Below are 114,988 nucleotides of genomic sequence, written 5' to 3' on the forward strand. Positions count from 1 at the left end.
GGTTCGTCCACCAGATTTGCGGCCTCAAGCGGGCTGACCCAGCGCCGTTCGCGTTGTCCGGCCTCGGGAAAATCGTTTTCAAGACCGTTTACATCAACAGAATAGACCAGCGTTTCCACCGGCATGGGCAAACCGCTGCCCATTGTTTTGTCGTAGGCATAGCTGCCGATTGGGTCACTGTTCGCAGTCGCACCCTTTACGCCCGCTTCTTCCCACGCTTCTTGCAGTGCCGCCTGAGAGGACGCCAACCCGCGAATGGGCCAGCCCTTGGGAATAATCCAACGCCCCGTGCCCCGACTGGTCACAAGCAAAACCTGTTTGTCCGCGCCCACGCCCCGCGTGCAAAGGGCCGCAACTTGCAAACCTTTGGGACGACGAAACAGGGGCGCGACGAAGTCACGCAAAACGCGGGTAAACGCGGGGGTCATGAAGTTACTGCCATTTTTTCTTTTTATCTTTGGACACTTACCTAAGGGTAAATGTCCAAAAATGCAACTCGGGCGCGATTTAGGCCGATGGTTTACCTGGTTTGCGGCGACGATTGCCACCGCCTCCGGGTTTGCCACCCGGCCCACCGGGGCGACCACCACCACCACCGGGGCGGCCACCGCCGGGTTTGCCGCCACGGCCACCGCCGCCACCACCACCGCCAAAGCGACGGCCGCCACCACCGCCACCGCGCTTGGGCTTGGCTTCTTCTTCGTCGCGCGCCCACGGGCGGCCACCAGCAACCGGAATGTCAGCCTTCATCGCCTTTTGAATATCGCGCAGTTCGCCCATTTCATCGGGTGCACAAAACGCAATCGCCATACCGTCGGCACCGGCCCGGGCCGTGCGGCCAATCCGGTGGACATAGTTTTCAGGCACGTTCGGCAAATCGTAGTTATAAACGTGCTTCACCTCTGGAATATCCAGACCACGGGCCGCCACATCGGTGGCCACCAAAATCTTGACCTTACCGGCCTTGAAATCCGTGATCGCGCGGTCGCGCTGCCCTTGGGATTTGTTCCCGTGGATGGATGCGGACGCAAAGCCCTTTTTCTCAAGCAGCTTGTGCAGCTTTTCAGACCCGTGCTTGGTGCGGCCAAACACAATCGCGCGTTCATCGCGGTGCTTGTCGATCAGTTCCAACAGCAGGTCAGTCTTGGCCGCCTTGGCCACGAAATGCACAGATTGTTCAATCCGGTCCACAGCCTTACCCGGCGCATTCACCTGCACACGGATCGGATTTTCCAGAAACGCACCGGCAAGTTCGCCCATCAATTTGGGCATAGTCGCAGAAAACAGCATCGTCTGGCGCGGGGTGGCCAACAACGGCGCGATCTGGCGCAGCGCATGGATGAACCCCATATCAAGCATCTGATCCGCCTCATCGAGGACCAGAAACTTGGTGTCGCCCAGTTTCACAGCGCGCCGTTCCAGAAGGTCGATCAAACGACCGGGCGTTGCGACCAGCAAATCAACACCGCGTTCCAGTTTGCGGATCTGGCCTGTGATGCCAGCACCACCGACAACCAGCATGGTTTTCAGGTGTGTGCCTTGGGTATAGGCGGCCAGGTTTTCCTGAATTTGTTTCGCCAATTCGCGGGTCGGGGCAAGGATCAGTGCGCGGGCTGTTTTACCATCCGGCTTACCCTGTTCCTTCAAAAGCATATCAATCATCGGCAAACCAAAGGCTGCCGTCTTACCGCTGCCTGTCTGGGCAAGGCCCATAACATCGCGACCGTTCATCGCGTGGGGAATTGCCTGCGCCTGAATTGGTGTCGGGTCAACGATGCCTTGGCGTTTCAGTTCAGCAATCAGTCGGGGCGCGAGGCCCAGCATATCAAAATCCATGTGTCGTCCTGTGTCGGGGCGGACGGAAGAGTCCGCGCAAAATAAAGGCGGGGAAACCCCACCATAAGCAAAAGGGATGCGCCAACAGTCTCGCGGAGGACCGAATGTCCATGCCTGTACTTGCAAGGCCCGCCGACTGGCGCGGCGCCCCTGCGTGATGGTGGGAACCTTAAGGAGATGCTCTTTGCGCGTTGTCTGCGCCTGCTCACGCGGCAGCTCGCATCATCCTTGGGGGCCAGATGGGCCTTGCACGACGACAAGTCAATCCCTCTTTGCCTTGCGTCTGGTGCGGCGTATAGTTACGGCGACGCTTCGGACAACGATCCGGCAGCAGCAAAGGGGCAGACGCAGTGGCACATATTATTGTCGTGGGGAACGAAAAGGGCGGCGCGGGTAAATCCACGGTGTCGATGCACGTGGCAACCGCACTGTCGCGCATGGGTCACAAGGTCGGCACGCTTGATCTGGACCTGCGCCAGAAAACGCTGGGCCGCTACGTTGAAAACCGCACCAAATTTCTGGCCGAAAAGGGTCTGGACCTGCCCACCCCAACATACCACGACCTGCCAGAGGTCGACCCCGCGACCCTACGCGAAGGCGAAAACATCTTTGACCACCGCCTGTCCGTCGCCGTTGCGGGCCTTGAACCGGACAGTGATTTCATTCTGATCGACTGCCCGGGCAGCCACACGCGCCTGTCACAGGTCGCCCATTCGCTGGCCGACACGCTGATCACCCCACTAAACGACAGCTTTATCGATTTTGATCTGCTCGCGCATATCGACACGGACGGCGAAACGATTTCCGGCCCGTCAGTTTACAGCCAAATGGTCTGGAACGCGCGTCAGCTGCGCGCGCAGGCCGGATTTGAACCGATCGATTGGGTCGTCGTGCGCAACCGCATGGGTGCGCAAAACATGGTGAACAAACAAAAGATGGAAGCGGCGATTGAAAAACTGTCGCGCCGCATCGGGTTTCGCACAGCACCCGGTTTCAACGAACGGGTCATCTTTCGCGAATTGTTCCCGCGTGGTTTGACGCTGCTTGATCTGCGCGACCTTGGCGTAAAGGGGTTGAACATTTCCAACGTCGCCGCGCGCCAAGAACTGCGCGAATTGATCAAATCGCTGAACCTGCCCGGGGTCGAGGTCGACTTTTAACCAAGCCCCATGCTGTCAAACCGCGCTGTTGTGCGGGGCCGCAGGTTGCGGCGCATGACAAAGAAAAAGCGCAGCATCACCATCGCAACAAAGAACCCGCCAAAGATCATCCCCATCGTGATCTGAGCCTCGGCATCACCGGACGCCGCAAGGATGGATTTCGCGACAAACCATTCGATCACGGGCGTCACGTCGATGTCCGTCCAGTGGCGGTTCGGGTCCGCGTCAGGGACGACAATATCAGCCGCGGTTTGTGCAAAAATCTCTTGGGTGGATATTTCAGCGACCGTTTCAGTGCTCGATGATTTTGCGATCAAATCGCTGATCGTCGCCACAAGGCCCAGCACGAACAACGCCCCGACAACGCCAATCAGCACTTTGCGAACACCGAACCCTGTGCGTTTAGGGGCATCCATCACAGGCACCTCTGACGTCGCGCCCTGCGACGTTGGTGTGTCAAAAACCGCAGGTTCAAACGTAGCGGGTTCGTCAGCAAAATCAGACGGATCGACCAATCCGGCCCGCTGTTTCCAAAGCGGCGCGGCGTTGGTTTCAACGGCGGCGACATCCATCACGACGTCCGCCGTTTCAGGGCGATCCAGCGGCGCGTCGTCTTCGGGTTTGCGCCCGAACACCATTTTGCCCAGCGCAATCAGGCCAATCACGCCCGCAACCTTGGACAGAACACCGAAAATCGTCAGATCACCCGGTTGGGCAGGCGCCAACGCCACATCGCGCCCTTGCACATAGGGCCAGATCACAATCGGGTCGGCAGGCATTTGCAGCCCTTCGTCATAAAACGAATCCTCAACCAGATCTTGCCATTTGCCCATTTTATCCAATTCACCGTTCAGGTTCATAACGGGGCCATGCACGCCATCACTTACGAACCAAGCGTCGACCATTTCAGGCGACAGCGTGGTGAAACTATCATCGTCAGCCTCAAACAAGGCGACGCCGATCACCTCGTTCAGGGATGAACTGTTTGGCGCCAAAAGCGGGAACATCACAACGTAATCGACCCCAAGGCTTTCTTCATACCAAAGGTCATAGGAATAATCCCAAGCAAGCTGTGCTTGTGCATTCACTTCGCCAATCACGGACAGCGCCTCAGCGGTGCGCGCATCGGTCAAATCAACGACTGCCGGTTGCCCCGCCCGCAAGGCCTGAACCTGTTGCGCCGTGCGTTCATTGTCCAACACCTGAAGGTAAAACCCAGCCCCAAGGATCGCCGCAGCAATCGCACCCAGCGCCATGGGCCCCAGTTGGAGGAACCTGAAAAACAATCTCAACCATGTCATCGCGCACAACCTTTTTGCCTAGTCGCGTTCAAGTTGCGCGACATCTTGGGCAAGAATGGGGCGACTTAAGGAAGAATTTACGAAATACCCCCGCCCCCCTGTTGGAGCCGTTCAATAATCGGGCAATCCGGCCGCGCATCCCCAGCGCAGGCATTCACAAGGTCCGCCAGCGTCGCGCGCATGTCTTCAAGGCCCGCGATCTTGGCCTCAATCGCGGCAAGGTGCTGCGTCGCGATGGCACGCACATCCCCGCTGGCGCGATCCTGATCTTCCCACAGCGCCAAAAGGCTACGGCAGTCCTCGATCGAAAATCCAAGGCCCCGCGCATGGGCCAGAAACGCCAGCTTATGCAGATGCGCGTCACTGAAATCGCGATACCCATTGGTCGCACGGTCCGGCGTGACCAACCCGATTTCTTCGTAATACCGGATCGTTTTGGCGGGCAAGCCAACCCGCTGTGCCGCGTCTTTGATGTTCATAGCGACGCCACCTTAACCCAGCGCAGGCGCAACGCATTCGTGACCACCAGAACACTGGACGCGGCCATGGCCAACGCTGCCAGCTGCGGCGTCAACCAGCCCAGCGCCGCCACAGGGATCAGCACAACGTTATATCCAAACGCCCAGCCAAGGTTCTGCCAGATGTTGCGCAGGGTGCGGCGGCTGATCTCAATCGCGCGCGCAACACCAGCGGGGTTGCCTGACACCAACACAATATCGGCGCTGTCCACGGCAATATCCGTGCCCGTGCCCATTGCAATGCCAACATCAGCAGCCGCCAAAGCAGGCGCATCATTGATCCCGTCCCCCACAAACGCGACGCTGCGCCCGTCCTTTTGCAGCGCACGCACGGCATCCACTTTGCCCTCCGGCAACACGCCCGCAATAACGCGATCAATCCCCAAAGATTGCCCCAGAACGCCTGCCGCCTCGGCCGTGTCGCCCGATATCATCACAACCTGCACGCCTTGGGCTTGCAGCGCATTCACTGTGGCATGGCTTGATGGCTTAACCTCATCCGACAGGCCCAGAACACCCGCAAACCGCCCGTCGATGGCCGCAAAAACCGGGGTCTGCCCCGCAGGCGTGTCATCCTCCACCTCCAGCCCTTCGCGCTGCATCATCGCGCTGTTCCCGATGGCGACGCGGCGGCCAGCCACATCCCCCGCAATCCCAAGCCCCGCAATCGTTTCAACACCAGACGCCGTGGGCAGATCGTCGGCGGCAAAAGATACAATCGCAGCGGCAAGGGGGTGATTTGACGCCGCTTCAACCGCGCCAACCAACAAAAGGTCCGCGGCCCCAATGGTTGATGTCATGACCCGCGGCGCGCCCTTGGTCAGCGTGCCCGTCTTGTCAAAGGCCACCACATCAACGCCCTGCACGGACTGCAACGCATCACCACGCCGGAACAAAACCCCCAGTTCAGCGGCGCGGCCTGTGCCCACCATGATCGATGTCGGCGTCGCCAGCCCCATCGCACAAGGGCACGCAATAATAAGGACGGAAACACCCGCCACCAACGCCATCGGCAAGGACCCGAACACAAGCCAAAGCACGACAGTCGCGGCCGCAATCACCATGACCGCAGGCACAAACCACAACGTGATTTTGTTGACCAAATCCTGCACGGGCAGGCGCGCGCCTTGGGCCTCGGCAACCATCGCGATGATCCGCGCCAACATCGTGTCCGCCCCGACCGCCTGTGCGCGCATCACAAGGGCGGCGGTGCCATTCAAAGTGCCCGCAATCACGCTGTCCCCCTGCCCCTTTTCCACCGCGATAGGTTCACCTGAAATCATGCTCTCGTCGATAAAACCTGCACCGGATTGCACGGTGCCATCCACGGGAATACGCTCTCCTGCGGCCAGATGGATAACGTCGCCGACAATCACATCTTCGACTTTGACAGGCACGATCTGCCCATCGCGCAAAACGCGGGCGGTGTCGGGGCGCAACCCGATCAGGCGTTTGATCGCGGCCCCCGTGCGCCCCTTTGCCCGCGCCTCAAGCCAGCGACCAAGAAGGATCAGGGTGACAATCACCGCTGCCGCCTCAAAGTACACCGCGACCGATCCGGCAGGCAGGATGTGGGGCGCAAACGTCGCGATTGTGGAATAGCCCCAGGCCGCCGTTGCCCCCAGCACCACCAGTGAATTCATATCAGGCGCGCGGCGCAGCAGTGCAGGCACCCCAAGGCGATAAAACACGCGACCGGGGCCGATCAAAACAGCCGTCGCCAACACGAATTGCACAATCCATGAGGCCTGCAACCCAATCGATTGCGCAATGAAATGATGGATCGCGGGGAAAACATGCCCCCCCATTTCAACACTGAATATCGGTAACGTCAGCAACGCGGCAAGAAACGTAGCATCGCGCAATGCGGGGGTTTCATCGTCGCGATCAACGGCGACCTCACCTTTTACGATGACCTTTGCAGGATAGCCCGCGCCGCCGGATGCGGCCTCGATCTGTGCCAAAAGGCCCGCGTCCGCCTGCACCGTGGCCGTATGATCGGCAAGGTTCACATGCGCCGACACAACACCCGCCACACCCGACATCGCCTTTTCGGCACGCGCCGCACAGGCCCCGCAGTTCAATCCGCTGATTTCAAAACGCATCGTGGTCATGACGTACCCCTTTGTTACCGTCTTCATAAAGGTTCCCGTCACAGGAAGGTCAAGGTATTTATCATACCCGTCACGCCCCATTTTGGCCTTATGGCGCGTCACCCTCTGGCCCTATCCGATAATCCGCAAAATCGTGATAGTATGGCATCACGCCAAGACGGCGCCCCTGATTCCATGCGGAGGACACGACAATGGACGGAATGACACCAAACGATCTGAGCCATGTGGTCGACGCAGACCGCGCCCACGTCTGGCACCACCTCGTGCAGCATAAACCCTTTGAAAACGGTGAACCCCGCATCATCGTCGAAGGCAAAGGAATGCGCGTTTGGGACCAGCACGGCAAAGAACACATCGATGCGGTGTCCGGTGGTGTCTGGACAGTCAACGTCGGCTATGGCCGCGAAAGCATTGCGAACGCTGTGCGTGATCAAATCCTGAAAATGAACTTTTTTGGCGGCACTGTCGGGACGATCCCCGGTGCGCTGTATGCAGAAAAGCTGATCGGCAAAATGCCCGGCATGACGCGCGTTTACTACGCCAACTCGGGATCCGAGGCGAACGAGAAAGCCTTTAAGATGGTGCGCCAGATTTCGCACAAACGCTATGGCGGCAAGAAATCGAAAATCCTGTACCGTGATCGCGACTACCACGGGTCCACGTTGGCCACGATGTCGGCCGGTGGTCAGGACGAACGCAATGCACAATACGGCCCCTTCGCGCCCGGTTTCATCCGCGTTCCGCACTGCATGGAATACCGCAAGCACGAACAGGACGGCGCGCCAGACGAAAACTATGGCGTTTGGGCCGCGGACCAGATCGAAGAGGTCATCCTGCGCGAAGGTGCCGACACAATCGGCGCGCTTTGCCTTGAACCCGTCACAGCTGGCGGCGGCGTCATCACGCCCCCCGAAGGCTATTGGGATCGCGTTCAGGAAATCTGCAAGAAATACGAAATCCTGCTGCACATCGACGAAGTCGTCTGTGGCGTTGGCCGCACGGGCACATGGTTCGGCTATCAGCAATACGGCATCAAACCTGATTTCGTGACGATGGCCAAAGGTGTGGCCTCTGGTTACGCCGCGATTTCATGCTGCGTCACGTCCGAAGCCGTGTTTGATCTGTTCAAGGACGACACAACCGATCCGATGAACTACTTCCGCGATATCTCCACGTTCGGTGGCTGCACCGCTGGCCCCGCAGCTGCGCTCGAAAACATGCGCATCATCGAAGATGAAGACCTGTTGGCCAACACCGTCGCCATGGGCGATCACATGGTGAACAACCTCTGGGCGCTGTCCGAGCGGCACAAAGTCATCGGGGACGTTCGCGGCAAAGGCCTGTTTGTGGGCGCGGAACTGGTGACAGACCGCGCAACCAAAGACCCCATGCACGAAAAAATGGTGGGTCAGGTTGTTGCAGATTGCATGCAACAAGGCGTGATCATCGGCGCGACAAACCGCTCCATTCCGACCAAGAACAACACGCTGTGTTTCTCGCCTGCGTTGATCGCCACAAAGGACGACATCAACCAGATCACTGAGGCGCTTGACGGGGCGCTGACACGCGTCTTCGGCTAAACCACACGACAAAATCGACAAAGGGCTGGGATCAAAGGTGGACCCAGCCCTTTGTTTTGCGCAACACTGCGGCCATTGAAATCGTCAAAGGCTTTCCCATGTTGCGCACTTTCCTGATCCTGCTGTCCTTTATCGTCGCTCTCCCCGCTTACGCCCAAGATTCCTGTGACTACGCGGGCGACAACGAATGCGACGAAGCGCGCTACGGCGGACAAGGCTATTGTGATGCGGGAACAGACACCACCGATTGCCAGCTTCTTGCCAACGGGATCGAAAACAACGCCTGCGTGTTCGCCAATGACAACGAATGTGACGAATACCGCTTTGGCGGAACAGGGTCATGTCAGGACGGATCGGACACCAGCGATTGCGCGATGTGGCAGGTCCAGCGCGAAAGCGATTTCCTTGACCGTGCGCGCGCCTTGGGTGTGCAGGACCTGATGACAAACAGCCTTGGCGATAACAGCTGCCGCTGGTCTTACGACGGTGAATGCGACGACACGAATTTCGGCGGAACAGGCGTATGTACCCCGGGCACTGACGCGATGGATTGTCTGGCGGTTGTGAACACCACAGCAGGTCTGACGCCGCCCGCCGGCGCTGCGGGTGACACCTGCGAATACGCCAACGACAGCGAATGCGACGAAGCCCAGTACGGCGGCGGCGGATTTTGTGATGCGGGCACAGACACCACCGATTGCCGTCAACTGGCCGCGGGGCTTGATGATGACAGCTGCGAATGGGCCAATGATGGCGCCTGTGATGAACTGCGCTATGGCGGCGGCGGGCAATGCGTTGACGGGTCCGACGCGACCGATTGCGATATGTTCGGCACCTCGCCCGAGGCATTGGAACGTCTGTTGGCCCTCGTGCCGCAACCCTTGCGCGCCACCCTTGGCGATGATTCCTGCCAGTATTCAAACGACGGTGAATGTGACGATGCTGCCTTTGGTGGCACGATCTATTGCGCCACCGGCACAGACGCCACGGATTGCCGCGCGATGGCGCTGGGCGGCGAAGACAGCTGCCGCTGGGCCAATGACAATGAATGCGACGAACCGGGCATCGGCACGGACAACTGCACGTCGGGCACGGACGTCACCGACTGCGCAGCCGTCGCCTATCTGCGCAACCGCACGGACACCTGCAACACGGCGTTTGACGGCATTTGCAACGAAATCGAAAACGGCAATGGCACCTGCGAAGCCTTCAGTGACACCGCCGATTGTCTCGGCCGTTCGCGCCCTGCGGGTCTGGAAAACCATTTCTTTGGCCGCGATGATCGCATGTTGATGGACGCCACGCAGATGCCCTGGGCCGCCATCGGATCGCTGGAATTGCAGGACGGCACCTGCACAGGAACGCTTGTCGGGCCATCACTGGTTCTGACGGCTGCGCACTGCGTCACCGATACCGGCAACGAAACCCTGACCCCCGTCAGCTTCACCGCTGGCCTGTCGGTGGGCCAATCCATGGGCGAAGCCAAGGTTGTCGGCGCGGTGTTTGACCCCGCCTATAACCCCGAAACCCAACCTGCAGGCGGCGGCAACGGCCACGACTGGGCCTTGGTCGTTCTGGACCGCGCCTTGGGCGATGACATCGGATTCCTCGACATCCACGCGCTGACAGACGTCGACCTGTCCCAGATCGGGCGGTCAGGATTAATCGTCAATCAGGCGGGTTATTCGTGGGACACGGGCAACAACATGTCCGGCAACATGGGCTGCCGCATCGTCGAAGCGTTTGAAGACAATTCAATCCTGCACGAATGCGACACCGCACAGGGCGACAGCGGGTCCCCGTTCCTTTTGAATGTAGACGGCGCATGGAAAATCATCGCCGTGGACAGCCAGTTCTTCAGCGCAACGGATGACAAAACACCGTTCTCTCAGGCGAATTTGGCAGTCGACAGCCGCGCGTTCGCAGCAGCAGTAGCGCAGCAACAGTAAGGGATATCGCTACAGTTGGTTACTCGAAAAATTGAAGAAATATATTCTCTTCAGCCAGCGCTAATAGATCCCGACATACGTTCCATGGATTCGTTGAAGTGAGGGTGATCGGCAATGACCCCTCACTATCCCCCAGTGCGCCGAAAAAAATCTCCGCTGCATTGTCTTCCTGATTTTCCCCGCCATCGAGGAGAATACTCAAGATCGGTTCAGGCTCAATCTCGCTCATATCGCCACTCAACAAACTGGTACGGATCGAAAGAGTCTCCGCGCGGGCGTAATCAACCAGGGAATCCGAAATGGTCAAATTGCAATCCTCGCATTCAAAGCTCCCAATCTTTGAGGCCACAAGTTCGATAGCATATGCCCCCAGCAGCACCTCGTTATCCAAATGCATATTTCTGAAAGATCGACCACGAAGATCTTCGTTAGAAAGCACTTTTAGGCGATCGAGAATAATAAGCGCACCATAGGCCACCGCGTCGTCATCATCTAGCAGAAGAAATTTGAGCGCTTGGACAACTTGAGCAGAGATTTGTTTACTGCTTCCAAGGTTTGTAATCGCCGCTATGACAGATCGACTTGGGGGTCTCTTCAACTGAACATCGTCGCTTAGGGACGCACCACATCCTTCCCCATCCCGAATGTGCCATACTGATCGAGCAGTTTCGTCGGTGTTGTCGTCCTGAATGGTTCGTTCCGAAATCTGATTAACTGAAGACTCCAATTGCCCTCTCAACTCGCTCACCAGTGAAATCGTCATGATTTCGTTCTGCATTTCGAACTGCGTGGATTGTTCCTGCATCCGTTCGGTTTGCGCCTTCATCAGCTCGCCCTGCTGGCCCATCAGCACGGTCTGCTCAGTCAATTTACGGTTCTGTTCAAACAACAAAACCGTACCCGTAAACGCACCGAACGCCAAAAGCAGGCCCAGCGCCGATGCAATCACCCAGCGATAAAACCCCGACCAGACGTACCAGCCTGTTGCCGATTTGGCGAAGGCCTGCGCTTCAGTTTCGGCCGTGGCGCGATCACCGTGCGCTGCGGCAGACACGCCCTTAACCAACGACGACAAAACATCATCCAGCGATGTTTCCGCGGTGCCCAGAACGCGGCGTAACAAACGGTCGCGAAAGAACAGGACTATGACCAACACGACAATCAGAACGCTGATCGCCCCGAACAAGAACACCGCGACGTTGCGCGCAAATTCATCCGCCGCGCCCCAGATGCCGACGGCCACCGGAATAATCAGCAACGCCGCCGCGAAAAAGCCGATCCAGAATGCAAGATGTTTAACCATTGCAGGATCAAAGCCCAGCGGCGTGCGACGCACAAGGCCCCGCATCAAAGATTGGCAATAAGTCCAGATTGCGCTCTGCGTACTACCAAACTACGTTGCGGCCATGGCGCTACCCGTTGAAACCTTCTTTTTGCAGCCCGATTCTGAGGGCACGTTGCAGACGCAAATCCGCCAACTGGTGGCGGAGGGTATCCTTGCGGGTCGCTTTCGCCCCGGTGAAAAGCTGCCCTCATCGCGCAAGCTGGCCCAGCATCTGGGCGTCAGCCGCATCACCGTGACGCTCGCATTTACGGAACTTCTGGCGGATGATTACATCGTCGCGCACGGGCGGTCCGGCTATTTCGTATCCGAAAATGCGCCCGAACCACCCCAGTTTCCCGCCAAAGCCAGCGAAACAAGCACCGTCGATTGGACCCGCGCCATCGGCCAGCGTTTCATCACGCCCGACGTCATGACCAAACCCGCCGATTGGTCGAAGTACCGCTATCCGTTTATCTACGGTCAGGCCGACCCCGCCCTGTTTGATGCCGCCAATTGGCGCTTGTGCGCGCTTGAGGCCTTGGGCCGGCGCGATTTCGATGCCCTCACGGCGGATTATTTTGACAATGACGATCCAAAGCTGGTGGATTTCATCGCGCGCCAGACGCTGCCACGCCGCGGGATCCTCGCCAAACCGGATGAAATCCTGCTGACACTGGGCGCACAAAACGCGCTGTGGCTGACAGCGCAGGTATTGCTGACACAGCGGCGCACCGCCGCCATCGAAGACCCGTGTTATCCGGCCCTGCGCGGTATTCTGGAACAATCGCGCTGCCACCTGCACCCGATCACGGTGGATCAGGACGGCCTGCCCCCTGATGCCCTGCCCGATGGCACCGACGTTTTATTCACCACCCCCAGCCACCAATGCCCCACAGCGGCGACCATGCCTATGGCGCGGCGCACAGCATTGCTGGAAAAAGCCGAACGCGACGATTTCCTGATCGTTGAAGACGACTATGAATTTGAAATGTCGTTCCTCAAACCTCCGTCCCCCGCGCTCAAATCCCTCGATAAGAACGGGCGGGTGATTTATGTGGGCAGCTTTTCCAAATCGATCTTTCCGGGCCTGCGGCTTGGCTATCTTGTCGGCCCTGCACCCTTTATCCGCGAGGCACGCGCGCTGCGGGCCAGCGTTTTGCGCCACCCGCCCGGCCATATCCAACGCACGGTCACCTATTTTCTGTCGCGCGGACATTATGACGCACTGGTGCGCCGCATGGGCCGCGCCTTTCACGAACGCCGCAACGCCATGGACAAAGCCCTTGCCGATCACGGCCTGACGGTTGCCGGGTCCGGCAGTTTTGGCGGATCATCCCAATGGATGCGCGCGCCCGAACACATCGACACCATCGAACTGGCACGGCGTCTAAGGGAAAAAAGCGTGTTGATTGAACCAGGTCACTCGTTTTTCGGCCAGTCAGACCCGCCGCGCAATTTCTACCGCCTCGCCTACAGCTCAATCCCGACGGCGCGCATCGCAGACGGGATTGAAATTTTGGCCCGCACGTTGCGGGAAATGACCTAGGCCCACACGGCCCCGCCACCGATCCAGTCTAAAAGGATGGACAATTTAGGTCAAAAATGAGACCTATAGTCTTAATTCCACAACTGCTGGCGCTAAACCCAGCAAACAACTGGACCTAACGGTAGGCTTATCAACGCCTTAGGTTGCGATCAAACTTGGACAGAGGGGATTCCCAAATGAAAATGACGACCGAAGAAGCCTTCGTAAAAACACTTCAGATGCACGGCATCGACAACGCATTCGGGATCATCGGGTCGGCCATGATGCCGATTTCCGATATTTTTCCTGATGCGGGCATCAAATTCTGGGACTGTGCCCACGAAACATCCGGCGGCATGATGGCTGACGGTTTCACCCGCGCCACTGGCAAAATGTCCATGATGATCGCGCAGAACGGCCCCGGCATCACGAACTTCGTGACAGCTGTGAAAACTGCCTACTGGAACCACACACCTGTCCTTCTGGTCACACCGCAGGCTGCCAACAAAACCATCGGCCAAGGTGGTTTTCAGGAAATGGAACAGATGAACCTGTTCGCCGATTGTGTGGCCTACCAAGAAGAAGTCCGCGACCCCACACGCATCGCCGAAACGCTGAACCGCGTGATCATGCAAGCCAAACGCGCCTCCGCACCGGCACAGATCAACATCCCGCGCGATTTCTGGACACAAGTCATCGACGTCGACCTCCCAGTGATTGTCGATTTTGAATTGCCACAGGGCGGTTCCGGCGCTGTCGAAGAAGCAGCCAAGCTGTTGTCTGACGCGAAATTCCCCGTCATCCTGAACGGCGCAGGCGCGATCCTGTCCGCTGGCGGTATCGACGCATCGCGCGTGTTGGCTGAAACCCTCGATGCGCCAGTATGTGTTGGCTACCAGCACAACGACGCGTTCCCGGGCAACCACCCACTTTACGCAGGTCCATTGGGCTACAACGGCTCAAAGGCCGGCATGGAGCTGATCTCGAAGGCCGACGTTGTTTTGTGCCTCGGCACACGCCTCAACCCGTTCTCAACGCTGCCCGGTTACGGCATTGATTACTGGCCCACAGACGCCAAGATCATTCAGGTTGACCTGAACCCTGATCGCATCGGCCTGACCAAAAAGGTTACAGTCGGCATCGTGGGTGACGCAGCCAAAGTTGCAACAGCGATTGCCGAAAAGCTGTCAGACACTGCTGGCGACACGGACCGCAAGGCCCGCACAGAAATGATCGCACAGACAAAATCTGCATGGGCACAAGAACTGACATCCATGACAGAAGAACAGGACGATCCGGGCACAGACTGGAACGTGCGTGCACGTGCCGCCAAACCCGATTGGATGGCCCCACGCATGGCATGGCGCGCCATTCAGGCCGCACTTCCGGTCGAGGCGATCATTTCCTCTGACATCGGCAACAACTGCGCGATCGGTAACGCCTACCCGTCGTTCAATGAATCCCGCAAATATCTGGCACCCGGCCTGTTCGGCCCTTGTGGCTACGGCCTTCCGTCCATCGTTGGCGCGAAAATCGGTAAGCCTGATGTGCCTGTGGTTGGGTTCGCCGGTGACGGCGCGTTCGGTATCTCCGTCAACGAACTTACGGCGATTGGCCGTGGTGACTGGCCTGCGATCACACAGATCGTGTTCCGCAACTACCAGTGGGGCGCGGAAAAGCGGAACTCCACACTCTGGTTTGACGACAACTTTGTCGGCACAGAACTGGACGAAGGCGTTTCTTACGCTGGTATCGCCAACGCATGTGGCCTGAAGGGCGTCGTTGCACGCACACAGGAAGAACTGACAGCAGCACTTGCACAGGCGATCAAGGACCAGATGGAAAACGGCATCACCACGCTGATCGAAGCCATGATCAACCAGGAATTGGGTGACCCGTTCCGCCGTGACGCCATGAAGAAACCTGTCGAAGTGGCCGGTATCTCCAAGGACGACATGCGCCAGCAAACGGTTGCTTAAATTCGTCTGAGACAATCGGCCGAGGCGGGGTTACCCTTGCCTCGGCCAAACTATTTCTAAGGGGATTTTGGAATGAGCTTTCTGTCTGACGCTGTGGCTGGACCGCCCGCCAACATTATCAAGCTCGCGCAAGACGCCCCTTCCCCTCGCGTGGCCATCGCCCGCGCCGGTGCCCCCCTTCCCATGCTCGCCGCCAAAGAAGCGACCGAAGCCAACATGATGATCCCCCTGTTCACAGGTGAACGCGCGGACATTCTGGCCGAAGCCGACAAACTGGACTGGGATATCTCAGGCTTTGAAATCATCAACGCCGAGGGTGAGGCCGCATCGGGCAAAGCCGCCGCAGAGGCCTGCGGGCGCGGTGATGCTGACGTTTTGATGAAAGGCCAATTGCACACAGACGCCTTTATGCGCGCCGCCGTGTCACGCGATGCAGGCCTGCGCACGGGCAAACGGTTCGTGCATATTTTCCACATCACGACGCCGGATGGCACGAAATCCATCACGATTTCAGATGCCGCCGTGAACGTGAACCCGAACCTCGACACCCGCAAAGACGCCACACAAGAAGTCGTCAGCCTGCTGCACAAAATCGGCAACCCCCGCCCCAAGGTCGCATTCCTGTCCGCCACAGAATCCCCCATCGAAAGCGTTCCGTCATCCATGGAAGGCCGCGCATTGCGCGACTGGGCGATTGAAAACATCACAGACGCTGATTTTTCCGGCCCGCTGGCGTTTGACCTTATTATGTCGCCCAAGGCCGTGCAGGCCAAAAAGCTGACGGGTGATCCTGTCGCGGGTCAGGCCGACGCGATCATCGTGCCCGACATCGTATCAGGCAACGCGCTGTTCAAATCCTTCGTCTACCTCTCGGGTGGTTGCGCGGGTGGCATCGTTATGGGGGCCAAGGTTCCGATCCTTTTGACATCGCGCGCCGATCCGTCTGCGGCACGGCTCAGTTCAATCGCACTGGGCGCAATCGTGGCGGCGTCTGCATGATCTTAGTCGTCAATGCAGGGTCCAGCTCGATCAAGGTGGCGCTGTTCCAGCCCGACCTGACGCAAGTGATGGCCGGGCAAGTCAGCGGCATTGGCGGCGCACTGGCCCACATTGACCTTGGCAAAGACGACAAAGATATCGCCGCGCCAGATCACGACGCCGCCCTCAAGGCGATCCTTGCGTCGCTGGCCGCCCAAGGCGTCGCGATTGACCAACTGACCGCCGCCGCCCACCGCGTTGTTCATGGCGGCACGTCGCTGGTGCAACCGTGTCGCATCACCGATGATGTGGTTGCAGGCATTCAAGCCGCGACCCCGCTCGCCCCGCTTCACAACCCCAACAACCTTGCGGGCATCCGCGCGCTGCAAACCCTTGCGCCCGACCTGCCGCAATTTGCATCCTTCGGAACCGCGTTTCACGCAACAAACCCCGACGTGGCCACCGCCTACGCGATCCCCAAACGCGACCGCGATATGGGCATCCGCCGCTACGGGTTCCATGGGCTGTCCTACGCGTGGATCGTCACCCAGTTCGAAGACAAATTGCCTGACCGCCTGTTGGCCTTCCACCTCGGATCCGGCGCATCCCTTTGTGCGATCCATAAAGGCAAATCCGTCGCCACATCCATGGGCTATTCCCCGCTGGATGGTCTGACGATGGGCACACGGTCCGGCGCGATTGATGGCATGGCCGTGCTGCGCATGGCTGAAATCCACGGACCAGTCGAAGCATCCCGTCGCCTGAACAAAGATTCCGGCCTCAAGGGGCTGGGCGGGGCCAACGACATGCGCCTTTTGTTGGCCGCCGACACACCCGATGCCAACTTTGCCGTTGATCATTTCTGCTACTGGGCGGCGCGCCACGCAGGATCAGCCGTTGTCGCGATGGGCGGGCTGGATGCTGTGGCGTTCACGGGCGGCATCGGCCAGAACAGCGCCGAAATTCGCGACCGGATCATGGCACATCTGACCTTCTTGGGCGATGTGCCCGTGCATGTGGTCAAAGCCGACGAAGAACGCCAGATCGCGCTTGATGCAACCAAATTGGGTGCCCTGTGATGGAGTGGATCCTGGCCACCACAGACCTGACGCAAAACGAATTTCTCGTCGTCGGCGCGCTGGCCATGTTGGCAGGTGTCGTGCGCGGCTTTTCGGGCTTTGCCCTGTCGGCTATGGTCATGGCAACCGCCATCGTGATCCTGCCCCCCGTTGAATTGATCCCGATGTTGTGGTGGCTGGAAATGTCCGCGTCCATCCTGATGTTGAAAAACGGCTGGGCCGAAGCAGACCGCCCGATGACATATGGCCTCGTGATTGCCGCGCTGATCGGTTGGCCCTTGGGGCTTTGGCTCACGGTGTCGATCCCTGTCGACGCCTCCAAAACGCTGGCACTTTCGATTATCGTCGTCCTTGCCGCGTCCCAGCTTGCCAAAATCCGGCTGGATTTTCTGGCATCAAAGGCGGGCCTTTACGGCACCGGGATCGCCGCTGGATTTGTCAGCGGCGTGGCCCATGTCGGTGGCATGGTGGTCGCGTTTTACGTGCTTGCCGCAGACAAACCCGCCGCCGTCATGCGCGCGTCACTGGTGCTGTATCTGTTCCTCGGATCGGCCACATCGATGATTGCGCTGCTCGCATTTGGCGTCATGGATTTTTCCGGCGCATCACGCGGGCTGGTCTTTGCCATTCCCACCATGATCGGGGTGTTCCTTGGTCAACAACTCTTCACCGAACGGCTCGCACCCTATTATCGTCCGTTCTGTCTTATCCTTCTCATCGGCCTCGCGTTGCTTGGCCTGATCCGCACACAACTTAGCTAGAGGTCACGCACATGCCCAAAGACCAGCCCGATCTGGACCTGTCCCCCAAGGTTTCCGACGAGATTCGTAAAACGACCTGCTACATGTGTGCCTGCCGCTGCGGCATCAACGTGCACATGAAAGAGGGCAAGGTTGCCTATATCGAAGGCAACAAAGACCACCCCGTCAACCAGGGCGTTTTGTGCGCCAAAGGGTCTGCGGGCATCATGCAGGTCAACGCACCGTCCCGCCTGAAGGCCCCGATGAAACGGGTCGGCCCGCGCGGATCTGGTGAATTCGAAGAAATTTCATGGGAAGAAGCGCTGACAATCGCCACCGATTGGCTGGCCCCCGTGCGCGAAAAGCACCCCGAAAAACTGGCGTTCTTTACGGGCCGCGATCAGTCGCAATCCTTTACGTCGCTTTGGGCCCAAGGGTTCGGCACACCAAACTACGCAGCCCACGGCGGGTTCTGTTCCGTGAACATGGCCGCTGCTGGCATCTATACGATGGGCGGCGCGTTCTGGGAATTCGGCCAACCCGATTGGGACCACACCAAGATGTTCGTGCTGTTCGGTGTCGCCGAAGACCACGACAGTAACCCGATCAAAATGGGCATCGGCAAAATCAAGGGCCGCGGCGCGCGCGTCGTTGGCGTGAACCCGATCCGCACCGGATATAACGCCGTGGCCGACGACTGGTTCGGCATCACACCGGGCACCGATGGTCTGATGATCATGGCGCTGATCCATGAGTTGTTTAAGGCGGGCAAGCTCGACCTCGATTATCTTGCGCGCTTCACCAACGCGTCCTGCATCGTCAACGAAGACCCGAAATCTGATGAAAACGGCCTTCTGATGCGCGATGACGATGGCCAGCCTTTGGTGATCGACAAAAACACAGGCGATCTCGCCCCATGGAATGGCATCGGCGTTGAACCTGATCTTGCAACAACCTACCGCAAGGCCGGCGTCACCCACCGCCCCGTGTTCCACCTGATGGCGGATCGCTTCCTTGATCCGCAATACGCACCCGACAAAGTGGCAGAGGCCACGGGCATTTCCGCAGACCGCATCAAACAGCTCGCCGCTGATATGGCGCACGTCGCGTTTGAGGAAGCGATCGAACTGGACCGCCCCTGGACAGATTTCCGCGGCAAAAAGCACGACAAGATGATCGGGCGTCCTGTGTCCATGCACTCCATGCGGGGCATCTCTGCGCACTCCAACGGGTTCCAGACCTGCCGCGCGCTGCACACGCTGCAAATCATCCTTGGCGCAGTGGAAACACCCGGCGGCATGCGGTTCAAACCGCCCTACCCCAAACCGGCCACAGCCCATCCCAAGCCACATGGCAAAGTCACACCGGGCGCGGCTCTGAACGGGCCGCACCTTGGGTTTGCGCACGGTCCTGATGATTTGCTGCTGCACGACGACGGCTCTGCGATCCGTATCGACAAAGCGTTCACATGGGAAAACCCGCTGTCGTCCCACGGCATGATGCACATGGTGATTTCCAACGCCCACGCAGGTGATCCCTACAAGATCGACACGCTGTTCATGTATATGGCGAACATGTCGTGGAATTCGTCGATGAACTCCACCGGCGTGATGGAGATGTTGACAGACAAGGACGAAGAAACCGGCGAATACGTCATTCCCCGCATCATCTATTCCGATGCCTATTCATCGGAAATGGTGGCCTTCGCCGACCTGATCCTGCCCGACACCACATACCTTGAACGTCACGATTGTATCTCCCTGCTGGATCGCCCGATTTGTGAGGCCGACGCCGTGGCCGACGCCATCCGCTGGCCCGTCGTCGAACCGGACCGCGACGTGCGCGGGTTCCAATCTGTGCTGTGCGAACTTGGCGCACGGTTGAACCTGCCCGGTTTCGTCAACGAAGACGGCTCCCAGAAATACGAAGACTACGCCGATTACATCACCAACCACATCCGCCGCCCCGGCGTGGGCCCCTTGGCGGGCTGGCGCATGGGCGAAGACGGGTTGCAAGACGGGCGCGGTGATCCGAACGAAGGCCAATTGGACAGCTACATCGCCAACGGCGGCTTCTGGCACTCAGAAGTCCCGACAGAGGCGTCCTATTACAAACCCTTCAACATGGCCTATCAGGATTGGGCCGTGAAAATGGGCTTTTTCGATTCAGTGCAGCCCTACATCTTTACGCCCTACGTCGAACCCCTGCGCCGCATGCAGCTCGCGGCCGAAGGGCACGGTCGTGTGCAGCCACCCGACCATCTGCGCCAACAGATCAAAGACACGATGGACCCGCTACCGATCTGGTACGCGCCATTGTCTGACAATCTGATCGACACGAACGAATACCCCGTCCACGCGCTGACGCAGCGCCCCATGGCGATGTATCACAGCTGGGGCACCCAGAACGCATGGTTGCGCCAGATCCACGGATTAAACCCGCTGTACGTGCCGACCAAGATTTGGGACGAAAACAAATTCAAGGACGGTGATTGGGCAAAGGTCACATCGCCAAGCGGCGTCATCACCGTGCCTGTCGCCCACATGGCCGCGCTGAACGAAAACACAATCTGGACGTGGAACGCCATCGGCAAACGCAAAGGCGCTTGGGCGCTTGAAGAAGACGCGCCAGAGGCAACCGAAGGCTTCCTACTCAATCACCTGATCCACGAACTGCTGCCCGAACAGGCGGACGGGATGCGGTGGTCAAACTCCGATCCGATCACAGGACAAGCCGCATGGTTTGATCTGCGCGTGAAGATCGAAAAAACCACAGCACCCGCGGAATCCCAGCCCGCGACACCGGCGCAAAAATCGCCCGTTGGCAAAGGCCCCAAATCCCAAGCCTGGAAGGTCGGAAAATGAGAAAAACCCTCGTGCTCATTTTCGCGGCCCTCGCGCTCATGATCGGATCATTCATCTGGTTTGTCGTGACGTGGGATGCCTCGGCAGAAAAACCAATAAGTTCGGTCCACCCAGACGCGGACCCATACCAGACCCATACCGGAACCATACCAAACCCATACGGTGTTTTATGACAACTTTACCCACCTCCACCGAAAAGAAACTCGGCCTTGTGATCGACCTTGATACCTGCGTCGGTTGCCATGCGTGCGTGATCTCATGCAAAGGCTGGAACACCGAAAATTACGGCGCACCCTTGTCTGATCAGGACCCGTATGGCGCGAACCCGACAGGCACTTTCCTGAACCGGGTGCACAGTTACGAAATCCAACCAAAAGACGCGCCCGCCCAACTGATCCACTTTCCAAAATCCTGCCTGCACTGCGAAGACGCCCCCTGCGTCACCGTGTGCCCGACAGGCGCAAGCTACAAACGGGTCGAAGACGGGATCGTTCTGGTCAACGAAAGTGACTGCATCGGCTGCGGGCTGTGCGCATGGGCTTGTCCTTATGGCGCGCGCGAAATGGACGCCGAAGAAAAGGTCATGAAAAAGTGCACCTTGTGCGTGGACCGTATTTATAACGAAAACCTGCCCGAAGAAGACCGCGAACCAGCCTGCGTGCGCACCTGCCCCAGCAATGCGCGCCACTTCGGTGATTTCGCCGATCCAGACAGCAACGTCAGCGTATTATCCCGCGAACGGGGCGGTATGGATTTGATGCCGGAAATGGGCACCAAGCCTGTGAACAAGTACCTGCCGCCACGCCCCAAAGACCGTGACCGCAGCGAAGACGTCGACATCCTCGCGCCGTTCCTTGAACCTGTCGCCACAGAAACCACCGGGTTCCTCGGGTGGCTCGATAAGGCACTCGAATCCATGCCGGGAGGGAAGAACTAATGCATCCAGCACCTTCAGTTATCTTATTTTCAACGCTGTCCGGTCTGGGCTTTGGCCTGCTGGCATTTCTTGGGTTTGGCATGCCGTCCCCAACGGGATGGGTGGCGTTCGTGTTCTTCACGCTCGGTTATCTGCTGGCCGTCGGCGGGTTGATCGCGTCCACGTTCCACCTTGGTCACCCCGAACGCGCGCTTAAGGCGTTCAAACAATGGCGGTCCAGCTGGTTGTCACGCGAAGGCATCTGCGCGGTCGCGGCCCTTTTAATTATGGGGATTTATGCGATTGGCGCGATTTTCCTGGGGCAAATCTGGTCAGCCGTCGGGTTTGTGGGGGCAGTCCTTTCGATCGGGACAGTGTTCACCACATCAATGATCTACACCCAGATCAAAACAGTGCCGCGCTGGCACAATGTCACCACGCCGATCATGTTTCTAAGCATTTGCATCGCAGGCGGTGCGCTGCTTGCCGCGCAAGTTTCCTTGGCGATGCCACTGCTGGCCATCGCTGGTATCGCGCAGATTGCCCATTGGGTTCTGGGTGACAAAGCGCTGAAAAACTCTGGCACCACACTGGCCACAGCGACAGGCCTTGGCGCACGCGGTGACGTGCGCGCGTTCGAACCGCCACACACAGGCACCAACTATCTGTTGAAAGAATTCGTCTATGTGATCGGGCGCAAACATGCGGCCAAGCTGCGTATTCTGGCAATCGTGCTGATGGTCGGCCTGCCGCTGGTTTTGCTGATGATGAGCCATTCGCACATCCTTGCGGGTCTGGCTGTGATCAGCCACCTCGTTGGGGTGTTTGCGGCGCGTTGGTTGTTCTTCGCAGAAGCAGAACACGTCGTGGGCCTGTACTACGGCAAACGCTGAATCCACGCGTTAGACACAAAAAAGGGCGGGTCATGAAGGCCCGCCCTTGTGCTATTCTGGATCACCATCCGTTACGTGCGGATGCGGGCCTCGGTCTCTGCGTCAAACAGATAGACACGTTTGTCTTCAAAACTCAGGCCGACCATCTGGCCCTCTGACACACGCTCATCGCCGCGCTCTTCGATGACGATACGTTCGCCGCTGTCGGACACGAGGTAGGCATAGCTGACCCCCCCAAGGCTTTCGGTGAGGTCCACACGCAATGCGTCCCCAGCAGGGTCAATAACTAGGTGTTCAGGGCGCAGGCCAACGCTGACTGCTTTGCCTTTGTAAGCCGCCGCGATCTTCATCGGGATTGATGTCTTGAGCGCTGGAACATCCACCGCGCCATCCCCCACAACACCGTCCATAAAGTTCATTGCAGGGGAACCGATGAAACCCGCAACGAATTTGTTGTCGGGGTCGCGGTATAGATCCATCGGCGCGCCGACCTGTTCGATCACGCCCATGCGCAGCACGACGATCTTGTCGGCCAATGTCATGGCCTCAACCTGATCGTGGGTCACATAGATCATCGTCGCGCCGATTTCCTTGTGCAAACGCGCGATTTCCACGCGCATTTCAACACGCAGTTCAGCATCGAGGTTGGACAGCGGTTCGTCGAACAAGAACACCTCGGGTCCACGCACGATCGCACGGCCAATCGACACGCGCTGGCGTTGACCGCCGGACAGGGCGGCAGGTTTGCGTTCCAGATAATCCTCAAGCTTGAGGATACGTGTGGCTTCTGCGACCTTTTCTTCGATTTCCTTCTTGGGATGGCGGTTCATCTTTAGACCGAACCCCATGTTTTCCTTCACGGTCATGTGCGGGTAAAGCGCATAGGTCTGAAACACCATCGCCACGCCGCGCTCGGATGGGTCCATGGTGGTCACGTCGCGGTCCCCGATGGCCATCGTGCCACCTGTCGTTTCCTCAAGGCCCGCAACCATGCGCAACAGTGTCGACTTACCGCAGCCGGACGGGCCGACGAACACACAGAACTCACCGTCTTTGATCTCAAGGTCGATCCCGTGGATCACCTGCACGTCGCCGTATTTCTTGATGACTTTATTTAGCGTTACACCGGACATGATGCGGTCCTTTCAGTTTATGTGTTGGCGTTGACCGGAAAGTGCCAGCTGGCAGCTTCTTTTGAGATGGCCTGCGCCGTCGCGCGGATACGATCCACGAGGCTTTCGAGCCCCGCAAGGTTTGTGCGGGTCGTTGTGCTGGTGACCGACAAGGCCCCAAGCACACGGTTCGTTTCGGTGAGGATCGGCAGTGCGACACAGATGATCCCCGGTTCATGTTCTTCGCGGTCAAACCCGTAGCCATTGGCGCGAATATCGGCGAGCTCACCACGCAGGCTGGCCTCGGATGTGTGGGTCGTGTCGGTGAAACGGTGGTAGCTTTGCTGGGCCAGAACCTCTGCCAGTGCAGGGTCAGGCAGATAGGCTAACATAACCTTGCCGACACCCGTGCAATAGGCGGGGCCAACTTTGCCGGACTGGCTGTACATCTGCACGGGTTCGGCGGCGTTGCGTTTGTCCACATAGATGACTTGCGCCGTATCAAGTTGCGCAAGGTGGACGGTTTCGCCGACGTCCGCGCTTAGCTGGTCGATGTGGGATTGCGCGATCGGCGCAAGCGAAGCGGTTTGCCACGCGGCATGTGCAAGGCGCACCAAACGTACGCCCGGCGCATACATTCCGCGGTCCGGATCGAACGACAACATGCCCTGATTGGTCAGCGTTTGAACGAATCGGTAAAGTGTCGCTTTGGGAAATGGTGACGCATCAAGCAGCTCGGAAAATCGCACCGGGCGGCCAAAAGATGCCACTTGGTCCAATACTTCCAATGCCTTACCGACGGTTCCGTCGCCTGACGCGCTCATGATGTCCTCCCGAACTGCGAAGGTCCTCCAACCTTCTTGTTGACAACCATGGGCGAGTCGCGATTAGATTTCAATATTCAAAACCAAGTTTCAAATAATGAAACTGGTTGGAATGGAATCTAAGGGAGGAAACCATGAATTCCATCTATAAGGCGTCCGTTGCGGCGCTTGCATTGGGTGTTGCATCAACATCTGCTTTCGCTGACGGGCACACTGTGTCGGGCGAACTTCGTATTGTGTCTGACATGTCCAACCCTGCGCCGCGCGCAGTGATGGAAGGTCTCGTCGCTGACTTTGGCGCGCTGAACCCTGACCTGAACATCGAGCTGACGATCGTTGATCGCGAAGCTTGGAAAACACAGATCCGCAACTCTTTGACAGCTGACGCGCCAGACGTTGTGAACTGGTACGCCGCCAACCGTATGGGTCCATACGTTGAGGCCGGCCTGTTTGAAGACGTGTCCGACATGTACGAAGACGGCTCCTTGCCAGGTCTGGACGCTGTCAAAGGCGCGATGACACTGAACGGCGCACAGTGGGGCGTTCCTTACACGTTCTATCAGTGGGGCATCTACTACCGCGAAGACATCTTCAACGAGCTTGGCCTGGAAGAGCCGACCACGATGGAGCAGGAAATGGCGAACTGCCAAGTCATCCTCGATTCCGGTCGTAAGTGTTACGCAATCGGCACCAAGTTCCTTTGGACGGCTGGCGGCTGGTTCGACTACATGAACATGCGCACAAACGGTTTTGACTTCCACATGGAGCTTGCCCGTGGCGAAGTTGAATGGACAGACGAGCGCGTTGTCCAGACATTCGAAAACTGGGCTGCCTTGATCGAAATGGGCGCATTCATCGACGACCACCAGTCTTACAGCTGGCAGGAAGCGTTGAAGTTCATGACAGACGGTGACGCAACAGCATACCTCATCGGTAACTTCGCTGTGGCACCTATGCGTGACGCGGGTCTGGACGATAGCCAGATCGATTTCTACCAGTTCCCAACGATTGCGGACGTTCCACAGGGCGAAGATGCCCCAACGGACACGTTCCACATCCCGGCACAGGCGTCAAACAAAGACAACGCCCGCGCATTCCTCGCCTATGTTGCTTCTGCTGACGTTCAGACAGAAATCAACGCAGGTGCGGCTTTGGGTCAGCTGCCAGTGAACGCCAACTCCGGTGTTGATGCAGACGAGTTCCTCGAGCAGGGCTTTGACATGCTGTCCAACAACGCACAGGGCGGTGTAGCGCAGTTCTTTGACCGCGACTTCCCAGCTGAAATGGCCTCCGTGGGCATGGAAGGCTTGCAGGAGTTCATGGTGTTCCCAGAGAACCGTGATGACATCCTTGAGCGTCTTGAGGACGCACGTCAGCGCATCTACCAGTAAATTGACTATCGGGGGCGGGTCTTCGGGCCCGCCCCCACTCACTTCGCTTAACCCATCCGCAAGCAGCCCGTTTTCACTTTGGTGCTTCTTTCGCATGTGTTGACCCGACAGGAGACGATCATGGCCACTGCCACCACGCAACGAAGCTGGTACAAACGCAACGAGATCGCGGTGACCCCGTGGCTGTTCTTGCTACCCGGCATCGTCATGTTCGCGCTTTACGTGATCTTTCCGATTTTCCAGTCGTTCTGGATTTCGTTCCACCAGTGGGACGGCCTGGGCGAAAAGACATGGGTTGGCCTAGCAAACTATGAACGCCTGTTGGGCGGTGATCGCAAATTCGAAACATCGTTCTGGAACAACCTGCGTTGGTTGGTTTTGTATCTGCTGGCCATCCCGATGGGTTTGTTCATCTCGTTGTTCCTGAACCAAAAGGTGTTCGGAATCCGGCTGTATAAGTCGCTGTTCTTCTTCCCGTTCGTGATTTCGCAGGTCGTTGTGGGCTTGGTGTTCTCATGGTTCTACCTGCCCGGCGATCTGGGTTTGTTGAACGTCGTGATCGGGTTCTTTGGTTTTGAACCTGTAAACATTCTGGGCCGCGCAGAATCCGCGACCTATGGCATCATCGCGGCGGGCCTGTGGCCGCAGACGGCCTATTGCATGATCCTATACCTCACGGGGCTAAACTCGGTTGATCCCGAACAGGTCGAAGCCGCGCGTTTGGATGGGGCCAAAGGCCACCGCATGTTGTGGCATGTGATCCTGCCGCAGTTGAAACCTGCGACGTTCATTGCGTTTGTTGTGACAATCATCGGCGCGCTGCGGTCTTTCGACTTTATCGCTGTGATGACGAACGGTGGTCCGTTCGGATCGACCCGCGTTCTATCGTTCTACATGTTCGAGGAATCGCTATCTGAATTCGGGTTCCGGATGGGGTACGGCGCGGCCATTGCCGTGGTTCTGTTCTTCATCATGCTCGGCTTCATCACATACTTCTTGTGGTCCATGTACCAAGACGAAAAAGGAGCGCGCTGATGTTTCCGACCCCGCTAGAAAAAACGTCCCGCCAATGGCAAATCGGCTATCAGGTGCTGCTGCCCATCGTGCTGATCATCTGGCTGCTGCCACTGATTGCTGTTGCTGTCTTTTCGATCAAACCGGACGCGGATTTCACCAATGGTAACTATTGGGGCATGCCGTCTTCGTTCGAAATGTTCACCAACTACGGCAAGGTCTTTTTCGAATCCGATATGCCGCGCTATCTGCTGAATTCGGTCTTCATCACCGTTCCGACAGTGATTGGCTGTATCGTTTTGTCATCCATGACGGGCTTTGCGCTGGGTGTTTATAAATTCCGCGGTAACTTGTTGATCTTTTTCATGTTCATCGCCGGTAACTTCGTTCCGTTCCAGATTTTGATGGTGCCCGTGCGCGACCTGACATTGTCGATGAACCTGTATGACACCAAAACCGGGCTTGTTCTGTTTCACATCGCGTTCCAGACGGGCTTTTGCACGTTGTTTATGCGTAACTTTATCCGCGCCCTGCCGTTCCCGCTGATTGAGGCTGCCCGCGTTGAAGGCGTGTCTGAATGGCGCATTTTCTTGTTCGTGGTCCTGCCCCTGATGAAACCCGCGCTGGCCGCATTGTCCGTGCTGATCTTTACGTTCATCTGGAATGACTACTTCTGGGCGATCGTGCTGACGCAAGGTCCGGACAGCCAGCCCGTGACAGCCGGCATCACGTCGTTTAACTCCCAGTATCGGGCCGCCTATCATCTGATGTCAGCTGGTTCGATTGTCGCTGCATTGCCACCTGTCGCGATGTTCTTCTTGATGCAAAAGCACTTCATCGCAGGCCTGACCCTCGGCGCTGTCAAATAACGGACAATATCTATGTCGACACGAACAACCGACACGGCAGAGGTGCCCGCCGCCTCTGCCACGGCCCTTCCATTGGGCGCAACGCAAACCCGCGCGAAACCGGCCAACCATGCATGGCGGCTGGATGATGGCCGCCAAACGCTGGTCCTGACGGCGACGGGCGAAAGGTTGCCCCAAGTCGTGTATTGGGGCCGCAGCCTGCCATCGGGCGAAGACCTGTCCACGTTGCATGCCGCCAATGCCATTGACGTCACAGGCGGGATGCTGGACGAAAATCCCGATCTGTCGCTGTGCCCAGAAGCATCACGTACGTTCCCCGGCCAACCCGGCCTGATCGTGCGGATGAAAGACGGCACACCGCTGCTTCCGAAATTCTGTTTTGACAGTTACGAAAACGGCAAAGACCTGACGATCCGGTATCGCGACGAAGACAACGGTTTGACGCTGACGTTCGAATTTATAACCGACCCTGATACCTTCATGATTGTCGCCAAGACGGTGCTGAATGCAGACGCGCCTGTGCACCTGCATTGGCTGGCCGCGCCCGTGATGCCCGCTCCGCAGCTTAGTGATGAGATGATTGATTTTTCCGGGCGCTGGTGCCGTGAATTTGAAACCAACCGCACCGCGTGGTCCCCCGGTATCCGCTATCGCGAAAACCGCACGGGCCGCACGGGGCACGAACATTTCCCCGGGTTGATCGTGCCCTGCGTCGGCGCAACCAACACCCGAGGAGAAGCCTACGCATTCCACTACGGCTGGTCCGGCGGGCACCGTATGGTTGCCGAAGAACTGCCAGACGGGCGCCGACAAATTCAATGGGGCCACGCCGCGCGCATGGAAACCCAAGCCGCGACAGAATTTGCAACCGCACCGTTGTACCTGACCTATTCCGACCAGGGTGTGAACGGGTGCGCGGTGTCGTTCCAACGCCATGTGCGTGACCGGATCGTCACGTGGCCCAAGGCTGATCGCCCGCGCCCCGTGCACTACAACTGCTGGGAAGCGGTGTATTTCGATCATAAGCTCGACGTGTTGTGTGACATTGCAGATCGTGCCGCAAACCTTGGGGCGGAACGTTTCGTGCTGGATGACGGCTGGTTTGGGAACCGCGATGATGACACACGCGCGTTGTCTGACTGGGAAGTGGACCCGCGCAAATATCCTGATGGCCTCACGCCGCTGATTGAACATGTGCATAGCTTGGATATGACGTTCGGGATCTGGTTCGAACCTGAAATGATCAACGAAGACAGCGACATCCACCGCGCCCACCCGGATTGGGCCTTGGGTAGCGAAGACCAGACGCTTGGCCGTCAGCAAAAAGCGCTGAACATGGCACTGCCAGAGGTCCGTGATTTTCTGTATGATCGCATGTCAGCCGTGCTGCGCGACCACGCCATCGACTACATCAAATGGGACCACAACCGCGTCCTGCCGATGCCTGATGCGGCCCAAACGCGCGGGTCTTATGCACTGATTGACCGCCTGCGCGCGGACTTCCCGCACGTTGAAATCGAAAGCTGCGCATCAGGTGGTGGGCGCATTGATTTCGGAATTCTCAAACGCACGCAGCGCGTCTGGCTGAGCGATTCAAACGACGCACTTGAACGCCTGAACATCCAGCACAACGCCGCGCTGTTCCTGCCGCTGTCTATCACGGGATCACATGTTGGCCCGCGCCGCTGCCACACGTCGGGCCGCACTTTAGATATTTCGTTTCGCGCATGGGTCGCGGCACAGCGCCACATGGGGTTCGAAATGGACCCGCGAGAGTTGGACGACTACGAAGTCCGCGTCCTGAGCGAAGTCACAAGCTGGTGGAAACACAACCGCACATGGATGGAAGACGCCGACATCTTGCGCCTTGATTCACCCGACCCTGCCGTTTTGGCCGAGCAACAAATGCCGCAAGACGCGTCGCGCTTTGTTGTGTTTGCTGGCAAAGGCGCGACATCGGCGCAGATTTCCCCACGTCCGCTGCGGCTCACGGGTTTGGACCCTGACGCAATGTACGAGGTCGCCTTGGTCAATCGCGGCACCGCACCGGCACTTTCGCGCGGCACGCCTGCGCTGAAAGATGGGCCGCTGACATTGTCGGGCGCATACCTTATGCATCATGGCGTAACCCTGCCATGGTCCTTCCCTGAAACCATGTGGGTCTTGGAAGGACACCGCCTATGACGCCGAACTGGATCGCCGCAGACTGGGGCACATCGAATGCCCGCTTTTGGGCAATCGGCGGCGATGGGACGGTTTTGGGCGAACGCACGTCAGACAAAGGCATGGGCACGTTGGACCCTTCTGAATTTGAAGGCGTCTTGGTGGATGTCTGCGCCGACTGGCTGGAAACTGCGAACACGGTTGTGGCCTGTGGTATGGTCGGATCACGCCAAGGCTGGGTCGAAGCGCCTTATCAAACGGCCCCTTGCTCTGTCTGCCCTGCGACGATGGTGACTGCCCCCGTGACGCGCGTTGGCCTCACGGTTCATGTTATCCCGGGCATTCGCCAGATGAACCCGGCGGATGTCATGCGCGGCGAAGAAACCCAAATCGCGGGTTTTCTGGCGCAAAACCCCGGCTGGGACGGTGTGATTTGCCTACCCGGAACGCACACGAAATGGGTGCATGTCAGCGCCGATGAAGTCGTCAGTTTTCAAACCTGCATGACAGGTGAAATGTTCGCGCTTTTGACGCAGCATTCCGTCCTGCGCCATTCAATTGCCAAAGGGGGGTGGGACGACGCCGAATTTGCAGATGCGATGTCACACACCCTATCGCGGCCAGAAGCGCTCGCCGGTCGCTTGTTTTCTTTGCGCGCCGCGCAATTGGTCAACGACACGGACACGGTCATTTTACGCGCGCGCCTGTCAGGGTTGTTGATCGGTGCGGAACTTGCCGCCGCTAAACCCTATTGGTTGGGTCGCGAAATCGCATTGATCGGCGCGGATGCCGTGTCGATGCCCTACGTTGCAGGCCTTAAAATGCAAGGCGTGCCCGTTCTTCGCGGCGATGCCAAAGACATGACCCTCGCTGGCATCAAAGCCGCCCACGCACTGTTGGAGACCGCATAAATGACCCGTAATATCATCGCCATCCTGCGCGGCATCACCCCGTCCGAGGCCGTTGCGGCCGTCGACGTTCTGATCGACGCGGGTATCACAAACATCGAAGTACCGCTGAATTCCCCTGATCCGTTCGGCAGCATCAAAGCCATGGTTGATGCGTTCGGGGATCAAGCATTGATCGGCGCGGGCACTGTTTTGTCCGTAGAAGACGTGAACCGCGTAGATCAAGCGGGCGGCAAATTGATCGTGTCGCCGAACGTCGATCCGCGCGTGATCGTGGCGACCAAAACCGCAGGTTTGCAAAGCTGGCCAGGTGTTATGACGCCAACAGAATGCTTTACCGCCCTCAAAAACGGCGCGGACGGTTTGAAAATTTTTCCCGGCTCATTGCTTGGCCCTGACGGCCTGAAAGCGATCCGCGCGGTGCTGCCGCAAGGCACGCAGGTTTATGCTGTTGGCGGTGCCGGCCCAGATAATTTCGCGGATTGGTTCGCCGCCTCTGCGGATGGGTTTGGTATTGGATCGGCCTTGTACAAACCGGGCATGAGCACGGCGGACATTGCAGCCCGGGCCAAGGATATCGTCGCCGCCTATGACGGCGCGAAATGATCTACGACGACACCAAATGTAAACTGGGCGAAGGACCACTGTGGCATCCCGCGCGCGGAGAGCTGTTCTGGTTCGATATCCTCAAGAAACGTCTGCACATTAAGGGCCGCCATTGGCAGTTTTCCCGCCACGTCAGCGCGGCAGGCTGGATTGATGACGATCACCTTTTGATGGCCGACAGCATCGGATTGCATGTTCTTGATCTTGCAACCGGCACCACCGACCAAGTCGCACAGATTGAGGCGGACAACACGATAACCCGGTCCAACGATGGTCGTGCCGACCCGTGGGGCGGGTTCTGGATCGGGACGATGGGCATCAACGCCGAAGCCAAAGCAGGCGCAATCTATCGTTACTACCGCGGCGAAGTGCGCCAATTGTTTGACGGCATCACAATCCCCAACGCGATCTGTTTTGCACCCGACGGATCGCACGCCTTTTTCTGCGACACCAAGATCGGCAAGATCATGCGACAAGACCTGTCGGATAAGGACGGCTGGCCTGTGGGCGATCCGACGGTCTGGATCGACTTTGGTGATACCGCGTGGGGGGCAGATGGTGCGGTTGTAGATGCGGCTGGCAATCTGTGGAATGCGCAGTGGGGCGCGAACCGCGTTGCCTGTTACGCACCCGATGCCACATTGACCCAAACGATCGCATTTCCTGGCGTGCAAACGTCCTGTCCCGCCTTTGGTGGGCCGGATCTGACGACTTTGTTTTGCACCTCAGCGGCGGATGGACTGATTGGTGATGACGACGGCAAGACGTTTGCAACGCCAGTCGATGCAATCGGACAAGCAGAACATCAAGTGATCCTGTAATCACGGCACGAAACGACACCTAATCATGAGGCAGCGATGAAACGCACACTCGGCGTCTGTTATTACCCCGAACATTGGCCCGAAGATGTCTGGGCCGATGACGCACAGCGTATGGTTGACGCTGGCCTGTCTTGGGTCCGCATCGGTGAATTTGCCTGGTCGCGGATGGAACCCGCCCCCGATCAGTTTGAATGGGACTGGCTGGATCGCGCGATTGAGGTTCTGGGCAACGCAGGGCTCAAAATCATTCTGGGAACACCAACGGCGACACCACCGCGTTGGATGCTCGATAAGCACCCCGATATGCTTGCCGTGGATGAACAAGGGCGGCCGCGCGGGTTCGGGTCACGCCGCCATTATTGTTTTTCCCATCGTGGATACCGCGATGAAAGCAAACGCATCACACGGCTGATGGCGCAGCGCTATGAATCAAATAAACACATTCAAGCGTGGCAAACAGATAATGAGTATGCGTGTCACGACACAACGCGCAGCTATTCATATGCGGCCACGGAAGGTTTTCAAAACTGGCTGGCCCAAAAATACCAATCCCCCGCCGCACTGAACCGTGCGTGGGGCAATGTGTTCTGGTCGATGGAATATGATGACTTTGCCGATATTGATTTGCCCAACCTGACGGTCACAGAACCCAACCATCCGCACGTGTTGGATTTCTATCGATATTCATCCGACATGGTTGTGGACTTCAACCGCGAACAAGTGACAGAAATCCGCGCGCACACAGATGCGCCGATCATTCATAACTACATGGGGCGGGAAACGTCATTTGATCACTTCAAGGTCGGGGCTGACCTCGATATCGCGTCATGGGACAGCTATCCCATCGGGTTTTTGTCAGACCGTCTTGAGGGATCGCAAGACCACAAACGCCGATTTTTACGTCAGGGGGAGCCTGACAATCAGGCGTTCCATCATGATCTGTACCGCGCCGTAGGCCGTGGACGTTGGTGGATCATGGAGCAGCAGCCCGGCCCCGTAAACTGGGCCCCCTACAATCCCGCCCCCCTACCGGGAATGGCCCGTCTTTGGGCTTGGGAAGCGTTCGCACATGGCGCCGAAACAGTCTGCTATTTCCGCTGGCGTCAGGCGCCATTTGCCCAAGAACAGATGCATGCCGGATTGCTGCGCCCCGACAGCGCGGACGCCCCTGCACTGGCCGAGGCATTGCAAGTGTCGCGTGAAATCAACGATTTGCCGGATGTGGGGACCGCGAAAGCAGATGTCGCACTTGTCTTTGACTATGAATCCGCATGGGCGTGGGAAGCCCAGCCGCAAGGTGCCGATTTTGACCAGTTCCGGCTGGCGTTTGCCGCCTATCGGGCCTGTCGCCGTGCTGGTTTGAACGTCGATATTGTAGCACCCGATACGGATGACCTAAGCGGTTATAAATTCACACTCGCCCCAGGATTGATGCACTTGTCTGATCCGTTGCGGGCCGCCCTAACGGATGCCACCGCCTTGATCGGGCCGCGCACGGACACCAAATCAGAACATCTTTCGATCCCGACACCGATGGGGCCGAATGTTGACGGGCTGGATGCGACTGTCGTGCTAACTGAAAGCCTGCCACCTGATGTCGGTGTGCCGCTGGAAAATGGTGGGCAGTTTTTACATTGGCGCGAAGTTCTGGAAGGCGACGCGCCCGTGCGGCTGAAAACCACGGACGGGCACGCTGCCATCATGGGCGACAAACTGCGGTATTTGGCTGGTTGGCCGGATGATGCGACGTGGGATTTGATCCTGCGCGATCTATGCAATGAGGTCGGGCTGACACATCACAATCTGCCGGATGGATTGCGCATCCGCGACACACAAACCCATCGGTTTGTGTTCAACTATGCGCCTGAGCCGCTGATCTGGAACGGGGTCGAAATTCCGGGAGCCGGAGTGCACTGGGCCGCGCTGTGACCCCCTTTGGCGTCACGTCAAACGGCACTGCCGTTGAGGCAATCACGATGTCGGGTCACGGTCTGTCTGTCACCGTTTTGACCTATGGTGCGATTGTGCAAGACGTGCGTTTGGACGGCGTCGCGCATGGCCTCACGGTGGGGTCTGATCTGTTGACAGACTACGAAAACGAAATGCGGTATTTTGGCTGCGTCGTGGGCCCCGTTGCCAATAGATTGCAGAATGCTGAGGCAACGATTGATGGCAAACCCCACAGGTTTGAGGCCAATTTGAACGGGCGGCATACGTTGCACAGTGGCACAACTGGCGCACAATCGCAGGTGTGGTTTATTGATGAAATTACCGAAAACGGGCTTGCTTTGTCTCTTATCTTGCCAAATGGTCACGGCGGCTTCCCCGGAAACCGCAGGATTGAAGCGTTGTATGAAATAATAAGCGGGCCAACGCTTCGGTTGACCCTGACAACCACAACGGACGCGCCAAGCATCGCAAACGCCACCAATCACAGCTACTGGAACCTTGACGGATCAAACGACATTTCAGGCCACAGCATCGCGATCACCGCCAACAGTTATTTGCCCACCGATGATATCGATGCATTGGTGACGGGTGAGATCAGGGATGTGACGGGCACGCCCTATGATCTGCGCGAAATGACGCCGCTGACACCCGCAAAGCCCCCGTTGGATCACACGTTTTGCGTGGCCCGTAATCGGGGTGCTTTGATGGAATACCTTAAACTAACTAGCGCGTCGGGCGTTGCCATGTCCGTCGCCACGACCGAGGCAGGCGTTCATATTTATGACGCCCGTGACGCGGGCTACTGCGGTGTCGCCATTGAGGCACAAGGCTGGCCGGACGCACCGAACAAATCGGGTTTTCCAAGCATCGAAATCGCACCTGACAAACCCGCCGTTCAGATCACCGAATGGCGGTTTTCAAAAGGTTAGGGTTTGCCCCAACCGCCCCCGCCCGGTGTTTCAAGAACGAACTGGCCACCTGCGGGCAAATCAATTTCATCATTGCCCTGCAAATCGCGCCGCGTCCCATCCGGCAGCACAGCCCAGTTGCGCCCGACGGCACCGTTTTCGCCGCCCGCCACGCCAAACGGGGCAACAACACGGTGGGAACACAGCGTCGTCACTGTGACAGGTTCAAGAAACGTCATGGCCCGCCGTGCGCCATGGCCGCCCCGCTGCGCGCCTGCCCCGCCCGACCCTGCGCGGACCTCAAACCGATCCAGCCGCACAGGAAAGCGTTTTTCAAGGATTTCGGGATCGGTCATGCGCGTGTTCGTCATGTGGCTTTGGACAGCGTCGCAGCCATCAAAATCAGGGCCAGCACCAGTACCCCCAGCGATGGTTTCGTAGTTCTGGAATGTCTCATTACCCCAGACAAAATTGTTCATCGTGGCTTGTGACCCTGCGATGACGCCAAGCGCGCCGAACAATGCATTGCACGCTGCTTGCGACACCTCGGTGTTGCCCGCAATCACCGCAGCCGGATAGCCGGGGTTGAGCATGGACCCATCCGGCGCAATGATCGTCAACGGCTTAAGACACCCTTCGTTCAGGGGAATGGATGACCCGACGAGCGTGCGAAAAACATACAAAACAACCGCACGGCATACCGCAAAAGGTGCGTTGTAATTGCCCGTATGCTGCGCACTGGTGCCCGTAAAATCAACGGTCGCCGTGCGGGTGGATTTGTCAACAGATACAGTAACTTCGATCGTTTGACCGATATCCATGGGGTAGATAAATGCCCCGTCTGATAGCCGATCAATGACGCGGCGCACGCTTTCGGTCGCGTTGTCCTGAACATGCCTCATATAGGCGGTGACAACGGGTTCACCGTAGCTGTCACAAATGCGTTTGAGTTCGGCCATGCCTGTGGCGTTGGCTGCGACTTGTGCTTTCAGGTCGGCGATGTTTTGGTCGATATTGCGGCACGGATACCGCCCTGACGCGAGCGTTGCGCGGGCCGCATCCTCAAGAAACTGACCGCCGGTGACAAGCTGAACATTGTCGATCAACACGCCTTCTTCATCGATATGTTGGCTGTCTGGCGGGGCGGACCCCGGGGTGCGCCCGCCAATGTCTGCGTGATGCCCGCGCGAGCCGAGCCAGAACCGTGGTTTGCCGCCAATAAACACCGGCGTCACAACCGTCACGTCGGGCAGATGGGTGCCCCCGTTATAAGGCGAGTTGAGCATGAAGGCATCACCGTCAGTCACGTCCGGCCAGCCCCGCATCACTGTTTTGATGCTGTCGGACATCGAACCCAGATGGACAGGCACATGGGGCGCGTTGGCCACCAGATCGCCCGCCGCGTCAAAGATCGCGCAGGAAAAATCGAACCGTTCCTTGATGTTCACGGATTGGGACGTGTTCGCCAATGTCGCGCCCATCTGATCGGCGACGGACATGAACAAATTAGACATCACTTCGAGCAGAACAGGATCGGCGTCTTTGGATGCCGCGATGTTGCGGCTGGTCGCTGTGGACGTCAGGATCAGATTGCCGAGGGGATCGACTTCTGCATCCCACCCATCTTCGATCACGTTCGTGCCCGTTGGTTCAAGGATAATCGCGGGGCCGCTGATTTTGTCACCCACGCCCATCATCGTGCGGTCATAAAAGGGGCGATCATGCACCGCGGTGGGTTTCGGGTTTTGCGCAGGGATAACCGGCAATTGAGGAAGCGCGCCACCCTCGTCGATGGCCTCAACGCTCAGCATATCAAACAGGATTTCGGTTTCTGGGCTGGTAAAGCCAAACCGCGCGAGGTGGGTCGCCTCAAATTCCGATTGCATGGCGCCCGACGTGTCAAACGCGACCTTCAGAACCTGTTGAGTGCCGTTGTAGCGCAGATGTGCCCAGCGTTCGATCGTCACGTCACGCGCGCCCTGTGACAGGATGGAATCGCGCGCGTCAGAGGCCATTGTGTTTAACTGGTCCTGTGCGTGTTTTTCATCAGTCAGTGGCGCGTCAAATTGCACTTCGCGCATGTCGCGCAGTTCGGCCAGCCCCATGCCAAAGGCCGACAACACACCCGCGAACGGATGAATCAGCACCCGCGACATGCCCAGCGCATCTGCCACCAGACAGGCATGTTGCCCGCCCGCCCCGCCAAAGCACTGCAACGTGTATTCGGTCACGTCATGGCCGCGCTGAACGCTGATTCTCTTGATCGCGTTGGCCATGTTATCGACGGCAATTGCAAGAAACCCGTGCGCGATGTCGTCTACGGTACGGGGTGCATCACCCGCTGCAACCGCCACCTGCTGCGCGAGGGTTTCAAATTTCGCGCGCACTGTCGCGACGTCCAAGGGTTGGTCGCCGTTGGGGCCAAACACATGGGGGAAATGATCAGGGTGCAGCTTTCCCAGCACCACATTGCAATCGGTCACTGTCAGCGGGCCGCCACGGCGATAGCACGCCGGACCAGGGTTTGCGCCCGCGCTTTCGGGTCCAACCTGAAAACGTCCGTCTGCAAAGCGGCAGATCGATCCACCGCCCGCAGCAACGGTGTGAATATCCATCATCGGTGCGCGCATCCGCACGCCCGCGACTTCGGTTTCAAAGGACCGTTCATAATCGCCCGCATAGTGGCTGACGTCTGTGGATGTGCCACCCATGTCAAACCCGATCAGGCGGTCATGGCCCGCGGCTTGGGCCGTTTTGACCATGCCGACGATGCCACCCGCTGGCCCAGAAAGGATCGCATCGCGCCCCTGAAACCGTGCAGCATCGGTCAAGCCACCGCTTGATTGCATGAACAGCAATCGTTCGCACACACGACCCACATCAAGCGCACCCGCGACCTGATCAACATAGCGGCGCAGAATCGGCGACAGATAGGCATCGACAACGGTCGTATCCCCGCGCCCAACCAGTTTAGCGAGGCGCGACACCTCGTGACTGGTGGAAATTTGGGTGAACCCTACGTCGCGTGCGATTGCGGCCACGCGGGCTTCGTGATCTGGATTAAGATATGCATGCATGAACGCAATCGCGACAGCGCGCAGCCCCGCATCAAACCCAGCCTGCAACGACACGCGCACCGCGACCTCATCCAAGGCGCACAATACGTTGCCATCCGCATCAAGACGCTCAGACACCTCTGCCACATCCGCATAGAGCAATTCAGGCCGCACGATTTCCAATGCAAACAGATCAGGCCGCGTCTGGTAGCCGATTTTCAACAGATCGCGAAATCCTTCGGTGATCAGCAAAAGCACATCTTCGCCTTTGCGTTCCAGCAGCGCGTTGGTGGCAACTGTCGTGCCCATTTTCACGGCAGCGATTGATCCAGCTTCGGGATTCTCAGTGCCCATCAAGTCGCGCACCCCTTGCACGGCAGCATCTGCATAGTTCTCGGGGTTTTCGGACAGCAGTTTATGGGTTTTCACATCACCGTCCGGCGCGCGCGCCACAATGTCCGTGAACGTGCCGCCGCGATCAACCCAAAACTCCCATTGTTTTGCCGACATAACGCGCCCTTTTTGCAAGTCAGAGGACTTGATCAAGCGAAAGGGCGAAGAACAACCCCTGATCGGGTCAGAATCGGTTTGACAGGAGGGGCGGCTGCTACTATCCCGCCCGCTGTGCATGGCGTTATAGCTCAGTTGGTTAGAGCGAACGACTCATAATCGTTAGGTCCCTGGTTCAAATCCAGGTAACGCCACCACGCACCCCCTTTTAACGACTCCCTTTGACATCACGCCCAAGTTGCATCAGCTTCCTCTTGGGGGAAACGTTATGGCTTTGTTGCAGGATTTCGCGGCGATTGTTGGGGCTGAAAACGCCCTGACAGGGGATGACGTAGCCCCTTGGTCAAAGGATTGGACCGGCAAGTACTGCGCGCAGCCCGGTGTGGTTCTGCGTCCCGCGTCTACGCACGAAGTGTCGCGGATTATGGCGCTGGCAAATGCGGAACGGCAATCCATTACACCTGTGTCCGGTCATACAGGATTGGTGGGTGGCACGTATGCGCCCGGCGGCGTCATGCTGTCACTGGACCGGATGAACACGATCCATGATATTAACGCACAAGGACGTACGGCAGTCGTTGATGCAGGCGTCGTGTTGTCATCGCTACACGGGGCAGCAGATGCCGAAGACCTTATTTTTCCGTTAACGTTCGGGGCCAAAGGATCGGCCATGATCGGTGGCGTGATGTCGACCAATGCAGGCGGATCGAACGTGCTGCGATACGGCAATACCCGCGATCTGGTGCTGGGGCTTGAGGCCGTGTTGGCAGATGGGCGTGTCGTTGATCTGATGTCGTCGCTGCGCAAAGACAATTCAGGCCTGAACCTGCGCCAACTGCTGATCGGGTCCGAAGGGACGCTGGGTGTGATCACCAAAGCCGTTTTGAAATTGCACCCCAAGCCACGCGCCTATGCCACTGCGATGGTTGCGGTTGCCACACTCTATGATGCATTGGAGCTGTTGAACCGCGTCCAGGACGCAACGGGTGGATCGGTTGAGGCGTTCGAATATATGCCCCGCCACTACATCGACGTGCACATGGCACGGGTCAGCGGCGCGCGTGAACCGTTTGACGCCCCCCATGACATCAACATTCTGGTTGAGGTCGCGACCACGACCCAAACCGACATCACCGATACCTTACAGCAAATCATGGCCAATATGATGGAACAGGGCGCGATCCTTGATGCGGTCGTCGCCCAGAACGAGGCCCAACGCGGTGCCATGTGGGAACGACGCGAAGCCGCCGCAGAGCTCACGTTTTGGCGCCAACCGATTGTCGATACAGACGTCGCGGTGCCGCTGGATAAGGTCCCCGAGTTTCTGGACCGGGCAAGCGCCCGCATCGCCGAAGCCGACAGCGGAGCAGAGCCATTTTATATCGCCCATCTGGGCGACGGAAACATCCACTATGGCGTCTATCCGTCCCGCGATGATGACGCGCTGAAAGATCGCATTGTGGAACTGATCGAAGACACCGTCCAAGACCTCGGCGGCAGTTTTTCCGCAGAACACGGGGTGGGCCTGTCAAAGCTGAACACAATGCGGCGGCGCAAGGATCCGGTTGCGTTGGACATGATGCGCAAAATCAAAACCGTGCTGGACCCGAACGGAATTTTGAACCCCGGAAAGCTGATCCCGGACTGATCTGGAAGACAACCAATCTGCCCCGCAGTCGCAATGCAGCGAGCGGCAGTTATGAGCCCAATGTGTCAGACGCTGCGTGCAGCAGGAATGTCCGTCATCACGCGAAGAGCCCAAAAAATTCAACAACTGCTGAGGTTTCGAGCGGTGGGCTCTCTCGCTTGACCAGCCGAGCCTCACAGGGGGGCGAGGCTGACGCCGACATTATGTGTCGCTGACTTTGATAGCCTAATTTCCAAACGACCTGATTTGCGAACATCGATTTTCGGCCAAATGTTTGCCGATGTTTGCCAAAGACGCACTAGAGAGAGTCATGCAATTGCCTTTCTGGCTTAAAGGTATGTAACGAATGACAAATCATACACATTCAAAGGATAAAAAACGATGTTCAATAAATCTTTAATGTCTGCTGTGTTTGCGGTCATCGCTGCCCCAGTAATCGCAGGTAATACGGCAGAACCTGCGCCAACCCCTACTATACTTCCTCCCATGGTTACCCCAGCATCAACAGCTACAGATTGGTCAGGCTTTTATGTTGGTGCTCAATTTGGGCAAGGAGAAGTATCTGCTAGCGACGCAGATGGAAGTGTTGATTTTGACACCCTTGGTTTGCATGCTGGGTATAATTACGATCTAGGTAGTTATGTCATTGGCGGTGAAATCTCTTTTGATGACATTTCAGCTGACGGTGGTGGGGAGGGCGACACCACGCACCTTGAGCTCCGTGGTGGATATGACTTCGGTCGTGTAATGGCTTATGGTGTTATCGGTGTAGTGACAGTCGATGATGCTGGGGATCGAGAAAACGGCTCTACATTAGGTCTCGGTGTTAACTATTTGGTGACGGACCATGTTGTTCTAGGTGCTGAGTATCTGCGCGATACATATGATTTCGATGGTGCAGACGTCGATCTGGACACCCTGTCTTTGCGGACTTCTTATAAGTTCTAAATTACGGTGCTAAATGAGAATATAAACGCCCCGCGCCAAGTAGGCAGTGGGGCGTTTTATTAAAAGTGAAAACATACCAAAAACCACCGTTTTTGGAACACCACGCAAGGTCCGCTATGCGGACGGAGCCGACCTTGGCTGTAGAAGGCTGAAGGTCTGCTTCGTCCCACAAACCGGACTTTACCTTTACCCCGCAGCAACCGCTTCGAAGAAATCAGGCCCCGCTTGGCCGAGTAATTCTTCTGCCAATGATTGACCCAAGGCCGCGCCATCACCCACAGGGCCGCGACGTTCGCCTGTAAACACCTGTGACCCGTCTGGTTTCAGGATTTCACCGCGCAGCCAAATCTGATCACCTTCGATAATCGAAAGGCCCCCGATGGGCGTTTCGCACGACCCGTCGAGCGCCGCCAAAAACGTGCGTTCTGCGGCCAAACGGTGACCAGTCTCATCGTGGTGGATCGCGGCCAGCATGTGTTTGGCACGGTCATCATCCGCGCGCCGTTCGATCCCGATTGTCCCTTGGGCAATCGCGGGCAGCATGTCTTCGGCAGCAATCGCGGTTTTTGGCACATCCGTCATATCCATCCGGTTCAGCCCTGCCATCGCGAGGAACGTCGCATCCGCGACCCCATCAGCAAGCTTTTTCAGGCGGGTCTGCACATTTCCACGAAATTCAACGACCTTAAGATCAGGGCGCTTCACCTTTAGCTGCGCACGGCGGCGCAAGGACGACGTGCCAACAACCGCCCCTTCAGGCAAATCGGCCAGCCCTTTGTATTTAATAGACACAAACGCATCGCGTTCATCTTCGCGGGGCAGGAACACGTCCAGCACCAATCCTTCGGGCTGCTCAACCGGCATGTCTTTGGTCGAATGCACGGCAATGTCGATCGTGCCCGCAATCATCGCTTCTTCGATCTCTTTGGTGAACAGGCCCTTATTGCCAATCGTCTTAAGCGCAATATCAGCATCAATCAGCGTGCGATCATCGCCTGTTGTCTTGATCACTTGGATTTCAAATGCCTCTTCGGGCAACGAAAAGGCCGCCATCAAACGCGCACGGGTCTCATAGGCCTGCGCCAGCGCAAGCGGCGATCCACGGGTTCCGATTTTCAGGGTGCGGGCGGGTGTGGGCAATTCAAAAGTCATGAATCAATGTTTAGACCTGTCAACTAAACCTTACAACTCTATTGACACTCGCGGGCGCAAAAGGGACACAAAAGACAAGTTCAAGGAGTCCTCAATGACCACGCAAAAAACCGTCCTGCGCGCCCTCGCGGGAGAAACCCTGCCGACCCCGCCGATTTGGATGATGCGTCAAGCGGGCCGCTATCTCCCCGAATACAAAGCAACCCGCGCTGAAGCAGGCGATTTCTTGTCATTGTGCTACAACTCGGACCTTGCAGCCGAAGTGACACTGCAACCGATCCGCCGTTACGGTTTCGATGCGGCAATCATGTTCGCCGACATCTTGCTTCTGCCTCAGGCGTTGGGCGCAAAACTGTGGTTTGTGACAGGCGAAGGCCCGCGCTTGTCGACCATCACAACCGCGGATGAGCTCAAGGCGCTGAAACCAGCAGATGCGATCCATGACCACCTGAATCCGATCTATGAGACTTTGAAAATTCTGTCGCGCGAACTGCCCTCAGAAACAACGCTGATCGGGTTCGCAGGCGCACCATGGACCGTGGCAACCTATATGATCGCGGGCCAAGGCACGCCGGATCAGGCCCCGGCCCACGCTCTTAAGGCGGAAAACAAAGCGGTGTTCGAAGGCCTGCTGGATTTGATCACCGAGGGCACGATTGATTATCTCTCTAAACAGATCGACGCAGGCGCGGAGGTCATAAAATTGTTCGACAGCTGGGCCGGATCGCTGAAGGGGGATGATTTCCTGAACTACGCAGTCAAACCCGCCGCGCGCATCGTTGCCGAACTGAAAAAGCGCCACCCGGATACGCCAATCATCGCGTTCCCACGCGGTGCGGGCGAAGAATATGTCGGTCTGCATGATGCAATCGGCGCTGACTGCATTGCCCTTGATGATGGTGTCACGGCTGAATGGGCAGCGGCCAACGTACAGACGGGCGGTTGTGTTCAGGGCAACCTGAAATCGTCCCATATGGTTACAGGTGGCGATGCCTTGGTGTCAGAAACCCGCCGCATCGTAGATGCCTTCAAAGGCGGGCCGCACATCTTCAACCTTGGACATGGCATCACACCGGATGCTGATCCCGAAAACGTGCAGCTTATGATCGATACGGTCCGCGAGGTCCGCTAACGGGACGGCGGGCGGGACGCCTTGAGGCCCCCTAGGGCCTCAACAGCGCCGTCCCGCTATGTCCACTTCGCGACGGGTGGCAGGCTCATCAGCACCGCATTCGCATCATGGCCAGTTTCGAGACCGAACTTCGTGCCGCGATCGTAAACAAGGTTATATTCGGCGTATAGGCCACGGTGGATCAGCTGCGTGTCTTTGTCGCCGTCATCCCAATCCGTGTTGCGGCGTTTTTCGACCAACGGCACATAGGCCGGCAAAAACGCGCGGCCAATATCCTGCGTCAACGTGAAATCCGATGCCCAATCCCCGGTACACAAATCATCCATAAAAATGCCGCCAACCCCGCGGGCGCGGCCACGATGGGGCACGTAGAAATACTCGTCTGCCCATTCTTTTAGCTTCGGGTAGTGCTCCTCGCCGTGCGGATCGAGCCATGCCTTCTGGGTGCAGTGAAAATGGGCGGTGTCCTCATCGTATTCGATGCAAGGGTTCAGATCGGACCCGCCCCCGAACCACCATGCATGAGGCGTCCAGAACATCCGAGTGTTCATATGAACCGCGGGCGCATGGGGATTTTGCATATGCGCCACCAGACTGATGCCCGCAGCCCAAAAACGCGGATCGTCTTTCATGCCGGGAATACCTTTGCGCGCCGCCATCGCACCCTGCGCGCGTTCGCCCAATGTCCCATACACGGTTGAGATATTTACACCGACTTTTTCAAACACACGACCACCGCGCATGACCGACATCAGCCCGCCGCCTGCGTCTTCGCCCGCATCACCTGTTCGCTTTGTTTCGCTAACTTCAAACGTGCCCGCTGGTTGATCCGATAGGGGGCCGGATGTTTGCGTATTTTCAATATTTTCAAAGGCTTGAACGATATCATCGCGCAGGGTTCGGAACCATGCAGAGGCCTGCGCTTTGTGTTCAATCATCTCGTCGGCGGCCATCGGTGAACCCTTTGTTATTGTCTATCAAGCAGACCTAGCATTGATTATCGACAGAGGCCAAGAGCCCGTCACCCATTCAAGACTACATGGCTGTCCAAGAAAGTTTACACGATGAAAATAATCCTGATCACATTGCCCCTCCTCGCACTCGCTGCGTGTTCCACCCCGCGCGAACAATGCATTTCCACCGCAAACAGTCAGCTGCGCACGCTGGATCGGTTGGTGAATGTCACACGTGGAAATGTGCAACGCGGGTTTGCCCTGACGTCCGTTCAAGACGTTCGTGTCGTGCAGTCCACGTGTCAGGGACGCAATGAAGACGGCACAGAGTTCCGGTTTGATTGCGAAGAAACCCAAACACGCACGCGCCAGGAACCTGTCACGATCGACATCGCCGAAGAACGCCGCAAGCTTGCGCAATTGGAAGAACGGCGCGACCAAGCTGCCCGTGACGCGGTTGAACAAACACAGCAATGCATCGCGATGCATCCGGAATAATCAGTGGGCGGGTGATCCGGCCGGATCAATCAGCGTGCGGCCGCCATCGACGGTTATGATCTGGCCTGTCACAAAGCTCGACGCATCCGAGGCAAGGTATTGCACCGCATCCGACACTTCGCCCGGGCCCGCAATGCGGCCAAGCGGCGTGTTATCAATGATGTCGCTGCGGTAATCTTCGTGTTCTTTCAGTTGGAATTTCAGGCTCGATGACATGACCGACCCGAACGCAACGGCGTTGACGCGAATTCGGTGCGGCGCGAGGGCCACGGCCATGGACCGCGTCATCTGATCAAGGGCCGCTGTCGAAATCGAATAGCCCAACAATTCTGGATTGGCACGGCGCGCTGCGATTGAACTCAGGTTGATGATTGATCCGACTTGCCCATCTTCTTCGCCTTCGGCTTGTTTGATCATCCGCTTGGAAATCGCTTGCGTCAGGCGCAATGACGTCATCAGGTTCTGGTTCAGCAATGCCTCCACGTTGTCTTCTTTCGGGTTCAACGGGTCCGACGTCATCAACTGGCGCGATGCGTTGACCAAAATATCCACCCTCTCAAAACTGTCGATGGTCATGGACAGCAAATTGTTGATCGACAGTTTTTGGCGAAGATCACACGCGAAGGATCGGTAACGTTCGGGTTCTGCATCAGCCCCGCCCAATTCTTCAGACAGGCGATTTTCGTCCATATCCGCGAACACGACATTCGCGCCCTCAGCCACAAAATGGCGCCCAATCGCAAGGCCGACGCCATTGGCGGCCCCTGTCACGATGGCGGTTTTACCGGCGATGGAAAAAGTCATGGAAGCTCCTTGTCGCCCTTCAGCTGGGCGCAGAGTAAATGAAATTACCGCTTTGGGCGAGACGCGCGAAAGATTTTGAACGCGCCCGACCCGCTGAGCTCTTCGATATGGGCGAATTTTGCATCTAATTCAGCTTCGTACGGCAGGTGGCGGTTTGCCACCATCAATAGCTGTCCGCGTGGTTTCAGGATACGGGCCGCCGTCGCGATAAAGCCTCTGCCCAAATCAGGGTTGCCGTCCCGCGATGTGTGGAACGGCGGATTCGAAACGACCACGTCATAGGCCCCCTGATGATCCAGCGCATCCGCCCAGATCGCCATAGCGCGCGGATCGTCGGTGTTTGTCACAGCACAATCGAGCGCGGTTTTTTCCGCTTCGATCATGTCGAGCTTTGTCACGCCGTCATGTTTCAGAATTTCACGGCTCAGGTATCCCCAACCGGCACCTAGGTCCGCAATATCGCCCTTTAGGTCGTCCAGATGTGTGGCCAGCAATGCTGAACCTGCGTCGATCTTACTTTCGGAAAACACGCCTGCGGCGGTCGTATATCCTTCGGGGGATTTTACGGCCACATCCCAAGCAGGCGCTTTGCCCGCGGAAAACCAAAACAAACGCCCGTGACCCTTGGCGATAACGCCATTGATCGCGCAAACCTTGCGGATGTCTTTGTAGATGCTTTCAACGCCGTCAGTTTTTTGCCCGTCCACGATGACAACCCCACCCGCCGCAATCGCATCAAGGATGGTTTGCCGCGCCAGCGTTTTGGATCGCGGCAATACAACAAGCGTCGCCGCGCGGCCCGTTCCTTCCCCGACCAAACCAGCAGCCCGCCAATATTGGTGATCTGGATAAAACGTCGCCTCAATCGTCACATCGCGCAATCCGGCAAGGTCATATCCGACGGGTGGGCGCACAATATGCGACGTTCCGTCGATCGTCAGACCTTCGGCCAGTGCGGTGTGTAATCTTGAATGTCTCATGAGAACCGAGTGGGCAGCGCGCCCTTACTCTTTCTCCATCGTGCATTGCAACGGGTGTTGATGGCGGGCTGCAAAATCCATCACAAGGGCGACTTTGGTCTCAGCAATTTCATGGGAAAACACGCCAACAACGGCCAAACCTTTTTCATGAACGGTCAACATCAGTTCAATCGACTGCGCGTTGGTCATGCCGAAAAAGCGTTCAAGAACATGCACAACGAATTCCATCGGTGTGTAATCGTCGTTTAGAATCATGACTTTGTATAATGGCGGACGCTTCGTCTTCGGGCGCGTTTCCAGCTTGACGCCGATATCACTATCGTCGTCGCTGTCGCGGTCGGCCATCATGATCGGGTCGTGAAACATTGCAATCCTTGCGTGCGAGTCGTGGGTGTAGTCTGCTCTCAGCGGCTTAATATAACCTCTCTGGGCCTTATGAAAAGGGTTCAGCCAAAAGACAAGCAGGTGCGTGACGTGACAAAACACAAATGGACCATCGCCTTTGATGCCGACGATACCCTTTGGCACAACGAACGCGGCTTTCGAATGACGCAAGACCGGTTCGCAGAACTGTTGGCCGATTACACGGATGGTGCGCATTTACAGGGGCGGTTGTTGGCGGCCGAACGGCGCAACCTCGCCGTCTATGGCTTTGGTATCAAAGGGTTCGTCTTGTCGATGGTCGAAACCGCGATTGAGGTCACGGACGGCGCGGTTCCAACAGATGTTATCGCTGAACTGCTTGGTATGGGGCGGTCCATGCTGTCAGACCCTGTGGAATTGCTGGTTGGCGCGCGGGCGGCTATCGAAACGTTAAAACCGAATGCCGAAATTATCCTGATCACCAAAGGTGATTTGCTTGATCAGGAACGCAAGCTGGCCCAATCCGGTCTTGGTGATCTTTTCGACGCGGTTGAGATCGTGAGCGACAAGACCGCCGACATCTATACCCGCATCTTTGCGCGCCACGACACAGCCCATCAAATGATGGTCGGCAATTCGCTGCGATCTGACGTTATTCCCGCGATTGAGGCCGGCGCGTGGGGTGTTCACGTGCCACATGACCTAACCTGGGAATACGAACACGCCGAAGCACCCCTAACGCACCGCCATTTTCGGCAGATTTCCGCGCTATCTGACCTGCCCGCATTGATCACTGACCTTTCAGGCGGGCGTTAACCACCTGCCACATTCCCGCCACAATCGGCTATCTAGCGGTTAAACTGGAATTTGCCCCCTAGATGTGGCCCCTCAGGCGCCGAACGTGCAGGGATGCCACACCAAAACCCTTTGAAATTAGGGTATTTTCTGAAACGCCGCCCTGTGTTAGCCTTATTTCATAAACGAGACCCCACTAAAAAAAATCGGGGCTCACGAGGCAGTAAAAGAGGCAGTGGCGTGAAACGTCGTATTCAAAACCCCGCGTTGGCGGGCTTTCTTCTATTGATCACATTGCTGATGGCGGCATTGGCGCCTGTTACAGCGAAAGCAGCACCCTACGCGGCCATGGTTATGGATGCGCGGACCGGTGAGGTTTTGCATTCGCGTAATGCTGACACGCAATTGCACCCTGCGTCGCTGACCAAGATGATGACGCTGTATATCGCGTTTCAAGCCATCGAACGCGGTGAAATCAGCCTTGATGATATGGTGACGATCACCCCCCTCGCGGCGAACGAGCCTCCTTCGAAATTGGGTCTGGTTGCGGGTCAACGTATCCAATTCCGATATCTCATCCGTGCCGCGGGCGTGAAATCCGCCAATGATGCCGCCACGGCGATCGGTATCGCGCTTGAGGGTAACGAAGCCGCCTTTGCGCGCCGTATGACCGCCACAGCACGCGCTATGGGCATGTCGCGCACAACATTTCGCAACGCCCACGGCCTGACCGAGGCAGGGCACATGTCCACCGCCCGCGACATGACCGTTCTGGGCCGTCACATGATCTACGATCACCCGCAGTATTATAATATTTTCAGCCGCATCACGACGGATGCTGGTGTGCGCGAAGTTGCCAACACAAACCGCCGTTTTCTGCGCGCCTATCGCGGTGCTGACGGGATCAAGACAGGTTACACACGTGCCGCCGGTTTTAACCTTGTCGCGTCCGCTGAACGTGGTCAGGAACGTATTATTGCGACGATGTTTGGCGGATCTTCTACCGCACAGCGCAACGCCCGTGTCGCCGAATTGCTGGACATGGGATTTGCCCGTGCCCCTGCAACGGCCCGCATTGATCGCCCAAGCCCTGTCGCACCACAAGGGAGTGGCGGCGCAGAGGCACCGCCCCCCGGAACCACGGCCCGCACCGTGCGTGTAAACGGCCTTGTTGCGCGATCACTGCGCCCCAATGCCCGCCCAGTACCCGACGCGCCAGAAGTCGCCGAAGAATTGCTGGCCGTGAATGCAGACGCCGTTCAGGATGCCGTGGCAGATGTGCTTGAAACTGTCGCCGCCGCACCCGAGGCAACGCCTGCACCGCAAGCCAGACCCGCTGATGTGGTCCTTGCGGCTGTGCAGCAGGCAAGCCCGGTGCCAAGTGAACCTGAAATCGTCACGCGCATCTCTACCTCTGGCAGCCGTTTGTGGGGCATCAATGTTGGCCGCTACAACACGCAGTATCAGGCCGAACGTGTCCTGCTACGCGTCGCGCTGAACGAAATGTCGACGCTAGATGGGTCCTTGCGCCGTGTGAATTCTTCTAGCCGTGGGCATGACGCAAATTTCATGGGGTTGACCCGTGATGGCGCCGAACTGGCCTGTGCCCGCTTGCAAGCCCGCGGCACGACGTGTTTCATGATCGGGCCTGACTAAATTCAAAGGACCACGCCCATGGCCACCCTGATCGTTCGCCCGCCCAATACACCGACGTTGAAATCCAGCACACCCGATCACCACATTGGTGTTCACCGCGTCTTTTGTGTGGGCCAGAACTACGCCGATCACGTGGCTGAAATGGGCGGCGACCCTAAGGCTGATCCGCCGATCTTTTTCATGAAACCCGCCAGCGCGATTGTGCTGTCTGGCGCGTCCATTCCCTACCCCTTGGCCACGCAAAACCTGCATCACGAAGTCGAACTGGTCGTCGTGTTGAACCGTGGCGGCACCGATATCGCAGAAGCCGACGCACTGGATCATGTTTATGGCTACGCGGTCGGCAATGATCTGACGCGCCGTGACGTTCAGGCAGCGGCCAAGGCCAAAGGCAGCCCTTGGGATATGGCCAAAGGGTTCGACAATTCAGCCGTGATCGGCACCGTGCACCCCGTGTCAGAGGTCGGGCACCCGAACGCGGGGGCCGTGCGCTGCACGGTAGAAGGTGAAGTACGCCAGAACGGTGACCTGACGCAGATGATCTGGTCCGTGCCTGAAATCATCGCAACCCTGTCAAAACTGGTAACGCTTGAGGCCGGTGACATCATCATGACAGGCACGCCGTCTGGCGTCGGCCCTATTTCGGCGGGTCAAACCTGTGCGTGTGACATCGAAGGGCTTTCTGGCGCGTCCATTACAGTGACCTAGCCAAACGCCGCTTTCATCAATTCACGGGTGTATTCGACCTGTGGCGCGTCAAAAATCGCATCGGCGTCGCCGGCTTCGACAACATCACCACGTTTCATCACCATCACCTTGTGGCTCAGCGCGCGCACCACTTTCAAATCATGCGAAATAAACAGATACGCCAGCTGGTATTTCTTTTGAAGGTCCCGCAGCAGGTCAACGATTTGCACCTGAACGGTCATATCCAGTGCCGATGTCGGTTCATCCAGCACCACCAGCGTCGGGCGCAAAATCATCGCCCGCGCAATCGCGATGCGCTGTCGCTGACCGCCTGAAAACTCGTGCGGGTAACGATCCATCAGCGCCGGATCAAGCCCGACTTCACCCATGATCTCAGCCACCATTTCACGCGGGTTTTTACCTGCGGCAGTGCCGTGAACTGTCAGCCCTTCGGCGATGATCTGTTCCACCGTCATGCGCGGACTAAGTGACCCATACGGATCTTGAAACACGATCTGCATGTCCGATCGCAGCGGGCGCATTGAGCGTTCCCCCAGCCCATGCAGGTCTTTGCCCATGAACACGATCCGCCCTTCGGACTGGATTAAACGCATCATCGCCAACGCGAGCGTTGTTTTGCCAGACCCGGATTCACCGACGATACCGACAGTCTCCCCTGCCCTCACCTCAAACGACGCATCGTTCACGGCTTTTACGTAACCTGTCGTACGGCGCAAAAGACCTGAAGTCAGCGGGAACCAGATTTTCAGGTTCTCGGCCTTCGCAACAACCTTGGCCTGCGGATCGACAGGGTCAGGGAAGCCCGTGCTTTCAGCCTCAAGCAGGGTGCGGGTGTAGGGATGTTGCGGGTTGGCAAACAATTCAGCCGTCGGGCCATGTTCGACGATTTCACCGTCCTTCATCACACACACACGATCCGCGATTTTGCGCACGATTGTCAGGTCATGGGTGATGAACAGCATCGACATCCCAAGATCGCGTTTCAGGTCCGCCAGCAGATCAAGAATTTGCGCCTGAATGGTCACGTCCAGCGCAGTTGTCGGTTCATCCGCAATCAGCATTTCGGGGCCGTTGGCCAGCGCCATGGCGATCATGACGCGTTGTCGCTGCCCGCCAGACAGTTGATGCGGATAAGCCGACAGGCGGCTTTCGGGATCGTGGATACCGACCTGCACCAACAGTTCAAGGATACGCGTGCGCACCGCACCGCCGCGCAGCCCTTGGTGCAGCTCAATCGATTCCGCGAGCTGCTTTTCAATCGTGTGCAGCGGGTTCAACGATGTCATCGGTTCTTGAAAGATAAAGCTGATGTCGTTGCCGCGCACGCGTCGCAGATCACGTTCAGACGCGCCGACCATCTGGGTGCCATCATAGGTGATTGACCCGCCAACCGTCGCGCTGTCGCCCAAAAGCTGGACGGTGGACAAGGCTGACACGGATTTACCCGACCCGGATTCACCGACAATCGCAACTGTTTCGCCCTTATCGACATGAAACGACACACCGCGCACGGCATGGGTGGTTTCCCCGTCTTGGCGAAAATCAACTGTGAGGTCTTGAACGTCGAGCACACGGGTCATGAAAACGTCTTTCGCGGATCGAACGCATCACGCACGCCCTCAAAGATGAACACCAGCAGCGACAGCATGATCGCAAAGGTGAAGAAGGCCGTAAAACCGAGCCATGGGGCCTGTAGGTTTTGTTTGGCCTGCAATGTCATTTCACCAAGCGATGGCGCCGAAGACGGCAGGCCAAAGCCAAGAAAGTCGAGAGATGCGAGCGTTGCAATGGTGCCGGTGATGATGAACGGCAACATCGTGACGGTCGCCACCATCGCGTTGGGCAACATATGCCGGAACATGATTGTGCGGTCAGATACGCCCAGCGCCTTGGCCGCGCGCACATATTCAAAGTTCCGCGCCCTTAGGAATTCAGCCCTGACCACACCCACCAAGGCGGGCCAGCCGAACAGGATTGTAAGAAACACAAGCAGCCAGAAAGAGCGCCCCAATATCGCGAATAAAATGATAATGACGTAAAGCGACGGTGTGCTTCCCCAGATTTCCAGCAGGCGTTGAAATATCAGGTCGACCCACCCGCCAAAATATCCCTGAATGGCGCCCGCTATGATGCCGATGATCGACGCGATGGATGTGACAATGATCGTGAACAAAATCGACAGACGGAACCCGTGGATTACACGCGCTGTCACATCGCGTTTCGTATCATCCGTGCCCAGCCAATTGTTTTCATCGGGCGGTGACGGGGCGACGCCGGGAATGTCAACAATTGTGTTGTAGCTGTACGGAATGGGCGGCCAGATCAGCCAGCCTTTGTCGAATTCCGCGTCTTCAATCGTGCCCGTGTTCGCGGCCTCGATCATACCTTCGGGGTCGTCAAAACAGATTTCCAGCCCACCGGTTTCGATCAGACATTTGACTTCGATATCTTTGTATTCAGCCTCGGTCGGGAAATCGCCGCCGTAGTCCCGTTCAGAATAAAAGCTGAAAATCGGCATGCGGATTTCGCCGCGATAGCTGACCATGATCGGTTTATCGTTCGCCAGGAATTCAGCAAACAGCGATAACACAAACAGGACCATGAAAATCCACAACGACCAATAGGCACGGCGGTTACGTGTAAAGTTTTTCCAGCGGCGTTTGTTGAGCGGCGACAGGGCAAAACGGCCCTTTTTCGGGGTGGGGGGGAGTGCAGTGTCCATCCTTAACCCCTCTTTTCAAAATCGATGCGCGGGTCGATCAACACGTAGGTGATGTCCGTCAAAATCCCGACGATTAGCCCCATAAGCGAGAAGGCGAACAGCGTTCCGAACATCACGGGATAGTCACGCTGCAACGTGGCCTCGAACCCCAAACGCCCCAGCCCGTCGAGAGAGAACAGCGTTTCGATAATCAACGACCCACCAAAGAACACACCGATAAACAATGCCGGGAAGCCGGAAATCACGATCAGCATGGCATTGCGGAAAACGTGGCCGTACAACACACGACCCTCTGACAGGCCCTTGGCCTTGGCGGTGATCACGTATTGCTTTTTGATCTCGTCCAAGAAGCTGTTTTTGGTCAGCAAGGTCAGGGTCGCAAAGGCCGAAATCGTGGATGCCAATACAGGTAATGCGATGTGGTGGAGGTAGTCCTTGATCTGGCCCCATGTGCTGAGGTCTTCGAAATTGGACGACGTCAAACCGCGCAGCGGAAACAGCCGCAGGCAAGTCGGGTTCGAATTATAAAGCCACGTCACATTTTCCCGCAAGAAATCGGAAATCCCGAACGGCAGGCGGAAGCAGTTGTTGGACGCAAAAAGCACAATCAGCAGGATCGCAAACAAGAACCCCGGAATGGCATAACCCACGATGATCGCCGCCGATGTCCATGTGTCAAAAGACGATCCGTCGCGCACAGCCTTTTTGATGCCCAGCGGAATCGACACCATATAGGCGATCAGAGTGGACCACAGACCCAGTGTGATCGACACGGGCATCTTTTCCAGGACCAGATCAACAACGGACACGGAGCGGAAATAACTGTCACCAAAGTCAAAGCGCACATAATCCCACATCATCAGGAAAAACCGTTCGAACGCGGGAATGGGAACGGGGGAACATTCATCTGCGCGCAGGTCCGGTTCGCCTACGAAACCAGCCTCGCAAACAATACGTGAAAAGTTAAATTCGACCTGAAGCTCATCCAGAAATTCCTGCGGCAATCCGCGTGATGCGACGCTGTCACTGCCTTCTTCAACGATTTCTGACCCACCACCAGAAATGCCTTCGAACACATCCCCGCCGCCTTCAAGCTGCGCGATAATCTGCTCGATTGGCCCACCGGGCACAAACTGGATCAGCGCAAAATTGATGATCATGATCCCCAGCAGCGTGGGGATCACAAGCAGCAATCGTTTGAAGATATAGGCGCCCATAGGTCTGCGTAGCCTTTATTATTTTTATTGTAGCGGGCTTAGAACGCGCCCGCGGCTTCAAGCTCTGCGGCTCTGTCAGCATTGTACCACCAGAATGACAAGTTGCCCAAGGCAAAAGGCGGCAGTGGATCGGGGTATTCATATTGGTCGTAATAAGCGACGAAATGTTTGTCGTTGTAAAACTGCGGCACCCAGAACAACTCAGCACGCAACACGCGGTCCAGCGCCTGCGTCGCAACCGTCATTTCCTCAAGCGATTTCGCATTAATGACCACAGTCATCAAAGCATCAACAACGCCGTTCTTAAGGCCCATCAAATTGCGTGAACTGTCATCCGCCGTTTCAGACCCGAACCATTGGCGCATGCCTGTACCGGGTTCAAACATCTGCGTCAGGTTGTGGGTGATCATGTCAAAATCAACAGGCGCCTGAAGGCGATCAACGTATTGTGCAAAGTCCACTCGGTTCATCGTGGCATCAATGCCAAGCCGTTTAAGGTTCTCGATATACGGGTTCACAATGCGGTCAGACCCCGGCGAATAGGTCAGCATTTCAAGGCTAAGAACCTGACCGTCCTTGCGCCGGATACCGTCTTCGCCTGCGATCCAGCCTGCACCCTCCAGAAGGTCAGACGCGATGCGCAGGTTTGAGCGATCTGTCGGGCGGTTCGCACCGGACTGTAGCGGCACAACCGCCTCGTCGGTCAGGATGGACGCCGGCAGAAGGCCGTTGTCGACGTAGGGTTGCAGCACCTCAATTTCGGCTTCGGACGGTACGCCGCGCGCCTGTAGATCTGAATTTTGCCAGAAGGATTCAACACGTTCGTACAAACCATAGAACAATGTCTCATTGCTCCATTCAAAATTGAACATCAGGCCGATTGCCTCGCGCACGTCGCGGTCCTGAAATTTCGGATCGCGCAGATTAAAAATATATGCCTGCGCAGACCCCATAGCCCCGTCGGGCAGTTCTTCGACGTTCACCCAACCCTGTTCTACAGCGGGAAATTCGTAACCCGTGGCCCATTGGAGCGACGAATTTTCCAGCCGGAACGTATATTCGCCTGCCTTGAACGCCTCGAACGCGGCAGCGCTGTCTGTGAAATACTCATACCGGATTGTATCAAAATTCGCCTGCCCGATGTTGAACGGATGTTCAGCGCCCCACCAATCTTGATCTTTGGCGTAGATGATCTGACGGTTCGTATCATAACTGTCTAGGACATATGCGCCTGTGCCTAGGAATGGCACATCCGTGCTTTCATCCAGCCGCGCGCCTGTTTCTTCGAACCACGCCTTGGAAAAAGCGCGGGTCGTTCCTGCAAACCCGATCACGTCGCGGCGCGGCGCACCGGGCGCAAACGTGAACTTGATGCGGTACGTATCTAGAACTTCGACGTCTGTCAGAAAATCGGACACGACGGCGACGTATTCGGGCAGCCCCTGTTCCATGATCAGATTATTGGCAAACTCGACGTCTTCAGCGGTGAACGGCGTTCCATCAGAAAATGTGACGTCTTCGCGCAGATTGAAAATCACCCAATCCAGGCTTTCGGGATATTCCATCGTCGTGCACAGATAACAGTAGGCGCCATAGGGATCATCCGCCGTTGCAACCAAGATACTTTCGTACAAGATCGTCGTGCCAGCCCCCAACGTCCCTTCGCGGGTAAAGCCGTTAAATGTATCAAACGTGCCGCGCGACCAAACGCTGATCTCGCCACCCTTTGGTGCATCCGGATTTACGTAGTCGAGGTGTTCAATATCGGGGCCGTATTTCAGCTCTCCGAAGTTGGAAAACCCATGCGACACCGTGATTTCTTCATGGCTTTCGGCACGCACCATTGTGGCACCCGCGATCGCAAACACCGACCCTGCCAGCATTAGACCCCATTTCGATATGCCGGTCGTTTTCGACTGAGCAACGGCTTTGGCGGTCCTGCACGGGGTCTTTGTCATTGGGCACTCCTCAAAAATTACGATATTCGCTATATTTGAAGCTAAAGCGGCCTTTGTCGAACATTCAAGTTGAGATTACGTGAGGTTTGCGTGATCGAACGCAAAAGGCCGCCCCAAATGGGACGGCCTTTGCTCAAATTCGGATCGCTTATCAGTCGTCGAGGCTATCAAGATACGCGATCAAGTTCGCGCGATCTTCGATCTTGCGCATGCCATTGTAAGACATCGCTGTACCAGGTGCATACGCCTTGGGACCTTCCAGAAACGCGTTCAATTCTTCCGGGGTCCAAACATCATTCACAGCAATCAAAGCACCAGAATAGTTGAAGCCTTCGGATGCGGCAACGTCGCGACCAACAACACCGTAAAGGTAGGGGCCAACGCCGTTTTCGCCCTGTTCAAGCGCGTGACACGCAGAACAGGCACGCCATAGGCCTTCACCATCAGCCGCGCTGGCAAGCGCATAAACATCCGCGAAAGGAGGGCCTTCGTCGATTTCTTCTTCAATCGCATCACCGCCTTCAACGGGGATAACATAGGCTTGTTCGTGATCGCCGTGACCACCGGCATGATAGATCTCTTCGGCAACCCAGCTGCCCAGCAAAAAGACCAACAAAGTGCCGCAAACAGCACCGAGAACTTTGGTCATTGTCATTGTGTCGAACATGTCGCGTCCTATTTGCTTCTTGATTCACGTGCCATGTATCCGCTTCCCCCGCCAATGATCAAGGTGTAGCACCGCGACGAAATGCCCATTTTGATCGATATTGGGTGAAAGAGGGATAAAGATGACAAAACGCATCGCATTTCAGGGTGAACTCGGCGCTTACGGGCATCAGGCATGTTTCGAAGCACGCCCCGATTTTGAACCCCTTCCCTGCCCCACATTCGAATCCGCCATCGAAGCCGTGCGCAAAGGCGATGCCGATCTGGGCATGATCGCGGTTGAAAATTCGACCTACGGACGCGTGGGCGATGTGCATACGTTGCTGCCCGAAAGTGGCCTGCACATCATAGACGAGGCATTTGTGCGCGTGCACATCAACCTGCTTGGCAAACCGGGTGCGCAACTTAGCCATATCCGCACGGCCGCGGGCCACGTTGTGATCTTGCCCCAGTGCGGCAAATTCCTGCGCGAAAACGGAATTGCGACGCAGGTCAGCCCAGACAATGCGCGCGCTGCGATGGATGTGGCGCAAGGCGATGACATGAGCCTTGGCGCATTGGCGTCCGAAATGGCGGCCGATATCTACGGGCTGAACGTCTTGGCCCGTCACATCGAAGACCACGACCGCAACACAACACGGTTCCTGATTATGGCCCGCGAACTGGATCTATCGCGGCGCGGCAATCAGGGCATGGTCACAAGTTTTGTGTTCCGCGTGCGCAACATTCCTGCCGCACTGTACAAAGCGATGGGCGGTTTTGCGACAAACGGTGTCAACATGACCAAACTGGAAAGCTACATGGTCGGCGGTCAATTCACCGCGACGCAGTTTTACGCTGAGGTCGAAGGCCACCCAGATGACCGAAACGTGCAAAACGCCATGGAAGAGCTGGATTATTTCACAGACCACATCCGCCTTATGGGTGTCTTTCCTGCCGCCCCAAGGCGGCACGAAAAGGCCAGCACCTAACCGCGGTACTTTTTGTCGATGTCTTCGGCAAAATTGGTCAGCATGGTCTTGAATCGCGCTTCTGTCTTGCCACGCGCGAACCGCAACGATTGAAAAAACAGCTTGGCTGGTATCGTTTTGGCACCTGCCTCAGCGGTGATAATCAAGCGGGTGCGCGCGCGCGACAACGCCACAAGTTCAATCACCATTGTTCCATCCGCGCTGACAGAATTCACATCAATCGAAAGCCCGTTAGGCGTATCGACCTGAACAATCTGCGCCCTCACGGTGCGTTCTTTGCCGCGCATGCGGAAATTGACGCGCCACTTGGTCCCGACCTCGGCTGCATCGCTGGCCGACATCCGTTCCACATCGCCGCCACGGCGCATGATTGATCTCTCGAACGTCGCAAAATCAGTGACTTGGTCGAAAACAAAATCAATCGGGGCTTCGATATCTTCGCGTGCGGTAAGTTCCATTGTGGTCCTGCTCAAATGTCCGGCCTTTGCGGCCTGTTATGGGTCGCCCCGCGTGTTTAGGGGCGTCGGGTTAATCTAGCGTATTCGCCAGCCAGTTCTCTAGCAAAAAATGCGCAATTGCCCCGGCACGGGCAGGTTTGATGTCAGGGTGTTCCCCCGATGCCGCGCGGGCCATGTCAGCACGACTGACCCAGCGCGCATCCTCAAGCTCGACCGGATCAAGGGTGATTTCAGTGTTTGTCGCAACGCCGTAGCACCCCAGCATCAACGATGACGGAAAGGCCCACGGCTGGCTTGCCAGATACCCGACCGCGCCAACAGTGATCCCCGCTTCCTCGAACACCTCGCGGCGCACGGCGGCCTCCATCGTTTCTCCCGGTTCCAAAAACCCGGCGAGCAGGGAATACATCCCGTCCGGCCAACCGGGCGATCGGCCCACCAGCACATCATCCCCGTGCGTGATCAACATAATAACAACTGGATCGGTGCGCGGAAAATGTTGCGTGCCACAGACGGGACACACACGGCGCCATCCGGCATCCGCGGCCACGCTGGGCTGACCACACGTAGAACAAAAGCGGTGACTGTCATGCCATGACAAAACGGACTTGGCCGTCGCCGCAAGTTCAGCGTCGCGGGGTGAAAGCTGGGTCATGACGGCACGCAATTCAGCGAAACATACGTCGGGCGGCATGCTTGGGTGATGTTGCAACGACGGATCAAGGAACGCGCCAAGATCATCGTCCCCCAATTCGGGATCCCAATTATCGAGGCTCACGGCAAACAATGGCCCGGCATCATCCAACCCCAAGAATATCCGCAGCGCGCCCGCATCCGCCATAATCGCATGATCCAACGGCACGCGGGCAAGGCCGCCACCCTCCGACGTCAGCAGCGGTTTACCGCGCCAGATCACAAGGCTGCGCGCGACGGGGTCTTCTTCGGTTTTGGCAATATCGCCGCGCAATTGCGCAGCGCGATCAAGACCGGAGCCGCCAAAGGTAACTGTTTCTGCATGTTTCATAGCGCAACCGATGCCACGGGTTTGAACGGGGTGCAATCGCCCACACAAATAGCGCCCCTTGCACGAATCCGAACGCCCGCCTATATCACCGTTGAGGGGTTGGCGCGGGCAAGTGCCTCGCCAACCTGGTCAGGTCCGGAAGGAAGCAGCCACAACGAGCCCCACTTGGGTCGATGTCCAACCTCTCACCTCGCGCCAGAATGCTTTGCATTTTCGCGCTCGGAGGCAGATCGAAAGCCATGCTTTCGCGGAGTCTCCAAATGGATTAAAAGCGTTCCATGATCCCAACCCTAAAATCACTCGGCTGGACACCGGCCTTCGCGCGTCAGGTCGATTTGGTCGACGAAGACCACCCTGTTCGCGTCACGGCTGTACATCGGTCCCGCCTGGATGGTTTGTCCGAAAAGGGCCCGATATCGCTATCGCCCGTTGGACCTGCGGGCATGTATGCGGTCGGGGATTGGGTTATCGCAACGGGCCACGCCGCATCCGAACCACTTGAACGTGTTACCGAAATCACGCGGCGTGCCGCTGGCGAGGATTCCAAACCGCAACTGATCGCGGCGAATGTCGACACTTTGGGTATCGTCACAAGTTGTAACGCTGATTTCAATATCGCCCGGCTCGAACGGTATCTGGCGATGTGCGCGGCGTCAGGATGTTTGCCGTTGGTTATCCTGACAAAGGCAGATCAGTCTGATGACCCTGCGTCTTATGTCAAACAGGCGCAAAAACTTTCAACATTGCTCACGGCTATCGCGATTAATGCCACGGACGAGGAAGACGTCGCACGACTGACGCCATGGTGCAGTGACGGGCAAACGCTAGCGTTGGTGGGGTCATCCGGCGTGGGGAAAACCACGATCCAGAACCGGTTGACGGACGTGATCGACACGACCCAAGGTATCCGCGCGGACGATGCGAAAGGCCGCCACACGACCACCAACCGCAACCTGCGCGCCGCCCGTGCAGGCGGCTGGCTGATTGATACGCCGGGGATGCGCGAGTTGCGCCTGGTCGACGCAACCACAGGTGTCGATGAGGTGTTTGCCGATCTCACCGAACTGGCCACCCAGTGTAAATTTAACGATTGCGCCCATCAGACCGAACCGGGTTGCGCCGTCCGCGTCGCGATCGACGCGGGTGATATTGACGCAGACCGTCTGGAACGCTGGCGCAAGTTGGAAAAAGAAAACCGGTTCAACACGGCGACCGTGGGCGAAAACCGTGGCCACATGAAACGGCTTCAAAAGATGTACGACGAAGGTCAGGCGCGCGGCAAAGCTAAGCGGAAGTTCTAGCCGCCCAATTGAACTGCGCATCTGTTTCAACCGCACAACTGCGCGCAACGCGCAGACGGGCCAAAGCGGTATCTGGATGTTCCCCCGCCTCAACCATCAATCGCAATGCAGACATGCCAGATCGCCCACAGCCGCCGAAACAATGGGTCAAGATTTTACCACCCTTGGCAAGAACCTGCGCCGCAAGCACAGAAACCTCATCCCATTGCGTGTTAACGGCTGTATCCGGTGCGCCGAAATCAATGATAGGCAAATGCCGCCACGCGATACCAACCGCCATCAGGTCCGTGCCGAAATCCCCCGCACCAACGCGGTCCAGTTCGGCCTGCGTTGTCATCGTCAGCACCAGATCAGGGGCCCAATGCAAAACCGCTGACAAATTGTCTTCGTAGGGTCCAAACCGGCCCGGGATCGGGGACAAGGCAATGTGCCCTGCCCCCACAGCCACCGGATAAATGACGAATTCAGACTGGTCCATGGGCCACCACCTGTCCGGGCCTGTCACGGGCCCATTGCTGCATCAAGGCGCGCAGATCGTCATTGCCCGCCATTTCAATTGCCCGTTTAGGCAATGCAACGCCATGTTCCAACGCCAATTGCAAACACCCCACATAATCTGCCGACGCACGGAGAGGGTTGTTTTCAGACCCGTGAATAATCGTGCTGAGCAACGTGCCACCGTAGCTGTTCGTATGCCCCAAATCCGGCGCGAGGCTCAGGAAATAGGCCATGACGTCGGGCAAACCGTTCCAGCCCGCGGCCTGCACAGGCGTCACCCCTGCATCGTCGGGGCGATCCCATTCCAACCCGATGGCGACCAATGCCTTAAGATGGGAAATCTTATCCGGCAAATGCAGGATTTCACGCAGGATGTTGCGGTAGGCATCCGGCAGTTTTGCGGTGTCGATATATCCGTCCGGCACCTGTCCGGTCGCCGCAACGGCCAGCATGTCCTCTGTCGCACTAAGGGGTATCGCCTGTCCGCGTTCTTCGATCCGGCGGGCCAAACCCGCGTTTCCGAAGACCGTTGCGAACGCATAGGCACTGTGCCCGTTCCACAGGGCCGCGGGATCAGCACCATTTTCAAGCAACAGATCGCAGACCGTGCCTGAATTCATCCGCCGCGCGGCTTGGTGAAGGGACGGGATTACCCCGTTCGCGGCATCATTTGGTTTCGCCCCGCCATCCAGTAACAGTGCAACCATATCGGCGTTGTCAAAATCTAGCGCGCGCGGCAAGGCGTTCGTCCCCTTCGGATCAGCCCCATGTGACAACAGCAGTTTGACGCCTTGGACATGGCCAAGTTCAGTCGCGTGATACAGGCTTTCGTCGTCATTGGGGTTTGCCCCCGCTTCAAGCAGCCACTGCGCCAGCGCGATATTTCCCGCATGACCCAGCGCCCAATACAGCGGCGACAAAGGGTCGCCGTGTTCAACCGAACCGGCGTTCACGTCAGCACCGTTCGCCACCAGCATATCCGCAATCGCCACCGCATAGGCGGCCTTATCTGGCCAGACGGTGAACATCCGCGATTTTGCCAGATGCACCAAAGGCAACGAAGGCCCCGCAGGCGCAATAGCGAGCCCCGGGTCTTTCGTTAGCATCGCCCAAACCGATTTCACATCATAGAGGCCACACAGCAGTCCAAAATGATCAGCAGCCAGATCGGGCGTGTCATCGATCAGCCGCCGAACAACACCCGTCTGGCCCTGATGCAACGCAATTTTAAGGCGCTGTAGCTTCGCCGCACGTTCCAGGCCTAGCGTTTCAATGGCACCTTTCATGGCGGGCCACGTCGCAAAGCTGTTTTCACGCGCAATGACGTGGAGAAAATCAGCGTGCTTTAGGGCATCGCCTGCACGAGGTGGATAGGCACGCAAGCGTTCGCGCGCTGTCAGATCGCCAGCTTCATAGCTGGACTTCAATACCTTTGCGGCACGTCGAAATGTATCTAGGGGGTCTGTCATAGGACTTCCTCATCAACAGGTCCCAAGGTTCGCTGGCCGGGACAATGAGAAAGACCGGATTGGTCTATTCTGGGTCTTGAAGGGTGCCGATAACAGCTTTCCGCGAACCTGGATGCGTCCCTTACGCTACGTTTGGATAGGGCTTTTGCTTGCACAGGGCAAGTGAGCGTCTAAGTTGCCACGCATGGCAGACAAAAAACCGACCGACAAACGCACCGACATGGCCGAAGACCGAACGGCGATGGCCAATGAACGCACGTTTTCAAGCTGGATGGGAACGGGCCTCGGTGCGATTGGTGTCGCGATCGGGATGAAGGCCGTGTTTGGCGCATTTGAACCCACTTGGGCGGCCAAAGCTGTCGCCACGATCTTCTTGGTGATCGCGATCCTGATCTTTTGGCAAGCCCAACAACAAGCCTGCGCAACCCTATCACGATTGCGGGAAACCGATTTTGAGGCCAAATCAGGCAAAAGTTTCATCCTTTTGGCGGCTCTCATGAGCATCGCTGCCGTTGGAACAGGTGCCATTCTGTGGTCGCTGTAGGTGGACGCCGCTAGGACCCTCGCGTAGCTTAACCAAATGACCGAATCCGACACCCCGAAGTACCAAGTCCTCGCGCGGAAATACCGCCCAGAGACGTTTGCCGATCTTGTTGGCCAAGACGCCATGGTGCGCACCCTGAAAAACGCGTTTGCCGCGGATCGCATCGCGCAGGCGTTCATCATGACGGGTATCCGCGGGACAGGTAAAACCACGACCGCGCGCATTATCGCCAAGGGCATGAACTGCATCGGCGAGGATGGTCAGGGCGGCCCGACAACCGAACCCTGTGGCAAATGTGAAAACTGTGTTGCTATCATGGAAGGCCGCCACGTTGACGTCATGGAAATGGACGCCGCATCGCGCACCGGCGTTGGCGATATCCGTGAAATCATCGAGAGCGTGCATTACCGCGCTGCATCAGCCCGCTACAAAATTTACATCATCGACGAAGTTCACATGCTGTCCACAAGCGCGTTTAACGCACTGTTAAAGACGCTTGAAGAACCGCCAGAACATGTGAAATTCATCTTTGCGACGACGGAAATCCGCAAAGTGCCTGTCACGGTGCTGTCGCGCTGCCAGCGGTTTGATCTGCGCCGCATCGAACCCGAAGACCAGATTTGCCTGTTGCGCAAAATTGCCACCGCAGAGGGCGCGCAGATCACCGACGATGCACTTGCGCTAATCACCCGCGCCGCTGAAGGGTCCGCGCGCGATGCGCAATCGCTCTTGGATCAGGCGATTTCGCATGGCGCAGGTGAAACTACCGCCGAACAGGTGCGTGCGATGCTTGGCCTCGCGGATCGTGGCCGGGTTTTGGACCTGTTTGATATGATCCTGCGTGGCCAAGCGGGCGACGCATTGCATGAACTGTCCAGCCAATATGCAGACGGTGCCGACCCCATGGCGATCCTGCGCGATCTGGCAGAAATCGCCCACTGGGTCAGCGTTATCAAAATCACGCCCGACGCCGCCGAAGACCCAACTGTAGGACCTGATGAACGTACACGCGGCGCACAGATGGCCACCGATCTGCCCATGCGGGTGTTGTCGCGTCTGTGGCAAATGCTTCTCAAATCCCTCGAAGAAGTCGCAATGGCACCGAACGCAATGATGGCCGCCGAAATGGCTGTGATCCGCCTGACCCATGTGGCTGACCTGCCCAGCCCCGAAGAACTGGTGCGCAAACTGGATGGCGTAACGCCGCCCACAACGGGACCGGGCGGTGGCGCACCACGCGCGGCCCCGACGACGCAAACCACCGCACAGTCCAGCACACCCGCCCCCAACCATTCCGGCACGGGCGGTACGTCTGCAACGTCTGGCAACACGGTTTTGGCCGTCGCCACCGACGACGCGCTGGCCCATTACCCGACCTTTGATCATGTCGTTGAACTGATCCGCAAACACCGCGATGTGAAATTGCTGGTTGATGTGGAAACTGGTGTGCGATTGGCCGCCTATCAACCCGGCCGCATCGAATTTGTGCCTGCCCCGAATGCCCCCGCTGATCTTGCGCAAAAGCTCGGCTCGCGGCTTCAGGCGTGGACGGGTAACCGTTGGGCTGTGACCATGGTGAACGAAGGCGGGGCCGAAACCATCGCCGAGGTCCGTGATCATGAGGCCAATGAACTGCGCCAAAAAGCAACGGCGCACCCCCTTGTTCAGGCCGTGATCGCGCAATTTCCGGGCGCAAAAATCACCGACATCCGCACACCCAAAGCGCTTGAGGCAGAGGCGATGGTCGAAGCCCTGCAAGAGGTCGAAGATGAATGGGATCCGTTTGAGGACAGCTAACTTGCGACCGCGCACGCACGCCCCTATCTAGATCGCAACACAGACACACGAGGAGAATTCGATGTTCAAAGGACTTGGCGGGCTCGGCGATATGGCCGGCATGATGAAAAAAGCCCAGCAAATGCAAACAGACATGGCCGCGCTGCAAGAAGAACTGCACGCCGTCATGGTTGTGGGTGAAAGCGGTGCGGGCCTTGTAAAGGCAACCGCATCCGCCAAGGGCGAACTTAAGGCGCTGGATATCGATCCTTCAATCTTCAACGGCGATGACAAAGAAGTCGTCGAAGATCTGATCCTTGCGGCAATCAAAGACGCGCAAGGCAAAGCATCTGACAAAGCCCAAGAAGAAATGGCGAAACTGACCGAAGGTCTTGGTTTGCCAGCGGATATGAAGCTCCCGTTTTAAGGTGAGCCAAGCCCCCAAAGACATCGACGCACTGATTGATCTGATGGCCCGCCTTCCGGGGCTCGGGCCGCGATCAGCGCGCCGTGCCGTGCTGCATCTGATCAAGAAACGCGGCCAGTTGTTGACCCCTTTGGCCGACGCAATGGCTGTGGTCGGACAAACCGCACGCGAATGTCTGAACTGCGGCAACATCGGTACGTCTGATATCTGCGGCATCTGCGACAGTGAAAAACGCAACATCGGTCAGATTTGTGTCGTGGAAGACGTGGCCGATCTGTGGGCGATGGAACGCGCTGGTGTGTTCAAGGGGCGCTATCACGTCCTTGGGGGCACCCTGTCTGCGCTGGATGATATTGGCCCTGATGAATTGCGCATTCCCAAACTGCGCGACCGTATTACGACCGAAAATATCACCGAAGTGATCCTCGCGCTCGGCGCGACGATCGACGGGCAAACGACTGCCCACTACATCGCCGATGAATTGCGCGGTGTTCAGGTCACATCATTGGCCCAAGGCGTGCCAGTGGGTGGGGAGTTGGATTATCTGGACGACGGAACAATCACCGCCGCCCTGAATGCGCGTAAAGCGCTTTGACACAAAAAGGCCCCGACGTTTCCATCGAGGCCCCTTTGAAACTGTCCTAATGATCAGTCTTCGTCGTCATCGCCTGCATCATCAGGCAAGTTGAAGAACGTGTCTTTGTCCGGAACCGATGTGTCTTCATCGGGCTCGACATCCGTGCTCAGTGTGAATGTTTCAAGACCTTCAATCGCGGATGGAATCTTTGGCTCGGCGTCGCCACCAAGGCTCTGTTCTGTCGACACGAGCTTGCGACGCTCATCATCGCTCATGACGCCGCCCTCTTTCAGCTTTTTGGCCGCTGCCTTTTGCACGGCTGCGTCCAGTTCAACCTGTTTACATAGGCCCAAAGCAACCGGATCAATCGGTTCGATGTTATTGATGTTCCAGTGCGTGCGTTCGCGGATCGCCTGAATCGTTGGCTTCGTGGTGCCGACCAGTTTGGAAATCTGACCATCGGACAATTCGGGGTGGAATTTCACCAACCAATAGATCGACGCAGGACGATCCTGACGCTTGGACAGGGGCGTATAACGCGGGCCGCGACGCTTTTCTTCACCTGATGAACCGGGGTGGAATAACAAAACCAGCTTGTGCTTGGGGTCTGCTTCGCCCTTGTCGATTTCTTCTTGTGTCAGCTGCTTGTTCGCAATCGGGTCAAACCCTTTGACGCCTGTTGCAACGTCGCCGTCCGCGATGCCCTGAACCTCAAGCTCGTGCAGTCCGCAGAAATCCGCGATCTGCTTGAAGGTCATTGTGGTGTTGTCACACAGCCAAACTGCTGTGGCTTTGGCCATAATCGGTGTGCCGCTCATCTCGTCTTCTCCATATCAAATCGACATGCCTACCCTAGGCCCTTGAAGGGGCAGACCGTTTCGGGCCGGGTTCACATTGTCGGGGAACTTGAGCCGTATATAGTGGTGCAAACCGTTTATGGAAAGACCCCAAATGTTTCGCATGATCGCCCTATTACTGGTTCTGGCCACCCCTTTGCGCGCCCAACACACCGCCGGCGACTTTGATTACTACGTTTTGGCCCTGTCGTGGTCGCCCAACTGGTGCGCGTTAGAGGGCGATTCCCGCAACTCCCCGCAATGCGATGATGATGCTGATTTCGGATGGGTCCTGCACGGACTTTGGCCACAATACGAAGACGGGTGGCCCGCCGATTGCCGCCATGGGTTTCGCAACCCATCGCGCGGGGACACATCTGCGATGGCCGACCTGTTTGGCAGTTCAGGGTCTGCGTGGCATCAGTGGAACAAACACGGGTCTTGTTCAGGCCTGTCACCGGATGATTATTACGCCTTTGCGCGGGTCGCATATGCGCGCATCACCCGCCCCGCCGTTTTGCGCAATCTGGACCGATCCGTGACCCTGCCCGCATCCCTGATCGAAGACGCCTTCATCCGCGACAACCCATTTCTGGAACCAGATCAAATCACCATCACCTGCCGCAGTGGTCGCATCCAAGAAGCACGCATTTGCCTCACCCGTGATCTTGAACCCCGAACATGTGGGTCCGACGTGATCCGTGATTGCAACTTGGATGACGCGCTGTTTGATCCGGTGCGGTAGGCCCTAGCGTTCAAGGAAGTGATAAGATTCCAGAATCGCCGCTGTCAGCCCGTCAAAGAAATCAGGCGTTGTTACGTCGATCAAGATGCCCGCGTCGTCGGTTTCGCTATCAAGTTTGACGGCAAAAAGATGGGTTTCGGATTTTGACAGCTCTCGATAGCTGGCGCCTGTGCCGTGTTTCAACACATTGACCGCAAGGTAAAACTGGTAAATCCGATAGGCGAGCTGAGGTTGACCTGCACCTGTCAGCAACGCGTGTAGTTTGCGTGAAAACGGTCCGCGTTTGAAATGGTGCTGCATGCGCGCTTCGAACACTGCGAAAATGTCGACCGCCAACGCCGCAAGGGCGGCTGCCTGCGTATGCATATCTGCAAGCTGCGCACCAGATGGCGCTGCGTCGTCCGCCGCTGCTCGTATTTGCTCAATTGCATCGTAATGCGTTTTCGCACTGGCCTGCGCCACAGCGACAAGGTCCGGCACACTTTGTGAAGCTTCCATCGTTTATTCTCCATCTGTTCGTGCCCATCTACGCTACGGCACACAGAAAGATAGGGGCGTGACGCTGAAAATATCAGCACCGACGTTTTAGACCTTCAGCACGATCTTCCCGATATGTGCACTGCTTTCCATTCGCGTGTGCGCCGCCGCCGCATCCGCCAGCGCGAATTGCTGATCCATCACCGGTGCAACCTGACCAGATGCCAGCAATGGCCAGACATGTTGGCGCAGCTGCTGCGCGATTTCTGCTTTCGCGAGGTCAGATTGCGGGCGCAGCGTGGACCCCGTGATTGTCAGGCGACGCATCATCATAACGGCAAAATTCAACTCGATCTTCGGGCCTTGAAGGAACGCTATTTGCACCAGCCGCCCGTCATCAGCCAAGGCGCGCACGTTGCGGGGCAAGTAATCACCGCCCACCATATCAAGAATCAGGTTCGCGCCGCCCGCAGCCTTGATCACTTCGACGAAATCATCGTCGCGATAGTTGATCGCAACCTCTGCCCCGAGGTCCAGACAAGCCGCGCATTTGGCGTCTGATCCTGCGGTCGTGAACACCCGCGCCCCAAACGCGTTGGCCAATTGAATCGCTGTTGTGCCGATGCCCGACGATCCACCGTGAACCAAAAACCGTTCCCCCGCGTTCAACCCGCCACGCATGAACACATTGGACCAGACGGTGAAAAAGGTTTCCGGCAAACAGGCGGCTTGTTTCAATGACAGGCCATCAGGGATCGGCAGGCAGTGGGCGGCAGGGGTGCAGACCTGTTCGGCATATCCACCGCCGGGCAGCAGCGCACAAACGGTATCGCCGATCGCGATATCCGTCACACCGTCACCAATCGCAACCACCTCGCCGGACGCCTCAAGCCCTGGCAGATCGCTTGCGCCTTTGGGCGGGTTATATAGGCCTGCGCGTTGCAGCGCGTCGGGTCGGTTCACCCCAGCATAGGCAATCTTGATCCGAACCTCACCATGGCGTGGGTCTGGCACCGGGCGGTCCGTCACGGTCAAAACCTCGGGCCCACCTGCCTGTGCAATTTCAACAGCCTTCATCGCGGGGATACCCATGATCCGGGCAAATCGCTGGGTGGTTTTCCGGGCGCTTTGATCCGCGATGTGAATTGACCCAGTGCCGCCGCAAACGGCTTTGTCAGCGGGTTCTGCGCCATCGCCGCTTTGAAGGTTTCAAACTGCATGACGTTTTCGATGCGCCGATCAATGAACGCGCGGGTGGCTTGCCCGTCAACGCTGTCATCACCTAGCCAGTACAAAACCACCGCCCCGTAAACAGCCGATAATGTTGCGCGCTTCGTGTACCAGTTCACGTCGTCCGATGTGTCGCCCAACGCCGTCCAGATCGCATCTGCGGTGCCCCAGATCAGCTTGGATCCTTCGGGCGCCATGTGTGGCAGGGCAAACAACGCAGACCCGCGGCGCACGGCCTCTTTGTCGTTTACTGCATCAAGGCGCAATTGCACCGCATGGGCGACCTTATCGCGAAATCGCATGTCAGACAGGTCTGCGGATTTGAGCGCGTCTACCATCGCAGCGTCGCCTTGCGTATGGAACAGGATCGCCAAATCGACCGCCCCACGTGGACAAAGTGCGCGGGCGTCTTCCAACGATATACCGCCATCTTCTGCGGCAGCGCCAAAGGCATCATCCGACCAACCGTCAAAGGCCACATGGGGCAGAATCGCATCCAGCAAAGAGGGGGCAGTCACAGTCATATCGCGCTCCTTTTCAGGCGTTTGGCATATACTATCCGAAGTCGGGGCCAACGTGTATGCCTTGTTCCACGGTGATATCAGACTTCGGTAGACAAATTAGGGCGGCCACGCTATACGGCCAGTTCCTGCAAATCCTTGCAACTCCAGACTAGAAAGGTGGTGAAAACCACATGCAGGTTAGTGTTCGTGACAACAACGTCGATCAGGCGCTTCGCGCTCTGAAGAAAAAGCTCCAGCGTGAGGGCGTTTTTCGTGAGATGAAGCTTAAGCAAGCTTTTGAGAAACCTTCCGAAAAGAAGGCACGCGAAAAGGCCGAAGCTATCCGTCGTCAGCGTAAGCTGGCTCGGAAGAAGCTCCAGCGCGAAGGCATGATGTAAGTCATTTCTTCACTTAGAGAATTGGAAAACCCCCGTACCGTAAGGCGCGGGGGTTTTTCTTTGACGGGTATTGTCCGGGTTCAGGCGATGTCCGCCAACAAACGGTTCCATAAAATTTAGACAGGCAGTGCCGTGGTCTGGCGCACGGTCCGCAAGGCAAACGAACTTTGCATGCCCTGCACACCCGGCAAACTGGCCAGATACCGGCGGTGGATACGGGCAAAATCCTCGGCGTCTTCGGCAACAACCTTGAGCAGGTAATCCGCTGATCCCGCCATCAGGTGACATTCGAGCACATCAGGGATGCGCGCCACGGATTTCTCGAATGCGTCAAGAACATCATCGGCCTGTGCCCGCAGCGTTATTTCCACGAACACCGTCGTTTTGCGATCCACTTTTCGCGGGTTCACGAGGGCGACATACCCACTGATGAACCCGTCCTTTTCCAACCGCTGCACGCGGCGGTGGCAAGCCGAGGGGGACAAGTTTACCTTGTCGGACAGTTCCGCATTGGACAAACGCCCTTCGCGCTGGAGGGCTGTTAGAAGGCGGCGATCTGTTTCATCAAGGTCATTCAACGCAAAATTCTCCTGCGATTGCGCGATTTGCGCGTCATTCTACGTGAGTACTAGCGCTAACACGCCAAACATTGCCACCTTTTTCCACCCAAACAGCGCGAATGTCGCATCAGGAAGAGGAGACACCCCAATGCACATCGGTTGCCCCAAAGAAATCAAACCCCAAGAATTCCGCGTCGGTTTGACACCAAACGCGGCCCGCGAAGCGATTGCCCACGGCCACACAGTTACCGTCCAGACCCAAGGCGGCGTCGGTGCCGGCTTTAGCGACGAAGACTATATCGACGCGGGTGCAGTGATTGCCGAAACGGCGGCTGAAATTTTTGCCACCGCAGACATGATCGTAAAGGTTAAAGAACCCCAGCCGGTTGAGCGTGCGATGCTGCGCGAAGGCCAGTTGCTGTTTACGTATCTGCACCTCGCGCCGGATCCAGAACAAACCAAAGATCTGTTGGCGTCAGGATGCACTGCAATCGCTTACGAAACCGTAACAGACCGTAGCGGTGGCCTGCCCCTGCTTGCCCCGATGTCCGAAGTTGCGGGCCGTTTGGCGCCTCAGGTCGGCAGTTGGACGTTGCAAAAGGCCAATGGCGGGCGCGGCGTTTTGATGGGCGGCGTGCCGGGCGTTGGCCCCGCAAAGGTCGTTGTCATTGGCGGTGGTGTTGTGGGCACACATGCCGCGCGGGTTGCTGCCGGGATGGGTGCGGATGTGACGGTTCTGGATCGGTCCCTGCCCCGCATGCGGTACTTGGATGATGTGTTCAGCCGTGATTTCAAAACGATGTACGCGTCTGCCGGAAACACCATCGAAATGGTCCGCGAAGCCGATATGGTCATCGGTGCTGTCCTGATCCCCGGTGCGGCGGCGCCAAAGCTGATCAGCCGCGCACAATTGTCCGAAATGAAACCCGGTGCGGCGATTGTGGATGTGGCGATTGACCAAGGCGGATGCTTTGAAACATCCAAGGCCACAACGCACCAAGACCCGATCTATGACGTGGACGGGATCATGCATTATTGCGTGGCCAACATGCCCGGCGCGGTTGCGCGTACGTCCACGATTGCGCTGTCTAATGCAACGATGCCATTCATGCTGGCCCTTGCAGACAAGGGTTGGCGGCAAGCCTGTGAGGACGATGAACACTTGCTGAACGGGCTAAATGTTCATGCTGGTCAGTTGACGTATTACGCGGTTGGCAAGGCGCTGGGGATTGACGTGTTGTCCCCGCAGCTTGCGCTGAAAGCCTAAACAAAAAAGGCCCGCCATCGCTGCCGGGCCTTTCACATCGATCAACATCGATTACTTCTTCAGAGCAGCCAGAATGTCTGCAAGAAGCTCTTCCTGCGTTGGGCCTGCTGGCTCAGCCGGGGCTGCTTCTGGCTCTGGGCCTTTGGCTTTGTTCACGGCCTTAACCAACAAGAACACCACAAATGCGATGATCAAGAAGTTGATGATTGCCATGATGAAGCGACCATAGGCAAACACGGCTGCGCCCGCTTCGTCTGCGGCTGCTATTGTTGTGAATTCACCACCACCGAGGTTCGCGAACAGGCCCGCAAAATCAAGCCCGCCCATGAAGAGGCTGATGATTGGGTTAATCAAATCAGCCACCAAGCTGCCGACAATTGCGGTGAACGCCGCACCAATGATGATACCAACGGCCATGTCCATGACATTGCCTTTTGCGATGAAGTCTTTGAATTCTTTGATCATTTTTTCTATCCCTTAGCTTATTTTATGCGCCGCGGTCTTCGCCACTTACGCTTACGCGCACACCTTTACCCCAGTTAATGCACATTACCAAAGGGTTAAAATCCCTCCCACTTCCCCTTAGGTCTGGCAGGAGCCCATCAAAAGGATATTTTCAATGACCGATCTTTCAAACTTTTCAATCACTGGCAAATGGCCCGCGCATAATCCGGACGTCATTCAGCTGTATTCCTACCCCACGCCCAACGGCGTTAAGGTTTCCATCGCGCTTGAGGAAATGGGGATTGCCTACGAACCCCACCTTGTGACGCTGTCGGATGCTGATGTGAAATCGCCCGAGTTCTTAAGCCTGAATCCGAACAACAAAATCCCTGCAATCATTGACCCAAATGGCCCTGACGGCCCGATCGGTCTGTGGGAAAGTGGCGCGATCCTGATCTATCTGGCCGAAAAATCCGGCATGTTGATGGGGTCGAATGCGGCGCAAAAAGCCCATGTTATCAAATGGGTGATGTTCCAGATGGGCGGACTGGGGCCAATGTTTGGCCAGCTTGGCTATTTTTCAAAGTTCGCCGGATCCGAGATCGAAGACCCGCGCCCCAAGCAGCGATATGTCGACGAAGCCAAACGTTTACTGGCGGTTCTTGAGAAAGAACTGGACGGAAAAGACTGGATCGCGGGCGATTTTTCGATCGCCGATATCGCGATTGCGCCCTGGCTGAATGCGCTGGCGTTTTATGGCACGCAAGAGATCACGGGATACCATGATCTCAAGAACGTGCCCGCCTACGTGGAGCGGTTTATGGCCCGTCCCGCAGTGCAAAAAGGCAAGACAATCCCGAACCCCAAAGGTTAATAATTCGCCTAACAAAACGTAAACCGCCCCGCTGAAAGGTTAATCAGCGGGGCGGAATGTACGGTATGGGTCGGGTATGGGTTTGATATGGGTCTGGTATGGGCGCGCAGCCCTACTGCGGCAACTCACCCGTCAGAACATAGCGCAAAATCTGGACGACTTGCGCGGGATCACGGGCCACGGCAAGGGCGGCTGCATCGACTTCTTTCAATGCGTGATCATGATCGGGTTGTTGCAAAACGATCAATGATTTGCCCAATGCAGATGCGACACCTGCATCAAACGCCGCATTCCACTGGCGGTATTTTTCACCAAAACGCACCACGACAACATCCGCGTCGGCGATGCCTTTGCGGGTACGGATCGCGTTGATGTTCGCGCCTTTGTTGTCGTGCCAGAACTTGTTGGGTTCATCCCCAAGAATGGCGACACCGCAATCATCGGACGCTTCGTGGTTGGTGACGGGGGACGAAAATTCGACGTCCAACCCTGCGGCCCCGTCCGTGATCTGTTCGCGCCAGTCCGTGTGAATTTCGCCGGATAGATAAACCTTGAGCATCGCGCCCTCCTTTTGTTGAAAAGAAGTCTAGCCCATCACGTGCGGCGTGCCACCTGGTATTACACGCGCTTCGCCACGATCTATCACACGCGCTTCGCCACGATCTATCACACGCGCTTCGCCACGATGTACCGAGAGATCGCCGGGAAATTCCCCGCCTCGACGATTGTGAACCCTGCAAATTTAAGCGCTGATTCAAGGTCGGCATGTGTCAGGAACCGCACGGCGGGCGCTTTGCCGATCCATTTCATGAGCGGTAGGATCGCGCGGATCGCGTGACGTTTGAACCCGAACGCAGGATCGGCGAGGCACGGTGTTTTGGAAATAAAGTACCCGCCCACTGGCAGCATACGGTACACATCCGCGAAAATGTCTTCGGCGCGATCAACAAGGTGAAACAGATTATGCCCAAGGACGACGTCAAAGGAATCCTGCAGATTTGCGCTGTCTTTGGCGTTGGCGACGCGAAATTCGGCGTTGGTTGTGCCGCCGTCTGACGCCTTGCCACGGGCGATGTTGATCATTTCGGGAGAGATATCGGTGCCCACAATTTCACGCACATGGGGCGCCAAAAGCAGGGCCGTTGATCCGGTACCGCAGCCCATTTCCAACACGCGGTCGTCTGCTTTCAAATAAGAGATCGTGCGTTCCAAAGTGTATTCATACGCGGGCATATCCGCGATCGCGTCCTTGGCATATTTGGGCGCGATCTTGTCCCAGAACTTTGCGTTATCCATCATCGGGTCTCCTTTGGGTCTTACTACATCCGCATGGATCACCTTGGAATTGACGAAATACGCAGGGTATCTATACGTTTACGTATGGATATTGACCCCGACAGGCTGGATTGGACACATTTACGCAGCTTTCTGGCGACGGCTGAAACCGCGTCACTGTCTGCCGCCGCGCGCAAATTGGGGCTGACGCAACCCACGCTGAGCCGTCAGGTGGCCGCGCTTGAGACTAGCCTGTCCATCCTGCTGTTCGAACGTGTCGGGCGCGGGCTGGAATTGACCGATGCGGGGCGCGAACTACTGACACATGTGCAAGATATGGGGGCAGCGGCGTCGCGGCTTGCGCTTACGGCGGCGGCGCAGCGTTCCGATATTAGCGGCAAAGTCCGCATCACGGCGAGCGACATTTATTCAACCATTTTCGTGCCGCAAATGATCGTCGAGGTGCGCAAACGGGCCCCCGGATTGATCATCGAGGTTGTGGCCACCAACGACATTTCAGACCTGATGCGCCGCGAGGCAGACATCGCCATCCGCCACATGCGCCCCGAAGAACCCGACCTTGTGGCGCGACTGGTGCGAGAAGTGACGGGGCGGTTTTACGCGGCAACGTCGTATCTGGACAAACGGGGCCGCCCCAAGACACGCGAAGATTTGGCGCAGCACGATTGGGTGTCGTTTGGCGATACCAACCGCATGGTCGATTACATGGTCGCAATGGGAATTCCCGTGATGCACGACGGGTTCAAGGTCGGGTCCGAAAACGGGCTGGTCGCGTGGGAAATGGCCTGTGCAGGCCTTGGGATTTGCCCGATGGACGACGCCGTTGGCGCGCTGTCCAACGGGATGGAGGTTGTGCTGGAGGGGGAGTTAGATGTGACGTTCCCCATATGGCTTGTCACCCACAGAGAAGTGCACACCAGCCCCCGAATAAGGTTGGTGTTTGATATTTTGGCGCAGTGCATTGGCGCGACCAAAGCAGGCCGTTAGCCGCGCAAAGTACCGCCTGTGGCTTTGCTGACTTTCTCGACGATCTTGGTGCAGACCGCTTCGATGTCGGCCTCTTTCAAGGTGGCGTCTGTGGGTTGCAGCCGGACAGTCATGGCGAGGGATTTTTTCCCTTCGCCCAACGACCCACCGATGAATTCATCGAAAATGCGCACGTCTTCGATCAGGGCTTTGTCCGCCCCTGCCGCCGCATTGACCGCCGTCAGCGCATCGATGTTGGTATCCACAACGAAGGCAAAATCGCGTTCAACCGCCTGAAGGTCTGGCACAGAGGCAGCACCCCGATTGGCGGTGACTTTCTTGGGTAGGGGGATTTCTTGCGGGAACAGAACGAAGCCGACAACAGGGCCTTTGACGTCCAGCGCAGTCAGGATCTTAGGGTGGATTTCACCGAATATCCCGAGGACTTTTTTGGGCCCAAGACAGATCATACCGTGGCGACCGGGGTGCCAGACATCGCCTGCGCCGCGCAGAATTTGCGCTTTAGCGGGGGCGCCCATGGCGCTCAGGATGGCCTCGGCGTCGGCTTTGGCGTCATAGATATCGACGTCACGCGATGCGCCGTGCACGTCCTTGGGGGTGGTTTTGCCCACAAGGATACCCGTGACCAGCGTGTGCTGTTCACCCGGTTCGCCGCCATGGAACGCATCGCCCGCTTCGAACAAGGCCATGTTGGCCATGCCGCGGGCTTGGTTGCGGGCGGCGGCCTGTAGCAGACCGGGCAGCAGCGCGGGGCGCATGTGCGACATTTCAGAGCTGATCGGGTTGGCCAACATCGTGACGTCCGTGCCACCACCAAACAGCGCGGCGGCTGCTTTGTCGATGAAGCTGTAGGTCACGCATTCGTTGTAGCCGAGCGCCGCAGTCGTGCGCCGCGCCATCCGCAGACGGTTCTGCATAGGCGTCAAAACAGGTTCCGGCACGCCTGCACGGGCGCGGGGCATTGGCACGGGTTTGAGGTTGGACAGGGACGCAATGCGCGCCACTTCTTCGACCAGATCCGCCGTGCCTTGAACGTCGGGGCGCCAGCTGGGCACGTTCGCCATGTCGCCATCCATGACGAAACCCAGTTTGGTCAGGGTGTCGCGCTGGGTGTCGGAGGGAATGTCCATGCCGACCAGCGATGAACAACGATCTGTGTCGAGCTTATACGCGCGGGCGGTGTCGGGGATTTCACCCGCCTGCACCACCTCGGACGCCTCACCGCCGGCGTGATCAACGATCATGCGCACAGCATGTTCGAGGCCTTCGGGCGTGAAGGCGGGATCGATGCCGCGTTCAAACCGATAGCGCGCGTCGCTGTTAATCTTCAGCGCGCGGCCTGTGTAGGCGGTACGGATCGGGTCAAAATAGGCGGCTTCGACAAAGACATTCACGGTGTCCGCCGTGCAGCCAGTGCGCAGTCCGCCCATGACGCCACCGATGGATTCCGGCCCTTCGGCATCGGAAATCACGGTCGCGCCCTCGGGGAATGTGTATTCTTTTTCATCAAGTCCCACGAGGGTTTCGTCACCTTTGGCAAGGTGCATCCGCAGGGTGTTGCCAGTGATTTTATCCGCGTCAAACACGTGCAGCGGGCGGTTCAGATCGTAGGTGAACCAGTTGGTGACATCCACAAGAAAGCTGATGGGGCGCAGGCCGATAGCACGCAATTTTTGCTGCAACCACGCGGGGCTGGGGCCATTTTTCACGCCTTTGATGACGCGGCCAAAGAAGACCGGTGCTTGATCAAGGGTATCATCGTCGATGGTGACGCTGACGGGGTTGGGGAAGGTCGCTGGCACGGTTTCGATGTCGTTAGCTTTCATCGTGCCGAGGCCACGGGCCGCCAGATCACGGGCAACACCGCGCACGCCCAGCGCGTCGGGGCGGTTCGGGGTGATGGCGATTTCGATCACCGGATCAACCTTGGACGGATCATGCTGGGCCAGATAATCAGCGAAGCTTTGGCCGATTTCACCTGCTGGCAGTTCAATGATGCCGTTGTGTTCGTCAGACAGCTCAAGCTCTTTTTCGGACGCCATCATGCCGAAGCTTTCGATGCCACGGATTTTGCCAACGGAAATCGTGATGTCGAGGCCGGGGATATAGGTGCCCGGTTTGGCGACGACGACGGTGATGCCCTCGCGTGCGTTGGGCGCACCGCAAATGATCTGCGTCGGGCCTTCGCCTGCGTCGACGGTGCACACGCGCAGCTTATCCGCATCGGGGTGCTTTTCGGCGGCGGTCACTTTGCCGATCACGAAATCGGACAGCTTGGCGGCAGGGTTTTCGATGCCCTCGACCTCAAGCCCGAGATCGGTGAGCGTGTCCGCGATCTCGTCCACAGAGGCGTCCGTGTCGAGGTGGGATTTAAGCCAAGAGAGGGTGAATTTCATCGCAAGTGTCCTGCCGAATAAGTGTTGTATCGCGTTTAGCGGATCGTGCGCGCGGGGGCCAGTGGCGCGTGTCTAGGACCGAGGTTCGATCTGGCGGCCGTCGAGGTCTTCGACCAGTTGGAAGAATTCGAACACCAGCATCATTTCGGGGTCGAATTTATGATCCCGTTTGATCGCGTTTTTGGTTGCCTTGCGCCATGCGGTGAAATCATCGCGGCCAAGGTCCGAATGGGCCATGTTGGTGTTCACGTCGCAATAGCGGATCTGCTGGACCTTGACGGTTTTGACGACCAGCGCGGGAGTGTTGTTCCAAAGTGCAATAATGTCAGTGCGCCCCTCAACGGGCATGGCCTCGGGCGCGTCTTCAAAATCAGCGAGAGCGGCGCAAACAGCGCGTTTGCCGCCCTTGCGGATCAGATCAACCTGCGCACGGCAACTTTCGGCATCATGGCCAAGCTTAAACGTCCCGGCACCGGGATAGGTTTCTTGCAGGTCTTCATATTCGGGCATGGCGGCACTTAATCCTCAGTATTCAAACATTTTTCTAGACGGTCGCTGTAGGGAATGATTGGACAAATAGTATTTGGGGCCAACAAAGAATAAATGGTCAAAACCACGGAAATAGCAACGGGCACCCCTAAAACCGCTAGCTTAGCCGTTCTTCTAACCGGAGTACGTTTGCGACAATCTCGCAGCTCCTTGTGACCACGAGATGTTAACTCAAAAACGCGCCCTTCTGGAGTGGCTGCAATTTCGTTAACTAATCCTTCTGAATTCATTCTCCGCAAGTTGTACAAGACTTCCGCAGTCAAATTAGTATGCACTAACTGCTCTTCGACAAAACGTGAGGCATATCCATTACTTTGAATTATAGCGTGGTCGACAAATTCTACGCCATGTCCTTCATCTTTTTTTTCGATGAGTTCGAGAAGCTCCTGAGTCTGTTGAGGACCGTAGATCATCTATCCCCCATGCAACGTCGGCACCTGCAGCGCAGAGAACCCATAGTGGCGCAGCCAGCGTAGGTCGGACTCAAAGAATGCGCGCAGGTCGGGGATACCGTATTTCAGCATGGCGATGCGGTCGATGCCCATGCCGAAGGCGAAGCCTTGGTATTCGTTCGGGTCGATCCCGCCCGCCTGCAAGACTTTGGGGTGGACCATGCCGGAGCCGAGGACTTCGAGCCAATCGTCGCCCTCGCCCACTTTGACGGTGCCGCCAGAGAACGAACACTGGATATCAACCTCGGCTGAGGGTTCCGTGAACGGGAAGTGGGACGCGCGGAAGCGGGTTTTGACGGTCGTGCCGAAATAGGCGGTGAAGAACTCTTCAAGCACCCATTTCAGGTTCGCCATTGAGATGTCTTTGTCGATCGCGAGACCTTCGATCTGGTGGAACATCGGCGTGTGCGTTTGGTCGTAATCAGCACGGTACACGCGGCCGGGGCAAATGATGCGGATCGGGGCGCCCTGTGCCTCCATTGAGCGGATCTGGACGGGGCTGGTGTGCGTGCGCAAAACGTGCGGAGGGCGGTTATCGCCTGCGTCGCGGTGCATATAGAACGTGTCCATTTCAGCGCGGGCCGGATGGTGGCCGGGAATGTTAAGCGCGTCAAAATTATACCAATCCGTATCGATCTGCGGGCCTTCGGCGGTGGCGAACCCCATGTCGGCGAAGATCGCGGTGCATTCTTCCCAGACCTGGGACACGGGGTGGATGGAGCCGACACGACGATCACGCGCGGGCAGCGTCACATCTAGCCATTCCGCCTTGAGGCGTTCGTCCAGTGCGGCATCGCCCAGCGCAATTTTCTTGGCAACGAGGGCTGCGTTGATCTCATCCTTGAGGGCGTTCAGCGCGGGGCCGGCTGTTTGGCGTTCCTCTGGCGTCATCTTGCCCAGCTCGCGCATTTGCAAGCTGATCTCACCCTTTTTGCCAAGCGCGCCGACGCGCAGGTCTTCGAGGGTGGCTTCGTCGGCGGCGTTGCCGATCAAGTCGAGGTATTTTGATTTCAGATCGTCCATGTGCGTGCCCTTTTTCGCTTGGGTTTCAGGTAGCGAACGGGGCGCGGGTTGGCAAGGTTTGCCCCCACAAAGCAGGGTTTTGACGGATTTGATCACATGGTTCACGAAAACAGCCTTACCTACTGGATATGGTCGCGCCATTTGGTATTTTTCGAAGACCACAGGTTCCGGGGTTTCGCGAAGGTCAGCTATTCGGGTGCGTTGGCCAGTCGTCTGACCAAAACCAAGATCAGCATTGCTGCAATGAACAAAAACACCGCACCGACGCACCATGCGATAGGTGTGGAGTAAAGGTCCGCGACGGTTCCGGCCAACACCAGACCCAATGCGGCCCCCAACTGTTGTATAAGCGATCGCAGTGACAGCATGGTTGATCGCTGGCGGTCCTCTACGCAGCGATGCAGAATACTGCTGGCGGGCGTTTCGCTGATGCCAAGGATCACTGAATACAGGATGAATACTGTCACAAAACCGATGATACCACCTTGCAACGCCAGGGCGATCTGAACGCCCGCCAAGCACGCAAAGGCCGCCGTCAGTGTCATGGCGTGGCGCCGTTTGAACATCCGGCTGATGTGCGCAGACAGAGATGCGCCCAGAGCGATTGAGAAGAAGTAAGTCGCCGTGACGACACCGATGACGGTGTTTGCATAGCCCGCGCCCAACATCGGCTTTGCATGGGTCGGCCAGAGCACCTCAACCGGGTTGGTTGCCATCAGAAAGAACGCCAAGGCGGCCAGCAGGATTGAAAGTGTGGGGTGTTTTAGGGCAAGAAGGCTCGCGTCTTTTATTACTGCGGGGACATTGGCAAAGCCTTGCAGGAGGGCGGTGGCGTCTTTGGGGCGTGGTTTTTCGACAATGGCCAACATCGTGAAACCAAACACGCCCAACATCACCGCAAAGCTTGCCACGTAGGACACATCATAGATGCTGAACCCGATGCCTTTTGCGGCTTCGCCAAAGATGTCGGGCAGAAGCCCCCCTAGAACGGCGCCAATGGCCAAGCCCACGGCGTTGGCCCATTGCGCTTTGGCCAGCGCGGGCTGGACATCCACATTGGGCGCCGCAGCTTTGAACGTTTCGGCAAACCACGCATCAAGAGTGCCTGACCGAAGCGCGCGACCAAAACCGATGAAAGCAAATGACAGCGCCAGAACGTAAAAGTCGCTGGTCGAGAGAAAGAGCGCGAGCGACATCAAGCTGGCGACGACCGCCGTCAAAAAGACCGGCTTGCGGCCAATGCTGTCGGCAAGGCCGCCGAACGGCAGCTCCATCGCCATCGTCGTGAGCGAGTAGACCCCAAACAATAGCGAGATTTGAAAGAGGTCCATGCCACGATCCGTCAATGCCAAGGCAACAACGGCGACTGTCAGCCCCATCGCGAAACGATCAAGGAACTGGTGTATCTGAAATACGCGAATGTGCCGTCGCGCTGTCGCGTTCAGTGCGGCGTATGAGAACTCGGTTTCAGTGGCCATCTTTGCAGCATCGTCATTGGTGCCGACATGCACAATACATTAAGTGCGCCAGACCCTATGTCACACACCAAAGCGGCTGTGCGTGTAGGCGGGCAATCAGATGGGCCGTTCAAGAAACGAAAAAGGCCGCCCTGTTTCCAGCGCGGCCTTTCAAAATTCTATATCGCTTGGCGCTTAGGCCATTGCGGACTTTGCTTTTTCAACGATTGCACCGAATGCATCAGGCTCGTTCACGGCCAGATCGGCGAGGACTTTGCGGTCCACTTCGATACCGGCAAGGTTCAGACCGTTGATGAAACGGGAATATGTCAGCGTCTCGTCGATAGAACGGACAGCCGCGTTGATACGCTGGATCCACAAAGCGCGGAAGTTGCGCTTACGATTGTGACGGTCACGTGTTGCGTATTGGTTCGCCTTGTCGACGGCCTGACGCGCTACTTTGAATGTATTGGAACGACGGCCATAATAGCCTTTCGCCTGATCCGTTACCTTCTTGTGACGACGATGAGTGACTGTACCACCTTTAACTCGCATATCAGGTCCTCCTTAGCGCGCGTATGGCATCATGGACTTGATGATTTTCTCATCAGCCGCACAAAGCGTTGTTGTACCGCGCGCGTTGCGCAGGAACTTGTTGGAGCGTTTGATCATGCCGTGGCGCTTACCAGCTTGGCCAGCCAGCACGCGGCCCGTGGCCGTCACTTTGAACCGCTTTTTGCAGCTCGATTTTGTCTTCATCTTTGGCATTTCCATCTCCTTCTTAGGGTCGGTTTCAAACGCGACTCGGCATGCCGTTCTGGCCGGACGCGCGGTTAGAAGGGGCTGATTAGACCGAAGCCCCCTTTATGGCAAGAGATAAAGGGCTGTTTAGTTGATGTATTGCCCGACAACCTTGACGAAAACGTCAGGAATATCGGCCAAGGCGTAGCCACCGGGATGTTCGCGGATGGCCAGCACAATAAGCCCGCCCGCGATCATGACAGCAATCGCCGCAGCCCGTGGCACACGCCCATCCGCAAGCGCGCCCATTATCGAAGGTATCGAAAACCCGCCAACCACAAGGCCGACGACCAACATCAGATCCGGATCCATACTCACTGCCCCACCAGTTTTAGTCTGGGGAAGGTTACTCTGAAGAGCCCGCAAAAATCAAACGTTCGTCGCAAGGGGCGACGCGCAGGATGTTCGTGCTGCCCGGTGTGTTGAACGGAACACCCGCCGTTACGACGACCATATCATCTTTTGACGCGATGCCCGATGTGGTTGCGGCGCGCACGGCTTCGATCACGGCTGTCTTGAAACGATCGACGACTTTGACAGTCATCACACAATTTGTACCCCAGCTAAGCGCGAGGCGGCGGACTGTGTTGATATCACTGCTCAGCACGATGATCGGCACGCGCGGGCGTTCACGCGAGGTCAGCAGTGCCGTTGTACCAGACTGGGAATAGCAGCAAATCGCTTTGATATCAGCGGTTTCTGCGATTTCACGGGCAGCGGCCACGATACCATCCGCCACAGAGCGGCCGGATGTTTTACGGCTGGCTTCGATGATCTCGGTATAGGTCGGGTCTGCTTCGACTTCGATCGCGACGTTGTTCATGGTGGTCACGGCTTCGATCGGGAAATCACCCGCTGCGGATTCAGCCGACAACATCACGCCGTCCGCGCCTTCATAAATTGCGGTCGCGACGTCGGACACCTCAGCGCGGGTCGGCATCGGGGATTCGATCATGGATTCGAGCATCTGTGTCGCAACGATCACAGGTTTGGCGGCTGCACGACATTTGCGGACCAGTTGTTTCTGGATCGGCGGGACGTTTTGAACGGGCAATTCAACGCCCAGATCGCCACGCGCAACCATGATACCGTCTGACACCGCCAGGATATCGTCAAAGGATGTGACCGCAGTCGGCTTTTCGATCTTGGACATCAGCGCGGCGCGCCCTTTGGCCAGTTTGCGGGCCTCTTCCACGTCGGCGGGGCGCTGTACGAACGACAGCGCAAGCCAATCAACACCCAGATCGCAAACAAATTCCAGATCTTTACGGTCTTTTTCAGACAACGCCGCAAGGGGCAGAACCACGTCAGGCACGTTCACGCCTTTGCGGTTGGAAATGGTGCCAGCAACCAGAACTTCGCAATCGGCGAAATCACGGCCACAGTCTTTGACGCGCAGTTTGATCTTGCCGTCGTTCACCAACAGGTGCGCACCGGGTTCAAGGGCGTCGAAAATTTCTTTGTGGGGCAGTTGCACGCGTTCGGATGTGCCCGGCGCATCGTCCAGATCAAGGCGGAAGGACTGGCCAACCTCGAGGTCTTCGCCGTCGTCATTGGCAAACACACCAACGCGCAGTTTCGGGCCCTGAAGGTCAGCGAGGATCGAGATCGGGGAATTGAGGTCTTTTTCGACCTGACGGATGATCCCGTGGCGGACCTTAATTTCGGCGTGGTCGCCGTGGGACATGTTCAGGCGGAAGACGTCTGCGCCTGCTTCGTGCAAGGCACGGATCATTTCATAATCATCGGACGCTGGTCCAAGGGTGGCGACAATCTTAACGTTGCGATCGCGTTTCATGGTGGTATTCCTCGTGTTCGGCGGGGGCTGGCCTATTCCAGTTACCGCTAACGGATTTGCGGTCTTATAGCGCATTCCCATCCCACTACAACTGCCCACAACTGGATGACGCACAGATGACAAATCAGGATTACGCGCCCTTTCATCTCCATGGTGAAACCCGCAGTTCCCGTTGGTTGATCACCTGCGATCATGCGGCCAACACGGTGCCCCCGTCGGTTGGGGGCGGGTCATTGGGTTTGCCAGACACGGATATGAACCGCCACATTGCCTATGATATCGGGGCGGCGGGCGTAACGCGGGCCTTGGCGGATGCGTTGGACGCGCCTGCCATTCTGTCGAATTTTTCGCGTATGGTGATTGATCCCAATCGCGGGCTGGATGATCCGACGTTGCTGATGAAACTTTATGACGGGTCTGTCATTCCGACGAACGCGCAGGCAGATCAGATAGAAAAGGCACGTCGGGTGGATGCGTTTTATACGCCGTATCACGCAGCCTACGCTGATTTGGCGGCGCGGCGCGATGATACGGTGATTGTGGCGATCCACAGCTTTACCCCGCAACTGAACGGACGCGGCCAGCGCCCGTGGCACATCGGGGTGCTGCACGAATTTGACAACCGGTTGTCTGATCCGCTGCTTGAAATTTTGTACGACGATCCTGATTTATGTGTGGGCGACAATGAACCCTACGCAGGCCATTTGCCCGGTGACGCAATCGATCGCCACGCCTTGCAAATGGGCCGCGCGAATGTGTTGATTGAAGTGCGAAACGATTTGATTGAAACGGACGCGGATCAGATCGCGTGGGGGCAACGGTTGGCCCCTATCCTGACACACGCATTGGAGAAGATGGATGCCTGATATTGATGCCCAAACCCAAGTCGAGCTTGAGGCCGCCGCGTTTCGCCGTTTGCAAAAGCACCTCATGGAGGACCGCACGGACGCCCAAAACATCGATATGATGAACCTTGCCGGGTTTTGCCGCAACTGCCTGAGCCGCTGGTATCAAGAAGCCGCGAACGAACGCGGGATCGAGATGACAAAGGACGAGGGCCGCGAGGCGTTTTACGGGATGACCATGGCGCAGTGGAAGGCGAATTATCAGACTGACGCGAGTGCGGCGCAAAATGCCGCCTTCGATACCGCCTTCGCCGAGAACGTCAAAAAGGATTAATCTTTGCGGCGCACGAAGGCGGGTGATGCGTTTTGGGCCAGTGCTTTGGCCTGATCCACCCATTGATCGCGGGTCACGCGGCCTTTGAAACCTTCGAGGTTTTCATCAACCCAAGCGATTTCATCGCCCGTCCACGCGGCGATCTGGTCGTAGTGCCAAAAGCCCAACGTATTACACAATTTTTCAAGCTTCCTGCCGATGCCTTTGATTTTGGTCAGATCATCCGGCAGCCCGTCGCGCGGGGCCTCCAGACCTGCGGGCTTTGCGGCAGCTTCGGGCGCTGGGTCCGCCTTTTGGACAGGTATGATGGGGTCGGGAACAGGTACGGGCGACGGGACCGTTGCGGGTGGGGACATGGGCGTCGGGCGGGTATAACCGCCGCCCTGCATGTCGGGAATATCATCGAGAGGATCCGACGACATGGACCGTGTGCGGGATTTTTCGCGTTTCAGTTCGGCCTGTAACCGGCGCACTTCGTCTGCGTCCGCGCCCAAATCGAGCCGCCCGCCCCAGATCAGCCATCCCGCGAACAAACCGAGGAGTGCAGCCAGCGCCAGCAGCACCCAGATTTCGGCCAATAGGAAATCCCATTCTATGAACATGATGTGGTCCTTTCAGGCATCAGGGCTGGGTCCACGACAGGGTCGTGCGGCGGTTTTGCGCGCGCCCTTCGGGTGTTGCGTTGTCGGCAATTGGATCTGTCTGGCCGTAACCCACAGGGGTCATCACATCTGCGGTGGCCCCACGATCAATCAGGGCGGCGCGCACTTCGGCGGCGCGGTTAAAGCTAAGGGCGTTGTTGCTGTCTGCATCACCCGTGGCGTCCGTGTGCCCGCCAATTTCAAGGCGCAGCCCCGCATCGAGGCAGGGGCGCACCACCGCCGCCAGACCGTTGATCGCGCGGATTGACGTGGCATCAAGGCGCGCAGAACCGGACAGGAAATTGATTGTGGCGCTGTCCAGAATGGCCATGGACGCGGCGGTGCAACCCCCGACATCAGCCGTGAAATCCAGATCGGGCAACCAGAAGCCGCCTGTGAATACTTCGTTCAGACCCGTTGCGGCGTTCAGGCGCTGCGTGCCGTCATCTGGTAGACCGTCCAGCGGACCGAGGGAAAACGCCACATCACCGGGCAGCGTTTCGGCCAGATCAACTGCCACCAGATCAACGTCAACGCCCGGGGACAGGATCAGATCAAGCGCGCTGCCGTCCCCGTCGCGCGCATAGGTCATCTGTTCGACTTCGGGCAGGTAACGGGCTGCAATGGTCAGCGTATCAAGGCTGGTGCCTGCCCTGTCATCTTCGACCGCCGTCACAGGGGTGCCATCGATATCCGCCAACTCGAGGGTCGATGCGATGTCATCCATCGACAGACCAACGGGCAAGCGGCCTTCAACCGTCGCACCTGTTGTCGCGGAATACTGCAACGTCCATGCGGCGGGCGATCCATCATCCAGATAGGTGATCGTGCGGGTGATGTTTGTGTCCGCGGGCAGATTGGCAAAGACGCTATCAAGGACCACATCAACCTGCGGCGATGCGGCGGTGCCCGTAAGAACAATTGCATCTGCGGTGACATCCAAAACACCCGTCGTCAACAAGCCCAAAGCCGTGACACCCGCGTTTGAATTATCCGTGAACGCGCCATCTGTATCTGGCAGAAAACTGCGGGCTGCATCGCTTGTGACGGCCACGCCCGCAGGGCCGCGTGGGTTGAAACCGGTGGGGAATTTACCGGTGGCGCTGGCTTGGCGACCATCCCAATCCATTGTCATGGCCAAGGGCGCGCCGTCGTCCCACAGCGAAAGATCGGCGGTGACAGCGTAGCCATCCGGTATCTGCGCCAAACGCGCATTGGCCTGTTCAATCCCGTCCGGGGTGCCTGAACCGGTCAGGGTGGCGGTTGCACCATCAATGACCAGTTGTGCGTCGATCAGTTCGGACGCGGCCGCCATACTGACACGGACAAGCCTGTGCCAGTCAGGGTCTTGCGCGGGGAATATCGATTGGGTGACATCGATGGGATCGCGTAGGGCGAATAACTCACCGATGACATCCGTCGACAGATCGGCGGGGAATTTGCCAGTCGCAGAAACTGCATCATCGCGCAGATCAAGCGTCAGCCGCAAAGGGGTCCCATCGTCAAGAACGGTGATATCGTTGTCCAACGTATAGCCGGGCGGAAGTGGCATTAGCGTGGCGATGATGGCGTCGCGATCATCGGGGGTTTGCGCAACACCGCCGATCATCAATACTCGTTCCGTCAAAAGGGCGCCACCTGATTGCAGCATGGACACGGGGGTTTGCGCGGCAGCGGCGAGGGTGATCCAGTTTTCATCCGGCACACCCGCGGCAAGGGTCAGATCACTGCCGTCAGGGAACAGGCCAAACGCATCGGGTGTGGGCACGGACCCTTGCGCGCGAACAGCCCCGTCAGACAGATAAATCCGCATGGAAAAATTTGGGGCATAGGGCACTGCCTCTAGGGCATCCACATTCACGGTGCGCACACCTTCCACGGATTGAAGTGCAGTCCTGAGAACGGACACGCCCGTATCGCCCAGAACATATCCAGACACAGTAACATCACGGCCAGACACACGCATTGTCCAGGTTTGGGGCGTGACGGCCTGCGCGCCAGCAGCGGTGGCCTGATCGGAAATCGTGGCTTGAATGCGGGTCGCGTGGTCTGTCGATGCGACATACCCCAGCGCCGCAACGCCGCCCGCCAACACAAGACCCCCGATTAACCTGCGCACGTCACCCTCCGGCATGGATTACCTTTAGGTCACTATGGCCGCGTGAAGGACCCACGTGCAAGCGGGCCCTTTTCAATCGCACTTAGATGGCGACTTTACGGCTTTCTTCGAGGTAGATTTCACGCAGACGCGCAGCAATCGGGCCCGGCGTGCCTGCACCGACAGCCGCGCCATCAATTTCAACGACAGGCATCACGAATGTGGACGCTGAGGTGATAAACGCCTCATCCGCACCCTGCGCCTCTTCAATGGTGAAACTACGCTCTTCGATCTTCATCTGTGCTTCTTTGGCGAAACGCAGAACGGCGGCACGCGTGATCCCGTGGAGGATTTCGGTGCCCAAATGACGGGTGATGATCGTATTGCCTTTGACGATATAGGCGTTGTTGGACGTGCCTTCGGTGACGTGGCCGTCCTCGATCATCCATGCATCATCACAGCCCGCCGCCTTGGCCATCATTTTGCCCATAGAGGGGTACAAAAGCTGGGTTGTCTTGATATCGCGGCGGCCCCACCGCTGATCGTCGATGGAAATAACCTTGAACCCTTCGAGGGCTTTGGGGCTGTCGGCCAGACCGGGTTTATTCTGCGTGAACAGCACCAGTGTCGGTTTGACGTCCGCGCTGGGATAGGCGAAATCGCGATCCCCGGCACTGCCGCGGCTGACTTGTAAATAGATCATGCCCTCGTCGATATCGTTCAGGCGCACCAGTTCGCGGTGGATGTCCAGCAGGTCATCAAAAGCATCAGGTTTCTGCATCTCAAGTTCATTGAGGGACCGTTCGAGCCGCTTGGCGTGGCCCGCAAAATCGATCAGCTTACCGCCCAGAACCGACGTGACCTCATAAACGCCATCGGCCATCAGAAAGCTGCGGTCAAAGATCGAAACGGTTGCTTTTTCTTCGGGCAGGTATTCGCCATTTACGTAAACTGTGCGGCTCATGTTGGTTATCCCCATAGGTTCCGGCTGGGTGCATGTACGCCGGCATCATCAAAAATAAGTGGTTCATCGCGGTCTTCGGCCAGAAGCAGCGGGCCGTCAAGGTCAACCACTTCGGCGCCTTGCGCAACAATCGTCGCCGGCGCCATCGCAAGGGACGATCCGACCATGCAGCCGACCATAACTTTGTAGCCCTCGGCCCGTGCGGCGTCGTTCAGTCTAAGCGCCTCGGTCAAACCGCCGGTTTTATCCAGCTTGATGTTGACCATGTCATATTTGCCTTTCAGCCCCGCAAGCGTTGCGGTGTCATGGCAGGATTCATCGGCGCACACAGGCAGCGGGCGTGCGATTTCGCCCAGCATGTCGTCGCGACCTGCGGGCATCGGTTGTTCTACCATCGTCACGCCGAGGCGGATCAGATGCGGCGCGAGGTCGGTATAGACTTCAGCCGTCCAACCTTCGTTTGCGTCCACGATGATGGTGGATTTCGGGGCACCTTCGCGCACAGCCTCTAGCCGCGCCATGTCATCGGGCGTGCCGAGCTTGATTTTAAGAAGCGGGCGATCGGCATGTTTCGCCGCCGCCGCGCGCATGTTTTCAGGTGTGTCCAGCGACAGGGTAAATGCGGTGATGCAGGGCGCGGGCGCGGGCACACCGATCAAATCCCAGACACGTTTGCCTGTGATTTTCGCCTCGTGGTCCCACAAAGCACAATCAACGGCGTTGCGTGCAGCACCCGCCTCTAGCAGGTCGTACAATCCATCGCGCGTCACATCCGCAGGCAGGCCCGCGATCTGATCTGTCACGCTGTCCATGGTTTCATCGTACCGCGCATACGGCACACATTCGCCCCACCCCACCACGCCGTCGCGTTCAATCTTGACGGTCAGAACTTTGGCCTGCGTGCGCGACCCCCGCGAGATGGTGAACACCTCTGCCAGTTGGAACACGTCTTGGGTGACCGCAATTGTCATTCGATTTGCCTCATCTTCATCTAGGCCAATAAACTCCCGCCGGAGGCTCCGACGGGAGATCAGGACATTACAGTGCGACGAGGGCATCCACCAGACGATCCGCACCATGGCGGAATGGATCAACCGTGGGCAAGCCCATGCGGTCCTCGATTTCCTTGAGACAGGCGTTGGCCTCGTCCTCGGACAAGTGCTGTGTGTTGACAGAAATACCGATGACTTTGACATCAGGGTTCACCACGCGGGCGACCTGCAAAGACAGATCGCGCAGCGCTTCGAGCGTCGGAAGGCTATAGGTTGGCAAGCCGCGCATGTGTGTGCGGGTGGGTTCGTGCGCCAACACCAAGGCATCTGGCTGACCGCCGTGAACCAGCGCCATCGTCACACCGGAATAGGACGCGTGGAACAGGCTGCCCTGCCCTTCGATGTGATCCCAGTGATCTTCGTCGTTGTCCGGCGTGAGGTATTCGACCGCGCCCGCCATAAAGTCGGCGACAACTGCGTCCAAGGGCACACCGCCCCCTGTGATCAGGATGCCTGTCTGGCCCGTGGGACGGAACGTAGATTTCATACCGCGCTTGCGCATTTCACCGTCCATCGCGAGGCCAGTGTACATCTTGCCAGCCGAACAATCTGTTCCCACCGCGAGGCAACGTTTGCCCGTGCGTTTCAGGCCATTGGCAATCGGATAGGCGACGGACGGGATACGCACATCGTGCAGGGTTTGGCCGGCCACACGCGCCGCGGCGACCAGATCGTTTTCATCGCGCAGCAGATTGTGCAGACCCGAGGCGAGGTCAAACCCCATGCCCAGGGCTTCGATCAGCACGTCCTTCCAGCTTTGCGAAATGATGCCGCCACGGTTCGCCACGCCAATCACGACGGTCCGCGCGCCTGCGTCCCATGCTTCTTGCAAAGTCAGATCATCGATCCCCACATCCGCGCCACACCCCGGCAGGCGGAACTGGCCAACAGCGTTTTCAGGGCGCCAGTCTTTGATGCCTTGGGCCACTTTCGCAGCAAGCTGATCGGGCGCATCGCCGAGGAACAAAAGATATGGGGTGGGAATCATGGCAGCCTCCTTAGGGTTTTGCGCAGAATGGGACAGATGGGCGGGTAAAGTCTTTTGAAATACACCGTAAACAAACATTAATTCGAATATTTTTGCGTAAACTGGAATTCTTGTGCAATTTTTTTCCACCTACAGCTAAGACATCATGCCGCTTTCGCACTTGCAGCATTGCGCGCAATAATCTACCTCCGTCGCCAGAAAATACGCAACTTCATTACCCACAGGATTGCCCATGTCATTTCGCCTGCAACCCACGCCCGTCGCCCGCCCGAACCGTTGCCAGTTGTTTGGCCCCGGCAGCAATACCAAACTGTTTGCCAAGATGGCGGCGAGCGCTGCGGACGTTGTGAACCTTGATCTTGAAGACAGCGTCAGCCCGAGCGACAAAGACAGCGCGCGCGCCAATGTGATCGAGGCGATCAACACGATTGATTGGGGCACCAAGACAGTCAGCGTGCGGATCAACGGGTTGGACACGCCGTATTGGTATCGCGATGTGGTGGATGTGTTGGAACAAGCGGGCGACCGACTGGATCAAATCATGATCCCCAAGGTCGGATGTGCCGGTGATATCTATGCCGTTGATGCGCTGGTGACAGCAATTGAGCGCGCCAAGGGGCGGACAAAACCGATTTCTTTTGAGGTTATTATCGAATCCGCCGCTGGTATCGCACATGTAGAAGAAATCGCTGCCGCGTCACCGCGTATGCAGGCGATGTCGCTTGGTGCTGCTGATTTTGCAGCCTCCATGGGGATGCAAACAACGGGCATCGGTGGGACGCAGGAAAACTATTACATGCTACACGGTGAGGCGCGCCATTACAGCGACCCGTGGCATTGGGCACAGACGGCGATTGTTGCGGCCTGCCGCACCCACGGTGTGTTGCCTGTTGATGGCCCGTTCGGGGATTTTTCCGACGATGAAGGCTACCGCGCCCAAGCACGGCGCAGCGCGACCCTTGGTATGGTTGGCAAATGGGCCATCCACCCCAAACAGATCGCGCTGGCCAATGAGGTATTCACCCCGTCTGAGGAGGCCGTCGCAGAAGCCCGTGAAATCCTCGCCGCGATGAAAGACGCGACAGAGCGCGGCGAGGGGGCGACCGTTTACAAAGGCCGCTTGGTCGACATCGCATCGATCAAGCAGGCCGAAGTCATCGTCAAACAGAGCGAGATGATCGCGGGTTAACCAGCCAACGGCATGTAAATGTCTGTCCGCAAATCATCAGGCGCGGTGTTCGTGGGATCATTGAGGTACACCTCAAAGGACGGGGCATCGCGCAGTTCGGCCTGACTGCCAGCCAGCCAATCACCGTACAGAAACCGATACGCCGACACGAGGCCGCTGTAGGGGCCTTTGAAATGCAGGATGGCGTAGTTGCCCCCTGCCAGCGCGACATCCTCGAGCCCGTCGGGGATGTCTGCCCCGTTCCAGATGACGCCCGCATGGCTGCGTAGATCGTCAATCGGGGTTGTGCTCGGGTCATCGTAATACACCCCCGCCATTCCGCCCGTGTGGGGCCAGTGATTGCCCGTCGACATGATCGTAGAGACCTTTTGATAACAAGCGCTGCCCTCCGCGTAATCACCACGGTGGCTAAGCGCGGCGAGGCGCATGTCGGGGACTTCTTTCGTCGTTACTTCAAACATCAGGGAGTGTCCTTGTATTGGGCCACGATGATCTGCCGTCTGTCCACGTTTGCGAAACGCAGCCGGAGTCACACCGTAGCTGTCTTTGAATGTGCGCGCGAAGCTGCGGTCATTGTCATACCCGACGCGCACGGCGATCTGGGGCACGGGCATATCCGTGCGCACCAGCAACATGGACGCCTTGTGCATACGCACGGACCGGATCGTGGCGGCAGGTGATGCCCCCATGATCGCAGAAAACACCTTTTGCCAATGAAACCGCGACATGGCGGCCACATCGGCCAGTTGATCCAGCGACAGATCCTGATCGGCGTTCGCGTGGATATAATCGATGACGCGCATGATGCGGTCCATATGTGGGTGTTTGCGTTCCATGGCCTTGTCCTAACGCGCCCCAAGTGCACAAATCTTGCTGAGTTGCATTTCGTCTACCTGCGACCTTATATCGGAGTAAGAATAATTGGAGCACGTCGCATGACCAACTACCTCGACTTTGAAAAGCCGCTGGCCGAAATTGAAGGCAAAGCCGCTGAACTGCGTGCGCTGGCCCGCCAGAACGAGGAAATGGATGTGGAGGCCGAGGCGCAAGCGCTGGATAAAAAGGCCGCCGATTTGTTGGTGGCGCTGTACGCCGATCTGACGCCTTGGCGCAAATGCCAGATCGCGCGCCACGCAGATCGACCCCACTGCAAAGATTACATCGAGGCGTTGTTTACCGAATACACGCCGCTGGCTGGCGATCGCAATTTTGCGGATGACCACGCGGTGATGGGTGGCTTGGCACGCCTTGACGGGCAGCCCGTGATGGTGATCGGCCATGAAAAGGGCAACGACACGAAATCGCGGATTGAGCGTAATTTCGGCATGGCCCGCCCTGAAGGCTACCGCAAAGCGATCCGTTTGATGGATATGGCCGACCGGTTTGGCCTGCCTGTTGTGACGTTGGTGGACACGCCCGGCGCCTACCCGGGCAAAGGCGCAGAAGAGCGCGGCCAATCCGAGGCGATTGCACGGTCAACGCAGAAATGCCTGCAAATCGGTGTCCCGTTGGTCAGCGTGATTATCGGCGAAGGCGGGTCTGGCGGGGCGGTGGCGTTCGCAACAGCCAACCGCGTCGCGATGTTGCAGCATTCAGTTTATTCCGTGATTTCGCCCGAGGGCTGCGCGTCGATCCTTTGGAAAGACGCCGAAAAGATGCGCGAAGCGGCAGAAGCGCTGCGATTGACCGCGCAAAACTTGCAAGAACTGGGCGTGTGTGACCGCATCATCGATGAGCCCGTCGGCGGCGCCCATCGCCATAAGAAAACGGCGATTGAGGGCGTGGGCAAAGCGATTTCCAGCATGATCGCAGAGTTGAGCAGCAAATCCCCCGAAGCCCTGCGCCAAGCGCGGCGGCAAAAATACCTCGACCTCGGGAGCAAAGGCCTAGCGGCATGATCCGCGCCGGCCTTGCCCTATTACTGAGCGCGCAAGCGGCAGCGGCAGGCGGGCTGATGGAGCGCACGGTGACGTTTGGCGCGCTGGCCTATGATGACGCGGACGCCCCGATTTATGTGGGCGAACGTCACCCGGCGGTGGTTTCCAATAACATTGAATACGGGCTGGGGCCCGAGGGCGTGCAGAACGGCTGGGACATCGTGCCCGCCATTGTCGACATCCGCGATGCGCAAGTGATTGTCACCTACCCCGAGACCGTTGGCGGCACGTTTCCCGTGGCCGGATTCAACGGCTATGTGTTGGATTTTTTGACCGAGTGTGTGCTGTTCAATGGCGCGGCGCAGAATTTGGAAAATTCGACGGCAGTGTTGCAGGACGGGGCTGTTTTTGTGGAAGGCTCGAAGCTGTATGTCGATCTGGGTGGGCAGGATTTTGGGCCGCAGACGTTTATCGTGGTGGATGTTGATGTGGCCGATTGCCCACTAAGCTGACCCGTTATTCCGCCAGCGGCAGCCCAACCAAAAGCGATGACACCAACCCCGTGCTGACCGCCATGACAACGCGCAATCCGTCGCTTTGATCACCGTTTTCGTTGAACCAACCAAGGATCACGGGGCTGTCGGGCACCGCATCACGATCTGCAACCAAGGCCCCGTCTGGTGCGATCACGTCACTATAGCGCGCGATGAACCCGTCCGGTGCCACAACAAACCCCGCGACGGTATCGGTCCCGTACGTCGGTTTCACATCGCAAACCCGAAAGGTCGTATCGCCGTCCGGCCCGCTGTCAGCGGACAGGCCCCATTGCGCCACAAAGCGCGCGTCATGGATCAGCAGTGCGCCGCCGTCTTTGAACCCATCGTTAAGATCAACCCGATCATACACGCCCGGACTGCGGCCCATGCCATCAAACGGGGCATCGCCGCTGCGCACATAGGGCAAACAATGGTCCTGCAAAATCGCTGTGAGGCGGTCATCATCGCTGACATGGCGCCAGTCGTTGAAGGCCCACACCCCAAGGGACGCGACCAAGGCGCCCGATGCCAGCCCTAGAACTTTGGTTACCACATCCGGTCCTTTGCGTATTCGGCGTAGCCTTCATCATAGGCTTTGCCGTCAAATTCGGCCTGTTGTTCTTTGATCATCTGCCCTGCGGTGGGCAGGTCTTTGTTGGGATCACCTGTCCATAATTCAGATCGCATGATGGCCTTTGCGCATTGGAAATACGCCTCACCCACGGTTATCACGATCACGGATTTGGGGTGCTTGCCGTTTTGTTCAAAACTGTCGGTAACGGTGGGATCAACGGACAGAACGGCGGTGCCATTGACGCGGATCACGTTGGACGACCCGGGCACCATGAACATCAGGCTGACCCGCCCGTCGCGCACGATATTGCGCAAGCTGTCGATACGGTTGTTGCCGCGCCAGTCCGGCAGATGCAGGGTTTTATCATTCACCAGCCGCACGACGGGGCCGATGTCGCCCCGCGGGCTGCCGTCGGTGCCTTCTGGGCCCACCGTGGTCAGAACGCAAAAGCGCGCGGTGTTGATCCACGTGGCGTAGTGGGGCGTGATGCGGGTGATGACTTTGGTCAGGGACGCGGGCACGGCGGCGTCATAAAGCGCCTCAAGATCGTTGATCGTATCGATGGTTTTCATGTATCTATCGCGGTGAACCCCGCCTCGCGCATCAATTCGTTGGATTTGGTTTCAACTGCATCTTCGAGCTGTTTCATAAATTCGTTGACCTCAAGGCCTGCCGGGATGCGCGGCAGAAATTCAACCACGGCGACGCCCGGTTTGCGGTAGATGCCGCGCTTGGGCCAGAACACACCAACGTTGGCAGCCACGGGCACGCAATCCTGGCCGAGTTCTTTGTAAAGGACGCCGGTGCCGATTTTGTAGGGTGCTTTTACGCCCGGTGCGATGCGGGTGCCTTGGGAATAGATGATCAGCTGACCAGGGAACAAACGCCCTGCGGCGACATCTGCCACCATCTGTTTGATCGCGGCACCGCGTTTGCCACGTTTGACGGGAATACAGCCCACGCGCAGGCCGAACTGCCCGACAACGGGGGCGTATTTCAGAATGTCTTTCATGATGAAGCGGCCCGCTGGGATGTCGCCGTAGATCATCAATACATCAAGGAACGACTGATGTTTGGCGGCGATCAGGACTTCGTCTTGTGGGGGCGTGCCGCGGACTTCGCATTTCAGGCCGATCATCCAACCTGCGAACCATTTGATAAACCAGCAATAGGATCGGCAGCACAGGATCGCGTAACGGCGCGAGATCACGGCGGGGATGGCGAACACGATGCCCCATGGCAGCAGGGCGACATACATCACGATGATAAAAATCAGGGACCGGACCCATTGGATGGCGTATGTCATGATTGCTCCTTTAGGGTGCGAAGGGCGGCTTGTCGTGTGGCCACAAAAGCGACGAAGGCGGCGAGGATCGGGATGGTCAGCGGCCAGAGCCAGTGCCAGCCCTGAAATCCAAGACCCGTCAGAAACCCACCCGCTGCATCCGTGCTGGGCAGCAGCAGCACGGCAAGCGTGCCGATGGCCGTGCCCACAGCCGCACCGAGCAAGGCGCGCAGGGTAAAGCGGCGCACAAAGGCGCGGGCGATGTAAATATCGCGCGCGCCCACCAGCCGCATGACGCGGATCAATTGCGCGTTGGCGGCAAGGGCGGCGTTCGCGGCCAGTGTAATCATGGCGCCAGTGGCCCCCGCGATCAGCAGGATCGACACGAACCCCAAAAGGCGCAGGCGCGATGCGGCTTCGACCAGTGGTTCGCGCCAGCGGGTGTGATCATCCAGAACCGCGCCGGGGACTTCGGCCTGAAGACGCGCGCGCAGGCCTGCGGTGTCGTATCCGGTACCGTCTGCGATGACTTCGATCAATTGCGGGATCGGCAGGGTTTCAACGGGCAGGTCCGGCCCGAACCACGGGGCCAGCAGCGCGCGTTGTTCATCTGCGTCCAGCGCACGGGCGTCGGCAACGCCGGGGGTTGTGCGCAAAACCTCAAGCGCGGCGAGGGTCTGGGCGTCCATCTGATCGGCGGGCGCGGAAATGCGTAAGGTAGACGTTTGGGCCAATTCTGCCGACCAACGATCCGCCAAGCGGCCCGTCGCCAGTGACAGAGCCAGCGCAAACACCGCCAGAAACGCCATTGCGCCAGACGTCAGCAGCGTCAGGCGGGCGGTGTATCCGGTGGGCGGCACGGCGCGATCTGCCTGTGGATCGCCAGACAAAAGCGTGAGCACGCGGGCGATAAAATCCATCACAGATCGGCCCCCGCAAGCTGCAAGCGACGATCTTTGAGGCGCAGAACACGCGCGCTGACCTGTGCTTTGGCGGCGCGGATCAGGCTGATGTCGTGGGTCGCGATCAACACGGTTTTGCCCATTTTGTTCAGCTCAACCAAAAGCGCAAGCAACCGCTGCGACATTTCCCAATCGACGTTGCCGGTGGGTTCATCGGCAAGGATCACTTCAGGCGACATAATGACGGCGCGGGCGAGGGCGGCGCGTTGGCGTTCACCGCCGGACAGCTGCGGCGGAAGCTGGTCGGCCTGTCGCGTCAAGCCGACCCACCCCAACAGATCCACAAGATCGGCGGCTTGCGTGGTTTGGCCCGCGACGGTCAGCGGCAAAGCGATGTTTTCGGCAACAGACAAATGATCAAGGAATTGACAGTCCTGATGCACGACCCCGATGCGCCGCCGCGTATCGGCCACGCTATCACGATCCAGACTGCGGGAATCCTGCCCGAACAGGCGCACCTGCCCGCCCGTCGCGATCAGTTCGCCGTAGCACAGTTTCAAAAGAGTGGTTTTGCCCGCGCCCGACGGACCTGTCAGAAAGTGGAAGGACCCGGGCGCAAGTTGCAGGTTCAGCGCAGAGAACAGCTCTGCTCCGCCGTAACTATAGGCCACATTGTCGAGTTCAATCACGCCTGCCCCCGTTCGTTGATTTAGGTTTTGGCGCAAAGCGACGGCACATGCAATCTGCCTGCGCGACGGCACGCTTGTAAAACCTTTGCGCTTGGTGGACAGGATCGGTAAGATTCACCCAAATAGTTCGGGCAGAATGCCCGATTGAGGCGAGGGAACTAAGACATGCGGCTGATTTGCCCGAATTGCGGGGCGCAATATGAAGTTGCTGATGACGTGGTGCCAGAAGCCGGGCGCGACGTTCAATGCTCCAATTGTGGTCATACGTGGTTTGAAAAACCCGGTGCATCCGAGGCAGCAGAGCTGGGTACAGAGCCGACCCCGACACCTGATGCAGCGCCCGAGCCCGAGCAGCAGCCTGCGCCGGAACCTGAACCCGAACCACAGCCTGAACCTGAACCGCAGCCTGAACCCGAACCCACACCAGAGCCTGAACAGCCCGCACCCCGCGCGCGCGAATTGGACCCTGGCGTCGCGGATATTTTGCGCGAAGAGGCGGAGTACGAACAGGCCGCCCGTCAGGCAGACGAAAACACGATCGAAACGCAGCCTGACCTTGATCTGTCCCATGATCCCGAACCAAGCGACCCGGACGAGGACCGCCGCAGCCGCGAGGCGCGCGACCGTTTGGCAAAGCTGCGCGGAGAGCCTGAAATTGCCGCCGCTGTCGGGGCCGCCATTGCGCAAGAACGCGATGCGCCGCGCCGTGAGCTGTTGCCCGATATCGAAGAAATCAATTCATCCCTACGCCCCGACGCCGCGCAAAGCGATGTTGGCATTGATGAAGACGATCTGCCCAAGCAAAGCAGCGGGTTCCGCCGTGGATTCATCTTGATGGTGATCCTCGCGGTGATCGCGCTGGCAGCCTATATCTTTGCGCCACAGATCAGCGCGGCTGTGCCACAGCTTGATGCACCGCTGACGTCCTATGTGAATTGGGTCGATGGGCTGCGCATCTGGCTGGATCAACAACTGCAAGGGCTGATCGCATCGGGCACACCGGACGCTGGCGAAGGCTAAAACCGGTCGAGCAAGCGGCGCAGGTAATCCAGTTCGATCTGCGGGCGTTCCTGATCCGCTGAGCGATTGCGCAATTCCTGCAGCAGTTCTTCGGCGCGGCGGTTGATTTCATCCTGAAGCATGGATTCTTCGGTGCCGAACTGGCCGTTGTTGCCGATTTCGCGGCCCAATGGATCACGGCGTTCGGGTTCGGGGCGGCCTTCGGCATTGCCAGTCTGGGTGCCTTGGCCTTCTTCGAGGTCGTCCATCTGGTTTTCCGCCAAAGCCTGCCCAAGATTGCGCAGACCTTCGCGCAGGGCATCCATGGCTTCGGCTTGGCGATCAATCGCCTCGGCGAGGTCACCTTCGCGCAATGCGTCTTCGGCGCCGTCCATCGCGCCTTCGGCACTTTCCAAGGACTGTTCAGCGCTTTCGGCCGCATCGCCGGACAAACCGGGCAGGCCGTTGCGCAATTGGTTCAACCCGTCGCGCAGGGCTTGTTGGCGCTCCGCGAGGCTTTGGGGGCTGCCGCCACCTTCGCCGCCCTGCCCGTTGTCGTCTGTCAGGCCGCCCTGTGTGTTGTCACCTTGACCTTGGCCCTGACCTTGTTGTTGGCCCGGTTGCTGGCCGCCTTGGCCATCTTGCCCGTCTTGACCTTGCTGACCCGGTTGATCGCCTTGGCCTTGTTGCTGCCCCGGCTGTTGGCCGCTTTGATCGCCGGGCTGCTGGCCTTGTTGCTGACCTTGTTCCTGGCCCTGATTGAACTGTTCCTGAAGGTCACGGAACGCCTCATCCGTGAGGTTTTGTTGTTCGCGCAGGGTTTCGGCGAGGTCTTCCATGGATTGCTGACCGGGCATAGGGGGGCCATCGCCGCCATCCCCACCTTCAGTCATTTGCAGGTTTTCCATCAATTCGTTGAGCTGTTCCATCAGCTCCATTGCTTCGGCCATGCGGCCTTCTTCCATCAGTTCCTGAATGCGGTCCATCAGGGCCTGTATTTCGTCCTGCGTGATGGTTTCGCCGCTTTGCTGCTCGTCGGGTTGATCGGTGCCGTCGTTGTCGGACGGTTCCATCTCATTGGCGAGTTGCTGCATATAGTCGTTCATCGCTTCGCGCAGTTCTTGCATCAGTTCGGCGATTTCTTCGTCGGACGCACCGTTGCGCATTGCTTCCTCAAGCCGTTCTTGCGCGCGTTCCAGGCGGGCACGGGCATCCGCAAGGGACCCTTCTTCAAGCTGCACGGCGAGTTCCCACAGGGCGTCTACGATTTCTGATTGCACGTCATCCGATAGGCCGGATGTTTCCATTGCCTCAATGCGGCGGATGATGGCGCGCAGGCGCAGGTAGGTCGTTTCATCGGGGAACACTTCGTCGGGGCGGTTGGACACGGCACGCAGCACTTGGGCAACGCGGGGCGCATTGGCCTTGGACCACAAGATATCGCGGCGCTGTTCGATCACGGCGCGCGCAATGGGCTGAAAGAACCGCCGCCCCGGGAGGGTCAGGTGTTCGACGTCGCTGGTGCCGATCTGGCCGACGCCATCTTCGACCTGCAAGGTCATTGTAACGGGCAGGTTTGCCCACGGGTGTTCGCTGAAATCATCAATCAGCAGTTCTTCAAAATCAGCGCGGTCACCGGAAAACGGCATCGGCAAATCGATGACAACGGGGTCGCGCGGGTCAGGATCGATGATCAGCCCGTAGCGGCGGTTCAGCGCGGTAAGGTCGAGTTCGATTGTCGCGGTGCCCGCAATAACGGCGTAGTCATCCATGGCCGAAAACGGCTGGGACATTTCGCCCTGCGCGTCTGCTTCGATCGGGCCGGTGAATTCGACGGTGGGTGGTTCATCGGCGAGCAACAGGATTTGCCACGATGTGCCGCCCTCGCCCTCAATGGACAACGTGCCAGCCTGCGTAACCTCGAACCCTTGTTGTTGATCGGTCGCGGCACCAAGGTCCGTCGTGCGGCCCGACACGGTTTCACTGACCGACAAATCGCCGACTTCGCCATAAAGGCGCAGCGTTATGAACGACCCTTGCGGGACTTGCACGCGGTTGGCGACAATATCGGCAAGGTAAAGCGTGGGCTTTCCGGTGTAGGCGGGCGGTTCGATCCAGCCTTCCCACACGGGGCCAGTGGCCAGTATTTCGGTGCCTGTGCCCGATTGCGTAACAGACCCGATGCGCGAGATTGACCCGACCAACAGCGCCACAACCATGCACAGCACAGCCATGTAGCGCAAACCGTAGGGATCTTTCGAGGACACGCGCAGATCGGGTTCAACCGCCCGCGCCAGCCGTGTTTTTTCCTGCATCCGAACGAGGTGTGCGGCCCACACGGCCTCAGAGGCGGCATCACCTGCGCCGATGGCTTGCACGTCATTCAGCGCGGCGATGGGGCGACCGGGAAGGCGCGCATCAACGCGGGCAACGGCCTCGCCCTCGCTTGGCCAGTTCAGACGGCGGATTCCGTGATAGAATGTCCACAACAGCGCCAGAATTGCGATGACACCGTAGGTCCAGACCACTTCGAGGGGCAGAAAATCCTGCCAGCCAAGGATCAGCGGGGCCAATACGAAAAACAACACTGTCCAGAAGGGCCAGAACGCCTGGGTCACACGTTCTGCGATCAGCCCCAAGCGGGTCAGCAAAACGGGCATTTTCAAATGCCGTGGCGTTGGACCGAGTGGGGTCAGTGGGCGTCTCCTGATCAGGATGGCTGGTGTTATGGTGTCATAGCCACTCTGGTATGGTATCTCGATTGATCATCTCGTCAAAGGTCGGGCGTCGGCGGATAACCGCAAATTGATCCCCATGCACCAGAACCTCGGGGATGAGGGGGCGGGAATTGTATTCGCTGGACATCACGGCACCGTAAGCCCCGGCTGAGCGGAACGCGACGAGTTCACCCGCCTTGAGCGTCGGCATATTTCGGCCCTTGGCGAAAGTATCGCCAGATTCGCAAACCGGGCCGACGATGTCATATTCTGTTTGGTCTTCGCCCGGCGCGGGTTCTTGCACGGGAATGATATCGTGATGTGCTTCGTACATGGCGGGGCGGATCAGATCGTTCATCGCGGCATCAAGGATCAGGAATTTACGCCCCTCGCCTTCTTTGACGTAGATGACATCGGCGACAAGGATACCTGCATTGCCTGAAATCAGGCGGCCCGGTTCGATCTCAATCTCGCAGCCCAGATGGCCGACTTCTTCTTTGATCAGCGCGCCGTATTCCAGCGGTAGCGGTGGTGCGTTGTTGTCGCGCGCATAAGGAATGCCGAGGCCGCCGCCCAGATCAAGGCGGGTGATTTCATGGCCGTCCGCGCGCAGGGTTTCCGTCAGTTCGGCGACCTTGCGGTAAGCGAGGCGGAAAGGTTCAAGTTCGGTCAGCTGGCTGCCGATGTGAACGTCGATGCCGATCACCTTAAGCCCGGGGAGCTTGGCCGCCGTTGCATAAACCTCGCGCGCGCGGCTGATCGGAATGCCGAATTTGTCTTCTTTTTTGCCGGTGGAGATTTTGGCGTGGGTCTTGGCGTCCACGTCAGGGTTCACGCGCACGGTGATTGGCGCGACCATGCCAAGGGACACGGCGACGTCCGACAGCACCTGCATTTCGGGTTCGGATTCAACATTGAACTGGCGAATGCCGCCTTCCAGCGCGATGCGCATTTCATCGCGCGTTTTGCCGATGCCGGAAAACACGATTTTGTCGCCGGACACACCAGCGGCCTTGGCGCGCAGGTATTCGCCACCCGACACCACATCCATACCCGCGCCTGCATCACCAAGAAGTTTCAGCACAGCTATGTTGGAGCAGGATTTCATCGCAAAACACACGAGGTGATCCGTGCCCGCAAGTGCATCATCAAACAGTTTGAAATGGCGCAGCAGCGTGGCCGACGAATAGGCGTAAAACGGGGTGCCGACGGCGGCTGCGATGTCTGTAACAGCGACGTCTTCGGCCATCAGCTGACCGTCGCGATAAAGAAAATGGTCCATTAGGCGGATTTACTCATGCGGATGAAAATATAAAGAGGAAGGCCACAGCTGACGCCAATGCAGAACGTCGCCAGAATAGCGATAAGGCGGATGAACTGGCGGGTTTGTGCAGTTTCATAAATCACCCAGACGGTCAGCGCGATGGCCGCAATCGTAAGGTCCCAGACAAGGCCGGACGCGGCGGCATTCACGTGCCACGCGTCGACCATCGCCATGATGTCCCACGTGTTTTGCTGGAACCACTGGATGAAATAATACATCGGGTGGATCGCGCCCCACAGGGCGAGTGCGGCAAACAACCAGCGCATCTTACAGGCTCAGCCCGACAGAGAACGTGCCGTTGGTCGCGCCGACATTCGCCGATGTATTGACCCCGTTGGTGCCCGCGCTGACACCAACATTTCCGGTTGGGCGAAAGGGCGGATCATTGGCACCGCAGGCCGCCACAAAGGCCAGCGCAGTGAGGGCGAAAATTTTGATCGTCATGACAATTCATCCTTCCAGCGGGCGATTTGGGCGCGAACGTTGACGGGTGCGGTGCCCCCATAAGATGTGCGGCTGGCGACGGAATTGTCCACGCCCAACACGTCAAAAACTGCATCGGTGATGTCTGCGTGGACTGATTGCATGTCTGACAGCGTCAATTCCGGCAGATCGCAGCCTTTTTCTTCGGCCATGGCGACGAGCGATCCAGTAATATGGTGCGCATCACGAAACGGCAGGCCCAATTCGCGCACCAACCAGTCGGCGAGGTCCGTGGCAGTGGAAAAGCCCATGGCGGCGGCGATGCGCAGATCGTCTGGGCGCGCTTTCATATCGGCGACCATGCCTGTCATCGCGGCGAGGCCGAGCATGAGGGAATCCGCTGCATCAAACGTCTGTTCTTTGTCTTCCTGCATGTCCTTGGAATAGGTCAGCGGCAGGCCCTTCATAATCGTCATCAGCGCGACATTGGCCCCGAAGATGCGGCCAATTTTGGCGCGCAGAAGTTCAGCCGCGTCAGGATTGCGTTTTTGCGGCATAATGCTTGATCCGGTGGACCAACGATCCGACATAGCGACAAAGCGGAATTGCGCGGACGACCAGATAACCAGCTCTTCGGCCAAACGGGACAGGTGCATCGCGCAAATCGACGCCGCGCCAAGGAATTCGAGCGCGAAGTCGCGTGCAGCGACGGCATCAAGCGAATTGGCCATGGGGCGATCGAAGCCCAGCGCGTCTGCAGTCATTTGACGATCAAGCGGGAAGGACGTGCCTGCCAGCGCTGCTGCGCCAAGGGGGGATTCATTCATCCGTTTGCGCGCATCGGCGAAACGAGCGCGATCACGCGCGAACATTTCGACGTAGGCCATCATGTGGTGGCCCCATGTAACCGGCTGGGCGACCTGAAGATGCGTAAAGCCGGGCATGACCCAATCAGCGCCATCTTCGGCTTGGCCAATCAAGGCCTCCATCAATGCCTTTAGGGCACTATCAGCAGCGTCGCATTGATCGCGCACCCACAGGCGGAAATCGACCGCGACCTGATCATTGCGGGATCGGCCTGTGTGCAAACGCCCTGCGGGTTCGCCAACGATTTCTTTCAGGCGCGCCTCGACGTTCATGTGAATGTCTTCGAGTTCGACACGGTAGGGGAATGTTCCGCCTTCGATTTCTGACAACACCGTGAGGAGGCCTTCACGGATGGCCTCTGCATCGGTATCGCTGATGATACCTTGTGCGGCCAACATGGCTGCATGCGCGCGGGAGCCATCAATGTCTTGTTTCGCCAAACGACGGTCAAATCCGATGGACGCGTTGATCGCTTCCATGATCGCATCCGGACCCGCGGCAAAACGACCGCCCCACATTGCATTCGAGGATGATTTATCAGACATGAAAAGCGTCCCTAGCCCAAGGTTTAACAGATGAAGAAACAACTGATTTTCGCAGTCGCCGCCGTCGTTGGTGTTGCTGGTGGGCTATACTTGGCATCCGGCAGCGGGGAAACCCCCACGGTGCCCGAGATTGATTTCACAGCCGTTGAAGAGATGCGGCAGGGTGACATGCTAAAGCTGCGGCTTGGTGCGGATCGCGGATCAGATGTGGTGTTCACCCATGAGGACGGATCGGACCTGACGTTGGACGCCTATCAGGGCAAGTATGTGCTGGTGAATTTCTGGGCCACATGGTGCGCGCCATGCCGCAAAGAAATGCCGCATCTTTCGCAGTTGCAAGATGAGTTGGGTGGCGCCGAGTTCGAAGTCGTAACGATTGCGACAGGTGTGAATCAGCGCCCCGCAATGGAGCGGTTCTTGGCTGAAATCGACGTTGATAACCTGCCCCTGCACACCGATGCCAATTCTGCGTTGGCGCGGGATATGGGCGTTGTCGGTTTGCCTGTGACGTTGGTCCTGAACCCCGAGGGGTTCGAAATTGCGCGCCTGATTGGCGATGCAGATTGGGCGAGCGACACCGCAAAGGCGATATTAGCGGCGTTGATGGCGATGTGACGCATTTGCTTATCGACCATGTGCACTGCCCCGTTTCAGGGACAATCCGCGAGGTAGAACGATGCGCAGGTTGTTCGAACATAGTGTGATCAAAACTTGCATTGCTATACTGGAATACTAGTCAGCATTTCTTGACATAGCCTAAAGTGGGACGTAGTCAGATTACGTAATTTGTCGGCGACACCATTTTCGTGGGCGGTGATTTTGCACTGCTTTGATAGGGCGTTCTGTTCCGCCTAGATCTGTTGGCCGACCCTTGGTTGGAGGCTTTGACATGAAAATCACAGGCGCGAAGATCTTTGTTGGTGGGCCCGCCAAAAATTACGTCACGATCAAAATCATGACTGATCAGGGTGTTTATGGCCTTGGTGATGCCACGCTGAACAACCGTGAAACCCTGCCTGCCGCGTATTTACAAGATTATCTAATTCCGAACCTGATCGGGATGGACCCGCGCAACAGCGAAGACATCTGGCAGTTCTTTTATCGCGGGGCGTATTTCAGGCGTGGGCCGATCGCGATGGCGTCGTTCGGGGCGATCGACATGGCGCTGTGGGACATCAAAGGCAAACTGGCCAACATGCCGCTGTATCAGCTGTTTGGTGGCAAAAGCCGCGATGGGGCGATGGTTTATGCCCATGCCACAGGCACCGATCTGGAAGACCTGATGGACAGCATCACCGCCTATGTTGAACAGGGTTACAAAGCAGTGCGCGTGCAATGCGGCATCCCGGGGATGCCCAGCGCCAGTTATGCGGTGCCCGAAACCCGTGGCGCGAACAAAAACTACATCAGCGATTTCAGCGGTGTGCGCCCCAAGATCGAGGTCTGGGATACCGAAAAATACCTGCGTTTTATGCCAGGTGCTCTCGCTGAAATTCGGGCGCGGTTTGGCCCTGACCTCAAGATACTGCACGACGTCCACCATCGCCTGACCCCGCGCGAGGCGGCGCAATTTGCCAAGGCTGTGGAACCTGTCGGGCTGTACTGGCTCGAAGATCCGACCCCGGCTGAAGATCAGAACGCGCTGCGCCTTTTGCGCCAACATTCCACCGTGCCCGTCGCGATTGGTGAAGTTTTCAATTCGATCTGGGATTGTAACACGCTGATCCAAGAAGAACTGATCGATTTCATCCGCGTTGCTGTCACCTATGCCGGGGGGATTACCCATGTGAAACGCATCGTGGACCTTGCCGGATTGCATCATGTCAAAACCGGATTTCACGGCGCGCCCAGCCATTCGCCGATCAGTATGGCCGCGCAACATCATCTGAATGCCTGGGCCCCGAATTTCGGGATTCAGGAATATCTGGTGCTGGGCACGCCCGAATGTGACGCGCTGTTTCCGTCTGATCATAAAATGGAAAACGGGATGGTCTATGTTAGCGATGCGCCCGGTCTGGGCGTGGATTTTGATGAGAACGAAGCAGAGAAATACAGCTACCGCGCTGGCAGTCATCCTGTCGTCAGGTTGGAAGACGGGACGATATGGGACTACTGAAAATCCTTCGAAGGCCACGTCGGGATGTTTAGGCTTTATGATCGCATCACACGGATCGCGCTTGGTCTGGTTGACCCGTATGACCCCGGCGATGCCAGCCCGCCTGCCCGCCATGTTTGGCCCTATCTGAAATCGCACCTTTACCCGCTGCGCTGGGTTTTGATCCTCAGCGTGATTGTCACCGTCATCGCGGCCAGCGTTGAGGTTTGGTTGATCAGCTATGCTGGCCAGTTGATCGACATGCTTGCCGACACGCCGCGCGACGAGATTTGGCAACGCCATGCGCCAAATCTGATAGGTGCTGCGTTTATCTTGATCCTGTTTCGGCCCGTGTCGCAATTTCTGCGTCACGCCGCCAATGACATCAGCCTGCAATGCAATGCCGCCAATCTGTTTCGATGGCGCGCCCATGCGCATCTGACCAAACAGTCCGTTGGTTGGTTTCAAGACGATCTTGCCGGGCGCACCGCTTCGCGGCTTGTCTTGATGGGGAACTACGCGACGTTTGTGATTTATCATTCCCTGAACGCAGTGGCCTTTGGTCTTGTCTATATGATCGGTGTGGTCACGTTTATGGCGGGCATCGACATCCGGTTGGCGGTTCCGCTGTTCATTTGGCTGGCTCTTTATATCTTGGTGATGGTGGTCATCATCCCGCGCATGGTGCGGTCGATGGAAACGTTCATGGCGTCGAAATCCGCCCTGCTTGGCGGGGTCGTAGATACGTTTTCGAACTTTGACACCGTCAGCCTTTTTGCGCGACGCAAAGACATCGAGGCAGATCACCGCGCGTGGCTTGAAACAACCCGCGAAAAGCTGTTTTTGGCGCGTCAGATCAGCGTCGGAATGCGGACATTAACCGTCTGGCTTGAGGGGCTGATTATTACGGGTTTCGTCGGCTACGGTGTTTGGCTTTGGTCGGGCGGTCATGCGACAATCGGGCTGGTCAGCGCCGCTGTCGCCATGAGCCTGCGCATCACGACAATGGCCGATTGGGTGTCCGAGGCGGTTTGGGCGATTTTTGAAAATGTCGGATCTGTTCGCGAAGCCCTGCGTTCAATTGCACAACCGCTTAGCATACCGGATACATCGGGCGCCCCCGAACTTAGCGTCAGCGGGGGCCGCATCAGCATCAACAACATCCGCCATCATTATGGCAAAGGCCAGGGTGGGCTGGCGGGGATCAGCGTTGATATTCAATCGGGTGAAAAGATCGGGTTGGTTGGGCCATCGGGTGCGGGCAAATCGACGTTGGTCAATTTGATACTGCAGTTTTACGAACCTGAATCCGGACAAATCCTGATTGATGGTCAGGATGTTTCTGCGGTTGATCGCGAAAGCCTGCGCAACGCCGTTGGGATGGTCAGCCAGCAGGCGGCTTTGTTGAACCGTTCCGTGCGTGACAACATTGCGCTGGGGCGCGACGGCGTTTCGCAAAACCAGATCGAGGCCGCCGCCCGCGAGGCCCAAGCCCATGATTTCATCACAGATCTGCAAGACAGCGAGGGACGCCGCGGTTACGACGCGCACGTTGGCGAACGCGGTGTGAAGTTGTCAGGCGGGCAACGCCAACGTATTTCCATCGCGCGGGTGATCCTGAAGGATGCGCCAATTCTGATATTGGACGAGGCCACAAGCGCGCTGGACAGTGAGGTGGAGGCGGATATCCACGCGGCGCTCACGACAATCATCGCTGATAAAACAGTCATCGCGATAGCACACAGGCTGTCGACCATCGCACAGATGGACCGCATTATGGTGATAGACCAAGGCGCGATTGTGGAAAGCGGCACGCATCAGGATTTGCTGACCCAAGGTGGGCTTTATGCGCGGTTGTGGGATCGCCAGTCGGGCGGGTTTATCGGCCACATTGATTGATCGCAGAACACGAACGGTCCGACCCGTTATGTTGCGACCTGCGCGCGTTTCCAATTCCCTTGAAACAGGCGGCGGTGAAAAATCGGGAACTTGATCAGTTCTTCGACAAACAAAAGGGACAGAACCCAGAACACCGGCACGTTGAAAACCAGAACGGCCAATGCAGTCGCGGGCACGCGAAACAGCCATTGGGACCACACAAAGATATGCATCACATAGATCGTGTCACCACTGGCGCGCAGGGTATTGCCACAGATCGCGTTGGATTGTTTCGGGAACGGCAAGATTAGCAATATCGGCAGGAAGCCAAGCAGGATCGTGCGGGTTTCAAGGCTAAGATCGGCGTACAGATAGGTCGCTGACAGGCAAATCCCTGCATAGATCAAGGCTACGAACAGCGCGGCAACAAACCCTGCGCGCCACGCACTGCTGAGGAACCGATCCAGCACAGCGGCAGAGGGTTGTTGGCCCAGCAGTTGCGCCACGATGATGCCGGTTGCTTGTGCCCATTGCATCCCGATTGTGCCCGCCACCATGATCCACGGTGTGATCAGGGTCATGGCGGCAAATTCATTCAGGCTTAGGTTGGCGTAGATCAGCGTGCAGATATGGGCCGCGAAGGTCGCGCTGATGAATGTCGCGGCAATCGGAAGCGAAAAGCTGAGGTGGCGATACACCGTCAGCGCAAATGTAGACTGACGCCAGCCACGGATTTTGGCCAAAGCGGCATCCACCCGCCAAAGTTGGATCACAAGGAAAACGACCTGAATGCAGACCGCCAACGCGCTGCCCAGTGCGGCCCCTGTGACACCAAACGCGGGCAATCCTGCATAGCCGTGGATCAGCACGATGCTTGCGATGACGTTGATCGGCAGGGACAGACAGAAACTATAAAGCGGAACGCGGGTGCGGCCGCATCCGTTGAAATAGCTTGATAGGCATTGTCCTACGGCTTCGCCCAATATGACAATGGAAAAGACCGCGAGGTATCCCCTAGCCATGCCCGCAATGTCGTTCGTCGGGGCCATGGCATTGATCAGCGACCCGCCAAAAAGCGCGAGAATGATCAATCCGACACCACCGACAGTCAGGCTCACGGCCAGCCCTGACACGAGTGTCGATTTCACGAAAACAGGGTCGTTCGTGCCAAAGGCCTGCGCGGTTCTGATCTGCATCGCGTTGGAAAACGCTAAGATGGCCCCAAGAACAAAGCCCGCAATCGCCGCGGCAAGACCCATCGCTGCGAGGGCGGATTCGCCCAGCGACGACACAAGATAGGCGTCAATCACAACGGTGCCGTGCAACATGACCGCATTGATTGTCATGGGCCATGCAAGGCCAAACACATGTCGCCATGTGCGGTGGTGTTCAATATCGTTTGTGATGTCCGGCGTTTGGTCGGTCATGAACGATAGACAGGGGAGAGCGCATGAACCGTAATTGCCCGCAGCGTGGATGCACGTTTTGACGCCGCATTTTTGCTGCGCACAGATATGGTGCCAGGGTTAGGCATCTACCGTTTCAAAATAGTTGGCGTTCGTGGCGGTGATTCTGTCGATGGTTTCATCCAGTCGGGCAAGGTGGAACTGCCCCACGTCCACGGCGCGTTCTGCATCATGGGCTTTGATCGCGTCGGCGATGCGTTTGTGGTCTTCCATCAGATCAGGGAGCCGCTGTTCTTTTGACAGTCCAAGACGGCACAGACGATCGACTTTGGCTTTTTCGGCCATGATGACGTCAAAGGCGAAATCTGCGCCCGAGATTTCGCACAGAACTTTGTGGAATTTGTAATCAAGTGCGCCGAACCCGTCGACATCGCGATCTTTGATGGCTTTTTCCTGTTCCAGAATTATGGCGTCCATGCGGTCCGCGCCTGCGGCGTCACAGCGTTCAGCGGCACGGCGCAGGACCTCCATTTCAACGGCAGCGCGCACGAAACGGGACTTTTCGATTTCACGCATAGAGAACCGTTTTACTTCGGTTGCGCGTTGGGGCCGGATCAATAGCAGATCAAGGTTCGCAAGGCGGCTGAATGCGTCCCGAACGGGTTGGCGCGAAATGCCGAACCGCGCGGCCATCTCTGCCTCGGAAATTTTATCACCGGGCCGCAGGGCCAACGTCGCGATCTGGTCGTGAAGGTAATCAAACACCTCATCGACGCTTGTTCTACGCTCTGTCAATCGCACTGTATCCGGCATGTGATCTTCTCCTTTAAAATGGCCACAAGACCATTTGGCGGCCCCACAACACGAAGGCCCTACCACAAAATCCTGCATCACTGCGACATACGCGCAGTTTGGAATGAAAGACAGACCTTCTCCTCCTCATTACCAAATTTGTGACTAGTATGCTAGCTTATAAACTAGTATTCTAGTTTCAACGACGTCGAATCGGCGTCCGTTCGGTGCTGCGTGCAATGGTTTCTATAGGGAGGGAACGATGTCGGGTGTCAGTCTTCAACAACTCGTAAAATCATACGGTGCGGTGCAGGTCGTTCATGGAATTGATCTGGATGTTCAAGAGAAAGAATTTGTTGTTCTGGTTGGGCCGTCTGGCTGCGGTAAATCAACGACGCTTCGTATGATTGCCGGTCTGGAAGAAATCAGTGGCGGCGAACTGACCATCGACGGGCGCCGTGTTAACCGCGTGGCACCCAAAGACCGCGATGTCGCGATGGTGTTTCAGAACTACGCCCTTTACCCACATTTGAACGTTGCCGATAACATCGCCTTTGGCCTGCGCATCCGTAAGGAAAGCAAAGAGGTTATCGCGTCCTCGGTTGAGGAAGTTGGCGAAATTCTGGGCCTGACGCCCTACCTTGAACGCCGTCCTGCGGATTTGTCCGGTGGTCAGCGACAGCGTGTGGCCATGGGCCGTGCGATTGTGCGACGCCCCAAAGTGTTTTTGTTCGATGAACCCTTGTCGAACCTAGATGCCAAGTTGCGCACGCAGATGCGCGCGGAAATCAAACGGCTTCATAAACGGCTCGGCGTTACGTCGATCTATGTGACTCACGATCAAGTTGAGGCGATGACCCTCGCGGATCGGATTGTTGTTATGCATGACGGGCGGATTGAGCAGATTGGCACGCCGATGGAATTGTTCCTGAACCCCGTGAATACATTTGTGGCCGGATTCCTTGGATCGCCACCGATGAACATGGTTAAGGCCCGCGTCGCATCTGGTGCGAACGGACCAGTGGCAGAGTTTAACGACTACACCTTACCGCTGGCTAATATCGCATCGCTGCAAAATGCCGTTGGGACTGACGTGATCCTTGGCATCCGGCCGGAGTTCGTCAACGTGACGCGCACGCCGGGTAATGGCGCTGTCCCGGTGGATGTTGACCTGATTGAAACGCTTGGGTCTGAGGCCCTCATTCACGGAACGCTGCTGAACGAGCCTTTCGTCATTCGCACGGAAACCGTCGGTCAGATGGACGTGCTGGACGGTATTTCAGGGTTCACGATCGATCCTGATCTTATTCGTGTGTTTGACGCTGAAACGGGATTGGCCCTGCCCGGCCAAGTGACCAAACAATGAGCGCCCCATCCGACAGCCGCGTAGCCCGCATTGTCGATCACTTGAAACGTGAATGGCAGCTTTACGCGATGCTTTTGCCGACGATTATCTGGCTTATCGTGTTTCTGTATAAGCCGATGTATGGCCTGCAAATCGCCTTCAAAGACTATTCTATTTTCCGCGGTGTAGCAGGAAGCCCGTGGATCGGGTTCGAACATTTCGACAGTCTATTCAACAATGACCAGTTCCTGCGCGCCCTAAGAAACACCATCATCATGAGCGTCTATGGCCTTTTGTTCGGCTTTCCTGTGCCGATCCTTTTGGCGTTGATGTTTAACGAAGTTCTGAACCAGACCTTCAAGAAATCAGCCCAGACGATTGTTTATCTGCCTCACTTCATTTCATCGGTGATCATTGCCGGTATTGTCATCACCTCGTTCTCGCCCTCGGCGGGGATTGTGAACACGATACTGGGCTGGTTCGGGATCGATTCAATATATTTCCTGACCAAACCGGAATGGTTCAGGCCGATCTTTATTGGGACCGGAATCTGGCAAGAGGCCGGATTCCAATCGATTGTTTACCTTGCCGCCATCGCGGGCGTGTCGCCGACTTTGTATGAATCGGCGGTCGTGGACGGGGCGTCGCGTTGGCAGATGATGTGGAAAATCACCATCCCGTCGATCATGGCGACGGTCATCATTATGTTGATCATCCGGATCGGCAACATCCTCGAGATTTCGTTCGAGATGATTATCCTTCTGTACCAGCCCGCCACCTATGAAACCGCCGACGTCGTGAACACCTTTATCTACCGTCAGGGTTTGCAAGGGGGCCAGTATGATTTTGCCGCCGCTGCCGGCCTGTTCAACGCGATTGTTGCGTTCGTTCTGGTGATCACCGCGAACACAATTTCAAAGCGCTATTCGCGCACGTCGCTGTGGTAGGGGGGATCGCAAAATGGCAAATATGAACCTCTATTCGCGCGGCGACAAACTGTTCGTCATTGTGAACATGATCCTTTTGGGGATCTTCACGATCTCGACCCTGTACCCGTTTATCTACATCGCGGCCATGTCGATGAGTACGGGATTTGAAGCGCGCGCAGGCAATGTCGTTCTGACACCTGTTGGCTTTACCCTTGAGGCATACAAGCAGGTGCTGAGCGAGGCGCAGTTCTGGATCAGCTACAAGAACACGTTTATCTATACGATTTTCGGCACCCTCACGAGCCTCGCGTTTATCATTCCCGGGGCCTATGCCCTGTCGCGTCCACAACTTTACGGGCGCAGATTCTGGAACCTGATGGTGGCGTTTACCATGTGGTTCAATGCGGGCCTGATCCCGTTTTTCCTGAACATGCGCGATCTTGGTTTGCTGGACAGCTACATCGGCATCATCATCGGATTTGCGGTTAACGGGTTCAACATCATCTTGTTGCGCAACTTCTTTGAGGCGATCCCGCAGTCCTTTGAGGAAGCCGCGCGGATGGACGGCGCAAACGAATTCCAGGTGCTTTGGAAGGTGTACATGCCGCTGTCCAAACCCGCCATCGCCACGGTTGCGCTGTTTTGTATTGTATCACGTTGGAACGGATTTTTCTGGGCCATGGTCCTGTTGCAAGACGAGGACAAAATCCCGCTGCAAGTCTATCTACGCCACGTCATCGTCGAGCTGTCGGATGATGAAGAGTTCGCCAATTCGTTGCTGACGTCGGCCTATTCGTTCGAGACCGTGAGCGCGGCAATCATCGTATGCTCGATCATACCGATCTTGCTGATTTACCCCTTTCTCCAGAAATATTTCAGCAAGGGAATCTTGCTGGGCGGAGTGAAGGAATGACGACCACAATCGCATCTAGGGAGGATATTATGCGACGTTTAACACTGACTTTAGCCATGCTTGGCACAACCGCCATGACGGCCCCGGCCTTTGCTGACGGGCATTTGCAGATTGTCGATGAACCGCTGGAACTGACGATCCATATGCACTGGCCCCGCGCGCAGGGGTACGGCGTTGGCGGTGACACCAACGAACCTTATCCCGTTGAATTGGTTGCCCGTGAAATGACAGGTATTTCGTTGGTTGATGCGACTGCGGGGGCGAACACCACGGACAGCAACGAGGCGATGAATCTGCTGATCGCCCAAGGCAACATCCCCGACATCGTTGGCGGCCACTTGATCAAACAGCCCGTAAACGAATTTGGCCCGCAAGGTGCGTTCGTGCCGCTTAATGATCTGGTCGCGGAACATGCGCCAAACATTCAGGCGTTCTGGGATGACCATCCCGAGGTTCTGGCGTCAATCACCGCCTATGATGGCAATTATTACTACATCCCCTATCTGCCCGACGGGAAATATGGCCGTGCATGGTTCATCCGTCAGGACTGGCTGG

At 57.5% G+C, this 114,988-nt stretch carries 109 protein-coding genes, 1 tRNA gene and 1 other RNA gene (2 of these 111 running past the window's edge); 53 read left to right on the plus strand and 58 right to left on the minus strand.

Going from position 1 to position 114,988, the window contains the following annotated elements:
* Nucleotides 1–428 carry the 5' portion of an NUDIX hydrolase gene (locus L0664_RS08295; protein ID WP_235225184.1) on the minus strand. The gene continues 37 nt to the left of window position 1, outside the view, so only the first 428 of its 465 coding nucleotides appear in the window; it begins with the start codon at nt 426–428; the stop codon falls past the left edge of the window.
* A gap of 79 nt (nt 429–507) precedes the next feature.
* A complete protein-coding gene (locus L0664_RS08300; RefSeq protein WP_235225185.1) occupies nt 508–1,836 on the minus strand; it encodes a DEAD/DEAH box helicase in 1,329 nt (442 codons plus the stop codon).
* A gap of 350 nt (nt 1,837–2,186) precedes the next feature.
* On the opposite strand from L0664_RS08300, the gene L0664_RS08305 reads away from it, so the two are divergent.
* On the plus strand, nt 2,187–2,996 hold the full coding sequence (locus L0664_RS08305; RefSeq protein ID WP_235225186.1) for a division plane positioning ATPase MipZ: 810 nt from the start codon (nt 2,187–2,189) through the stop codon (nt 2,994–2,996).
* On the opposite strand, the gene L0664_RS08310 is transcribed toward L0664_RS08305, so the two are convergent.
* The 3 genes from L0664_RS08310 to L0664_RS08320 all read right to left on the minus strand — a co-directional run bounded on the left by L0664_RS08310 (nt 2,993) and on the right by L0664_RS08320 (nt 6,956).
* Nucleotides 2,993–4,297, minus strand: coding sequence for a hypothetical protein (locus L0664_RS08310; RefSeq protein WP_235225187.1), 1,305 nt, complete (start codon nt 4,295–4,297; stop codon nt 2,993–2,995). The genes L0664_RS08305 and L0664_RS08310 overlap by 4 nt on opposite strands.
* Before the next feature lie 77 nt (nt 4,298–4,374).
* On the minus strand, nt 4,375–4,776 hold the full coding sequence (gene cueR / locus L0664_RS08315) for a Cu(I)-responsive transcriptional regulator (protein ID WP_235225188.1): 402 nt from the start codon (nt 4,774–4,776) through the stop codon (nt 4,375–4,377).
* Nucleotides 4,773–6,956 (minus strand): heavy metal translocating P-type ATPase, encoded by a 2,184-nt coding sequence (locus L0664_RS08320; RefSeq protein WP_235225189.1) that lies wholly within the window; start codon nt 6,954–6,956, stop codon nt 4,773–4,775. Before L0664_RS08320 ends, cueR begins: the two co-directional genes overlap by 4 nt.
* Nucleotides 6,957–7,120: 164 nt before the next feature.
* Here L0664_RS08320 and L0664_RS08325 point away from each other — a divergent pair, with 164 nt between their 5' ends.
* Complete coding sequence (locus L0664_RS08325) at nt 7,121–8,509, plus strand: aminotransferase family protein (RefSeq protein WP_235225190.1); 1,389 nt, start codon at nt 7,121–7,123, stop codon at nt 8,507–8,509.
* Nucleotides 8,510–8,607: 98 nt separating this feature from the next.
* On the plus strand, nt 8,608–10,458 hold the full coding sequence (locus L0664_RS08330) for a trypsin-like serine peptidase (RefSeq protein ID WP_235225191.1): 1,851 nt from the start codon (nt 8,608–8,610) through the stop codon (nt 10,456–10,458).
* 19 nt (nt 10,459–10,477) lie between these two features.
* On the opposite strand, the gene L0664_RS08335 is transcribed toward L0664_RS08330, so the two are convergent.
* Nucleotides 10,478–11,806, minus strand: a complete 1,329-nt coding sequence (locus tag L0664_RS08335; protein WP_235225192.1) for a hypothetical protein — start codon at nt 11,804–11,806, stop codon at nt 10,478–10,480.
* Nucleotides 11,807–11,864: 58 nt separating this feature from the next.
* Here L0664_RS08335 and pdxR point away from each other — a divergent pair, with 58 nt between their 5' ends.
* The 8 genes from pdxR to L0664_RS08375 all read left to right on the plus strand — a co-directional run bounded on the left by pdxR (nt 11,865) and on the right by L0664_RS08375 (nt 22,756).
* The gene (pdxR, locus tag L0664_RS08340; RefSeq protein ID WP_235225193.1) at nt 11,865–13,328 is read left to right on the plus strand and encodes a MocR-like pyridoxine biosynthesis transcription factor PdxR; all 1,464 of its coding nucleotides are present in this window, start codon (nt 11,865–11,867) and stop codon (nt 13,326–13,328) included.
* A gap of 176 nt (nt 13,329–13,504) precedes the next feature.
* A complete protein-coding gene (xsc, locus tag L0664_RS08345; protein ID WP_235225194.1) occupies nt 13,505–15,286 on the plus strand; it encodes a sulfoacetaldehyde acetyltransferase in 1,782 nt (593 codons plus the stop codon).
* Between the two features lie 72 nt (nt 15,287–15,358).
* On the plus strand, nt 15,359–16,285 hold the full coding sequence (locus L0664_RS08350; RefSeq protein ID WP_235225195.1) for a phosphate acyltransferase: 927 nt from the start codon (nt 15,359–15,361) through the stop codon (nt 16,283–16,285).
* Nucleotides 16,282–17,343: an acetate/propionate family kinase gene (locus L0664_RS08355; protein ID WP_235225196.1), complete on the plus strand. Its 1,062-nt coding sequence runs from the start codon at nt 16,282–16,284 to the stop codon at nt 17,341–17,343. The genes L0664_RS08350 and L0664_RS08355 overlap by 4 nt, the downstream gene beginning before the upstream one ends.
* Nucleotides 17,343–18,104, plus strand: a complete 762-nt coding sequence (locus L0664_RS08360; protein WP_235225197.1) for a sulfite exporter TauE/SafE family protein — start codon at nt 17,343–17,345, stop codon at nt 18,102–18,104. Before L0664_RS08355 ends, L0664_RS08360 begins: the two co-directional genes overlap by 1 nt.
* Before the next feature lie 11 nt (nt 18,105–18,115).
* Nucleotides 18,116–20,947, plus strand: a complete 2,832-nt coding sequence (locus tag L0664_RS08365) for a molybdopterin oxidoreductase family protein (RefSeq protein WP_235225198.1) — start codon at nt 18,116–18,118, stop codon at nt 20,945–20,947.
* A gap of 169 nt (nt 20,948–21,116) precedes the next feature.
* Complete coding sequence (locus tag L0664_RS08370) at nt 21,117–21,884, plus strand: 4Fe-4S dicluster domain-containing protein (protein WP_235225199.1); 768 nt, start codon at nt 21,117–21,119, stop codon at nt 21,882–21,884.
* Nucleotides 21,884–22,756 carry a dimethyl sulfoxide reductase anchor subunit family protein gene (locus tag L0664_RS08375; protein ID WP_235225200.1) on the plus strand — a complete coding sequence of 291 codons (873 nt, stop codon included), beginning with the start codon at nt 21,884–21,886 and terminating at the stop codon, nt 22,754–22,756. The genes L0664_RS08370 and L0664_RS08375 overlap by 1 nt, the downstream gene beginning before the upstream one ends.
* Before the next feature lie 71 nt (nt 22,757–22,827).
* On the opposite strand, the gene L0664_RS08380 is transcribed toward L0664_RS08375, so the two are convergent.
* Nucleotides 22,828–23,889: an ABC transporter ATP-binding protein gene (locus L0664_RS08380; RefSeq protein ID WP_235225201.1), complete on the minus strand. Its 1,062-nt coding sequence runs from the start codon at nt 23,887–23,889 to the stop codon at nt 22,828–22,830.
* 17 nt (nt 23,890–23,906) lie between these two features.
* On the minus strand, nt 23,907–24,692 hold the full coding sequence (locus tag L0664_RS08385) for an IclR family transcriptional regulator (RefSeq protein WP_235225202.1): 786 nt from the start codon (nt 24,690–24,692) through the stop codon (nt 23,907–23,909).
* A 134-nt stretch (nt 24,693–24,826) separates the two neighbouring features.
* Here L0664_RS08385 and L0664_RS08390 point away from each other — a divergent pair, with 134 nt between their 5' ends.
* The 9 genes from L0664_RS08390 (at nt 24,827) to L0664_RS08430 (ending at nt 35,343) form a co-directional block, all read left to right on the plus strand.
* Complete coding sequence (locus L0664_RS08390) at nt 24,827–26,083, plus strand: ABC transporter substrate-binding protein (RefSeq protein WP_235225203.1); 1,257 nt, start codon at nt 24,827–24,829, stop codon at nt 26,081–26,083.
* A 120-nt stretch (nt 26,084–26,203) separates the two neighbouring features.
* The gene (locus tag L0664_RS08395) at nt 26,204–27,118 is read left to right on the plus strand and encodes a carbohydrate ABC transporter permease (protein WP_235225204.1); all 915 of its coding nucleotides are present in this window, start codon (nt 26,204–26,206) and stop codon (nt 27,116–27,118) included.
* Complete coding sequence (locus L0664_RS08400) at nt 27,118–27,966, plus strand: carbohydrate ABC transporter permease (protein ID WP_235225205.1); 849 nt, start codon at nt 27,118–27,120, stop codon at nt 27,964–27,966. The genes L0664_RS08395 and L0664_RS08400 overlap by 1 nt, the downstream gene beginning before the upstream one ends.
* Before the next feature lie 12 nt (nt 27,967–27,978).
* The gene (locus tag L0664_RS08405) at nt 27,979–30,150 is read left to right on the plus strand and encodes an alpha-galactosidase (protein ID WP_235225206.1); all 2,172 of its coding nucleotides are present in this window, start codon (nt 27,979–27,981) and stop codon (nt 30,148–30,150) included.
* Nucleotides 30,147–31,040, plus strand: a complete 894-nt coding sequence (locus tag L0664_RS08410; RefSeq protein WP_235225207.1) for a 2-dehydro-3-deoxygalactonokinase — start codon at nt 30,147–30,149, stop codon at nt 31,038–31,040. Before L0664_RS08405 ends, L0664_RS08410 begins: the two co-directional genes overlap by 4 nt.
* Complete coding sequence (locus L0664_RS08415) at nt 31,041–31,643, plus strand: 2-dehydro-3-deoxy-6-phosphogalactonate aldolase (protein ID WP_235225208.1); 603 nt, start codon at nt 31,041–31,043, stop codon at nt 31,641–31,643.
* Nucleotides 31,640–32,464 (plus strand): SMP-30/gluconolactonase/LRE family protein, encoded by an 825-nt coding sequence (locus tag L0664_RS08420; protein WP_235225209.1) that lies wholly within the window; start codon nt 31,640–31,642, stop codon nt 32,462–32,464. The genes L0664_RS08415 and L0664_RS08420 overlap by 4 nt, the downstream gene beginning before the upstream one ends.
* A 36-nt stretch (nt 32,465–32,500) precedes the next feature.
* Nucleotides 32,501–34,393 (plus strand): beta-galactosidase, encoded by a 1,893-nt coding sequence (locus tag L0664_RS08425; protein WP_235225210.1) that lies wholly within the window; start codon nt 32,501–32,503, stop codon nt 34,391–34,393.
* Nucleotides 34,390–35,343 (plus strand): aldose epimerase family protein, encoded by a 954-nt coding sequence (locus L0664_RS08430; RefSeq protein WP_235225211.1) that lies wholly within the window; start codon nt 34,390–34,392, stop codon nt 35,341–35,343. Before L0664_RS08425 ends, L0664_RS08430 begins: the two co-directional genes overlap by 4 nt.
* Here L0664_RS08430 and L0664_RS08435 read toward each other — a convergent pair.
* A complete protein-coding gene (locus L0664_RS08435; RefSeq protein WP_235225212.1) occupies nt 35,340–38,888 on the minus strand; it encodes a hydantoinase B/oxoprolinase family protein in 3,549 nt (1,182 codons plus the stop codon). The genes L0664_RS08430 and L0664_RS08435 overlap by 4 nt on opposite strands.
* 120 nt (nt 38,889–39,008) lie before the next feature.
* Between L0664_RS08435 and L0664_RS08440 the strand changes: the two genes are divergently transcribed.
* The 3 genes from L0664_RS08440 to L0664_RS08450 all read left to right on the plus strand — a co-directional run bounded on the left by L0664_RS08440 (nt 39,009) and on the right by L0664_RS08450 (nt 41,484).
* Nucleotides 39,009–39,085, plus strand: a tRNA-Met gene (locus L0664_RS08440).
* 71 nt (nt 39,086–39,156) lie between these two features.
* Nucleotides 39,157–40,536, plus strand: a complete 1,380-nt coding sequence (locus L0664_RS08445) for an FAD-binding oxidoreductase (protein ID WP_235225213.1) — start codon at nt 39,157–39,159, stop codon at nt 40,534–40,536.
* Nucleotides 40,537–40,917: 381 nt separating this feature from the next.
* Nucleotides 40,918–41,484, plus strand: a complete 567-nt coding sequence (locus L0664_RS08450; RefSeq protein WP_235225214.1) for an outer membrane protein — start codon at nt 40,918–40,920, stop codon at nt 41,482–41,484.
* A 186-nt stretch (nt 41,485–41,670) separates the two neighbouring features.
* On the opposite strand, the gene hemC is transcribed toward L0664_RS08450, so the two are convergent.
* Nucleotides 41,671–42,636 carry a hydroxymethylbilane synthase gene (gene hemC, locus L0664_RS08455; RefSeq protein WP_235225215.1) on the minus strand — a complete coding sequence of 322 codons (966 nt, stop codon included), beginning with the start codon at nt 42,634–42,636 and terminating at the stop codon, nt 41,671–41,673.
* A gap of 94 nt (nt 42,637–42,730) precedes the next feature.
* Between hemC and hemE the strand changes: the two genes are divergently transcribed.
* Nucleotides 42,731–43,768 (plus strand): uroporphyrinogen decarboxylase, encoded by a 1,038-nt coding sequence (hemE, locus tag L0664_RS08460; RefSeq protein ID WP_235225216.1) that lies wholly within the window; start codon nt 42,731–42,733, stop codon nt 43,766–43,768.
* Between the two features lie 56 nt (nt 43,769–43,824).
* Here the strand turns inward: hemE and hemF are convergent, their stop codons facing one another.
* Nucleotides 43,825–44,721, minus strand: coding sequence for an oxygen-dependent coproporphyrinogen oxidase (gene hemF, locus L0664_RS08465; protein ID WP_235225217.1), 897 nt, complete (start codon nt 44,719–44,721; stop codon nt 43,825–43,827).
* Nucleotides 44,722–44,832: 111 nt separating this feature from the next.
* On the opposite strand from hemF, the gene L0664_RS08470 reads away from it, so the two are divergent.
* Entirely contained in the window at nt 44,833–45,219 is a 387-nt protein-coding gene (locus L0664_RS08470) for a hypothetical protein (protein ID WP_235225218.1), read from the plus strand.
* On the opposite strand, the gene L0664_RS08475 is transcribed toward L0664_RS08470, so the two are convergent.
* The 3 genes from L0664_RS08475 to clpS are packed head-to-tail and all read right to left on the minus strand — an operon-like array spanning nt 45,220 to nt 47,369.
* Nucleotides 45,220–46,023 (minus strand): SDR family NAD(P)-dependent oxidoreductase, encoded by an 804-nt coding sequence (locus L0664_RS08475; RefSeq protein ID WP_235225219.1) that lies wholly within the window; start codon nt 46,021–46,023, stop codon nt 45,220–45,222. It lies immediately after the preceding gene.
* 44 nt (nt 46,024–46,067) lie between these two features.
* Nucleotides 46,068–47,003 carry a class I SAM-dependent methyltransferase gene (locus tag L0664_RS08480; protein ID WP_235225220.1) on the minus strand — a complete coding sequence of 312 codons (936 nt, stop codon included), beginning with the start codon at nt 47,001–47,003 and terminating at the stop codon, nt 46,068–46,070.
* Between the two features lie 24 nt (nt 47,004–47,027).
* The gene (clpS, locus tag L0664_RS08485; protein ID WP_235225221.1) at nt 47,028–47,369 is read right to left on the minus strand and encodes an ATP-dependent Clp protease adapter ClpS; all 342 of its coding nucleotides are present in this window, start codon (nt 47,367–47,369) and stop codon (nt 47,028–47,030) included.
* Nucleotides 47,370–47,477: 108 nt separating this feature from the next.
* On the opposite strand from clpS, the gene L0664_RS08490 reads away from it, so the two are divergent.
* The 3 genes from L0664_RS08490 to L0664_RS08500 all read left to right on the plus strand — a co-directional run bounded on the left by L0664_RS08490 (nt 47,478) and on the right by L0664_RS08500 (nt 50,525).
* On the plus strand, nt 47,478–48,182 hold the full coding sequence (locus tag L0664_RS08490) for an HAD family hydrolase (RefSeq protein WP_235226162.1): 705 nt from the start codon (nt 47,478–47,480) through the stop codon (nt 48,180–48,182).
* 279 nt (nt 48,183–48,461) lie between these two features.
* Nucleotides 48,462–49,817: a D-alanyl-D-alanine carboxypeptidase family protein gene (locus tag L0664_RS08495; protein WP_235226163.1), complete on the plus strand. Its 1,356-nt coding sequence runs from the start codon at nt 48,462–48,464 to the stop codon at nt 49,815–49,817.
* A gap of 18 nt (nt 49,818–49,835) precedes the next feature.
* Nucleotides 49,836–50,525 (plus strand): fumarylacetoacetate hydrolase family protein, encoded by a 690-nt coding sequence (locus tag L0664_RS08500; protein ID WP_235225222.1) that lies wholly within the window; start codon nt 49,836–49,838, stop codon nt 50,523–50,525.
* Here the strand turns inward: L0664_RS08500 and L0664_RS08505 are convergent.
* From L0664_RS08505 to L0664_RS08525, 5 genes are all read right to left on the minus strand, one after another.
* Nucleotides 50,522–52,105: an ABC transporter ATP-binding protein gene (locus L0664_RS08505; protein WP_235225223.1), complete on the minus strand. Its 1,584-nt coding sequence runs from the start codon at nt 52,103–52,105 to the stop codon at nt 50,522–50,524. The genes L0664_RS08500 and L0664_RS08505 overlap by 4 nt on opposite strands.
* Nucleotides 52,102–53,247, minus strand: coding sequence for an ABC transporter permease (locus L0664_RS08510; protein WP_235225224.1), 1,146 nt, complete (start codon nt 53,245–53,247; stop codon nt 52,102–52,104). The genes L0664_RS08505 and L0664_RS08510 overlap by 4 nt, the downstream gene beginning before the upstream one ends.
* Nucleotides 53,248–53,249: 2 nt before the next feature.
* Nucleotides 53,250–54,464, minus strand: a complete 1,215-nt coding sequence (locus L0664_RS08515) for a microcin C ABC transporter permease YejB (RefSeq protein WP_235225225.1) — start codon at nt 54,462–54,464, stop codon at nt 53,250–53,252.
* Between the two features lie 38 nt (nt 54,465–54,502).
* Nucleotides 54,503–56,422 carry an extracellular solute-binding protein gene (locus tag L0664_RS08520; RefSeq protein ID WP_235225226.1) on the minus strand — a complete coding sequence of 640 codons (1,920 nt, stop codon included), beginning with the start codon at nt 56,420–56,422 and terminating at the stop codon, nt 54,503–54,505.
* Nucleotides 56,423–56,573: 151 nt separating this feature from the next.
* Entirely contained in the window at nt 56,574–57,089 is a 516-nt protein-coding gene (locus L0664_RS08525; protein WP_235225227.1) for a c-type cytochrome, read from the minus strand.
* Between the two features lie 121 nt (nt 57,090–57,210).
* On the opposite strand from L0664_RS08525, the gene L0664_RS08530 reads away from it, so the two are divergent.
* Nucleotides 57,211–58,059 (plus strand): prephenate dehydratase, encoded by an 849-nt coding sequence (locus tag L0664_RS08530; RefSeq protein WP_235225228.1) that lies wholly within the window; start codon nt 57,211–57,213, stop codon nt 58,057–58,059.
* Here the strand turns inward: L0664_RS08530 and L0664_RS08535 are convergent.
* Together L0664_RS08535 and nudC are read right to left on the minus strand one after the other, a co-directional pair.
* Complete coding sequence (locus L0664_RS08535; protein ID WP_235225229.1) at nt 58,056–58,517, minus strand: SRPBCC family protein; 462 nt, start codon at nt 58,515–58,517, stop codon at nt 58,056–58,058. The genes L0664_RS08530 and L0664_RS08535 overlap by 4 nt on opposite strands.
* Nucleotides 58,518–58,587: 70 nt before the next feature.
* A complete protein-coding gene (gene nudC / locus L0664_RS08540; protein ID WP_235225230.1) occupies nt 58,588–59,541 on the minus strand; it encodes an NAD(+) diphosphatase in 954 nt (317 codons plus the stop codon).
* 92 nt (nt 59,542–59,633) lie between these two features.
* Here nudC and ffs point away from each other — a divergent pair.
* Nucleotides 59,634–59,732, plus strand: an RNA gene (ffs, locus tag L0664_RS08545) — signal recognition particle sRNA small type.
* Nucleotides 59,733–59,819: 87 nt separating this feature from the next.
* Entirely contained in the window at nt 59,820–60,842 is a 1,023-nt protein-coding gene (gene rsgA, locus L0664_RS08550; protein WP_235225231.1) for a ribosome small subunit-dependent GTPase A, read from the plus strand.
* Here rsgA and L0664_RS08555 read toward each other — a convergent pair.
* A complete protein-coding gene (locus L0664_RS08555; protein ID WP_235225232.1) occupies nt 60,826–61,320 on the minus strand; it encodes a phosphatase domain-containing putative toxin in 495 nt (164 codons plus the stop codon). The genes rsgA and L0664_RS08555 overlap by 17 nt on opposite strands.
* Nucleotides 61,307–62,809, minus strand: coding sequence for an ankyrin repeat domain-containing protein (locus L0664_RS08560; protein WP_235225233.1), 1,503 nt, complete (start codon nt 62,807–62,809; stop codon nt 61,307–61,309). The genes L0664_RS08555 and L0664_RS08560 overlap by 14 nt, the downstream gene beginning before the upstream one ends.
* A gap of 184 nt (nt 62,810–62,993) precedes the next feature.
* Between L0664_RS08560 and L0664_RS08565 the strand changes: the two genes are divergently transcribed.
* The 4 genes from L0664_RS08565 to recR all read left to right on the plus strand — a co-directional run bounded on the left by L0664_RS08565 (nt 62,994) and on the right by recR (nt 66,151).
* The gene (locus L0664_RS08565; RefSeq protein WP_235225234.1) at nt 62,994–63,353 is read left to right on the plus strand and encodes a YidH family protein; all 360 of its coding nucleotides are present in this window, start codon (nt 62,994–62,996) and stop codon (nt 63,351–63,353) included.
* A 36-nt stretch (nt 63,354–63,389) separates the two neighbouring features.
* Complete coding sequence (locus L0664_RS08570; protein ID WP_235225235.1) at nt 63,390–65,150, plus strand: DNA polymerase III subunit gamma/tau; 1,761 nt, start codon at nt 63,390–63,392, stop codon at nt 65,148–65,150.
* A 61-nt stretch (nt 65,151–65,211) separates the two neighbouring features.
* Complete coding sequence (locus L0664_RS08575; RefSeq protein ID WP_235225236.1) at nt 65,212–65,556, plus strand: YbaB/EbfC family nucleoid-associated protein; 345 nt, start codon at nt 65,212–65,214, stop codon at nt 65,554–65,556.
* A gap of 1 nt (nt 65,557) precedes the next feature.
* The gene (gene recR, locus L0664_RS08580) at nt 65,558–66,151 is read left to right on the plus strand and encodes a recombination mediator RecR (RefSeq protein WP_235225237.1); all 594 of its coding nucleotides are present in this window, start codon (nt 65,558–65,560) and stop codon (nt 66,149–66,151) included.
* Between the two features lie 53 nt (nt 66,152–66,204).
* On the opposite strand, the gene L0664_RS08585 is transcribed toward recR, so the two are convergent.
* Nucleotides 66,205–66,951 carry a DUF1013 domain-containing protein gene (locus L0664_RS08585; RefSeq protein WP_235225238.1) on the minus strand — a complete coding sequence of 249 codons (747 nt, stop codon included), beginning with the start codon at nt 66,949–66,951 and terminating at the stop codon, nt 66,205–66,207.
* 118 nt (nt 66,952–67,069) lie between these two features.
* Here L0664_RS08585 and L0664_RS08590 point away from each other — a divergent pair, with 118 nt between their 5' ends.
* On the plus strand, nt 67,070–67,714 hold the full coding sequence (locus L0664_RS08590; RefSeq protein WP_235225239.1) for a ribonuclease T2: 645 nt from the start codon (nt 67,070–67,072) through the stop codon (nt 67,712–67,714).
* A gap of 3 nt (nt 67,715–67,717) precedes the next feature.
* On the opposite strand, the gene L0664_RS08595 is transcribed toward L0664_RS08590, so the two are convergent.
* From L0664_RS08595 to L0664_RS08605, 3 genes are all read right to left on the minus strand, one after another.
* Nucleotides 67,718–68,212 carry a hypothetical protein gene (locus L0664_RS08595; RefSeq protein ID WP_235225240.1) on the minus strand — a complete coding sequence of 165 codons (495 nt, stop codon included), beginning with the start codon at nt 68,210–68,212 and terminating at the stop codon, nt 67,718–67,720.
* Nucleotides 68,213–68,299: 87 nt separating this feature from the next.
* Nucleotides 68,300–69,268, minus strand: coding sequence for an NAD(P)H-quinone oxidoreductase (locus L0664_RS08600; RefSeq protein ID WP_235226164.1), 969 nt, complete (start codon nt 69,266–69,268; stop codon nt 68,300–68,302).
* The gene (locus tag L0664_RS08605; RefSeq protein ID WP_235225241.1) at nt 69,265–69,945 is read right to left on the minus strand and encodes a COQ9 family protein; all 681 of its coding nucleotides are present in this window, start codon (nt 69,943–69,945) and stop codon (nt 69,265–69,267) included. The genes L0664_RS08600 and L0664_RS08605 overlap by 4 nt, the downstream gene beginning before the upstream one ends.
* A 170-nt stretch (nt 69,946–70,115) precedes the next feature.
* On the opposite strand from L0664_RS08605, the gene rpsU reads away from it, so the two are divergent.
* On the plus strand, nt 70,116–70,322 hold the full coding sequence (gene rpsU, locus L0664_RS08610; protein WP_235225242.1) for a 30S ribosomal protein S21: 207 nt from the start codon (nt 70,116–70,118) through the stop codon (nt 70,320–70,322).
* A 116-nt stretch (nt 70,323–70,438) separates the two neighbouring features.
* Here rpsU and L0664_RS08615 read toward each other — a convergent pair whose 3' ends face one another.
* Complete coding sequence (locus L0664_RS08615) at nt 70,439–70,900, minus strand: Lrp/AsnC family transcriptional regulator (RefSeq protein ID WP_235225243.1); 462 nt, start codon at nt 70,898–70,900, stop codon at nt 70,439–70,441.
* Nucleotides 70,901–71,030: 130 nt separating this feature from the next.
* On the opposite strand from L0664_RS08615, the gene ald reads away from it, so the two are divergent.
* Complete coding sequence (gene ald / locus L0664_RS08620) at nt 71,031–72,149, plus strand: alanine dehydrogenase (protein WP_235225244.1); 1,119 nt, start codon at nt 71,031–71,033, stop codon at nt 72,147–72,149.
* A 51-nt stretch (nt 72,150–72,200) separates the two neighbouring features.
* Here ald and mscL read toward each other — a convergent pair whose 3' ends face one another.
* A complete protein-coding gene (mscL, locus tag L0664_RS08625) occupies nt 72,201–72,614 on the minus strand; it encodes a large conductance mechanosensitive channel protein MscL (protein ID WP_235225245.1) in 414 nt (137 codons plus the stop codon).
* 154 nt (nt 72,615–72,768) lie between these two features.
* Here mscL and L0664_RS08630 point away from each other — a divergent pair, with 154 nt between their 5' ends.
* Nucleotides 72,769–73,467: a glutathione S-transferase family protein gene (locus L0664_RS08630; protein WP_235225246.1), complete on the plus strand. Its 699-nt coding sequence runs from the start codon at nt 72,769–72,771 to the stop codon at nt 73,465–73,467.
* A 112-nt stretch (nt 73,468–73,579) separates the two neighbouring features.
* Here L0664_RS08630 and L0664_RS08635 read toward each other — a convergent pair whose 3' ends face one another.
* Together L0664_RS08635 and L0664_RS08640 are read right to left on the minus strand one after the other, a co-directional pair.
* Nucleotides 73,580–74,026 carry a YtoQ family protein gene (locus tag L0664_RS08635; RefSeq protein ID WP_235225247.1) on the minus strand — a complete coding sequence of 149 codons (447 nt, stop codon included), beginning with the start codon at nt 74,024–74,026 and terminating at the stop codon, nt 73,580–73,582.
* 107 nt (nt 74,027–74,133) lie between these two features.
* Nucleotides 74,134–74,766, minus strand: coding sequence for a class I SAM-dependent methyltransferase (locus L0664_RS08640; protein ID WP_235225248.1), 633 nt, complete (start codon nt 74,764–74,766; stop codon nt 74,134–74,136).
* Nucleotides 74,767–74,847: 81 nt separating this feature from the next.
* On the opposite strand from L0664_RS08640, the gene L0664_RS08645 reads away from it, so the two are divergent.
* Complete coding sequence (locus L0664_RS08645) at nt 74,848–75,750, plus strand: LysR family transcriptional regulator (RefSeq protein ID WP_235225249.1); 903 nt, start codon at nt 74,848–74,850, stop codon at nt 75,748–75,750.
* On the opposite strand, the gene pheT is transcribed toward L0664_RS08645, so the two are convergent.
* The 9 genes from pheT to pyk form a co-directional block, all read right to left on the minus strand.
* Nucleotides 75,747–78,146: a phenylalanine--tRNA ligase subunit beta gene (gene pheT, locus L0664_RS08650; protein ID WP_235225250.1), complete on the minus strand. Its 2,400-nt coding sequence runs from the start codon at nt 78,144–78,146 to the stop codon at nt 75,747–75,749. The two genes, L0664_RS08645 and pheT, sit on opposite strands and share 4 nt — an antisense overlap.
* A 72-nt stretch (nt 78,147–78,218) precedes the next feature.
* On the minus strand, nt 78,219–78,656 hold the full coding sequence (locus L0664_RS08655; protein ID WP_235225251.1) for an ASCH domain-containing protein: 438 nt from the start codon (nt 78,654–78,656) through the stop codon (nt 78,219–78,221).
* A gap of 8 nt (nt 78,657–78,664) precedes the next feature.
* The gene (locus tag L0664_RS08660) at nt 78,665–79,108 is read right to left on the minus strand and encodes a hypothetical protein (RefSeq protein WP_235225252.1); all 444 of its coding nucleotides are present in this window, start codon (nt 79,106–79,108) and stop codon (nt 78,665–78,667) included.
* On the minus strand, nt 79,109–80,170 hold the full coding sequence (gene pheS / locus L0664_RS08665; RefSeq protein ID WP_235225253.1) for a phenylalanine--tRNA ligase subunit alpha: 1,062 nt from the start codon (nt 80,168–80,170) through the stop codon (nt 79,109–79,111).
* Between the two features lie 188 nt (nt 80,171–80,358).
* Entirely contained in the window at nt 80,359–81,648 is a 1,290-nt protein-coding gene (locus L0664_RS08670; protein ID WP_235225254.1) for an MFS transporter, read from the minus strand.
* Nucleotides 81,649–81,822: 174 nt separating this feature from the next.
* Nucleotides 81,823–82,182, minus strand: coding sequence for a 50S ribosomal protein L20 (gene rplT / locus L0664_RS08675; RefSeq protein WP_235225255.1), 360 nt, complete (start codon nt 82,180–82,182; stop codon nt 81,823–81,825).
* 12 nt (nt 82,183–82,194) lie between these two features.
* The gene (rpmI, locus tag L0664_RS08680) at nt 82,195–82,395 is read right to left on the minus strand and encodes a 50S ribosomal protein L35 (protein WP_108640125.1); all 201 of its coding nucleotides are present in this window, start codon (nt 82,393–82,395) and stop codon (nt 82,195–82,197) included.
* Between the two features lie 120 nt (nt 82,396–82,515).
* Complete coding sequence (locus L0664_RS08685; RefSeq protein WP_235225256.1) at nt 82,516–82,740, minus strand: hypothetical protein; 225 nt, start codon at nt 82,738–82,740, stop codon at nt 82,516–82,518.
* Nucleotides 82,741–82,774: 34 nt separating this feature from the next.
* Nucleotides 82,775–84,226, minus strand: coding sequence for a pyruvate kinase (pyk, locus tag L0664_RS08690; RefSeq protein ID WP_235225257.1), 1,452 nt, complete (start codon nt 84,224–84,226; stop codon nt 82,775–82,777).
* 116 nt (nt 84,227–84,342) lie between these two features.
* Here pyk and L0664_RS08695 point away from each other — a divergent pair, with 116 nt between their 5' ends.
* Both L0664_RS08695 and L0664_RS08700 read left to right on the plus strand, forming a co-directional pair.
* On the plus strand, nt 84,343–85,092 hold the full coding sequence (locus L0664_RS08695) for an N-formylglutamate amidohydrolase (protein WP_235225258.1): 750 nt from the start codon (nt 84,343–84,345) through the stop codon (nt 85,090–85,092).
* Nucleotides 85,085–85,405 carry a DUF1244 domain-containing protein gene (locus L0664_RS08700; protein ID WP_235225259.1) on the plus strand — a complete coding sequence of 107 codons (321 nt, stop codon included), beginning with the start codon at nt 85,085–85,087 and terminating at the stop codon, nt 85,403–85,405. Before L0664_RS08695 ends, L0664_RS08700 begins: the two co-directional genes overlap by 8 nt.
* Here the strand turns inward: L0664_RS08700 and L0664_RS08705 are convergent.
* The 5 genes from L0664_RS08705 to dgcN form a co-directional block, all read right to left on the minus strand.
* The gene (locus L0664_RS08705; protein ID WP_235225260.1) at nt 85,402–86,007 is read right to left on the minus strand and encodes an NADH-quinone oxidoreductase subunit E; all 606 of its coding nucleotides are present in this window, start codon (nt 86,005–86,007) and stop codon (nt 85,402–85,404) included. The two genes, L0664_RS08700 and L0664_RS08705, sit on opposite strands and share 4 nt — an antisense overlap.
* A 19-nt stretch (nt 86,008–86,026) precedes the next feature.
* On the minus strand, nt 86,027–88,180 hold the full coding sequence (locus L0664_RS08710; protein ID WP_235225261.1) for an OmpA family protein: 2,154 nt from the start codon (nt 88,178–88,180) through the stop codon (nt 86,027–86,029).
* Nucleotides 88,181–88,247: 67 nt separating this feature from the next.
* On the minus strand, nt 88,248–89,108 hold the full coding sequence (locus tag L0664_RS08715; protein ID WP_235225262.1) for a D-amino-acid transaminase: 861 nt from the start codon (nt 89,106–89,108) through the stop codon (nt 88,248–88,250).
* A 5-nt stretch (nt 89,109–89,113) separates the two neighbouring features.
* Nucleotides 89,114–90,079, minus strand: a complete 966-nt coding sequence (gene dgcA, locus L0664_RS08720; RefSeq protein ID WP_235225263.1) for an N-acetyl-D-Glu racemase DgcA — start codon at nt 90,077–90,079, stop codon at nt 89,114–89,116.
* A 67-nt stretch (nt 90,080–90,146) separates the two neighbouring features.
* Nucleotides 90,147–91,148, minus strand: coding sequence for an N-acetyltransferase DgcN (gene dgcN / locus L0664_RS08725; protein WP_235225264.1), 1,002 nt, complete (start codon nt 91,146–91,148; stop codon nt 90,147–90,149).
* Between the two features lie 232 nt (nt 91,149–91,380).
* Here dgcN and L0664_RS08730 point away from each other — a divergent pair, with 232 nt between their 5' ends.
* Nucleotides 91,381–92,337 carry an L-malyl-CoA/beta-methylmalyl-CoA lyase gene (locus L0664_RS08730; protein ID WP_235225265.1) on the plus strand — a complete coding sequence of 319 codons (957 nt, stop codon included), beginning with the start codon at nt 91,381–91,383 and terminating at the stop codon, nt 92,335–92,337.
* Here the strand turns inward: L0664_RS08730 and L0664_RS08735 are convergent.
* Nucleotides 92,334–93,173, minus strand: a complete 840-nt coding sequence (locus L0664_RS08735; RefSeq protein ID WP_235225266.1) for an AraC family transcriptional regulator — start codon at nt 93,171–93,173, stop codon at nt 92,334–92,336. The two genes, L0664_RS08730 and L0664_RS08735, sit on opposite strands and share 4 nt — an antisense overlap.
* Nucleotides 93,174–93,272: 99 nt before the next feature.
* Between L0664_RS08735 and L0664_RS08740 the strand changes: the two genes are divergently transcribed.
* Nucleotides 93,273–94,235, plus strand: a complete 963-nt coding sequence (locus L0664_RS08740) for an acetyl-CoA carboxylase carboxyltransferase subunit alpha (protein ID WP_235225267.1) — start codon at nt 93,273–93,275, stop codon at nt 94,233–94,235.
* Complete coding sequence (locus tag L0664_RS08745) at nt 94,232–94,726, plus strand: hypothetical protein (protein WP_235225268.1); 495 nt, start codon at nt 94,232–94,234, stop codon at nt 94,724–94,726. Before L0664_RS08740 ends, L0664_RS08745 begins: the two co-directional genes overlap by 4 nt.
* Before the next feature lie 4 nt (nt 94,727–94,730).
* Here the strand turns inward: L0664_RS08745 and L0664_RS08750 are convergent, their stop codons facing one another.
* From L0664_RS08750 to L0664_RS08770, 5 genes are read right to left on the minus strand one after another with little or no spacing between them, the layout of a single operon-like run.
* Entirely contained in the window at nt 94,731–95,303 is a 573-nt protein-coding gene (locus L0664_RS08750) for a hypothetical protein (RefSeq protein ID WP_235225269.1), read from the minus strand.
* Nucleotides 95,297–95,896, minus strand: a complete 600-nt coding sequence (locus L0664_RS08755; RefSeq protein ID WP_235225270.1) for a pyridoxamine 5'-phosphate oxidase family protein — start codon at nt 95,894–95,896, stop codon at nt 95,297–95,299. The genes L0664_RS08750 and L0664_RS08755 overlap by 7 nt, the downstream gene beginning before the upstream one ends.
* Nucleotides 95,893–96,630: a lysophospholipid acyltransferase family protein gene (locus L0664_RS08760; RefSeq protein WP_235225271.1), complete on the minus strand. Its 738-nt coding sequence runs from the start codon at nt 96,628–96,630 to the stop codon at nt 95,893–95,895. The genes L0664_RS08755 and L0664_RS08760 overlap by 4 nt, the downstream gene beginning before the upstream one ends.
* Complete coding sequence (locus tag L0664_RS08765; protein WP_235225272.1) at nt 96,627–97,529, minus strand: cell division protein FtsX; 903 nt, start codon at nt 97,527–97,529, stop codon at nt 96,627–96,629. Before L0664_RS08765 ends, L0664_RS08760 begins: the two co-directional genes overlap by 4 nt.
* Nucleotides 97,529–98,200 (minus strand): cell division ATP-binding protein FtsE, encoded by a 672-nt coding sequence (locus L0664_RS08770; RefSeq protein WP_235225273.1) that lies wholly within the window; start codon nt 98,198–98,200, stop codon nt 97,529–97,531. The genes L0664_RS08765 and L0664_RS08770 overlap by 1 nt, the downstream gene beginning before the upstream one ends.
* Nucleotides 98,201–98,365: 165 nt before the next feature.
* Here L0664_RS08770 and L0664_RS08775 point away from each other — a divergent pair, with 165 nt between their 5' ends.
* Nucleotides 98,366–99,220, plus strand: a complete 855-nt coding sequence (locus tag L0664_RS08775; RefSeq protein ID WP_235225274.1) for a zinc-ribbon domain-containing protein — start codon at nt 98,366–98,368, stop codon at nt 99,218–99,220.
* Here the strand turns inward: L0664_RS08775 and L0664_RS08780 are convergent.
* The 5 genes from L0664_RS08780 to argH all read right to left on the minus strand — a co-directional run bounded on the left by L0664_RS08780 (nt 99,217) and on the right by argH (nt 105,075).
* A complete protein-coding gene (locus tag L0664_RS08780; RefSeq protein ID WP_235225275.1) occupies nt 99,217–101,859 on the minus strand; it encodes a DUF4175 domain-containing protein in 2,643 nt (880 codons plus the stop codon). The two genes, L0664_RS08775 and L0664_RS08780, sit on opposite strands and share 4 nt — an antisense overlap.
* 73 nt (nt 101,860–101,932) lie before the next feature.
* A complete protein-coding gene (lysA, locus tag L0664_RS08785; RefSeq protein WP_235225276.1) occupies nt 101,933–103,198 on the minus strand; it encodes a diaminopimelate decarboxylase in 1,266 nt (421 codons plus the stop codon).
* Nucleotides 103,198–103,506, minus strand: coding sequence for a DUF2834 domain-containing protein (locus L0664_RS08790; RefSeq protein WP_235225277.1), 309 nt, complete (start codon nt 103,504–103,506; stop codon nt 103,198–103,200). The genes lysA and L0664_RS08790 overlap by 1 nt, the downstream gene beginning before the upstream one ends.
* 1 nt (nt 103,507) lies before the next feature.
* Entirely contained in the window at nt 103,508–103,684 is a 177-nt protein-coding gene (locus tag L0664_RS08795) for a hypothetical protein (protein ID WP_235225278.1), read from the minus strand.
* Nucleotides 103,681–105,075 (minus strand): argininosuccinate lyase, encoded by a 1,395-nt coding sequence (argH, locus tag L0664_RS08800; RefSeq protein ID WP_235225279.1) that lies wholly within the window; start codon nt 105,073–105,075, stop codon nt 103,681–103,683. Before argH ends, L0664_RS08795 begins: the two co-directional genes overlap by 4 nt.
* A 30-nt stretch (nt 105,076–105,105) precedes the next feature.
* Here argH and L0664_RS08805 point away from each other — a divergent pair, with 30 nt between their 5' ends.
* The 3 genes from L0664_RS08805 to L0664_RS08815 all read left to right on the plus strand — a co-directional run bounded on the left by L0664_RS08805 (nt 105,106) and on the right by L0664_RS08815 (nt 109,069).
* Nucleotides 105,106–105,690, plus strand: coding sequence for a TlpA family protein disulfide reductase (locus L0664_RS08805; protein WP_235225280.1), 585 nt, complete (start codon nt 105,106–105,108; stop codon nt 105,688–105,690).
* Between the two features lie 274 nt (nt 105,691–105,964).
* The gene (gene manD, locus L0664_RS08810; protein ID WP_235225281.1) at nt 105,965–107,191 is read left to right on the plus strand and encodes a D-mannonate dehydratase ManD; all 1,227 of its coding nucleotides are present in this window, start codon (nt 105,965–105,967) and stop codon (nt 107,189–107,191) included.
* Nucleotides 107,192–107,215: 24 nt separating this feature from the next.
* On the plus strand, nt 107,216–109,069 hold the full coding sequence (locus L0664_RS08815; RefSeq protein ID WP_235225282.1) for an ABC transporter ATP-binding protein: 1,854 nt from the start codon (nt 107,216–107,218) through the stop codon (nt 109,067–109,069).
* 26 nt (nt 109,070–109,095) lie between these two features.
* On the opposite strand, the gene L0664_RS08820 is transcribed toward L0664_RS08815, so the two are convergent.
* Entirely contained in the window at nt 109,096–110,475 is a 1,380-nt protein-coding gene (locus L0664_RS08820; protein ID WP_235225283.1) for an MATE family efflux transporter, read from the minus strand.
* A 99-nt stretch (nt 110,476–110,574) separates the two neighbouring features.
* Nucleotides 110,575–111,267 carry a GntR family transcriptional regulator gene (locus L0664_RS08825; protein WP_235225284.1) on the minus strand — a complete coding sequence of 231 codons (693 nt, stop codon included), beginning with the start codon at nt 111,265–111,267 and terminating at the stop codon, nt 110,575–110,577.
* 241 nt (nt 111,268–111,508) lie between these two features.
* Between L0664_RS08825 and L0664_RS08830 the strand changes: the two genes are divergently transcribed.
* The 4 genes in view from L0664_RS08830 to L0664_RS08845 are tightly spaced (at most 29 nt apart) and all read left to right on the plus strand, a layout consistent with a single transcriptional unit that may run on beyond the window.
* On the plus strand, nt 111,509–112,612 hold the full coding sequence (locus tag L0664_RS08830) for an ABC transporter ATP-binding protein (protein WP_235225285.1): 1,104 nt from the start codon (nt 111,509–111,511) through the stop codon (nt 112,610–112,612).
* Nucleotides 112,609–113,538, plus strand: a complete 930-nt coding sequence (locus tag L0664_RS08835) for an ABC transporter permease (RefSeq protein ID WP_235225286.1) — start codon at nt 112,609–112,611, stop codon at nt 113,536–113,538. The genes L0664_RS08830 and L0664_RS08835 overlap by 4 nt, the downstream gene beginning before the upstream one ends.
* Nucleotides 113,539–113,551: 13 nt before the next feature.
* Entirely contained in the window at nt 113,552–114,433 is an 882-nt protein-coding gene (locus L0664_RS08840; RefSeq protein WP_235225287.1) for a carbohydrate ABC transporter permease, read from the plus strand.
* Nucleotides 114,434–114,462: 29 nt separating this feature from the next.
* Nucleotides 114,463–114,988, plus strand: partial view of a type 2 periplasmic-binding domain-containing protein gene (locus tag L0664_RS08845; protein WP_235225288.1) — the start only. Its footprint extends 1,040 nt past the window's final position; the window shows 526 of its 1,566 coding nt (coding positions 1–526); the start codon lies at nt 114,463–114,465; the stop codon falls past the right edge of the window.

The sequence above is a fragment of the Octadecabacter dasysiphoniae genome (genome assembly GCF_021532615.1).
In the GTDB taxonomy this organism is placed as follows: domain Bacteria; phylum Pseudomonadota; class Alphaproteobacteria; order Rhodobacterales; family Rhodobacteraceae; genus Octadecabacter; species Octadecabacter dasysiphoniae.

Bases quoted from the DNA above. Each gene is read 5' to 3' on its own strand.
- L0664_RS08520 (WP_235225226.1), bottom strand. From the start codon at position 56,422: ATGACAAAGACCCCGTGCAGGACCGCCAAAGCCGTTGCTCAGTCGAAA.
- L0664_RS08670 (WP_235225254.1), bottom strand. From the start codon at position 81,648: ATGGCCACTGAAACCGAGTTCTCATACGCCGCACTGAACGCGACAGCG.
- hemE (WP_235225216.1), top strand. From the start codon at position 42,731: ATGACCACGCAAAAAACCGTCCTGCGCGCCCTCGCGGGAGAAACCCTG.
- L0664_RS08525 (WP_235225227.1), bottom strand. From the start codon at position 57,089: ATGTTCGACACAATGACAATGACCAAAGTTCTCGGTGCTGTTTGCGGC.
- L0664_RS08470 (WP_235225218.1), top strand. From the start codon at position 44,833: ATGAAAATAATCCTGATCACATTGCCCCTCCTCGCACTCGCTGCGTGT.
- L0664_RS08590 (WP_235225239.1), top strand. From the start codon at position 67,070: ATGGAAAGACCCCAAATGTTTCGCATGATCGCCCTATTACTGGTTCTG.
- L0664_RS08775 (WP_235225274.1), top strand. From the start codon at position 98,366: ATGCGGCTGATTTGCCCGAATTGCGGGGCGCAATATGAAGTTGCTGAT.
- L0664_RS08635 (WP_235225247.1), bottom strand. From the start codon at position 74,026: ATGCTCAAGGTTTATCTATCCGGCGAAATTCACACGGACTGGCGCGAA.
- L0664_RS08380 (WP_235225201.1), bottom strand. From the start codon at position 23,889: ATGTCCGGTGTAACGCTAAATAAAGTCATCAAGAAATACGGCGACGTG.
- nudC (WP_235225230.1), bottom strand. From the start codon at position 59,541: ATGAAACATGCAGAAACAGTTACCTTTGGCGGCTCCGGTCTTGATCGC.
- L0664_RS08530 (WP_235225228.1), top strand. From the start codon at position 57,211: ATGACAAAACGCATCGCATTTCAGGGTGAACTCGGCGCTTACGGGCAT.
- L0664_RS08740 (WP_235225267.1), top strand. From the start codon at position 93,273: ATGACCAACTACCTCGACTTTGAAAAGCCGCTGGCCGAAATTGAAGGC.
- L0664_RS08780 (WP_235225275.1), bottom strand. From the start codon at position 101,859: ATGCCCGTTTTGCTGACCCGCTTGGGGCTGATCGCAGAACGTGTGACC.
- rsgA (WP_235225231.1), top strand. From the start codon at position 59,820: ATGATCCCAACCCTAAAATCACTCGGCTGGACACCGGCCTTCGCGCGT.
- L0664_RS08350 (WP_235225195.1), top strand. From the start codon at position 15,359: ATGAGCTTTCTGTCTGACGCTGTGGCTGGACCGCCCGCCAACATTATC.
- L0664_RS08355 (WP_235225196.1), top strand. From the start codon at position 16,282: ATGATCTTAGTCGTCAATGCAGGGTCCAGCTCGATCAAGGTGGCGCTG.
- mscL (WP_235225245.1), bottom strand. From the start codon at position 72,614: ATGATCAAAGAATTCAAAGACTTCATCGCAAAAGGCAATGTCATGGAC.
- hemF (WP_235225217.1), bottom strand. From the start codon at position 44,721: ATGGCCGCCGACGAGATGATTGAACACAAAGCGCAGGCCTCTGCATGG.
- dgcA (WP_235225263.1), bottom strand. From the start codon at position 90,079: ATGACAATTGCGGTCACCCAAGACGTGTTCCAACTGGCAGAGGTGTTC.
- L0664_RS08630 (WP_235225246.1), top strand. From the start codon at position 72,769: ATGACCGATCTTTCAAACTTTTCAATCACTGGCAAATGGCCCGCGCAT.
- L0664_RS08585 (WP_235225238.1), bottom strand. From the start codon at position 66,951: ATGAGCGGCACACCGATTATGGCCAAAGCCACAGCAGTTTGGCTGTGT.
- L0664_RS08415 (WP_235225208.1), top strand. From the start codon at position 31,041: ATGACCCGTAATATCATCGCCATCCTGCGCGGCATCACCCCGTCCGAG.
- L0664_RS08365 (WP_235225198.1), top strand. From the start codon at position 18,116: ATGCCCAAAGACCAGCCCGATCTGGACCTGTCCCCCAAGGTTTCCGAC.
- L0664_RS08390 (WP_235225203.1), top strand. From the start codon at position 24,827: ATGAATTCCATCTATAAGGCGTCCGTTGCGGCGCTTGCATTGGGTGTT.
- L0664_RS08660 (WP_235225252.1), bottom strand. From the start codon at position 79,108: ATGATCTACGGTCCTCAACAGACTCAGGAGCTTCTCGAACTCATCGAA.
- argH (WP_235225279.1), bottom strand. From the start codon at position 105,075: ATGTCTGATAAATCATCCTCGAATGCAATGTGGGGCGGTCGTTTTGCC.
- L0664_RS08420 (WP_235225209.1), top strand. From the start codon at position 31,640: ATGATCTACGACGACACCAAATGTAAACTGGGCGAAGGACCACTGTGG.
- L0664_RS08795 (WP_235225278.1), bottom strand. From the start codon at position 103,684: ATGACGATCAAAATTTTCGCCCTCACTGCGCTGGCCTTTGTGGCGGCC.
- L0664_RS08710 (WP_235225261.1), bottom strand. From the start codon at position 88,180: ATGCCGGAGGGTGACGTGCGCAGGTTAATCGGGGGTCTTGTGTTGGCG.
- L0664_RS08820 (WP_235225283.1), bottom strand. From the start codon at position 110,475: ATGACCGACCAAACGCCGGACATCACAAACGATATTGAACACCACCGC.
- L0664_RS08840 (WP_235225287.1), top strand. From the start codon at position 113,552: ATGGCAAATATGAACCTCTATTCGCGCGGCGACAAACTGTTCGTCATT.
- L0664_RS08765 (WP_235225272.1), bottom strand. From the start codon at position 97,529: ATGGATTTTATCGCCCGCGTGCTCACGCTTTTGTCTGGCGATCCACAG.
- L0664_RS08500 (WP_235225222.1), top strand. From the start codon at position 49,836: ATGGCCACCCTGATCGTTCGCCCGCCCAATACACCGACGTTGAAATCC.
- L0664_RS08595 (WP_235225240.1), bottom strand. From the start codon at position 68,212: ATGGAAGCTTCACAAAGTGTGCCGGACCTTGTCGCTGTGGCGCAGGCC.
- L0664_RS08830 (WP_235225285.1), top strand. From the start codon at position 111,509: ATGTCGGGTGTCAGTCTTCAACAACTCGTAAAATCATACGGTGCGGTG.
- L0664_RS08570 (WP_235225235.1), top strand. From the start codon at position 63,390: ATGACCGAATCCGACACCCCGAAGTACCAAGTCCTCGCGCGGAAATAC.
- L0664_RS08410 (WP_235225207.1), top strand. From the start codon at position 30,147: ATGACGCCGAACTGGATCGCCGCAGACTGGGGCACATCGAATGCCCGC.
- L0664_RS08825 (WP_235225284.1), bottom strand. From the start codon at position 111,267: ATGCCGGATACAGTGCGATTGACAGAGCGTAGAACAAGCGTCGATGAG.
- L0664_RS08695 (WP_235225258.1), top strand. From the start codon at position 84,343: ATGACAAATCAGGATTACGCGCCCTTTCATCTCCATGGTGAAACCCGC.
- L0664_RS08330 (WP_235225191.1), top strand. From the start codon at position 8,608: ATGTTGCGCACTTTCCTGATCCTGCTGTCCTTTATCGTCGCTCTCCCC.
- L0664_RS08480 (WP_235225220.1), bottom strand. From the start codon at position 47,003: ATGAGACATTCAAGATTACACACCGCACTGGCCGAAGGTCTGACGATC.
- hemC (WP_235225215.1), bottom strand. From the start codon at position 42,636: ATGACTTTTGAATTGCCCACACCCGCCCGCACCCTGAAAATCGGAACC.
- pheS (WP_235225253.1), bottom strand. From the start codon at position 80,170: ATGGACGATCTGAAATCAAAATACCTCGACTTGATCGGCAACGCCGCC.
- L0664_RS08450 (WP_235225214.1), top strand. From the start codon at position 40,918: ATGTTCAATAAATCTTTAATGTCTGCTGTGTTTGCGGTCATCGCTGCC.
- rpsU (WP_235225242.1), top strand. From the start codon at position 70,116: ATGCAGGTTAGTGTTCGTGACAACAACGTCGATCAGGCGCTTCGCGCT.
- L0664_RS08360 (WP_235225197.1), top strand. From the start codon at position 17,343: ATGGAGTGGATCCTGGCCACCACAGACCTGACGCAAAACGAATTTCTC.
- pyk (WP_235225257.1), bottom strand. From the start codon at position 84,226: ATGAAACGCGATCGCAACGTTAAGATTGTCGCCACCCTTGGACCAGCG.
- ald (WP_235225244.1), top strand. From the start codon at position 71,031: ATGCACATCGGTTGCCCCAAAGAAATCAAACCCCAAGAATTCCGCGTC.
- L0664_RS08760 (WP_235225271.1), bottom strand. From the start codon at position 96,630: ATGACATACGCCATCCAATGGGTCCGGTCCCTGATTTTTATCATCGTG.
- L0664_RS08755 (WP_235225270.1), bottom strand. From the start codon at position 95,896: ATGAAAACCATCGATACGATCAACGATCTTGAGGCGCTTTATGACGCC.
- L0664_RS08325 (WP_235225190.1), top strand. From the start codon at position 7,121: ATGGACGGAATGACACCAAACGATCTGAGCCATGTGGTCGACGCAGAC.
- dgcN (WP_235225264.1), bottom strand. From the start codon at position 91,148: ATGATTCCCACCCCATATCTTTTGTTCCTCGGCGATGCGCCCGATCAG.
- L0664_RS08310 (WP_235225187.1), bottom strand. From the start codon at position 4,297: ATGACATGGTTGAGATTGTTTTTCAGGTTCCTCCAACTGGGGCCCATG.
- L0664_RS08655 (WP_235225251.1), bottom strand. From the start codon at position 78,656: ATGCCCGAATATGAAGACCTGCAAGAAACCTATCCCGGTGCCGGGACG.
- L0664_RS08400 (WP_235225205.1), top strand. From the start codon at position 27,118: ATGTTTCCGACCCCGCTAGAAAAAACGTCCCGCCAATGGCAAATCGGC.
- L0664_RS08640 (WP_235225248.1), bottom strand. From the start codon at position 74,766: ATGATGGATAACGCAAAGTTCTGGGACAAGATCGCGCCCAAATATGCC.
- L0664_RS08645 (WP_235225249.1), top strand. From the start codon at position 74,848: ATGGATATTGACCCCGACAGGCTGGATTGGACACATTTACGCAGCTTT.
- L0664_RS08815 (WP_235225282.1), top strand. From the start codon at position 107,216: ATGTTTAGGCTTTATGATCGCATCACACGGATCGCGCTTGGTCTGGTT.
- L0664_RS08515 (WP_235225225.1), bottom strand. From the start codon at position 54,464: ATGGGCGCCTATATCTTCAAACGATTGCTGCTTGTGATCCCCACGCTG.
- L0664_RS08475 (WP_235225219.1), bottom strand. From the start codon at position 46,023: ATGACTTTTTCCATCGCCGGTAAAACCGCCATCGTGACAGGGGCCGCC.
- pheT (WP_235225250.1), bottom strand. From the start codon at position 78,146: ATGAAATTCACCCTCTCTTGGCTTAAATCCCACCTCGACACGGACGCC.
- L0664_RS08715 (WP_235225262.1), bottom strand. From the start codon at position 89,108: ATGAGCCGCACAGTTTACGTAAATGGCGAATACCTGCCCGAAGAAAAA.
- L0664_RS08745 (WP_235225268.1), top strand. From the start codon at position 94,232: ATGATCCGCGCCGGCCTTGCCCTATTACTGAGCGCGCAAGCGGCAGCG.
- L0664_RS08395 (WP_235225204.1), top strand. From the start codon at position 26,204: ATGGCCACTGCCACCACGCAACGAAGCTGGTACAAACGCAACGAGATC.
- L0664_RS08705 (WP_235225260.1), bottom strand. From the start codon at position 86,007: ATGTTCATAGAATGGGATTTCCTATTGGCCGAAATCTGGGTGCTGCTG.
- L0664_RS08370 (WP_235225199.1), top strand. From the start codon at position 21,117: ATGACAACTTTACCCACCTCCACCGAAAAGAAACTCGGCCTTGTGATC.
- L0664_RS08505 (WP_235225223.1), bottom strand. From the start codon at position 52,105: ATGACCCGTGTGCTCGACGTTCAAGACCTCACAGTTGATTTTCGCCAA.
- L0664_RS08335 (WP_235225192.1), bottom strand. From the start codon at position 11,806: ATGCGGGGCCTTGTGCGTCGCACGCCGCTGGGCTTTGATCCTGCAATG.
- L0664_RS08320 (WP_235225189.1), bottom strand. From the start codon at position 6,956: ATGAAGACGGTAACAAAGGGGTACGTCATGACCACGATGCGTTTTGAA.
- L0664_RS08495 (WP_235226163.1), top strand. From the start codon at position 48,462: ATGGCGGCATTGGCGCCTGTTACAGCGAAAGCAGCACCCTACGCGGCC.
- pdxR (WP_235225193.1), top strand. From the start codon at position 11,865: ATGGCGCTACCCGTTGAAACCTTCTTTTTGCAGCCCGATTCTGAGGGC.
- L0664_RS08835 (WP_235225286.1), top strand. From the start codon at position 112,609: ATGAGCGCCCCATCCGACAGCCGCGTAGCCCGCATTGTCGATCACTTG.
- L0664_RS08300 (WP_235225185.1), bottom strand. From the start codon at position 1,836: ATGGATTTTGATATGCTGGGCCTCGCGCCCCGACTGATTGCTGAACTG.
- L0664_RS08565 (WP_235225234.1), top strand. From the start codon at position 62,994: ATGGCAGACAAAAAACCGACCGACAAACGCACCGACATGGCCGAAGAC.
- L0664_RS08405 (WP_235225206.1), top strand. From the start codon at position 27,979: ATGTCGACACGAACAACCGACACGGCAGAGGTGCCCGCCGCCTCTGCC.
- L0664_RS08535 (WP_235225229.1), bottom strand. From the start codon at position 58,517: ATGGAACTTACCGCACGCGAAGATATCGAAGCCCCGATTGATTTTGTT.
- L0664_RS08700 (WP_235225259.1), top strand. From the start codon at position 85,085: ATGCCTGATATTGATGCCCAAACCCAAGTCGAGCTTGAGGCCGCCGCG.
- L0664_RS08685 (WP_235225256.1), bottom strand. From the start codon at position 82,740: ATGGATCCGGATCTGATGTTGGTCGTCGGCCTTGTGGTTGGCGGGTTT.
- L0664_RS08555 (WP_235225232.1), bottom strand. From the start codon at position 61,320: ATGGACCAGTCTGAATTCGTCATTTATCCGGTGGCTGTGGGGGCAGGG.
- rplT (WP_235225255.1), bottom strand. From the start codon at position 82,182: ATGCGAGTTAAAGGTGGTACAGTCACTCATCGTCGTCACAAGAAGGTA.
- lysA (WP_235225276.1), bottom strand. From the start codon at position 103,198: ATGGACCATTTTCTTTATCGCGACGGTCAGCTGATGGCCGAAGACGTC.
- L0664_RS08445 (WP_235225213.1), top strand. From the start codon at position 39,157: ATGGCTTTGTTGCAGGATTTCGCGGCGATTGTTGGGGCTGAAAACGCC.
- clpS (WP_235225221.1), bottom strand. From the start codon at position 47,369: ATGTTTCACGACCCGATCATGATGGCCGACCGCGACAGCGACGACGAT.
- rpmI (WP_108640125.1), bottom strand. From the start codon at position 82,395: ATGCCAAAGATGAAGACAAAATCGAGCTGCAAAAAGCGGTTCAAAGTG.
- L0664_RS08425 (WP_235225210.1), top strand. From the start codon at position 32,501: ATGAAACGCACACTCGGCGTCTGTTATTACCCCGAACATTGGCCCGAA.
- L0664_RS08730 (WP_235225265.1), top strand. From the start codon at position 91,381: ATGTCATTTCGCCTGCAACCCACGCCCGTCGCCCGCCCGAACCGTTGC.
- L0664_RS08605 (WP_235225241.1), bottom strand. From the start codon at position 69,945: ATGACTGTGACTGCCCCCTCTTTGCTGGATGCGATTCTGCCCCATGTG.
- L0664_RS08385 (WP_235225202.1), bottom strand. From the start codon at position 24,692: ATGAGCGCGTCAGGCGACGGAACCGTCGGTAAGGCATTGGAAGTATTG.
- L0664_RS08560 (WP_235225233.1), bottom strand. From the start codon at position 62,809: ATGACAGACCCCCTAGATACATTTCGACGTGCCGCAAAGGTATTGAAG.
- L0664_RS08375 (WP_235225200.1), top strand. From the start codon at position 21,884: ATGCATCCAGCACCTTCAGTTATCTTATTTTCAACGCTGTCCGGTCTG.
- L0664_RS08805 (WP_235225280.1), top strand. From the start codon at position 105,106: ATGAAGAAACAACTGATTTTCGCAGTCGCCGCCGTCGTTGGTGTTGCT.
- L0664_RS08600 (WP_235226164.1), bottom strand. From the start codon at position 69,268: ATGAAGGCTGTTGAAATTGCACAGGCAGGTGGGCCCGAGGTTTTGACC.
- L0664_RS08735 (WP_235225266.1), bottom strand. From the start codon at position 93,173: ATGGAACGCAAACACCCACATATGGACCGCATCATGCGCGTCATCGAT.
- L0664_RS08575 (WP_235225236.1), top strand. From the start codon at position 65,212: ATGTTCAAAGGACTTGGCGGGCTCGGCGATATGGCCGGCATGATGAAA.
- L0664_RS08510 (WP_235225224.1), bottom strand. From the start codon at position 53,247: ATGGACACTGCACTCCCCCCCACCCCGAAAAAGGGCCGTTTTGCCCTG.
- L0664_RS08790 (WP_235225277.1), bottom strand. From the start codon at position 103,506: ATGCGCTGGTTGTTTGCCGCACTCGCCCTGTGGGGCGCGATCCACCCG.
- cueR (WP_235225188.1), bottom strand. From the start codon at position 4,776: ATGAACATCAAAGACGCGGCACAGCGGGTTGGCTTGCCCGCCAAAACG.
- L0664_RS08435 (WP_235225212.1), bottom strand. From the start codon at position 38,888: ATGTCGGCAAAACAATGGGAGTTTTGGGTTGATCGCGGCGGCACGTTC.
- xsc (WP_235225194.1), top strand. From the start codon at position 13,505: ATGAAAATGACGACCGAAGAAGCCTTCGTAAAAACACTTCAGATGCAC.
- manD (WP_235225281.1), top strand. From the start codon at position 105,965: ATGAAAATCACAGGCGCGAAGATCTTTGTTGGTGGGCCCGCCAAAAAT.